Raw genomic sequence first — 115,343 nt, 5'->3', positions numbered from 1 at the left:
GACAGGATGTACGTGTGGATCCCAAGTTACAACAATATCGCCCGTGTCTACTGAACCACCATCTTTACAAGTTAATTCAGCACCATACGGGATTTTATATTTCTCTTTTTCACGTCCATACTCATCCATTACACCGACTTCACCTGATCTCGATACGGCAACTAAGTTACCAACACGATTTTCTACGGTTTTTAGGTTATGTAATTTCACAAGTCCTTTAGATTTAACCTGAACATTACTAATGGCAACTTGACGTGATGCGGCTCCACCGATATGAAAAGTCCTCATGGTAAGCTGTGTACCCGGCTCACCAATTGATTGTGCCGCAATAACACCAACAGCTTCGCCGCTATTGACCATATGCCCACGCCCCAGATCACGCCCATAACATTTAGCACAGACGCCATGACGGTTATCACAGGTAATAATTGAACGCACATAGACATCATCAATACTATGTTGCTCAAGTACAGACACTAAATGCTCATCCAGCATTGTGCCATCCTCTACCAGCACTTCCTCGGTTCCTACACTCAATACATCACCAATAACCACTCGGCCTAATACTCGCTCCGCCAATGGTTCAACAACGTCACCACCTTCGATAATCGGAGCCATTAACATGCCGTTAGCTGTGCCGCAATCTACACCATTAATCACAAGATCCTGCGCCACATCCACTAAACGACGGGTTAAATATCCAGAGTTAGCAGTTTTAAGAGCCGTATCAGCTAAACCTTTACGCGCGCCGTGTGTAGAAATAAAGTACTGTAGTACATCCAGCCCTTCACGGAAGTTCGCTGTAATCGGAGTTTCGATAATAGAGCCATCTGGTTTTGCCATTAAACCACGCATACCTGCAAGCTGCCTGATCTGTGCTGCAGAACCCCGCGCCCCAGACTCAGCCATCATAAAGATTGAGTTAAATGACTTTTGCTCTAAGATAGTACCATCATCGTCTTCGACTTTATCTGTACCTAAACCATCCATCATTACTTTGGCCACTTTTTCGTTTGCATGTGACCAGATATCAACAACTTTATTATAGCGCTCACCATCGGTTACCAAACCAGAAGAGTATTGCTCCTGAATTTCAATAACTTCCCGCTCCGCTTCCGCAAGGATACTTACTTTTTCTTTCGGAATCTCCATGTCATTGATACCAAAAGAAATACCTGAACGTGTTGCATATTTAAAACCCAGATACATAATCTGGTCAGCCAGTATTACCGTGTCTTTATTACCTAAGTGACGATAACTATAATCGAGCAGCCGTGATATATTTTTCTTGGTCATATCACAGTTGACGATTTCAAACGGCATACCTTCAGGCACAATCTCCCAGATTAAAACCCGACCAACCGTTGTTTCAAACCGCGTGGTTTTATACTCGGGCTCGCCACCTTCATTGCTTATTCTTTCAGTTATTCTTACCTGAACTTTTGATTGCAACTCAACTACTTTGGCATCTAGTGCTCTTTTGACTTCATTAATATCAAAAAAAGCTGAACCATCACCTTTAGCCTTAAGCTTTTCACGACTGATATAGTAAAGTCCTAATACCACATCCTGAGATGGATTAATAATAGGCTCTCCATTAGCTGGCGACAGAATATTATTAGTCGCCACCATCAAGATTCTTGCTTCCAACTGCGCTTCAATTGACAACGGAATATGTACCGCCATCTGATCGCCATCAAAGTCGGCATTAAATGCGCTACATACCAGCGGATGAAGATTGATCGCCTTACCTTCAATCAGGGTTGGCTCGAAAGCCTGAATTCCCAATCTATGTAATGTCGGCGCACGGTTCAGTAGTATTGGATGCTCATGAATAACTTCTTCAAGAATATCCCAGACTTCAACGCCTTCACTTTCCACCAGTTTCTTGGCAGCCTTAATCGTTGTCGCTAAACCACGTAACTGTAACTTACTAAAGATAAATGGCTTAAAAAGCTCCAGAGCCATTTTCTTAGGCAAGCCACACTGATGTAATTTCAATGTAGGCCCGACCACAATAACTGACCGACCAGAATAATCGACTCGCTTACCTAATAGATTTTGTCTAAAACGCCCCTGCTTACCTTTAATCATATCGGCAAGTGATTTTAATGGACGCCTATTAGTTCCTGTAATAGCTCTACCACGGCGACCGTTATCTAACAGGGCATCAACCGATTCTTGCAACATCCTTTTTTCATTACGAATAATGATGTCAGGGGCGCTTAAATCCAGTAGGCGATGCAAACGGTTATTTCTGTTAATAACACGTCTATATAAATCATTCAGATCCGAAGTTGCAAAACGCCCACCATCCAAGGGTACCAACGGACGTAATTCAGGTGGCAATACAGGCAGTACATTCATTACCATCCATTCTGGACGGTTAGAAGAACCTAAAAGCGACTCAAGAACTTTTAAGCGCTTGGAGAATTTTTTAATCTTGGTTTCAGAGTTTGTACTGTTAATTTCTTCTCTTAGCTGATCAACTTCAGCCTTAACATCAATAGTTTTTAACAGCGCATAGATAGCTTCTGCACCCATTTTGGCCACAAACTCATCACCATGCTCTTCAAAAGCATCTAAATATTCATCATCGGTTAACAGCTTTTTCCTTTCCAAAGGCGTCATACCTTCTTCAAGTACTACAAATGATTCAAAATACAATACACGCTCAATTTCACGCAGTGTCATATCTAACAACAGTGCAATCCTTGAGGGTAAGGATTTTAAAAACCAGATGTGTGCTACCGGGCTGGCAAGCTCGATATGCCCCATACGCTCACGGCGAACTTTGGACAAAGTAACTTCAACGCCACATTTTTCACAAATCACACCACGGTGTTTTAGACGCTTGTACTTACCACATAAACACTCGTAATCACTCACCGGGCCAAAAATTTTCGCACAGAAAAGCCCATCACGCTCGGGTTTAAAGGTACGGTAATTAATTGTTTCCGGCTTCTTAACCTCACCATATGACCAGGATCTAATCTGGTTTGGTGACGCCAAGCCTATGCTAATTTCATCAAAATCAATTGTTCTATTTTGACGTTTTAAGAAATTTAATAAATCTTTCAAGAGCTTATCCCCTTTGTGTGTAATCTGGCTGAACCAGAACTCATTAGCTAGTAACTATTTTCAAAAGTGTTTACTTATTGCACTTCAATATTAATAGCTAGGGAGCGAATTTCTTTAAGCAATACATTAAATGACTCAGGCATGCCTGGTTCCATTTGATGATTTCCATCAACAATATTTTTATACATGCGCGTACGACCCGTTACATCATCAGATTTAACCGTTAACATTTCCTGTAATGTATAAGCAGCACCATATGCTTCTAGCGCCCATACTTCCATTTCACCAAAACGCTGACCTCCAAACTGTGCTTTACCACCTAATGGCTGCTGTGTCACAAGACTATATGGCCCTGTTGAACGTGCATGCATCTTGTCATCCACCAAGTGATTCAGTTTCAACATATGCATATAACCGACGGTAATATCGCGTTCAAATGCTTCACCTGTTAAGCCGTCATATAAAGTTGTCTGACCGCTTTCCGGTAATTCAGCCAAAGATAGCATATAGCGAATCTCATCTTCACTCGCGCCATCAAACACGGGTGATGCCATAGGTACACCAGCCACCAGGTTTTGTGACATTTCGATAATTTCCGCATCAGAAAAAGATTCCAGATCTTCCTTCTGACCACTGCTATTATAGATTTTGTCTAAATAGCTCCTTATTTCTGTGACCGCGGCCTTGGCTTCAAGCATTTTGCCAATTTTTACACCCAAACCTTTTGCTGCCCAACCTAAATGCGTCTCAAGCACCTGCCCGACATTCATTCGAGAAGGCACCCCTAGAGGGTTTAGTACGATATCAATCGGCGTTCCATCAGCAAGATAAGGCATATCTTCAATAGGATTTATGCGCGAGATAACCCCTTTATTTCCATGTCGCCCCGCCATTTTATCACCTGGCTGTATGCGTTTTTTAACCGCTAAATATACTTTAACCATTTTCAATACGCCCGGTGCCAGATCATCACCCATCGTGATTTTCTTACGCTTGACTTCGAACCTTTCATCAAATTCTTTACGTAATTTAGTTATCTGTGCATCCAGCCCTTCAAGCTGTACATTAAGCTCTTCGTTTTCCATTTTGATGTTAGACCATTCAGATCGCTTAACAGCATCTAAGTAATCCTGAGTGATCAGTGTAGAAGATTTCAGGCTATTCGGCCCGGACAATGCTTTCTCACCAATAAGGATGTTTGCAGTTCGCTGATAAATGTCTTTTTCTACAATCGCCAACTGATCATTTAAATCTTTGCGGTAACTCTTAACTGCAGACGCTTCATTCGCTAGCGCACGTTTATCCTTTTCTACTCCATCACGGGTAAAAATTTGTACATCAATAACTGTGGCGCGGATACTACCCGGAACTCTTAGAGACGTATCTTTAACATCCGCCGCTTTTTCTCCAAATATAGCTCTCAGTAACTTTTCTTCTGGCGTAAGTTGCGACTCTCCTTTTGGAGTAACCTTACCCACCAGAATATCACCCCCCTTAACTTCTGCTCCGACATAGACTATGCCTGAATCATCAAGCTTGGAAAGTGCTTCTTCACTGACATTGGGAATATCCGCAGTAATTTCTTCCGGGCTATGCTTAGTATCACGAGCGATACACGTCTTTTCTTCAATATGAATTGACGTAAAGCGGTCTTCTTTGACCACTCGCTCAGAAACTAAAATAGAATCTTCAAAGTTATAACCATTCCACGGCATAAAGGCGATTAACATATTTTGACCTAATGCTAATTCCCCCATATCTGTAGAAGGCCCATCTGCCATGATATCTCCAGCAGCAACAGAATCGCCTGGTTTAACTAATGGCTTTTGATTAATACAGGTATTCTGGTTAGAACGAACATATTTAATCAGGTTGTAAATATCTACCCCGGTTTCTGCAGACTCTGTTTCAGTATCATTAACTCGCACTACGATTCGGCTGGCATCCACACTGACAATCACGCCACCTCGTCTGGCAACTACCGTGACTCCAGAATCTTTAGCAACGGTACGCTCCATACCTGTTCCAACGATTGGCTTTTCAGCCTTAAGTACAGGAACAGCCTGACGCTGCATGTTCGATCCCATCAAGGCTCTGTTAGCATCATCATGCTCTAGAAATGGCACAATTGAAGCCGCAACAGACACAATCTGTTTAGCCGATACATCCATATAATCCACATCAGCGGAGGAAACCAGAGTGAACTCATCTTTATAACGACAAGATACCAAGCCCTCGACCAATCTGCCACTGTCATCTACAGGCACACTGGCCTGGGCAATAACAAAGTTACCCTCACCAATTGCAGATAAATAATCAACCTGATCAGTCACTACGCCTTTTTCAACTTTACGATACGGTGTTTCGAGAAACCCATATTCATTAGTACGTGCATAAACAGCTAATGAGTTAATCAGGCCAATATTTGGCCCCTCAGGCGTTTCAATAGGACACACACGACCGTAGTGAGTAGTATGTACATCACGAACTTCAAAACCAGCTCTCTCTCTCGCTAGACCACCCGGCCCCAATGCTGAAACACGACGTTTATGCGTTACCTGAGATAATGGATTATTCTGATCCATAAACTGTGATAACTGACTAGAACCAAAAAACTCTTTTACAGCAGCAGAAACAGGTTTGGCATTGATAATTTCCTGCGGCATCAAGCCTTCAGAATCAGCAAGTGTTAAACGCTCTCTTACCGCCCGCTCTACACGAACCAAGCCCACTCGAAACTGATTTTCAATCATTTCGCCAACCGATCTAACACGACGGTTACCTAAATGGTCAATATCATCAACGACACCATTACCATTTCTGATATTGATTAATTCTTTCAATACATTAATAATATCTTCTTTACTTAATGTACCTTCGCCTTCACCATCAGGAATGCCTAGTCGACGATTAAATTTCATCCGCCCTACGGCTGATAAATCATATCTGTCTTCAGTAAAAAACAGGTTATTAAACAAGTTCTCTGCAGAGTCTTTAGTGGGCGGCTCTCCAGGTCGCATCATGCGATAAATCTCAATCAATGCTTCCAGGCGATTAGTCGTATTATCGATTCTCATCGCTGAAGAGATATAAGGACCACGATCCAGGTCATTTACATACAAGGTATTAATCTCACTAACACCTTCAGCTATTAACTTATCTAATAGCTCTTCAGTAATTTCATCATTGACATTAGCCACTAACTCACCAGTAGACTCATCAATAATATTATTCGCTAAAATATTTCCGTATAAATATTCTTTAGGAATTTCCAGTTCCTTGATTTTATCTTTTTGCATCTGCTTGATATGCTTGGCAGTAATGCGTCGTCCCTCTTCTACCAGTACTTTGCCATCGAATTTGAGATCGAAAGTGGCAATTTCACCTTTTAATCTCTCCGGAATTAAGTCCAGTAAGATCTTTTCGGCACTGATAGAAATCTTATTTGTTTCGAAGAAGATGTCGATCATCTCTTCATTTCCATAACCCAAAGCACGCAAAAGAATAGTGGCCGGAATTTTACGACGACGATCTATTCTGACAAAAACGCAATCTTTATGATCGAATTCAAAATCTAACCATGAGCCACGATACGGAATAACACGGGCATTCAGTAATAATTTACCAGAAGAATGCGTTTTACCTTTATCATGATCAAAAAACACGCCTGGGCTTCGGTGTAACTGAGAAACAATAACACGCTCAGTTCCATTAATAACAAAGGTTCCATTCTCTGTCATTAAGGGTAATTCACCCATGTAAACTTCTTGCTCTCTGATATCCTTGACAACTTTGGTACTGCCTGGTGCTTCCTTATCATAAATAACCAGGCGCGCGATTACACGTAACGGCGCCGCATAAGTGGCACCACGTTGTTGACATTCACGCACATCAAAAACGGGCTCACCTAAGCGGTATTTAACATACTCAAGAACAGCATAGCCAGAATGACTATGAATAGGGAATACGCTGGAAAAAGCCGCATGCAGCCCAACATCTTTTCTTTTTGCTGGTTTTATTCCGGTTTGTAAAAACCCGGCATAAGATTTGATTTGCGTTTCCAGCAAATAAGGAACGTCTAGAACTTCATTTGCTTTTCCAAAATTATTTCTTAGGCGTTTTTTTTCAGTAAAAGTGTAGGCCATATTACTTCCTTATCCTTTGTCGAGAGTAGGTTTCTGAATTCGGGGCATTAAAACAGTAAAAGGCCGGTGACCACTTTTAAGTAATCACCAGCCCATATTACAGGCATTACTGCCTATGATATTTTGTCAAAATTATTTAATTTCGACCGTAGCACCAGCTGCCTCTAAAGTAGCTTTAACTTCTTCAGCTTCTTCTTTGCTTACACCTTCTTTCAACGTAACTGGGCAACTTTCAACAGCACCCTTTGCTTCTTTCAAGCCTAACCCTGTGATACCACGTACTGCTTTAATTGCAGAAACTTTGTTAGCACCAAAAGATTCCATGACTACGTCAAATTCAGTTTGCTCTTCTGCTGCACCAGCGTCACCGCCAGCTGCTGGAGCTGCTGCAACTGCAGCTGCTGAAACGCCAAATTTTTCTTCCATCGCTGAAATTAAGTCAACGATTTCCATAACAGTCATGTTCGATACTGCTTCCAAGATATCTTCTTGTGAGATTGCCATTGTTTGTTCCTCTAAATAATTGGTTTAAAACTGGTTATAAAGCTTACTCTGCTACTGCTTCTGCTACGCTTTCTGTCGTTGCTTCGCCGCCATCTTTATGCTCTTTAAGAGCTAATAAAGTACGTGCTAACTTCTCTACAGGAGCCAACATTAACGCCATCACCAAGCTAATACCTTGATCACGTGTTGGTAGACTAGCTAACCGCGCTAATTCCGAGCCATCGTATGCTTGTCCATCGATAGACACAATTCTAGCAATAAGCTTATTATTGGTTTTAGCAAAGTCATTGATTAAACGACCGGCAGAGCCAGGATCTTCCATTGAAAATGCAAGTATTAATGGTCCAACCATTTTTTCCTGCATACATTCAAATTGAGTTCCAGCGATTGCTCGTTTAGCCAATGTATTTTTTACCACACGCAAATAAACGCCTGTTTCTCGTGCAACTGTTCGTAACTGAGTTAATTCAGTTACTGTCAGCCCACGATATTCAGCTGCAACAGCCGAATGCGCTTTAGCTGCATAGGGAGCAACTTCATCAACGACAGCTTTTTTGCCATCTAATGCTAAGGCCACAACTTTCTCCGTTATTACTGATTTTCATCAGGTTTACACACCACACCTCTAAGAGATGCACCCAACGGGCTTCTTTCACCAGTTTCCCAGTTTCAGCTCCCATCTACGTAGGCTGATTAAATTTAAGCCAGGCACCTACGGTCTTTGATGGCTACCAACAAAACTGGCAACCAAAAATTCTTTATATTTTGTAACAAGTACCGCGACTAAAGAATCTGTCGCACACTATTTTTTGAGATTTTCTGTGCAGATTTAAATGCAACGAGTTGCACCATCTCTCTGTCTACTCGAGCCAGAAATGACTAGAGTACAAACCCTATAGCGACAAGCTAGATTGATCTAAAGTAACACCAGGGCCCATCGTAGTAGATAAGCTGATTTTCTTTAGATAAATACCTTTAGCTGCACTAGGTTTTGCTTTAACCAGGTCTGCAAGCAATGCCTGCAAGTTTTCCTCAATATCGCCAGCACTAAATTCAATCTTACCGATTGAACAATGAACGATACCTGCTTTATCGGTACGGTAACGTGCCTGACCCGCTTTTGCATTTTTAACCGCAGTTGCAACATCTGGTGTTACTGTGCCAACCTTAGGGTTCGGCATTAAACCTCTTGGGCCTAACACTTGACCTAATTGACCAACAACCCGCATTGCATCAGGAGATGCAATAACAACATCAAAGTCCATTTTGCCTTTTTTCACATCTGCAGCAAGATCATCCATACCTACAATATCTGCACCCGCTTCTTTCGCAGCATCAGCATTAGGTCCCTGAGTAAAAACTGCAACTCTCACTGTTTTACCTGAGCCCTTAGGCAATAAAGTTGCCCCTCTGACATTTTGATCTGATTTTCTTGCATCAATACCTAAATTAACACTGACATCCACAGATTCAGCAAATTTAGACGTCGCTAATTCTTTTAACACTGCTACTGCTTCGGCAAAAGGATATTGGCGCTCTGGATCTATTTTTTCTTGAGTAATTTTTGCTCTTTTAGATAACTTAGCCATTATAAACCTTCCACATCAAGGCCCATGCTACGCGCACTGCCAGCAATAATTTTCACAGCAGAATCCATATCTGTTGCATTCAGATCTTCCATTTTAGTCTTTGCAATTTCTTCAAGCTGTGCACGTGTAACCGTACCAACCTTAATCGTATTTGGATTGCTACTTCCCGAAGTAATACCCGCTGCTTTTTTCAACAAAATTGATGCAGGCGGTGTTTTAGTAATAAAGGTGAAGCTTCTATCACTGTAAACAGAAATAACGACTGGAATGGGTAAGCCTTTTTCTACATCTGAAGTTTTTGCATTAAATGCCTTACAAAACTCCATAATGTTAACACCGTGCTGACCCAGAGCTGGACCAACTGGTGGGCTAGGATTTGCTTCACCCGCTTTTACTTGCAGCTTAATATATGCTGTGACTTCTTTAGCCATTTTATACTCCTGATTGGGTACTAGCGCTTTTCAGCTCCCCATAGATAAAAAATCCCCATCGATTGATGAGGACCGTTATTCTGTACTACCTGATGATTTGTTTAAGCTTTTTCTACTTCATCAAACCCAAGCTCGACTGAAGTAGATCTTCCAAAGATTAAAACTGAAATGCGCAATTTGTTTTTTTCGTAATTAATTTCTTCGATTTCGCCATTAAAGTCTTTAAAGGGCCCATCATTGACACGTACAACCTCGCCCACTTCAAATAAAACCTTAGGCCTGGGCTTATTAACGCCTTCTTCAACCCTATTTAATATTCTCTCAGCTTCCTGCTCAGAAATAGGTGCAGGTCGTTCAGATGTACCACCAATAAAGCCTAAAACTCTTGACTCATCTTTAACCAGATGCCATGTTTCATCAGTCAACTCCATCTGCACTAGAACATACCCAGGAAAGAATTTTCTCTCACTCTTTCTTTGCTGCCCCATTCTCATCTCAACCACTTCTTCGGTCGGTACAAGAATTTTCCCGAAATACTCGCTTAAACCTTCTCTTTCAATTTTTTCTTCCAGAGATTGCTTTACTTTCTTTTCGTAATTTGAATATGCATGAACAACATACCAGCGTATCGCCATCCTTTAACCTCTTTAAGCTGTCAGAGACGTTATCGCCCAGAACAAAAAAGTATCTAAGAGCCAGATAATAAACCCAACGATTAATACCATGGCAAATACCATTAGCGTTGTTTGCATGGTTTCCTGGCGCGTAGGCCAAACCACTTTCCTGACTTCCTGCCTCGCTTCCTGTGCAAACGCCCAGGAATGATGCCCTAATGCTGTCGTCAGCATAATTGTCAATGCAACAATAACGACCGCAACCATGCCCAGCACTCGATATAACTGCGAGTAACCTGAGAACTGGTAAAAAGCAACGACACCTGCACTAATCAGCACAAGAGACAAAACATACTTAAGCACATCAATACTAGATGTCACTTCCTTTGCCTGACTATTCATGAAATGGAATTTATTTGAGAACTTCTTGAAAATTAAATAATGTTTAATGCGAGTTGGCAGGCCAGGAGGGACTCGAACCCACAACCTGCGGTTTTGGAGACCGCTGCTCTACCAATTGAGCCACTGACCTACACGCATAAACTTTAAAACAACGAGCAATTATACTTCAACTAAAGTCATTACTCAATAACTTTTGCAACAACACCCGCCCCAACCGTACGACCACCTTCACGAATCGCAAAACGCAACCCTTCTTCCATCGCAATCGGCGCGATCAAGGTTACTTCTACGGATACGTTATCGCCAGGCATGACCATTTCTGTTCCTGCTGGCAATTCAACTGCGCCGGTTACATCGGTTGTTCTGAAATAGAACTGCGGACGGTAACCGTTAAAGAATGGCGTATGACGACCACCTTCATCTTTTGCAAGCACATATATTTCAGCAGAAAATCTTGTATGCGGCGTAATCGTTCCTACATGCGCCAATACCTGACCACGCTCAACGTCTTCACGCTTGGTTCCTCTTAACAAGATACCTACGTTGTCACCCGCCTGCCCCTGATCAAGCAGTTTGCGGAACATCTCCACACCGGTACAAGTCGTTTTAGTCGTATCCTTGATACCAACGATTTCAATTTCTTCGCCAACCTTGACAACACCACGCTCAATACGCCCTGTTACTACGGTTCCACGACCCGAGATTGAAAATACATCTTCAATTGGCATCAGGAAAGCACCTTCTATCGCTCTCTCTGGCTCGGGTATATAACTATCTAAAGCTTCTACTAGCTTGACGATAGATGGCACACCCAAATCACTAGTGTCACCTTCCAGGCCTTTTAATGCAGAACCAACAATGATGGGCGTATCATCACCAGGGAATTCGTATTGGTCTAGAATTTCGCGAATTTCCATTTCCACCAATTCCAGCATTTCTAAATATTCTTCAGTTCCCACGCCACCACAATCTTCTGCAAGCAGGTCAGCTTTATTTAGGAACACTACGATATAAGGAACACCTACCTGTCTTGATAACAGGATATGCTCTCTTGTTTGCGGCATAGGACCATCTGTCGCGCCACACACCAGAATAGCACCATCCATTTGCGCCGCACCGGTAATCATGTTTTTTACATAATCCGCGTGACCTGGACAATCTACATGTGCGTAGTGACGGTTTACTGATTCGTACTCTACGTGCGATGTTGCAATTGTAATTCCACGCTCACGCTCTTCAGGTGCATTATCAATTTGATCAAATGCCTTGACTTCTCCACCCAATTTCTCCGCCATCACTTTTGTAAGCGCAGCAGTCAGTGTTGTTTTACCGTGATCAACGTGACCAATCGTGCCGACGTTTACGTGTGGTTTATTACGTTCAAATTTTTCTTTAGCCATCTCTCAAAGACCTTAATTAAATGTTTGCAACAATCAGTATAAATGGAGCCCATAACTGGACTTGAACCGGTGACCTCTTCCTTACCAAGGAAGTGCTCTACCGCTGAGCTATATGGGCTTAATTTTTCTTGGAGCGGGTGATGGGAATCGAACCCACGTAATCAGCTTGGAAGGCTGGAGTTCTACCATTGAACTACACCCGCTAAATTCTTTTCTGAATGGTGGAGGGGGGAGGATTCGAACCTCCGAAGGCTGAGCCGTCAGATTTACAGTCTGATCCCTTTGGCCGCTCGGGAACCCCTCCATTCAGAACGAGTATTATGTAATGGATGTTTTATTTTGTCAATATTTTTTATGCTTTTTATGCAGAATGTAATTTCTGCATTGCCCCCTCAAAGTCACCACCCTGCAACAAAGGTAAGCAATAAAAAAAATCAGCATATAACTCTTCAATATGCTGCAAGTCATTCTTAGAAAAGTCAGATAAAACATAATCTACTACCTGCTTCCCCGGATTCGGCCGACCTATACCGACACGCAAGCGCTTAAAATCCTTAACGCCTAGGCTAGCAATAATATCCCTAAGTCCATTATGCCCCCCATGCCCCCCACCGACCTTCAGCTTCAACACTCCAACATCAAAATCCAGCTCATCATGCACCACCAGAATTTCTTCAGGCTTTATCTTGTAATATTTCATTAAAGCTGAAACTGACTGGCCACTGCGATTCATAAAAGTATGTGGCTTCAACAAATAAACCCCACCCTTTTCTATCTTTATCTCTGCCAGGCCACCAAAAAACTTCGTCTGCGAAGAAAAAGCCACCGACATCTCTCTTGCCAGCTTATCCAAAAGCAAAAACCCGGCATTATGCCGGGTTTTTGTGTATTTCTGACCTGGATTACCCAGGCCTACAAGAAGCTTGATCACTCGCTTGATTCAGCCTCGCCTTCTTCGCCATCAGTTGCCGCCTCTACAGCATCCTCATCATCTTCCGCCGGACCTCTAGCCTTCACAATCTGAGCAACCGGAAAATTATGATCATCACCATGCGTCAACGCAAAAATCTCTACGCCTTCAGGCGCAACAACTTCCGCCAGATGAATAGAACCACCTATATCGATATCCGCCAAATCAACCTCTATATATTCAGGCAAATCACCCGGCAAACACGCAACCTCAATTTCAACCATTGAATGAGTTACCACCCCACCCGCTTTAACGCCGATCGAAGTCTCTTCATTAATGAAATGCAACGGCACATGTACTTTAATTTTCTCATTCATGGAAATACGCAGGAAATCCATATGAATAATCGTATCTTTTGCAGGATGCCTTTGCATATCTTTTAAGATTGCATTTTGCATCTTCCCGCCAACATTCAACTGCAATATGTGCGAATAAACCGCCTCATTAGCCAGTTTTTTTGTTACTTCATTATGGCTTAATTCAATTAATTCTGGATCACCAGAACCACCATAAATTACAGCCGGCACATTACCATTACGACGAATTGCTTTAGCACTACTCGTACCTGCATTTCCTCTACTTACAGCATCAAATTCAAAAACGCTAGACATCTAAATCTCCACACCCTACAAACAATAACTTAAAATCATCAATCAACAGCTTTATCAATCTACATACAGCGAACTAACTGACTCACCCACAGCAATCCTTCTAATTGTTTCAGCCAACATATCCGCAACACTTAACTGCCGTATTTTTCCCAAACCTGCCGCCTCTTCACTTAGCGGAATAGTATCTGTTACTATCAATTCATCAAGAACCGAATTACTTAAATTTTCAATTGCACGACCCGACAACACAGGGTGAGTACAATAAGCAACCACCTTAACGGCTCCTTGCTTCTTTAATGCAGCTGCCGCGCTACATAGCGTACCAGCTGTATCAACCAAGTCATCAATCATGACGCAAGTCTTGCCACTTACATCACCAATAATATGCATCACCTCAGCCACATTAGCCCTAGGTCGACGCTTATCAATAATTGCCAAATCCGCATCGTCCAGGCGCTTCGCCAAAGCTCTCGCCCTGACCACACCACCGACATCCGGAGAAACAACTATTACATTCTTATAACCCTGACGCCATACATCACCCAATAACAATGGCGACGCATAAACATTATCTACAGGAATATCAAAAAAACCTTGTATCTGATCAGCATGCAAATCAACCGTCAAAACTCTGTCAGCCCCTGCAACACCCACCATTTTGGCCACAAGCTTAGCGCTAATTGCCACTCGCGCCGAACGTGAACGTCTATCTTGTCGCGAATACCCATAATAAGGCATTACCGCTGTAATTCTGGATGCAGACGCCCTCTTTAAAGCATCTATCATCACCAACAATTCCATCAAATTTTCATTTGTAGGACGGCATGTAGGCTGAATAACAAAAACATCTTTATCCCTGACGTTTTCTTCAATCTCTACCGTAACCTCTCCATCACTGAAGCGCCCTACCGTAGCCATTCCAAGGCGCATACTCAAACGACGAACAATACCTTTGGACAACTCTAGATTGGCATTTCCAGAAAAAACCATCATTGAAGTATCACTACTCATATTATATATAGTACCGATCTGATTTCTTGGAAGATTAAATGGCTGGGCTGCCAGGATTCGAACCTGGGTATGCGGAGATCAAAACCCCGTGCCTTACCGCTTGGCGACAGCCCAATTTAGAAATTAAAGAGTTCACTCATCTGCTTATGCAGAGGTGAAACAGCCAGTCCTTGTGCAATATACGTCTCCCTGCCTAGAACTAAGCTATCATACACATATTGTGCAGACTGCTGATCACCGAACTGAACAAAAACACATGCCCCCGTTCCGGTCAATCTAGCTTGCCCATATTTATCCAGCTCATCCAAAGCCCGCTCTACTTCTATGTAGTGCTTTTTAACCACAGCCAAACAATCATTTTGATTATCTCCTGAGTTAAAGCCGGCTATTTTGATTGATTTACTATCTCGTGTCAAATCATTTGCAGAAAATATTTTTCCTGTATCAACATGACATGACGGCTTAACCACCACAAACCAGGCATCCGGCAAATCTATCGGGGTCAATTTTTCTCCGACGCCCTCTGCCCAGGTACTTTTTCCCTTAACAAAAACAGGTACATCCGCACCTAAAGCAAGACCCAACTCCATCAGGCGCAGCTCAGTTAATTCTAACTGCCATAGCTGGTTCAATACCACCAAAACAGTTGCCGCATCCGAACTTCCACCACCTAAACCTCCACCCATAGGAAGGTTTTTTTCTATATCGATGCAAACGCCACCCTGATATCCGGTTTCCTGCTTTAAAATATTAGCAGCCCGCACCGTCAAATCGTCTTCCTCCCTGACACCCGGTATGGTATTTTTCAGTCGCACACGACTATCATCAGTTCTGTTAAAGATTAAACCATCTGTAATGTCTATTATTTGAAAGACAGTTTGCAATAGGTGGTAGCCATCCTCTCGCCGCCCAACTATTCTTAGCATTAAATTTAATTTCGCTGGTGCCGGCCAACGCATTCCCCAGCCGATGTCTGAATTTTTTTGCTCAGTCATTCTATTTCCCACTGATCAACTATCAGTTTTAATTGTATATTGCCCTTAGTTACCTTAATACTGCGCGGCATAACGCCCGCAGGTGTATCCATATATTCATTGTAGGCGACAAGCCAACCTAACTGCTCAAAGCCATTTGCCATCTGCTCTACCGGCACACCCTGTAAATAAGCCCCTATCACCCACTGACGCAAGGCAGTAATGGGCACAATAAAGCCTATTTGCCGAGCGATAAACGCATCGATATCCCGCGCAGACTGCCTCTCGCCCTGTGCATTATGCAACACAATTTCATCCTCGCTCAGCTCTATCAACATGGCACCAAAGCCCAAAGCTCCGGATAGTTTCAAGATATCTTCCTGCTGATTATGCTGCCAATGAACATTGGCAGTGAGTACATCGTCACTCTTTATCAACAAGCGACCCTGCATTTTCCATTGTTTAATATCCAGCCGCTGCTGCTGACTGAGTTGCTGCCCATGTTTTGCATTATGGGTTTTTACAGAACTACAACCCATCAACAGCAGCACACAAATGCAGCATAATGCACTGACGCGCATTAATGCGTACTCAACAGACGCGCCTCTAGCTCTATTAATAATTCATCATCAGGATCTTTAACCAGCGCTTTATTTAACAGCTCTTTAGCCTCTTTAGTTCGCTGCAAAGCCCACAACACCTCAACCAAATGTGCCGCGATTTCAGACTGAGGCTCCAGATCATATGCACGCTGCAAATACTTCTGGGCTTCTTCAAGCCGCCCCTGCTTAAACAACAACCAGCCATAACTATCCATAATGATAGGTTCATGCGGTTTAATAGCTATCGCCCTATCCAAATATGCCTGCGCTTCATCATAACGCGTCGTTGTATCCACCAAGGTATACCCCAATGCATTTAAAGCATTTGCATCATTAGGATCCTGCTCCAGGATATATTTCAAGTCATCCTCTAATATTTGCAGCTTACCTAATTTTTCAGCGCTTAATGCCCGCGCATAGAGTATCTTTTTGTTATTCGGAGCATTAAGCAAAGCACTCGTTAATCCGTCAAACGCTTGCTGATACAAATGCTGTTGGGCATATATTTCTGACTCCACCAAGACCAGGTCAATAGCTTTTTCTGGAAACTCAGTTTTTAAGCCCTGCAATCTCAATGTCGCTTCCTGATAACGTTCTTCATCCATTAAAATCAAAATTGAACTAATGCTAGCCTCATATTTATAAGGCCCCGCACCAACTGATTCAAGCCACACCAAAGCTTCATCATTACGCTTAGCCTTGCCCTCTATACTGCCTAAATAAAATGCCGCTCTATCTTTATATTCCGGATCTGCAATCAGGCTCTGCAAAATATTCTGCGCTTGTCTTTCTTCCCCGGTTTGCAAATACACCAAAGCCAGTTTAAAGCGCAACTCATTATTTTCAGGGTATTGTTTTATCAAATCCTGCAAAATTTTTTCAGCTTCTGAAAAACGCCCTTGCTGTATTAATAACTGTGCTATTTGTTCTTTTATTTGCACACTCTCTTCAAGCTCGTCTATCTGCTGTAAAACCTCAGTCGCTTCGGCAAACTTACCCTGAGTAATAAACAGCTGTGCCTGCAATAGCAAAGCTTTCTTCCATTGCGGCTCAACTTCCAAAGCTTTAGAAACATTAGTTTGTGCCGGTCTGATTTTATGTGCCTGCGCATCCATTAACGCCAAGACGAAATATAACTGAGCATTATCCTGGTATTTTTCACTTAAATCTGCAAACACCTGATAAGCCAAAGCCATACTCTGCTGATTAGATAAGTTCTTAATCAAGGAAATAGCCTGCGCATCAAAAGCCTTAGGATCATTCAGTAACATAAACTCAATGCTGTCATAGGCTGCTTGCCGATCTCCCGCCTTTAATGCAGCAACAGCGACCAGATAGCGAACTTCCAAACTCTCCGGCTCTACCTCTAGCCATAAATCCACGGTCTGCTTTAACTTGGCATCATCCTGCACATACAAAGCAATTTTTGCCGCGCGTTGAATAACATTAACATCCTTAACGCGCTCAGAGGCCCGCAAATATCCATCCAGAGCCAAGTCAAATTGCCCGCGCTGCCCGGCGATTTCAGCAGTCATTAATAAAAACAACACCTCCGGCGAAATAGCTGTTTTTCTTTCCTGCTTCTGCTCTTTAACAAGCTTTGACTCATTCGCTCCTTCAGGCGGATTACTTAAACTTTGGGAATTTTTCGTTACACACGCTGACAGTATCAAAAAACCTAGCAGCATCATTACTTTTAAAACCATCTATGAAATTTCCTTAAAATTTAACTTAAAACCATTGAAAACTAATGATTCAGGTTTGAGTTGCTATAGATCCGGGACCTTTTACAAAGGGCTAATTAACTCTGCTTATTCTGGTCATTTTATGCAATCAATAAATTATACGCATTAAATAAACAGATTGATACGACTTGAGCTACCATACAAGCAATACCAGTACCATAATAAACTGCATATTACGCTATAGACTAGAAGATTAGAATTTACGACATAGGCAGTTTGGCAATGTTTTGCTTTAGATAACAGCATAAAAAACATATTGATTTCTGATTCCATTTGGCTAAACTGTTAAAATTCCTTAAAATACACTGTTACACGTGATATAAGCAACTCTTAACTATAATCTTACTCGCCCTTTAATGACACTCCTTGCACTAGGCATCAACTATACTACAGCGCCCGTCTCTGTCCGTGAGCGTCTGGCGTTCCCGGCAGAAATATTATGTGATGCAGTAACAGACCTATGGCAACAGCAGCATGTCTCCGAAGCTGCCATTCTATCCACCTGCAATCGCACCGAAATATACTGCACTACTCAAGATCAAGATATTAATCCAGTTATCAACTGGATTTCGCAAAATCGTCAGCTAAAACATGCCGAATTCCAACCTTATTTATATGCACATACTGACAATGCCCTGATCCGGCATATTTTTCGTGTCGCTAGCGGTCTGGAATCTATGATTCTTGGCGAACCCCAGATTCTGGGACAAATGAAAACAGCCTATCAGACTGCAAACCAGGCGGGTACATTAGGCAAAGATCTGGGCAAACTTTTTCAACATACTTTCTCGACTGCCAAAAAAGTACGCACCGACACCGCGATAGGCTCCAGCTCAGTTTCCGTGGCCTTCGCAGCCGTACAACTGAGCAAGCAAATATTCGACAATTTAAACCAGCAGACGGCCGTGCTTATCGGTGCCGGAGAAACGATAGAGCTGACTGCGCGACATCTACACCAGAACGGTATCGGCCGTATTATTATTGCCAACCGCACCTATGACAAAGCACATACACTCGCCAGCCAGTTTAATGGTTATGCTATTGCGCTTTCAGAACTGCCCCTACATATTGCAGAGGCGGATATTATTGTTTCCTCTACCGCCAGTCAGTTACCTATTTTAGGTAAAGGACTGGTTGAAAGTGCTATAAAAAAACGCAAACATAAACCTATCTTCATGGTTGATCTGGCAGTACCAAGAGATATCGAGCCAGAAGTAGCAACCCTGAATGATGTCTTTTTATATACCGTTGATGACCTACAAAATATCATCAATGAAAACCTAAATTCACGCCGCCAGGCCGCCGAACAGGCCGAGGAAATTATCGACACCAATGTCGAACATTTTCTGGCATGGATGAAAGCGCAAACAGTACAGTCAACCATTGTTGATTATCGTCAACAGGCCTCGCAACTACAACAAGAAAGCCTGCAAAAAGCACTCGCTTCGCTGAAAAATGGCGGCTCACCCGAAGAGATTATGCGCCAGCTAGCACATACCCTTACCAATAAACTAACCCACACGCCCTGCACTCAGCTAAGAAAAGCAAGTGAAAATGAACGTCACGACCTCATTGCCGCAGCCCGGGAAATATTCAAACTACAAGACCAGTAATGAAAGCCTCAATACAAATCAAGTTAGAAAACCTGTTAGATCGTTTCGATGAAATTGCAGCTTTATTATCACAACCCGAAGTGCAAGCTGATCAAAATAAATTTCGCGCTTTAAGTCAGGAATACGCGCAAATCACACCTCTGGTTGACTGCTATAAAAAACACATAGAAAGCGAAGAAACTATCAGTAGCGCTCAGGAAATGCTTGATGAAGACGATGCTGAAATCCGTGATATGGCAAAAGAGGAAATAGCCGGAGCAAAGCAAGATCAAGCAAATATTGAAAACGAATTACAAATTCTATTATTACCTCAAGACCCTAACGATAACCGCAATATCTACATGGAAATTCGCGCTGGAACCGGCGGGGATGAAGCGGCAATCTTTTCCGGCGATTTAGCCCGCATGTACATGCGCTACGCGGAAAATAAAGGCTGGAATATCGAAACAACCAGTGAAACTCGTGGCGAACATGGTGGATTCCGAGAAATCATCCTGCGCATTGCCGGGCAAGATGTTTATTCCCAACTCAAGTTTGAAGCAGGCGTACATCGAGTGCAACGTGTTCCAGAAACGGAATCTCAGGGACGTGTACACACCTCAGCCTGCACTGTTGCGATTATGCCTGAAGCTCAAGAAATCGATAATATCGATATCAACCCCAGTGACTTACGCGTAGATACCTTCCGCGCTTCAGGCTCCGGCGGACAGCACGTGAATAAAACCGACTCCGCTGTTCGCTTAACTCACCTGCCGACAGGCACGGTAGTAGAATGTCAGGATCAACGTTCACAACACAAAAATAAAGCCCGCGCTATGGCTGTCCTGCAATCTCGCTTATTATCCGCCGAACAGGAAAAGCAGCACGCAGAAAATTCAGAAAACAGAAAACTACAAGTCGGTAGCGGCGACCGTTCCGAACGTATCCGTACCTATAACTACCCGCAAGGGCGCTTGACTGATCATCGTATCAATCTAACCCTCTATAAACTGGATGAAATCATGCAGGGTGGCCTTGACCACGTAGTTGAGCCACTGATCAACGAACACCAGGCTGAATTGCTGACTCAGCTAGGTGAGGAAAACTAATCCAGCTACAGGAGCGGCCTTTAGCAAAGCAATAAGAACCATAACCAGGAAGCATTCAGCAGGATGAATGATATTCAATCAATACTAACAAGCTCAGCTCTCACCTTGCAGAACATCTCTGACTCAGCTGAATTAGATGTAGAAGTATTACTGTGTCATGTCCTGAAAAAAGATCGTAGTTACCTACGTACCTGGCCTGAAAAAGCACTAGACAAAATCCAGATAGATCAATTTACATCTTTACTAAAGCAGCGTCAGCTTGGCCAGCCTATTGCTTATATTACCGGGACTCGCGAATTTTGGTCGCGGGATTTTCATGTTGACCCGAGCGTCTTAATTCCCCGCCCCGATACCGAAACATTGATCGAGCTCTGCCTGCAACTTATAGAGCATAAACCCGATGCCAGGCTAATTGACCTGGGCACAGGTTCAGGCATTATTGCGATTACCCTGGCTGCTGAATGCCCACGGCTCAAAGTAACCGCTGTCGATAGTAGTCTAGAAGCGCTGCATATAGCCCGGAAAAACGCCCTGCTTAACCAGACTCAGGAAATAAGATTTTTACACAGCAACTGGTTTGAGCAAGTTGCAAATGAATCGTTCGATTTTATAGTCAGCAACCCCCCTTATATAGCGCCGGATGACCCACATTTACAACAGGGGGATGTTGTCTTTGAACCTGATTGTGCGTTAATTGCCGATCAACAGGGCCTGACTGATATTATGCATATCAGTCAACAAAGCCAGCGCTATCTTAAGCCAGGCGGCTACCTTGTCCTGGAGCATGGCTATAATCAAAAACAAAGCGTACACGATATACTACAACAGCATCAATACCAGAACATACATTGCCTGCAAGACTTATCGGGGCAACCACGTATAAGCTACGCACAACGGTTAACCCAATGACAACCCCATATGACAGATAAAACAAAAGAGATTGCAATTCCAAGGAAGATCGTCCAGAAACTGTTACACCATGCCCAACAAACTCCGAAACTAGAGGTGTGTGGACTTATCAGCAGTCGGAATAATATACCGTTCCGCAGTTACCCCATTGAAAATACCGCAGCCCAGCCTGAAGGTTTTTTTAATCTGGATGCAAGTCAACAAATTCAGGCAATGGCACAAATGCGCGAGAACAATGAGCAACTTTTTGCTATTTACCACTCACATCCGACAGCTCCAGCCATACCGTCCAGCACAGATATAGCACAAGCAACCTACCCTGAAGCGCTGGCTATCATCATTACCCTTAAGACCAAAGGTGTGCTGGAATTGCGTGCTTATCAGATAGCCGATAGCCAGTTTATAGAAGTCCCCTTGTGTTTGGACTAAAGCGAGTACCAAACTCAGATGTTCCTTTAAGCTGCTGCCCCTACGCTTTTTATCTATCTGCACCAAATTAATCTTAATAAAATTCGACTGATTTTTTTGCTCTACTCTTTGCTACTTTTCGCAAGCTGCCATTTTCATGCCTCGCCATGGGGTGTGATTTAAAGTGAAGTAAATATGAATTGCATTATTGTAGAGCGGGCTTCAGTCCGCTATATTTCAGCATGAATTGCGGACTAAAGTCCGCTCTACAACTTTGCTTGTTACGATTACTTCACTTTTAATCACACCCCGCGCCATGTACCCATTGGACAGGCATTTAGAAACGAGAGTATTATAGAAATGCCTGAATCAAAGGTAGAGCGTGGTTATAAACAGTGCCGCTCGGACCCACTTGATGCATGACTAACACCATCTATCTACTGAAATGGGACAAATCTGGCATGCTATCCCTATCCCTATCCCGTTAATTAAGCAGCAATACGGTTGGTAAATTATGAAATATATTATAGCTATTGATCAGGCTCAGGAAATTCACGACTTGAAAGACTAAATTCTTCGATACGTATTAGTTCCAGAGTTGTCACTAATTCTTGCTGTTTTTGAGTTAGCGCACCTAACTCCTCTGATAACCAAGGAAAAAACGTATCTTGAATATTTAACCAGGATTGTGCTAATCTGTTATGCAACTTACTCATTTATTGATATTTTTAGATTGTTTTGTCACTTCCTATTTTATCATTTATGAGTAAGTTTTTAATTTTTAGCTTTTCAAGCTAGAAATTCATTCGCTTTAATGAGTTTTGCAAGATGTTCTTAAGCTTACTTAAACTCCCAAAAGAAGCTACAATCTCATTGTAATTAAGGAGAATTTATTATGAAGAAACCAATAACAAAACTTGCCACAATAATTTGTCTAGGCTTTTTTATTGTCCCTACATTATTGGCAAAAGAAGTAAAAATATATACCGAAGGTAACGTGCCCAGTGCTGAAGAAATGGCCAACATTCTATTAGGTTCTACCTCTGAAGCATATAATAAAAATAAAAATAAAACACGATCCATTACTTTTGGGAGTACTGAGAAATACAAACCTGTATCCATTGGTCTACCAATTTTATTCGATTACAATTCAAGTGTTTTAAAAACCACATCACTAACGTATCTAAAACAACTAGGTACAATGCTTAACCTGGAAAAGATGACTAATGAAAACATTATGATTGTTGGCCACTCTGATTCTACAGGACATGAAAACTATAATTTAGAACTATCAAAAAGACGGTCACAAGCTGTTAAGGAATTTTTAGTATCAAACTATCAAATCGACCCTGCCCGCATTGAAACAACCGGCAAAGGTGAGTCTGACACATTACAAGGAAAGCCCGGCGATTCTCCAGTCAACAGACGCGTAGAATTTTATCGTATTCAATAGTGCACGACAAGGTCGAACAACCTGGACACTCTTTCGACTTTTAAAACAGAAGTGGTGATTAATAGTTTGAAAAGCGCAACTTACTATCCCATTACACTTACCCCTATTTAAAATGTTTAAAATGGATAAAAAGTTTGTACTGTATTGAACAATTCAATTTTAATTTCTTCTAGATATTTACCAACCCCTTCTCTCTGTTCGTTTATTCGTTCATTGTTAAAACGCTATGGCATCAAAAAATCAACCCACAACTATAAAATCAGGTTCTACAGCTAATCAAAACGTACAAGACCAAGGAACTATTTTAATTAGCAATACTAATATTATTGACCAGTCCTCTACGTATAATAAACCTGAAGATATTACAATAAAGCCTGGCACAACACTCAATAACCGCTTCGATATTCTTGAAGTTATTGGCTCAGGGGGGATGGGTACAGTTTATAAAGCACTTGATAAAAGAGACATCGAAGTAGGAAACAGCTATTTTATTGCAATAAAAGTACTTAATAATGAATTTAAAAATAGCCCACCTCTTTTAAAAGCACTTTACGAAGAAACAAAAAAAACACAATCATTATCACACCCAAACATCGTTAAAGTTTATGATTTTGATCGCGATTCCAATATAGTCTATATGACAATGGAATGGATAGAAGGAGCCCCACTAAACCAAATCATTAAACGAAACCCTTCAGGGATTAAACTATCAGAAGCTATTGATATCATTACCCAAATAGGTAAAGCCTTATCCTATGCCCATAGCAAACATATTATTCATTTAGACCTAAAACCCGGTAATATTTATTTCAACCGAAATAAATATATAAAAATTTTAGACTTCGGTATCGCTCAAAAACTTAACTCATCCCTGGCTGATAATGATGAACCATACGCCGCCATGGCCTTAACCCCAAGCTATGCAAGTATAGAACTTCTTAATGACGAACTTCCAAGCCCCAGTGACGACATATACGCATTTGCCTGTGTTTGTTATGAACTATTGACTGGGAATCATCCCTATAATAGGGAAAAATCAGATATTGCGTTTAAAAAACACTTAGTTCCAAAAAAAGTAAAATCATTGAATAATCAGCAATGGAAAGCATTAAAAAAAGCATTAGCACTACAAAAAAAAAATAGAACGGAGTCAATTGAAAAGTTTCTACTAGAATTTAATGCTAAAAAATCAAATCTTAAATATATTACTTGGGGCGGACTCGTTGCATTCCTTATACCCTTCACTTATTACCAGTTTCTAGCTGACTCAAAAAAAACAATTGCTACGCAACAAAAGACAAAAGAAAAAATCAGTTCCTTTACTGCCCCTGCCAAACCCAATGTCCAAGCAAATAAGCTTGATGCAACCCCAAACAAAAACAATGGTCTTGCCACACTTCCCAAACAAGAATTAAAGAATGAAACTGACTCATCAAATAACGAATCTACTTCAAGCACCAGTTCTACTAAAAAAATTCTAGCAACAGAACAAGGAAAAATTAAAGTATGGACAGATAAAAAAAATTATAAAATTGGTGGTACCCTCACAATTAGTTTTGATGTTGACAGAACATTGTATGTCCAAATATTTATTGTTAATTCTGTGGGGGAAGTCACGGCCTTATTCCCCAACCCCTACCAACTAAACAACCTATTAAAACCCAACCAAATCTATCAAATACCACCTAAAAATGCTGAATTTTCGTTAGACATATCAGGACCAAAAGGAAAAGATAAAATTTTTGCTTTGGCGAGCTCAAAGCCATTTCCAACTAAAACACTTGCTATAGATAAATCTGGAGAGCCTATAAAAACCGAGTTGACAGAGTCATATATACAGTTCCAGACCACCTACCGTATTTACTAAACTCTCTATCAATCTATTCCCCCCTATATTTTGGATGATTGTCGAAAAAGAAAACACCTGATTCAGAGCAACTGATCTTATAAAAATAAGCTTGATAACAAACTGTACTGTAATCTCTGCACAGCTTAATCTCAAGCCTCTTATCGCACTGCTCTGATTGTAAACCACGAAAGTCACGAAGGGGTAAGGCTTTTCTTCGTGTTCTTCGTGGTAGTTATTCTTTAGTTTTCTGATTATGTGCTACTCTCAGCCATACTAAAATAAAACTTAAGCATCAGTATGTTGCAAAACCCGTCATTCCCGAAGTCTTTTATCAGGAACTTGTGCTTAAGCTACAAGATTCCTGATAGACGTATGGTTGATACTTATAGGTAATCAGTTTTAGTTTTGATTAAAAAGCTAATTTATTTTTCGTAACAATTCGAAGTCGGCTCCAATAACAAATGCCGCTGGTTCTTGAGAAGCACCTATATATTTTTTTGAGAAAACCGGTATTGTTTTTACTGCATACTCAGCAATCTCGTGAGCACTAATCTTTTTATTTATAGGCTGTATATCAGCCTGCCCATCCATACCTTTAGTCACCACGTAAGTAAACAAACCATGCCCCAATTCAGAAAGTTCTGCCGCTTCCTGATCATATCTTGCAGCTGTTAAGACAACGACACCTACTGATTTACTTAAGTCACGACTAAAATGTCTTTGAGTATCCTGTAAGTCACGAAACGCCTCAAGCCCTGCTGCAGAAAAACAAGAATCAATTATCACAAACACTTTCTGAGCTTTATTTTTAGCTAAGACATCCTTGAATTCCTGGGCAGAAATACCCATTTTTGTATATTCATGCTTATTTTTTTTCAGCGTGGTTTCATAAGGCAAAAAATACCATTTTCTATCAATCGCAATACCATGGCCAGCGGCATATACAACCAAAACATCATCCTGAGAATATTCTTTTAAATCCCCCAGGTAGTTCAAAATATTTGCTTTTGTAGCCTGCCTATCATACAAACCCTGATGCTCAACTTTGCCGTATTTCTTTAATTTTTTATCTGAAATTATTTTAGCAATAGCACTCGCATCAGCCACACTATAATCCAAATTTAATCGAGGATCGCTATATTCATTTATCCCAACTGAGACTACATGAATCGTTGGTAAAATTGTTTCTCCAGATACTACATTAACACCAAATTCCTTCGACACACCTTCAACTCCCATTGAGTTAATAGCAACTGCTTGAAATATATTCATACCCCTGGAAAGTTCAACTTTAAAATCCATTTCCTTGATTACACCATGCTCACCCTTTGTTTTTTTTGTAGCCAGCTTCCCCATTTGATTTTTTTTACCATTATGAAAAAGGTAAATTTCTTCAAGCCCTCCTCCCATACCCTGTCCAATAACATGTAACATAACTGGCTCACTTCCACTACTTTGCCTATTATTCAACACTGGCTCAATAATATTAACCAACGGGGAAGCAGTTATACCTGCACGCACATTCGAGGGGTCCGGGTTTATAAATTGTCGTCCGATCAAATGGCTTGCTAATAATCCTGGCTCATAATATCTTTTTGAAAAACTGTCTAATGGTATTTCTGTATCTTTCACCTGCCAGGATATATTAACCATCCCTTTCTCAGAGCTATCAAAGCGACCAATTTTATCAATAACCGTCCATCCTTCTGTTGTCGCGATTAATTGTAAAAACTCATCTCCTGAGGTTACATTCCAAAATAGCACTTCTCCTTTATTACCAGCTGTCGCTATAGTTCGACCATCATTGACTAATACCAACTGAAAAATACTTTTACCTTTGATGTTTAGAGTTTTACTATTTTTCAGTTCCAAATCAGTCACAACAAGCTTACCATTTTGATTAAGGTAAGCGATTGTTCCATCAGCGGAAATATCCATTAGCATTATGTCATTATCTCCTAGGGTAATTTCAGTCCCCTTCCTGCCTTTACTAATATCCCAGGCAATAATGTTTCCACTCTCATATCCAACCATTAATTCATTCTGAGCGTGAGTGAACCCAAAAAAGAGAATTTTACTTCCTTCATTTTCCAGTTTATAGAGCTTGTTTCCTGTTTTTAAGTCCCCCACTTCTATCCAGTCATTAGAAGAAAAAAAAGATTCTTGTCTTATTAATGAGATCCACCAACCACTGCTTTCATCCGTAATTATTTTTTTAAGTTCTCCTTTTGACTGATCTTGACTCCATATTTTCTTTTTTGAATATATCTCAAATAAAGCTAAACCTGTGTCACTAGCCAACAAAACTTTGCTTCCACCATCAGTCAAAAAAAGGTCATTCACATTTTCTTTTTTATTAAGGAGTAGCTCACTCTTTTTTGTAGCAGTTAGAACATCATATCCAATAATATTAGATTCATGGAGTAAATAAAACACCCCATTTTTTTCATCCAGAACAGTTGCCAATACCTTTGTATCATTGATAATATCAGGTCTCTGTACTCCGTACTCCAGATCCCATACCCGAGCCGAATCATCTTCAAGTAACAAAGTAAGATATTGTCCTGTACTAGAAACTTGCATCTGATTAACCTTTCCAGATGAATTTTTTATTATTAATTGAGGAACCATTCTCTCAAAAAGGTTTTTTGATATTGCCTGACTAACTGTTCTTGATACCTGTCGATTCACCATACCGAAATCGGCAAAAACACTTTGTCCAACCCCCGTTAGCAACAAAATAAGGATCACCCTAGTTCTATTAATAAACATAATATCCCCTTTATTTTTTATTTTTCAATAAACTTATAGATGGCATCTTAACAAAAAACACTGAGAAACCGGAATTGAAACCCCTGTACAAGAGCGATTTTTCAAGATATTTTTTCCTAGCAATAAAGAGCTAATAAGAAGAAAATATGCTAGGACAACTGTAAAAATAGAACTATTGATTAATAATATCAAGTATTTTTGACCATTCCTTTTCCCAGCAACACACATGCCCTTTTCCAGGAAATTCAAAATACCTTGCGTTTTTTGGCTCTGTGCATACTTTTTAATAATAAATGCAGGCACAACCTTATCATCCCCTCCAGCAAAATGAATTTGCTGGATATCGGCATACAAAACAGCTTCTTCAGCAGGGTTTAATGAATTCTTTAGTGTTTTATAACCATGAAATTCACTCCAGGCTCTTATATCTAAATTTGCTGCAATAGTCACAACTTTTGTTGTTATGTTAATTTTATTAGCCATTAAAATGGCTAGCACACCTCCGCCACTATAACCAATAAAAACAAGTTCCTTATATTTATTTTTTTCTAACCAGGTGTTTAAAACATAAGCCATACTAGTTACCACTTCACTGGAGTACCGATGAGATGCCCAATACTTATTTTCGCAATTAGAGCCTTGATTCAACCCATAATAGCAAGGCCTCCCCAAAAGTAATGAGGGTGTTTTGTCTAAATGCATCAAACGTAAAATTAACGAATTCCGGGCTGTTGGATCCTTTGCAATCCATTTACTCCTAACCCATGGAGTTCCATCACCATCCAGGTATACATGTAGCGTTGTTGAGCTAGTTTTTACCGACACAAGTTGATTAAAATATATTCGGTGCACAAACATATCCGAATTTATTTCCATGCTATCAAAACCATACTGCAAAGCTTTACTGGCAAATTTATTCGATGGACTCACGCATGAAACAAGCGACACGATAATAAAAAAATAGCGATATTTGGGCATTTTTCTTTTTCCGGTTGACACTGCACACATTAGCCAAAGCTGATTTTCCATAGGTTTTCCATACGGAGCTTAGAATCAAAGGTTTACTGCATACTACTCGTAAATATTCGACCAACACATACTACCTAGAATCAGCGAGTTAGGTGGCTTCTAAACTGACGACACAGCGGATAAAGCCATAAGTCTTTGATGGGTACGCTTTGTTTACCAGCAGGTCCCAACTTGCCGCGCCCTTTGGTTTTACCTACGTAGATCCAGTTGGCGGCTTTGTAACAAGTCCCTGCAAATCGCTCGGTATCAACAAAAGTTTCCAGTAACACCGGACGGATGCCATAACGCTCTTCCCATTGTGTAGGAAGGCGACGAGCTATCATGGATAAAATAGTGGAAGCAAGATTTTTGGATTTCACCCAGGGCATAATCAGAAAACGGGCATTGTTCACGACTAACGGCAGGTTTTTTTGCCGCTGTTCGTGGCTCCAGCCAATAAACTGATCACGTGGTGCCGTTTGCCAGGCGGCCGCACTAAAACCGAGCGCTGCAATAATTTGCTCGTCGAGGATGACGAAGTAGCGAAGCTGTGCGCCGGGTAGCGGCTTGTGCCCCAGGTAGTGGTAGCGATGTATGTACTCATTCCATAGTCGTGAATGATCACGGGTGATGACTGGACAAAGCTGGATGGCCGCAAGTTCATGAACAGGCCGGAGGATCGCTGGTTGCGGGTCCGTCTGTTCAGTAAAGTTGAGTTTCTGTCGCGGGGGTGGTTTGCGCCGTGGTGGCGGCAGAGCGATAAGTCCATCTTCTGCCATGCGCAGCATGGCAACACGGCATGACATATCCTTGAGCCCCCCATCAGGCTTGTACCAATCAAGCATCCTGCAGGTCAGGCGCGAAAGTTCGGCACGCGTGCGCCCAGCATCCTCGGCAATCAATTTCCGCATCTGTTCCAGTTCCTGCTCGCTAAAGTTTCGCCCACAATACCGTGTCATGGTGATTGGGGCTGTTCTGACTCGAGTGGAGTCGCAGTCAGTTCAGGCAAGGGTTTGCTCAACTGCTGTTTGCGCGACTCGCTCATCATCCAGGGAATAAACGGGCGGATGTCTGAGGGAGGCTGCCCACCATTATTCGCACAGGCATCTAGATAGTCGTGAAGCCAGTGATGTGGGTTCAATCCCCATAACAGGATTGTCTGAAACAGTGAAAACATCATGGCTGCCAGTCTGGCACTCCATTGACTCCCTGAACCATAATAATTTTTACGCCCCATACCGGGATTACGCATGCGCTGCTCAGCAGTATTGTTGTCCATGGGTACCTGGGGATTGAGTACGAATACCATCAATCCTTTCCAGTGGTTATTCAGGCTGTTTAGGATCTTGCATTGAATGCGCTCTAGGTTTTTGTTCTCTTTCTCCGCTTCCAGTAAATGCGCGTAGCGCTCTTTCATCTTTTGGCTTGCCTGTGCAAGGGCTTGATGGTGTTGCTTGAAGTCTTGATTCTGGGTTTCCAGGCTTTTTGTTTCGTCCCACTCTTTCAGGCGTTGCTTGTTAAGATGATAGAGTTCGGCAATGAGTTCGACCCAATCAAGCATCCATGCTTCAAGTTTCGGATAGCTTCTGGCGGCATCCAGAAAGTCACGGCGGACATGTGCCCAGCAGAAAGCCAGTATGATCTGTGGAATTTCCCGTGCCAGCCGAATGTAACCTTTATAACGATCACAGACCACAATGACCTGTTCCAGGTGTTTATCCAGTCCGGAAAAATACTTGATGGGTATATCACCACTACGGCTAGGTGCAAGTATGTAATAGACTACCGAACGGGACTGAGTGACCCACAACCACCAGCGGTAGCCCGTTTTTCCCTCTATGATTTCAAACACTTTCCAGCCGGTTTCATCATTATGGAATAGATCTTCGGTGAGTTGTTTTTTAACCAGTTCATTGACGAGCGGTTCGAATAGCGGAGCTATCTTCTGTAATCCACCCGTGAGTGTGCCAGGGGCAATGCATAGACCTCGATGTGTGTAATCTGTACACAAATTATTGAGTGCTCGTGAGAACAGAAACTTGTTAAGCAGAACTTCTCTCCATACCGAGATGCCAATACCACTTTTGGGGATAAGACGTGGTGCAGGAGGAGCCGTAATCAATCCGGTGACTCCCTCGCATTGACAGCCCTGAACAGTCATCTTTCGTTTGACACGACGAATATAGCTGTTAACCTTTATTTCAACAATATTTGAATCCTCTGTCTGTGACAGAAGCTTGTAGGGTTTTGTACAAACTAGGCACAACGTGTTTTCAGCAGCAATATCATGCTCTTCTTCAATAATCGGCAAATCAGGACGGGGAGTGCGCCCGTGTCCCTTGCTACCTTTTTGCTGGCCACGAGGCCGAGGTGTATCAGTATAATTATGTCTTCCAGAACTATTTCTCTTGGCAACGCCTTTTTCAGTTTTTTTGCCAAATAGGCGTTGTTTCAAGTCTCGAATGCGTGCCTGTGCAGATTCAAGCTCTAGCTTAAGATCTTCATTTTTCTGTTTGACCTGGTGATACTGTCCTTTCCAATAGTTTGCATCCCATTTAAGCTGTATATACTCTGCTTGTGTCAGTTCAATGACAATTTGAGCAAAGGGAGACTTTGTGATTTCTCCTGTCTCTATGCGTTGCGGACACGCTGCTGAATGTTGGGAGGCACTTTCCATGAACACCTTTATACAGGGTTTTGGATGATGTGTCCCGTACTCTTTTTATTTATTGCTGTATAGATGGGTTAGTCGAATAAGTTTTTTCCAATTAACAAATGAGTCTGAACAGAGCCTTTAGTCCACCCCTAAAAGCAGGCTTTTTTCTGTTCATTTATTTGTTTAAATAATCGCTTTTTAGCAAGGTTCATTTTGTCAGCTGCTTGATTGTCACTTACCTTGTAAGCCTCGTTATCAAGCATCTTAAAAGTTAGCGTATCTTTTAGGTAATCTTCACTCCGATCCAGTGATTTCAACTTTTCATAAGGCGTCATCATTTTATCATAGTGATATTGTTTTCTTTCTTTTCCCTTTTCATCGGTAAGGGTCGTTGGGAAATAGCAAGGACGATGATAGTTAATAAAGGGAATGAGGTGCTCTCTATTAAAAACATTAAGTTCATCAGCCCAATGCTGCTCTATATGACTATAACCAAAGATTTTACGCACGACTGAGGCATTTTTACTTCCCGCTAATGCATTATCATTGCTGTGCCTTGACCGTGACTTAGTGTGCTCAATATTGAGCTTGTTAAGCAGTTCAGCCACTTTGTGATTGATGTATTCGGAGCCATTATCCGCATGAAAACCCCTCATATTAAAGGGAAAAGTTTCAAGCATTTCGGTCAAAATGGGTAGCAAAAATTGTTCACTAATCCGCTCGCAAGATAAGACGACTTCATATTGAGTTACTTCATCGACGGCATTAATATGGTACACGCCTTTTATACCATCCTGATCGCCCTGATGTACCGTATCTATACGGATATAGCCAGGCTTACCTTCTGCTTTTGGTTTACGTCTTTCGCCAATGGCAACCTTCCTAGACTTGGTTTTATCAAAGGTTCTTCGTTGCTTCTGATAGCCCGCAGAGTGCCGTAAATTATAGAGATGTGAGACTGAAATATTGGCAATATTTTGATAGTCATCTTCATTAAAAATGCAGTAGGCTCGTTCACAAAGCTTTTTAATAACGGCGCCGCTTGGTGTGTCATATCGCTCATCCATTTCTGCTAATAACGCGACATCGGTTGCGCCGTATTTCTGTTTGAATCCTGGGGGCTTATGTACTTTATTGAGCTGCACAACACCTGTCTTTAGGTATTGGTTAATCAGTCGTGTTAGTTGCTGCCGAGAATAATCGGTTACTTGCAGTAAAAACCGAATCACAACCCCTTTTTGCCGTTTAGTGATGGCTCGGTAGTGAAACTGTTTTAAGGTAGATTGAATAAAGGCATAGCGCTCTTCCTTTTTACCTGGCAGGCTAAAGGCAACCGCTTGTGACCCCTCCAAAAATGATTGTAATTCTTCCGTATTTTTTAGTGCTTTAAGATTCATGATGGCTTTCATTCCTTCATCATGAACAGATTATCTGGTTTTGTCAGTTTAGACTCATTCTATATTAGAATACGAGGTTACTTTCAGACTCATTTCGTATTGGAGAAGGCTGAATATTTACTACTACTCAATACTATAGTAGCCTAGTTATTTTTGCACGTTACCTAGGATCAAACCATGCCTATCCGGATGTTGCACACAAAACATCCTATGTCATTGTTAATATGTATACTTTGTCTTAAATATTTATTTTTTCATATCACTTATAAACTCATTAATATCAATTATCTATACTCTGACTTATGCAGTTTACTCATCCAATAAAAATAAAAGCGCTTTATGTGTGTTGATTCTATTAGAAACTTGAGGGTTTCTTAAAACCATGAGTGTCTTTCTATCTACTTGTATTCATTACGATTTAAAGACACAGGATGAACTAACTGCACAATCAGAATCTATACCTGTTTTTGTTAAAATGTATGCGCTAACCGGATTGGCATGGGTAAAACTACCTGCCACGCGGAAAAGTACTTGATAACATAATATTGCAAGAACTGAGTAATATTATGCTAGGTTAGCCAAGCTCAACAGCAACCCTCGCATTTTGACCAAAACTGCTACCTTGTTCATCAGTCAATTTCTGACTTTATTAAACTGGACTAACAGTTCTAAATATAGAGGACTACGGTAGCCGTAAATACCGAAAAAACCAATATTTTCATGTTCGTCCTTGGTTATCTGGCCATACGCTATTTAACACTATAATACATTGAAAAATACTATATTTTTTTATCATAGATAACTTTATTATTGGCTTATTACTATGAAATATTAAATATATAACATTAAATATATATACACAAACACCTGACCATGTTAGTTTAAAAATCAGAATTTTATTTACATCATCTATATTTGAAATATAGAAAAGTTTCTTAAATCAAGGAAGTTGACTCAGTAGTGTATTCAGTCGCTCTTAATTGACACTAAATGAACAAAGCCGATTGAGCTTATTAATACTCTAGATTTTAAACATGAAATAGTGCTTTAAAGGAAAGAATCGACCATGAAAAAAATTATATCCTTGTTGTTTTTTTTAGTGCTAATCAACTCAATTGTATTTGCTGAAAGTTTTCAACAAGGCAGTAGCAACCATTCGCATACCTATCCAAGTACACACCAAATAACACCACGATATATTTTTAATCCCGTTATAGCTTCTTTTGATAGCTTTATTATTACCCCCCAGCAGGTGAAAGCAGGACAAAGCATCAATTTCCAATTGATGCTTGTTGGTAGAGATAATCTTGAAGTTGACATATTTTACGAGGAAGAATTATTAACCCGGCTAACCAATGAAGGACAAGGACTCTATTCTGGCAATTATCTTGTTCCCGTAGTGCCCCCTGGCCCTTATACTGACTTTCGAGCTATAGCAAGTAATGACGAAGGGGAAGTTGAGTTATTTACTGTCACACTGCCCGGCGTACAAGTCCTCCCTATTCCGATGCTATCTGTGCTCCTGGCCCCGACCGAAGTCATAATCGGAGAGTCTCTGCTATTTACTGCTGAGATTACGGGCTTTGACGTAACAAACGTAGAAACGTTTTATCTTGCCAATGACATGCGTATTCCTTTAGCTAATCTTACAAAACAAATGGATAACTCTGTTGACACCCAGGTATTTCAGGGTGAATTCTTGATACCCAGTGGTGTGCCGGCAGGTCAATATGATCAGTTTTTTGCAGAAGCAACTGATGTTAATAATGAGAAACTGCAAACACCATTCACTCAGACAGTTACTCTCAACACAGACTGCGCAACAGTGAATGTTAATGTGATTGATAATACCTCAAAAGAACCATTGCTCGGTGCGACCATTTCAGTTGCTGGAAAAAAGGACATAACCGACTCTTCTGGTCAGGCATCTATAACACAACTTATCGATAATACCGAACAAACGCTGTTGGTTACAGCTCCGGGGTTTTTACCACCAGAACCTAAGCTTATTCAGTTAAACTGCCTGGCAGAGGTTAATGAAACAGTTGCTCTGGACCCAACAATTACAGACTGTGCACAATTAGACGTAACTGTTGTTGATAATTCAGAGTTGGCACTTCCCATACCAGATGCGTTAATAACGGTTGCATCGCAAACCAGCATCACAGATGAAGAAGGAAAAGCTACATTTACGAGGCTTATTGAAGGCCCGCAAACCATTAATGTTAGTGCCGATGAATTTTTTCCAGCACTTCCAAAGAACATAGAGTTGAGTTGTGATGCTGTAACTAGCGAATTAATTAGTTTAACATCTAAAAAATGTGCAACTGCACAAGTCCGAGTAGTTAATGATTCCGGAGAAGGTATTCCTGGCGCTGAAGTATCCATTTCATCAATAACAGGCTTTACAGATACTGAAGGCCTAGTAGTCTTGGAAAATATACTGGAAGGACCTGGCACCATAAAAGTAACGGCTTCCGGTTTTGGCTCAAATAATAAATCAATAGAACTACTTTGTGACACTCCAGCTTCGGAAAGCTTTATTTTAGATATTTGTGCCGAAGTAGATGTAATCGTATCTGGCAGCGATGAAACGCGACTATCTGGTGCAGAAGTCAATATCGGTAATTTTTTTCAAATAACCGGTGAAAACGGGACTGCAACATTTACACAATTAAATCCTGGTATCCATGCTTTCGAAGTCTCAAAACCGGGTATTGAAACAGCCATAGGCACATTCCCTCTTCAAGAATGTCGATCAAGCCCTGACGAAATATTCACACCGCTTAACGTTATTCTCGACACAAACTGTGCAACTGCACAAGTCAGGGTAGTTAATGATTCCGGGGAAGGTATTTCTGGTGCTGAAGTATCCATTGGCTCAATAATAGGGTTTACCGACATTAACGGCTTTGCAACCTTGAATAATATTCTGGAAGGACCACACACCGTAAGCGCAATTGCTTCCGGCTTTGGAAACTCAATCGGTGGCGACCCACAAGTTGAGTTAACTTGCAGCAATGAGAATTTTATTCCAAATATTATTCTGGATATTTGTGCAGAGATTAATGTATTTGTCTTTTCTAATGATATAGAAGGCAACCAAATCTCTCAAATCGGAGCAACGGTTAATATCGATAACAAAACTTTTTCCGCAGAGACCAATGATAGTGGAATCGCAACATTCACAAAATTAGACCAAGGTATCCATGCTTACGAAGTCTTACAGAATGCTTTTGAAATAAGCGAAGGTACATTCCCCATTCAGAATTGTCGAACTAGTCCCAATGAAGTTGTCCCGCAAATTGAAGTTGAATTATTACCTATTATCATCGATTAATTTACTTGAGGTTAACTGATTATGAATAAGAAAAACATAATAATAGCTACCTTAATGTTGACCTTTCTCAATTGGGCCCCATTCATATGGGCTGATAGCTGCAATAGTAAAGCAGAATACTTTACTGCTGTCGAACCGTTCAACATAGACATGAGTCAAGCTGAAGGTAGCTCTTTTTCGTCAGCTTTGTGCGGACAAGATGTCAGTGTTACATCGATTTCTGGTGAGCCAATCAATATCGCATCTATTGCAACCTTAATTCGTCCTGACGGCAGTGTGGTTTATGCAGAAGATGTGACGATCAAAGTGGGTGATAAAGAGGTATTCGCTGGTAATGATTTTACCGAAGAAGATCTGGATCGATTATTACTTGAACTAGGCGCGGAAGTTGAATCTGAAGCAACTATCGCACAAGTCCAGCAAGTCAACCGCCAAACTTACAATACCATTTCCACGCGTTTGATGAATGTCATGAGTAGAAGTTTTATTGTGCAAACAGACACGGAAAGCACCAATAAGATGGCAGCCTCGGCTGATAACATCACGAGCGCGGATAACGACCTAGCAATCTGGTCAGAAGTGTCCTATGCCAAGATCAAGGATGATAATCAATCGATCCAGTTCAGTACCGATCTCGTTCAAGTCGTCAGCGGCCTGGATAAACGCTTTGGCAATCTAATTATTGGTTCAGCACTAACTTATTCACATGCCGATAATCAGCAAACCAATCGAGATTACTCTTCTAACAATGTTGGTATCACCCCCTATATCGCTTATAAAGTGACCGATTATATGTTCCTTTCTGGTCTGTTGGGTTATAACTCACGGCTAATTTGTTCTAGCTATAAAGGGTAAGCATGGTAATGAGTTACACCCCAAGATGGACAAACCCATGAAAAGCATGTATAGTTTCTATCCAGTTTCTTGAGATAAAACGATGCAACTCAACCAAATATCAGTCAGGCCCATTTTAAAGCAAGAAGAACCAAAATATCAGGATTTGATGGAGGCCCAGCATTACTTAGGTGCTATTCCAAAAATTGGTGAAACCCTTTGGTATGTGGCCTATTCTGAAACAGAATGGATTGCACTGATCAGCTTTTCGGCCGCCGCATTAAAGTGTGCGGCTCGTGATAGCTGGATAGGATGGAGTTATCGCCACCAAACGGGCCGCTTAAAACTGATTGCCAACAACAGCCGTTTTTTGATATTACCGACGAGGCATGATAAAAACCTAGGATCACGCCTCCTTTCACTGTGCCTTAAACGCTTATCCAATGATTGGGTTGAAAAGTATGGACACCCTATTTTGTTGGTCGAGACCTTTGTCGATCCAAAGCGATTTCATGGAGGTGTTTATCGAGCCAGTAACTGGCAGGCTATTGGTTACACGAAAGGGTTTCGCAGGGTAACAGACGGTTACTCTGCTCAAACAGAGCACAAAAAGCTGATTTTCGTTAAGCCACTTCATCGTCGAGCACAATCTGTTTTATCTCACACTATATTAAGTCATCATTTTTTATTAGGTGAGGTAAAAATGAAAATAACGCGTCATCAAATGCGTTCATTACCGGATTTCTTCAAGGAAATTAATGATCCCCGTAGAGCCCAAGGGCGACGCCATAGAATACAGACTGTTCTGGGAATAGCCGCTGGAGCTGTGTTATGCGGCATGAGGAGCTATGAATCTATTTTTGACTGGGCTGAAAGCTTATCTCAAAAGTCCAGAGCGCATTTTCGTTGCCGTTATGATAAAGGCCGTTATGTGATTCCAAGCCTAAGCATTTTTAGAAATATCTTAGTAAGAGTAGACCCGAATGAACTTGACGCAGCCTTTAATGCCTGGAACAAAGCCTATGCCCAGGATGACAACTCACTCGCAATAGATGGCAAAGTCATGTGTAATGCGATTGATGAATCAGGGTGCCAAACACAAATAATGAGTGCTGTTGGGCATACCACAGGAATTTGCTACGCCCAAAAAAAGTAGGTACTTTGCCTGTTGGAGATGGGTCGGATGAAGTTAAGCAAACCAATGAAATAACATTTGCTCCGAAATTATTAGATACACTACCGATTGAAAATAAAGATATCACCAGCGATGCTTTGCACACCCAGACTGAATTCGCGCGTTATTTAGTAGAACAACGAAAAGCGCATTATTATTTTAGTGTCAAAGGAAACCAGCCGACACTGCTTGATGATATTACCACCTACTTTTCAAATGATAGCCGTTTGGCAGATTATGAAGACAAAGTGTCTGTCGGGCACGGACGAATTGAGATTCGTAGAATCTGGGTCACATCGGAATTAAGTGAGTATGTATTATTCCCTCATGTTGCCCAGGTTTATCGCATAGAACGAGAAATAACGGACAAGAAAAGTGGAAAAACATCACTTGCGACCGCTTACGGTGTGACCAGCAGAACAAAAAAAGACGCAGATCCGAAAACCATCTTATATAAAGTTCGAGGTCACTGGTCTATTGAAGTCAGTCATTATATTATTGACTGGGTTTTTGATGAAGATCGCTCAACAATTCGTACCGGTTATGGCCCTGAGAACATGACCCGTCTTAGGCGCTTTGCTATCGGATTAATAAAATCAAAAGTTGAGAAAGGGATTTCAAAGAAAATGAGGCAACTCAATAAGAATACCAGAGCTGTTTTAGACTATTTGAAAATTACAAAAAATACCAGGAGGCCTTGTGCCGCATAAGGTTTAGAATATGAACAAATTAACCCTGGGTTATAACTATACTGCTCTTGACAGCCGCACCGCAGCGCCTGATTCCCACCTTCATGAATTCACCGTGGAAGGCGATATCAATGCCTATAAGGCTATTAGTGATTTTGTGTTCAAAGGCCGAGCGGGCGTACGTTATACTTATGGCGATATCAGCCAGGATAATGGAAGGGACGGATCATCAGATAGCATTTCAGCAATCGCTGACGTGCAAATTGATTATCTGATTAATGACCAGGCTATCTTTTATATTGGTAGTCAATATGAATATCTACACCTTAGTGCAAACAATATCAACTCAGGATATGATGATGGCGTATTTTATTTCAGATCTGGGCTGGATTTCGCAATTAACAACAAACTTTCCATTGGTGCACTTATTGAAACCGACCTCAGCGACTATAAAAGAGATTTAATTAAAGCGGGTATTAATTTCAGATTAGCATTATAAGAACCTTGATTAAAACTAAAATGGTAACTACTCAGGCATGCTGAGTAGTTACAGCAAAATAAACACTGTAGGATGGGCAAAGGGCTTCATCCGTGCCCATCAACGAAAACATGATGGGTACGTCGTACCTCCTTTGCCCATCCTACAAAACGCTTGTTCTATCATGATGTCTTTTATCAAATACCTGTTTCTCTCGTGCTTGGCTGGAAATATACAATCTATTTTTTTAACTACTCAGATACGCTGAGTAGTTACCTAAAATGTATCTAATGTCATAGCTATAGTACGCCACAAAAAAGGAAAATACTTTAATTGCAGTTTGAATGGCGGGGGTAAATTTACAGGCTGAAAGTATTAATATCAATTGACAATAATTTCCCCTAATAAACCAAAGTAACCATTCAGCCCCTCCTATTAACTACCTCCCTGGACAAAGGGGGAGGGCTGAAGTCTTGCACTCAAACTACTATGTTACTCATTATTTAATACTTCAAAATAAACATCTTTATCAGCACTTTTTTTCCTGGAATCCTTGATTTCTATAGTAATATTATGTTCTCCAACAGGTAGCTGTACATTTTCTGCTATTATTCCAGAATGTGATATTTGAGCATGCCGCCTAATTCTGTCCGTAATATCCAGCTTTAACCATCCATATAATACTTTCAGGCTATCGATCTGAATGACAGCATCATCAGACGCTTTAAAATTAATTTCAATTCGGATAGGCGAATATAGTCCTGAAGTTACCGTCGGAGAATTTATGGTAATCAGAGGACTGTCCTCATCAGAACTAAAAAGAGCTCTTGTTTTAAATTTCATTCTTTTTCGAGACTCACCCTTTTGACCTAACTGCATCTGGTACTCCTCTTCAGAGACAAGCATAAAAGGTTCACCTGCCATCAAAACAGAAGAAATACTAAGTCCTGATAAGACAATCAAAACCTTAGCAAAAAAAATGATTTTTTGTGATTTCACTAGTACCTCCACATATCATAAAAATGATACTATTTTTGAAAACTAACAAATTATGTCATTAATGACAACTAAGCTCTATCGTTTCTGTATCAACGTTCAGCAGAAAAAGGTACAAATCCTCGAAGTAATACACATCGAACAATACCTTTGCCGTTATTGCAGGCTAACAATTGGAGATTATGAGCAACATACCTATCTTATTAGTCAATGGATTTCTCTTCCAATGATAATCACTAAACTATTCATCATCACAATAGCGCTTTTTGTTGCTTACCATTCCCACAGGTTTCAAATAACACTTGTTCAGGTTGCATTAATGCCAAAATAACAGTTGCCACATAACGTAACCTTTGAGTACCATTTTTCAATACCCATGTGCACTGCTCTATATTCGCTGGTTTTCCATATAAATAACGAACATCAGATTTAAAACTATTTTTATTGTCCTGCCACCACTTCAGCACTATAACCGGGTCAGGGTATGGCAAGTCTTCATCGGCATCCATTTCTACCGACTCATCATCAGGATGTTCAGTTGGACCGTACTCAACGCCTCCTTCTGATTCCATATCCTGATAAGCCAGATCAACGCCACAAAGATGACTAAATGCCTCCCCTGCAACTTTAGCATGCTCAGCTACCTGCATTTGCTGAATTAACCAGGGAATATAAACAGGATCCCCTGAAATACCCGATCCAATAATAGCCATACGTAATGTTTCCTTATTATCAGTCAAAACTTTTAAAGTTTTCTTAACTGATTGAGTATCAAGGGCAGGTAAAGCCACTTGCATTGCTGGTAAACAAAACCCTGAATTAGCTTCAATTTCCAAAAGCAATGTTCTTAATGCATCTCCACGATCACCCACAAGTACTGCCGACCAAGCCGCCCAGAAGCGTATCTGCTCATTTTCATGATTAAGTTGCTCCAGCAAAGCAGTTTTTAAATCCACTCGCCCCAACTCTCCAACCGCTTTCAAAGACCTAGCCCTTAAAGAGAGATTTTCATCAAAAATAGCTTGCTCAAGAAATTTGGCAGGATCAACCCGGTGTATTGCACAAGCAGAAATACCCACCTGTCGCCAAAAAGGGTTTGATGATATCAATAAGCCGTTAACTTTGCCTTGCAGATTATATTTTTCAACCCAGCCAAAAGCAGAAATAAGCCCATTAACAGTCTCAGGAGCTTGTTCAACAATGTCATAAACCAGATTAATTCGTTCTTCAGATTGTCCTTCCATTGCTAAAATCGCTGCCGCAAAAACTTCCCCCGACTCTTTTATCTGCAAGTTTTCCCTACACACTTGCCAGCCATAATCCCCAGAAATTCTTAGACCATCAAGATGAGCATCAATACGATCATCCAGTTTTGCCAAGTCATCTAGGCCATAGTGAGGCGCACTTACCGCATTATTTCTGAGCAACCAAAGAAAAGCAGCCTCTTCAGCATGCTGGTCAATAATATGAGGAATTACCGCTTTAGCTGGGTCAAACATACTTTACTCCACTACCTGTTATCTAAAATAGATACGAAACTAAATACTTTAAATCTCATGGTTGGAGTAAAAAAGCTTTAGCTTTTTCCAATGCCGGCAATAGCTAAAGTTATGGTACTCCTACAAATTACCCTGAAATTTAAAGAAGATACACTTCTTAGCTATACCAGCAAACCTACCAATATAAACACAGCTACAATAATAGACCAGATTTTTGCTTGCAATGACCATTGTTTATCATTCTTATAGAAATTACGGACAATAAAAAAAGCAAAAATGACTACAATAAAGAGAAATATGCTAGACGTTTGCAGCTCTTCCATATAAGTACCTGTACATAATCATTTTAACATTTGTTCCTTTAAGATTTCTCGTGGATGGGTGAGCATTTTTTTTCGAAACCCATCATATTCTTCGCAGGATTGATGAGTTTCATTACACATCTAAATTGATACAATGAAATATTTAATCACTAGATTAATAAAACTTTGCTCCCCCTGTAAACACCAGCCCAAAAGCGCAACTATTTGCCGCAGTTTGAAAAAATCAGAAATTCTCCTATCAAAAAAAACAGTATTCAAACTGAATTCCAGAATTTAAGGCGGCTTTCAATTTTGTTACAAAAAGAATCAATAAATGAGCACGATTCGAATTAAAGAACTATAACTGGAAGTGTCGTTGAGATAGGTATGACGCCGCTCCTGATTAGCCGTCGAGTGCGACGCCATACCCCCCAAAAAACCGTGCAGTTGCACGACCCATTTAGTATTACATAATTTGGGATTAAATCCAGCCCTCATCGACCCTTTATGTCGATGCAAACATCCAGTCGTCTTTATCAATGTCTCCGCTGCCATGTCCCCGTGGTTATCTGTCATCGTTGTGATCATGGTCAGCGCTACTGTGCCAATGGTTGTAGCAAACAAGCCAGAATAGCTTCACAAAAACGGGCCTGTAAAAAATATCAAACAACTCGTGCGGGACGTTTAAATAATGCGGCACGGCAACAACGGTTTAGACACCGACAAAAACAAAAAGTAACGCATCACGGTTCCCTTCAAACCCTTTGCCATGATGTACTGTCCAGGCAATTTACACCCCCTAAAAGCCCAAGGGTTTACCCAAAACAGGCAGTCATTATGCGTTGTCATCATTGCGGCGAAGAATGCAGTTATTTTTTACGGCATGATTTTTTACGACATCGAGTCAGTCAGGGCAATTGTCGCTGTTAATGGTGCATTTTTATAGAGGGGAATCATCATAAATAAATGAGGGTAACGCATGGCCATTGATAAATCAGTTGAAGAAAAAATATTACGCTATCATTTTGTTGAAAAATGGCGCACAGGTACCATAGCCACACAACTGGGTATTCATCATTCCGTTGTCGATCGGGTGCTTGCTCAGGCAGGCCTACCCAAGATTGAGAGAACTCGCCGACCCTCGATAATAGATCCTTATCTTCCCTTTATCATTGAAACACTCAATGAATTCCCGACGCTGACAGCCGCAAGACTCTATGAAATGGCAAGGCAACGTGGTTTTACAGGCGGCCCCAGCCAATTTCGTCAACGCATCAGTGAACTTAGACCCAGAAAGCTTCCTGAAGCCTATTTGCGATTGAAAATGCTACCAGGTGAACAGGCCCAGGTGGATTGGGGGCATTTTGGTTCCATTCAAATTGGCCATGCAAATCGCCCATTAATGGCTTTTGTCATGGTACTCAGTTGGTCACGGCAAATATTTTTACAGTTTTACCTCAACCAGCAAATGGAGAATTTTCTACGCGGTCATGTTGCTGCATTCGAGGCCTGGAGAGGGTTACCCAAGGCTCTGCTCTATGACAACCTCAAGTCTGCGGTACTCGAACGCCAAGGGCAAGCCATACGATTTAACCCGACATTATTGGACCTGGCCAGTCATTATCACTTTGAACCCAGAGCCGCAGCCCCTGCAAGGGGGAATGAAAAAGGGCGTGTTGAACGAGCCATTCGTTATATCCGTGATAACTTCTTTGCAGGAAGGCATTTTCAATGTCTTGATGACCTGAATGAACAAGCGAATAACTGGTGCCAAGGTGTCAGTGCAGATAGACGATGCCCTGAAAATACCGACCTCACCGTCAGAGAGGCTTTTTTACAGGAACAGCCCAGTCTAATCGCCTTACCTGATAATCCGTTTAATACGCGTGAACACAAACCCGTCAAAGCACAGAAAACGCCCTATATCCGTTTTGATTTAAATGATTACTCCATTCCTCATCAGCAAGTACAAAAGTATCTAACGGTGAATGCGTGCTTAAAAACAGTCCGCATTATTGACGGTGATGAGCTGATAGCCGAACACCCACGTAGCTTTAGCAAAGGCGAGCAAATTGAAAATGAACAGCATATTACCGCTTTGTGGCTAGCAAAAACCAATGCCAAAGCCCATCGGGGGCAAGACCGGTTAGCAGGGGCCTCATCCCATAGCCAAGACTTTTTACAGCAAGCCATTGATCGTGGACATTTATTAAAATCGACGGTGAATCAACTGAACCAATTGCTGGATGACTACGGTAGCACAGAACTACATATTGCACTGGGTGAAGCCATCAAACAACAATCCGCTTATCCCGCTGCTGTACAGCAAATTCTAGAACAGCGCCGTGAGCACCGCCAACAGCCACCCCCTATTGCCTTGAGTGTGCCTGAAAAAGTAAAACACTACCAGGTTAAAGCCGCCAAACTCAGCGATTACGACAATCTAGGGAAAGAAGAGGCCCGGGAAAGTGAAGAAGACAAAGAAGAAAAAACAGGAGGAGCATGATGAATGAACAAGAAAACACAAACAAACAGTACGCAGACGAACTTAAGCTTCACGGCCTAATAGCCCATTGGCAGGAGATAACAGACGAACAACAAGCCCTGTTATCCCTCTGGTTAACGTGGGAATTGGCAGAGCGAAAACAACGTTCACTGGATAGACGACTAAGTAGTGCCAGACTGGGACGTTTTAAACCCTTAACCGAGTTTGACTGGCAATGGCCCGGTAAAATTGACCAACCCGCCGTACAACGCCTAATGCAACTCGACTTTTTAACCGAAGCCAGCAACATAATCATCCTTGGCAGTAATGGTGTGGGTAAATCGACTATTGCACAAAACCTTGGCTACAAAGCAGTTATGCAAGGACATACCGTGTTATTTACCACTGCCGCTAACATGCTCAATGACCTTGCTGCACAAGATGGAGATAATGCGCTAAGGCGTCGATTAAGTTATTACGCCAAACCCAGATTACTCCTCATTGATGAAGTCGGTTATCTTTGCTACAGCAACCGCCATGCCGACCTACTGTTTGAAATCATCAACCGACGCTATGAAAAAAACGCAACCATCGTCACCACCAATCGACCCTTTAGCGAATGGAATGAGGTATTCCCCAATGCAGCCTGTGTAGTCTCACTGATTGATCGCTTAGTGCATCACAGCGAAGTGCTTGCTATTGAAGGCGAATCCTATCGTATGAAAGAAGCCCAGGAACAAGCCAGTAACCGCCGTAAAGCCAAGATAGAAAATAGAAAAGGAAAAAGCCAATGAAAACACTAAGAATCACCACACACTGGACAACGGAACAAGCCGAAGACATATTTACCTTGCTTGATGACCTAAAAATAGCCATCTGGCAAAGCTATGGCGAAGATATTGTCACAATGAATCGTGAGATCGCATTTAAACAGAAAAAAGAGGCGGAAAATAGAGAAGAGGGTGAGCTCAAGGATGAACCATTCTTTTAATCACTGACACTCAAAAATAACCGTCGGGCTTTAGTGCTTTTTTTGAATTTATTCTGCGGCAAATAGCTGCGCGTTTAGGGCGGCACTAACACTCATTAAGGCAACTACGAGAAAAAGGGGCTGATTCGTTTTTTGAACCTCGCCCGACTCGCAAGGGAGGACCACTCTTTACGCTTGAGGTTTTGCAGCAAGCTCAGGAATATCTGGATCAAGGTATGACGCCTAACGAAGCCGCTAAAGAATTAGGCATCCGGGCAGATACCTTTCGCAAGGCGATCAGTGATGGACGTTTAAAAAAAAGTCTGCCGTATCAATAGACCCCAATGATGGCAGTACCAAATCAGCCCGTGATATTATTGATGCCAGTGCAGCCGAGTCACTCGGTACGGCCTGCACTCGAGTAGAAGAGCGAATCCAGGCGGCTTTGGGTGAGCAGGAAAAGGGAGCCTCAATCGAATTCGAATCCTGTTTAGATGTTCCTAAAGGCGGTGTGTTATGTGCATTGCCCGCGTTACTTAGCAATGGCTTATTAAATGATATTGAGCACCACCTTGGCAAACTGACAGGTTATTATCAAACCTTTCATATCCTATTGCTACTCGCCTTTATGGGACTATGTCGCATCAAAAATACCGAACAACTTCGCGAGCATGCACCGGGTGAATTCGGAAAACTACTTGGCCTGGATCGGGCTCCCGAAGTGCGTTGTTTAAGAACCAAAGTAAAAGGACTGTCTGATCCAGAATCAGTTGAAAGCTGGGCGGCCGACCTCAGTCGACAATGGATGGAAAATGAACCAGAGGCAGCAGGAACACTCTACATAGATGGTCATGTCCGTGTCTATCATGGACGCTTGACTAAACTTCCCAAACGGCATGTTTCACGCGAAAAACTCTGCTTACGGGGTATCACCGACTACTGGGTTAATGATGGTACGGGGCGTCCCTTCTTTGTCGTTGAAAAAACGGTGGATCCGGGCTTACTAAAAACGCTGGAAGAAGATATCGTCCCCCGATTACTCAAAGACATTCCGAATCAACCGAGTGCACAAGCATTACAGCAAAACAAACAAGCCTGTCGTTTTATCCTGGTGTTTGATAGAGAAGGCTATAGCCCCGCATTCTTTAGAAAGATGTGGAACAAGCATCGTGTCGCTTGCATGACCTATCATAAATTTCCCACCGAAAATTGGCCACTGGACAATTTTTCCGGCCAGGAGATCACCCTACCGAGTGGTGAAAAAGTCATCATGAAACTCGCCGAACGAGGCAGTCTGGTTGGAACCAAAAAACAGGCGATGTGGATGAGAGAAGTGCGCAAGTTGACTGATTCTGGTCACCAAACCAGTATTATTACCACAGCCTATGAACTAGAATTGACGGCTGTTTCTGGGCGAATGTTTAGCCGGTGGTGCCAAGATAACTTTTTTAGATATATGAAGCACCACTATGGGCTAGACATTCTACAGGAGTATGGAATAGAGCCACTATCCGATACCCAAAAGGTGGCCAACCCTGATAGGCGCCAACAGGAAGGACAGCGTAATTCGATACAATCCAAACTCAATTACCGTCTATCTCGATTTGCAGCGATGGAACTTCATCCGGTGATTAAAAAAGATGAAACGGAAGATGTGAAATACAAGAAATGGGAAAGAAAACGAGCAGAATTACTCGAAGAAATAGAGCATTATGAAAATGAACTAAAAACCATCAAGGAAAAACTAAGCCAAACGCCCAAACACATTACCTGGCAAGAGTTGAGAGACGAAGATAAGTTCGAACAGCTTCTGCCAGGGAAAAAGCGGCTGATAGATACTGTCAACATGATCGCTTATCGGGCAGAAACAGCAATGGCCGCTCTGCTAACCTCACCGACAATCGACTTTCCGATGGCAAGGCAACTATTACAAACGCTGTTTGTGACAGAAGCAGATATATTACCCGATGAAGTAAAAAAACAACTTCGGATACGTGTGCATAGTACTTCCCGACCTGCAAGTAATAAAGCAATAGAAAAGTTATTTGAACAACTCAATCAAACGGAACTCAATTATCCAGGAACCGATCTGCGCTTAATTTATGAGCTGACTTCATCCGCAAAAAATTAGGAAATGGTCTCAAATTAGTTTCGTCTGAATCAAGATGTCTGAATATTGGGGTCTGCAACTGCAAACTTACCCTCAACTGTACGAGGCGGTAAACTTCGCATATTAAAGTTAAAGCGTGTTACCGCATCAACAAGCGTTCCATCATTTGGATCTCTGATTTTAGTCGCTGAAGGCCTAAAGTTACTCCACGTTAAATTAGCCGGATTCGCTTCTACAGTAATAGTCATATACGTTAATCCTCAATAAAGCCTACTCTTCACCTAACAATAAATCAACATACTCATGCCTGATAACAAACCACAGATAATTCACCCTAGGATTTTAAATTAACTGACATATAATGGATAAAAATGCTATATTAAAAGCAAACTCAATATACCTAAATTTTTTAATTATTGATCGATAATTATTGAATCCAACAATATCATTCTAGCTTGCTCAAAGAGTCCTTTCTTAACTAGAGACGTGACTTTTTCATTATCAATCTCTACATTAGCAATTCTCATGCGATGCAATAGAGCCTTGACCTGGCTACTATTCAGCCCTAGTATTTTTTTGCCTCGCCAGCAGACGTAATAAGACTCAAACTCATCAAGCGCTTTAATCTGTCTGATTTGACTTCGCCTTGCTTGCTTTAGCTTACCTACTACACCCAAATCAAAATAGCATTTAAATTGATCAGCATGAATAACCTCATGAAGTACTACATTTGCTAACCAAGCCATATCTTGACTAAAAGCTCTTGCACCTATTCTAATTTGACGCATTACTGAACAAATACCTAAGTCACTCAGCGCTGGATCATAGGAAATAGATTTCAAACTTGCGGTATTGATATTATGTGTTTTGACAATAATTTTTATTGCTTCATGTCTAATAGAATCTGTCGCATTCTTTCTTAAACTATCTAGAACTATCAAGGAATCTTTATTGCCATAAAAACTGATTTCCACGGGTTTAATACGCTGCTTTGCCATCCGGTAACTTGCTGTTCCTGCAACAGCAGCTATTACAATAGCGGATGATACAAATCCGATAGGCCCACGATTAAAGGCCATCGTGTTATTAGCTATCTCTAATGATCCACACCTTACCCCCCTTAAAGATCCCCGTTGGCTCCTTGTAATTGCTTGATTCATCACTATCGTTATTTCCTTAAAAATGAGTGTCGGGGCAGTACTCTTTTGTACGATTAAACATCTTTCTTAGGTCGGCCTCTTTATGCATAACCCGTTTTTACACCCAGCAATTGTTCAACTTCTTCTTTAAACTTATTATTCCCACGTGGTGTGCCTGTTTGAACTGCCGAACGTAAATCATCTATCAATGAAGCATCCAAAACTTGTCTAAAACCTTCCCGATAGTAGCATACTCGTTTTTCCTTATTTTTATGTATGCCAAGATATAGTGGGTGTGGCTTGATTAATTGATCCCTCACCATAGCCATTACTAGCATAACTTGACCATCTCCATTCTTCTGGCCTTTCAACCATATTCGCCCTAACAGGATTAAGCTCGATGTATCTATAGCAACACAGCGAATACTGTTCACTTTCAATCATACTCCCTTTGAACCGACCGTCCCAAAGTGTTCCTGACTTTTCATATTTATGGTTAAAGTAAGGTACATATTTTCGACCTATATGTTGCATCACTTTAGATATATGGCTAGGTTCTTTGCTGCTTAGTAGCAAGTGCACATGATTATCCATTAGCACATAAGCATGTATATCGGCCGTATATTTCTCTGCAGCTTCTTTTAACCAACCCAGATAGGCTTTTCTATCCGCATCTTCTGCAAACACCACACGCCGCCCATTTCCTCTTACAATAATATGAACAGGTATATTTGGTAAAAAAAAGCGCGGCTTTCGAGGCATTATCAACCTTTGATAAAGAAAAAATCAATTAAAGTGTATCATAATTATATTAAATGGATCCCGACCCCTTTTACGCTTTATCAGCCAAGGTGAATTTATATGGAGTGCTTGTTGAAACAATTCTGTTATCATGAAAAAAACGGATTTAGGTGATTTATAGGGACTGTTTATTATAGTTTACCCACTCATTTTTCAAAAGAGCCTAAATTACTATTACAGTATTCATGGAGAAAAAATATGCAATGGTCTGATGTCATCGAAAGCCCTTTCTTACAAAACCTTCCCTTTAAAATTGAACTAAAGTAAGCGCTCAACGAAGCACGTACTTGCCCTATTCAGGCGTATCTGATTTTTTAATATTCCAGGGCAACAAAGCCTCCACTTTATCAACCGTATCAGCATAAGGTAAAGCAGTGAGAACCTGCTTAAGATATGCATAAGGCTCCAGCCCATTTGCTTTAGCTGTTTCTATCAGGCTGTAATGTATTGCACTGGCACGAGCACCCGCAGGGGTATCAGAAAATAACCAGGCTTTGCGCCCTATCACAAACGGGCGAATCGCATTTTCTGCCAGGATGTTGCTAATATTGAGTTCACCATGGGTGCAATACACATTGAGTTTTTCCCACTGGTTACTCAGGTAAGTCATTGCCTTTCCTGTCAGGCTATCTTTAGGTACTTTATGCTGGTTTTCTTCCAGATAGGCTTTGAGCTGGTTCAATACAGGAATGCTCTTCTCCTGGCGCTGCTGATATTTTTCATCCACTGACAGGTCTTTAATTTCTCGCTCAATGACATACAGTTTATTGATCAGGCTCAGCGCTTTACCTGCTTTTGAGGGTTTGTTATTTTGTCCCTTTTTGCGTTTAGGCTGTGCATTCTGGGCATCTTTAAAATAACGACGCGCATGATCCCAGCACCCCAGCTGGGTGATGCTGTTTTTTTGGCACACGGCATTGTACCCCGCATAGCCATCGGTTTGCAGATAGCCACTAAAGCCGTCAAGCAGGCGCATGGGGACGTCTCCACTACGAGAGGGATCGTATTCAAACAGGATGCTTTTTTCACCCGGTGGCCCGCCAAGCGTCACCCACATATATTTATCTGAGGTCGCTGGCCGCCCCGGTTCTTTTAATACCTGAACCCGCGTTTCATCAGCGAGTATGACTGCCCCTGTGTGTTGATGCTCTCGCATCAGGTTAATCAGGGGCTGAAGTTGTTTAGCCAGTGCGATCATCCAGTTTGCTAATGTCGCTCTGGAGATGTCACCCCCATAACGAGACAAGATGCCTTCTTGCCGATATAAAGGTAAGCCGTCAGCATACTTGGCGATAATAACAAAGCACATTAAACTGATGCTTCCCATTGCTCTGGCAATAGGGTGTCTGGGCATTTGTGCGGCTTTAACCTGGCGTTGTTTTTCGCCTTCAATCTGTTTGATAAAGACCGCTTTTTCCTGCATGTATTCAAGAACACGTACTTTAGCAGGAATAATATCCAGCTCTTCTTTCACTTTAGTAAAGAAAGTATCAATAGCACCTTCTTTTTCTTCATCGGTTAAATAAATAAAAATTTGCTCGCGAGGTAACTTATCTGAGAAGGGTTTGCGTCCCGGCTTTTTCTTGGTGCCAGTAGAACTTGTTTGTTTTTCGTCCTCAGGTGCTTCATCAGCCTCCAGGTCTAGCTCCTCATCGCTATCCGCTTCATTCTCTGCTTCATCAAACAAAGAGGATTGATGAGATTGTTCACTGGATGATCCAAAGCGTTTTATTTTAGATAAGCGTAGTACCTCTTCCAGAATAAGGATGCGTTTTTTCTGTTCGGAAATCACCCCAGACTTAACTTCAATCACACGCGTCAGTTCATCAATAGCCTGTTTTTTTTCAAGCAACAAAGCAACACTCTCCGACAGCAAAGAACCGGCTTTATCTTGTTGTTTTATATTTGAAATATCGGCTAAAATCATGGCTTTATTATAGCATTTATAGTGGCAATAATGAACACAAAAACAGCTAAAAAACAGACTCATATTGAAGTTTTTTATGACCTTTCATCGCGCTAATATCAAAGCCATCCAGCAGCCAGTTTAACGGCTGGCCTGTTAAGGTTAATGTCTCTTCCTCACCCTTAGGCCACTTAAATGTTTCTTCTACCAATGACTTGTAATAAAGGACAAAACCATTATCTTCCCAAAACAGGCATTTAATCTTATTCCGCCGTTTATTCGTAAAGGCATAGAGAGCCCCCTCAAAAGGATTATGCCCTAACTCACATTCAACAATCGCCGATAAGCCCCGATGTGACTTACGAAAATCAATGGGCTGCCGATACAGATACACTTCTGTCAAAGACAGAGAGGGACGCATAACAACCGTCATCGCAACAGCTCAAGCAGTGGTTGAATACACGGCATAGTATCCTGCGTAATACCTTCCAACCGAATACCATCATTAAATTGCAAAGATAATCCTGGGACTGGCGCAGATGAACGATCCCCGTCAACCCGAATACGTGTAAACCCTGTAGGGGAAGTAGTCGGCTTTACAGTCGATTTACGTTTCCAGTAGCCTAACTTTTGCGGACATAAATCATGCTGTCGACAATAAGCTACCTGTGATTGGCCTGATGCCTGCCAGTGCTCTATGTGAATAGGCCAGAAAGTCTTTGCCTGTATTTTTTCTAACGCTGCCATTTAAAATTCCCCGTGGTATTTAACAATGGGGATAGTTTGGCATTAATCTGAGTTGCCGTGAAGTACGCTGACTATTGAGCGCTTACGAACTAAATAAGTTTGGAAATATCTTGATGAGTCCTGCCTCCAACCTGCATGGACGCATGCAAATGAAAATTGGGGGTAATTTAATGAACAAATTACCTAAAGGTGAAGTTATAGCAGAATGTTCTATTCAAACTTCTGATGGAGTAAAAGTTGCGGATATAGCATGGGCATCAGCTGAATTTATTGACACATTTGCCTATAAAACGCCCTACCCGAAAGCACCTGAAATTTGTGTCGAGATTGTTTCACCTTCGAATTCAAAAGAAGAAATATCTAATAAAGTTGATCTCTATCTAGCAAAAGGAGCCATTGAAGTCTGGATTGTTTATGAAGAAAATAGGACTCATATTTTTACACATACTGGAAGAATGGAAAAAAGCCATATAGTACCTGATGCAAAAATAAAGACCTGAGGTTCCCCTAGTTTAACGGATACTTTAAATAAGCGACAATATCGCAAAGGAGCATCCAAATGACTAATAGAAGAAAACCGTATAAAACCTTTACCAGAGAGTTTAAAATTGAAGCTGTTGGTTGATATGCGAATCAGATAAACCTTCATCTGAATTGACTGCAGAGCCTGGTATCCGCCGCAAACAGCTGCATATGGGTGCCGACCCCTCATCTTTTTCTAAATCAATTTATCTAAATTAATCTCATAAAAAGAAACAAAAATTTGACCGGTTTCATCATAATATGAAACACAGCCTTCCTCAGTTACAAGCCATACTTCTTTTGCTCCAGCGCTAATAAAAAGTTTAACTTTACCCAGCATCTCCTCTTGAGTATTTGATGGCGATATTATTTCTATGCATATTTCTGGGGCACTAGATGCAAATACCTCTCCAATATGTAATTTCACGTATTCATCCGATCCCCATGAGGCATCAGGAACCCTTACTCCCATGCTAGTCTGTATTGCCAATTCAGTAAAAACACGACCATTAGGTAGCCACCCAAGGCGTTTAGCAACTTCTCCTTGCAACAAACTATGAATAAACGATGCAGGTGACATTTCTATTTTCCCGTATTCATTAAGCTCGATTTTATATGGTAAGTCTTGTAAGGTCTTATCCGACAACACATCTTGCCATTTCATCTTTACCCCTTCAATTTACAATTTGCTGTCATTATAACCATTAGTTTATAACTATACACAAAACTTAAAAAACAGAGGTGAATCATTAATTCGAGTCGGGCCCTAATACAGATAAATATGATAAATGGGTACTGCCTCCTTTACTGCTACAAGCGGTGGTAAGCCGTGGTCGCGTGATGAATTATATGAACGCTAAAATATTTATTGATACCAATATACTTGTTTGTGCATTTGATAGTAACGAAAAAGACAAGCAAGAAATCGCTCAAAACCTGCTAGCTGATGAAGGCTCTACCGGTGAAATCACACTGAGCACACAGGTATTGCAAGAGTTTTTTGTCACAGTAACTCGCAAGTTAAAAGAACCTCTCTCTATTGATGATGCAAGTAAAACCATTCAGCTTTTTAATGTATACCCAATAATTCAAATTACCCCCAGGCTAATTTTAAAAGCAATTGAAAGACATCAATACGAATCTTTTTCATTTTGGGATGCTTTACTATCAGGTGCTCAGGTATTGTTTAGTGAGGATATGCAAGATGGACGGCAAATGGGTAAGCTTAAGATTTCAAACCCGTTTAGCCAACTCAATAAAAGTGATAACATCCGTTAATGTGGGCATAAATAAAAAATCAAGCTGGCTGCCCATTGATTTGGATTTAACCTTTACGCAAAAAATTTTTTCATTATTGGCAATACTTCAGCGAAGTATGATCAAGCCAATTCCCCATTTAATAACTTTTAGATCTAATTTAACTTCATTTATATCTTTTTCGTAATCAATAACTGACACTGCCGCTGCTTTTGCTTTCTCTTCACTAGCTCCAGCATCTATTAATGCTGAATAAATCTCACTATTCATTATTGACATATCAATAACCTTATGAACTACTATAGAATAAAAATCATTTAAACAAATTGATAACAAAAAAAACAATCAACAACACTAATTCAAATCTGGACCTATTCAAGCCAAATAAAAAAGGAGCAGGCTGGAATTAGGCACCTTTCATTCCTCAGTTTACACTTTTTTATTGAATACGTAGGTTGGATGAGATTTTTTATTGCGTAGCATTAAAAATCTCACCCAACCTACAGAATAACAGACTGTGTTGCATAACGCCTTGGCAAGATGGAAATTTAATACTTCGAATGTCTCATATTCTGAAGCTTCACACGGATTACCTGAGGCTTCGTATTGTAAATAAAAAACCAAAGTGCAAACTCCTTTCATGCTTTTATGTAGAATGCCTGGAATTAATCATTTACTTTCTTTGGTCTTCCTCTAGGTTTTGCGACAGAACGTCGGCCTGATAATCGCTCAATTTCTTCACGAAAGCGATCACTCCCTAATACCCAGCCTTTATTGGTTGCCTCTCGTAAAGCATCAAGATCGGCCTTGCCAATTGCTGATCGAAAAATCTGGCGGTAAGCTAATGTCCTTTCTACCTCATTAGCACCTATTCGTCTGTACACTTCATGAGACTTAATCAGTTTATTATCATTACCTTCTGCATTCGCGGCATAACTCGACCAGGGGTATTCGCCAGGTTGCTCTACCATCCCCGCACGAACTGGATTGAGTTCAATATAACGCATACAGGTTAATAAATATTGCTCACTATCTATTACCGTTGCTTTGTAACGACCTTCCCATAAAGTCCCAGTTCGCTTATAAGTGAAATTAAAGTATTGTACATAACGACGGCCAACTGATTGTAAAGTCTTTGAAATACTGGTTTCAGTTTCTGGACTGGCGAGTATATGTACATGATTGGTCATTAATACATACGCATGGATCAAGAGTTTATTTTTCTCCATAGCGATTTGCAAGCATTCTAAATAAAACTGGTAGTCATCATCATGCACAAAAATTAATTCTCGGTTATTCCCTCGTTGAATTATGTGCTGAGCTTGTCCTTTGACAAAATAACGGGGAAGTCGCGCCATTGCATTGCTACCTACTGGTTAAAAATTAACAGTATAGCAAAAACCTGGATTTAATTCGAGTCTGACCCCATTATTCTATTCCTACAAGTCATGATACACTGAATCCGTGTTACACAGTTACGCGAGATGATAATGACCAATTTAACAATAACTATTGATGAGCAAGTGCTAAAAAAAGCTAGAATGCGAGCACTTGAAGACGGTGTGTCTATCAATGCTCTGTTGCGTGAATACTTAGAAAAATACACAGGTGCAAACAAACAATATCAGCAAGTCACTCAGGAAATATTAAAAATTGCGAAAGGCTCAACTGCTACAAGCGGTGGTAAGCGGTGGTCGCGTGATGAATTATATGAACGCTAAAATATTTATTGATACCAATATACTTGTTTATGCATTTGATAGTAACGAAAAAGACAAGCAAGAAATCGCTCAAAACCTGCTAGCTGATGAAGGCTCTACCGGTGAAATCACACTGAGCACACAGGTATTGCAAGAGTTTTTTGTCACAGTAACTCGCAAGTTAAAAGAACCACTATCTATTGATGATGCAAGTAAAACCATTCAGCTTTTTAGTGTATATCCAATAATTCAAATTACCCCCAAGCTAATTTTAAAAGCAATTGAGAGACATCAATACGAATCTTTTTCATTTTGGGATGCTTTAATAGTAGAAGCAGCTTTACTATCAGGTGCTCAAATATTGTTTAGCGAGGATATGCAAGATGAACGGCAAATTGGTAAGCTTAAGATTTCAAACCCGTTTAGCCGACTTAATAAAAGTGACAACACCCGTTAATGTAGGCATCAATAAAAAATCAATCTTGACATGACAAACAATTGATTTAATTGATATAAATAGAAAAACATCTTCTTTAATTCGAGTCTGACCCCATTTGCATACCTTTGTATTGTTGCTATCTATTACTTGAAGTATGCTGTCAATGTCATTAAAATACCATTTAAATGCAAAAGACAACAAAAGGTATAAAATGACAATAATAGTTGGAATGAGAGAATTAGCGCGGAATTCTAATATTTTAGATGGTTATGATTATGTTGATGTAGAAGACAAAAAAACGCATGAATATAAAGGGTTATTTGTATCACCAAAATATGCTGATGAATTTAAAAAATTTTTAAAGGCCAAGAAATCTAAACAAAAACAAGAAGAGCTTGATGAAATTATGCAATTTGTTGGGATGTGTAATGGAGATACAACAAATATGACATCACAAGAAATTAGAGCAAGTAAAAAAGCTAAGTATTATAATGAGTAAAATATTTTTAGATACAAATATAATACTAGATATTATTGACGCTCAAAGGCCTAATAATAAAAAAATTCATCTATTATTAGAACATTTAATTCTAAATGATATAGATATTGTTATTAGTGAAGATATGCTCAGTACAATTTTTTATATACAAGAAGACAAACAATTAGTTTTAAAGTTTTTACATTCGATTCAAAAGAGATGGATAATATCTTCATTTGGCAAAAGTGTCATCAAAAAAGCTATAGAGTTATCAATGGAAAAAAACCTTGACTTAGAAGATACGCTTCAGTGCTTATGTGCCAAAGAAAATGGGTGTGAAGCATTGATAACAAATGATATTAAATTTTATAATTGTGGAGTATCTATTTATACGATTGAAGATTTTTTGAAATTATAGAGAACATCAGAGGAAACCATGGGATCAGCAAGTAATGCCTTTACCAGTGATACATAAGTACTTGAATATTGTGATTAAGACTTAATATCTATCATTCCCTTAATGTATACTCACTTTAAAAACAAAGGTTTGAAAAGCTCAATTATAATCTAACTTAAGCGTGATTAACTGTAACCCACTGTCATAAAATATTTTAAATCTAAACGGTATAGAAAAAAACTGGACTTAATTCGAGTCTGACCCCATTAGTTTCCGTATTAGAGTCGGGCCCTAATACAGATAAATATGATAAATGGGTACTCCCCCCTATACTGCTACAAGCGGTGGTCGCGTGATGCATTATATGAACGCTAAAATATTTATTGATACCAATATACTTGTTTGTGCATTTGATAGTAACGAAAAAGACAAGCAAGAAATCGCTCAAAACCTGCTAGCTGATGAAGGCTTTACCGGTGAAATCGTACTGAGCACACTGGTATTGCAAGAGTTTTTTGTCACAGTAACTAGCAAGTTAAAAGAACCTCTCTCTATTGATGATGCAAGTAAAACCATTCAGCTTTTTAATGTATACCCAATAATTCAATTTACCCCCAGGCTAATTTTAAAAGCAATTGAAAGACATCAATACGAATCTTTTTCATTTTGGGATGCTTTATACTATCAGGTGCTCAGGTATTGTTTAGTGAGGATATGCAAGATGGACGGCAAATGGGTAAGCTTAAGATTTCAAACCCGTTTAGCCAACTCAATAAAAGTGATAACACCCGTTAATGTGAGCATAAATAAAAAATCAAGCTGGCTGCCCATTGATTTGGATTTAACCTTTACGCAAAAAATTTTTTCATTATTGGCAATACTTCAGCGGCAATGATCAAGCCAATTCCCCATTTAATAACTTTTAGATCTAATTTAACTTCATTTATATCTTTTTCGTAATCAGTAACTGACACTGCCGCTGCTTTTGCTTTCTCTTCACTAGCTCCAGCATCTATTAATGCTGAATAAATCTCACTATTCATTATTGACATATCAATAACCTTATAAACTACTAAATCATTTAAACAAATTGATAACAAACAAAAATCAACAACACTAATTCAAATCTGGACCTCTTGAATAACAAAAATGTAAGTGATTGATTTTGTTATTCTATGATTGGTGGCGCGGAGCAGCCTGATTCGCTATTCAGACCAAATAAAAAAGGAGCAGGCTGGAATTAGGCACCTTTCATTCATCAGTTTACACTTTTTTATTGAATGAGTAGGTTGGATGAGATTTTTTATTGCGTAGCATTCAAAAACGGACAATTTTGGCAAATGTCGGATTTCGTTTTCTCGCTACGCTCAAAAATCTCATCCAACTTACAGAATAACAGACTGTGTTGCATAACGCCTTGGCAAGATGGAAATTTAATACTTCGAATGTCTCATATTCTGAAGCTTCACACGGATTACATGAGGCTTCGTATTGTAAATAAAAAACCAAAGTGCAAACTCCTTTCATGCTTTTATGAAGAATGCCTGGAATTAATCAATTACTTTCTTTGGTCTTCCTCTAGGTTTTGCGACAGAACGTCGGCCTGATAATCGCTCAATTTCTTCACGAAAGCGATCACTGCCTAATACCCAGCCTTTATTGGTTGCCTCTCGTAAAGCATCAAGATCGGCTTTGCCAATTGCTGATCGAAAAATCTGGCGGTAAGCTAATGTCCTTTCTACCTCATTAGCACCTATTCGTCTGTACACTTCATGAGACTTAATCAGTTTATTATCATTACCTTCTGCATTCGCGGCATAACTCGACCAGGGGTATTCGCCAGGTTGTTCTACCATACCCGCACGAACTGGATTGAGTTCAATATAACGCATACAGGTTAATAAATATTGCTCACTATCTATTACCGTTGCTTTGTAACGACCTTCCCATAAAGTCCCAGTTCGCTTATAAGTGAAATTAAAGTATTGTACATAACGACGGCCAACTGATTGTAAAGTCTTTGAAATACTGGTTTCAGTTTCTGGACTGGCGAGTATATGTACATGATTGGTCATTAATACATACGCATGGATCCAGAGTTTATTTTTCTCCATGGTGCTTTGCAAGCATTCTAAATAAAACTGGTAGTCATCATTATGCACAAAAATTAAGTCTCGATTATTTCCTCGCGAATTATGTGCTGAGCCTGTCCTTTGACAAAATAACGGGGAAGTCGCGCCATTGCATTTCTACCTACTGGTTAAAAATTAACAGTATAGCAAAAACCTGGATTTAATTCGAGTCTGACCCCATTATTCACATTATTCAGAAGCAATGCCAACAAGCTCACAAGCCAGCTGCTGTCTTGCGCCATTTTGTACCGCCTCGTCAATGAGTGCACAGTATTGTTTGCGATCTGGGTAGGAGATTAATCGACCTCCTTTTCCCCCCAGATCGCTTGGCACTTTTTTGATAACACCAGTAAGGCAGCTGTTTCGGAGAGCGCTCTATCCTTACGATTGAGCTCTTTCTGTAATCGTTTGTTTTCTTGTTTGAGTTTTTTCTGTTCCTGTCTGGAGGTAGAGCCAGAGACTTGATTTTCTGATAGAAAACCTGATTTCCATTCTTTTACATGGTGTGGGTAAATTCCATTTTTTCGGCAGTAAGAGCTTAGCTGCTCATCGCTTAGGCTATGACAGTCTATTACGGCCTCAAGACGTTGCGTTTTAGTCCAGCTCTGTGGGCTTTTTTCTGTTGACATACTTGTTTCAGGTTTCTCTAGTTTATTCTTCTTGGCTAAGTGAATCCATCTCTGAAGTGTTGAATAACCAATGCGTAAATCATCGGCAATATCGTTAAGTGTTTGGTCGTCACGTTTGGATAATGCTTTTTCTACGGATTGTATTTTAAATTCTTGGCTATATATGGCCATTTCTGTCTCCTAAAATAAATTTTTACAGGCGACAGGTATGTTGACATAGGGGGGTTACAAGCCATACTTCTTTTGCTCCAGCGCTAATAAAAAGTTTAACTTTACCCAGCATCTCCTCTTGAGTATTTGATGGCGATATTATTTCTATGCATATTTCTGGGGCACTAGATGCAAATACCTCTCCAATATGTAATTTCACGTATTCATCCGATCCCCATGAGGCATCAGGAACCCTTACCCCCATGCTAGTCTGTATTGCCAATTCAGTAAAAACACGACCATTAGGGAGATGGAAAGAAATAATCATCCAAACGAAGTAAGCTTGTGTCTCAATAATTTATAATAATGAATTCTGAATTTATTCTCACACTAGGCAGATAAGCTTGTTGATATTAACAGATAGCATTATAGGTTGGATTATAAATACAGCCCATCGTTTAAAAGGCTCGGTACGTCGTATATTCATGGCTGAAACGGTGGAGCTACTAGGCTCAGGTGGTGCAAGTATTGCTGAAGAAAAACTAGGATGGAATAGAGGCACTATCCGAAAAGGACAATATGAACTTGAAACTCAGCCCATAGAAGATAATTTTTCAGCGAGAGGGCGTAATAAAAGTGAAGAGCATTTTCCTCATCTACTTGATGACATAAAAAAAATTGCTGAACCGGAGTGTCAAACGGATCCCTCTTTTAATTCCTGTCGATTATATACCCGGCTAACGGCTAAAGAAGTTAGAAAACGTTTACTGGAGATTGATTATTACGATGAAAAAACATTACCTTGCTCAAAAACTATCAATACAAAATTAAATGACCTGAGTTACCATCCAAAAAAGGTACAAAAAACAAAGCCTCATAAGAAAATCAAGGAAACGGATGCAATTTTTGAACAAGTTCATTCAGTCAATGGAATGGCAGATATCAACCCAAAAGAGATTCGTATATCAATTGATGCCAAAGCAAGAATGAATATAGGAAATTTTTCACGGGGAGGACGAAATCGGGTTTTAACAAAAGCAGAGGATCATGATTTAGATGTTAAGGAAAAGTTAACTCCTTTTGGTTTTTATCTGCCTGAACATGATGATTTTTTCCTTTTCTTTACAGCAGGCTATGCCAGCAGTGATTTCATCGTTGACCGATTGGAAGAAATTTGGCCAGAAATTCAAGAAAAATATGGAGTAGATATTCTGACAATTAACGCTGACAATGGTATGGAGAACAGTAGCTCCAGAACTCAGTTTATAAAAAGGCTTGTGGAGTTTGCTGAAAAAAGCAACATAAAGATAAAACTGGCCTACTACCCTCCTTATCATAGTAAATATAACCCAATTGAACGAGTATGGGGAGCCTATGAAAATCATATTAGTGGCGACATAATGGATACAGTTGAAACAACTTTAAAATTTGCCAAAAGTATGACCTACAATGGCAAAGCACCTATTGTTAAATTAACAGAAAAAATATATGAAACAGGAGTAAAGGTAGGTAAAAAAGCAATGAAGACGTATTATCAGTTTGTTGACCGAATGCCATCGTTGGAGAAATGGTTTTTGACCATTTCTCCTGGTTGTTCTGGATGATTATTTCTTTCCATCTCCCTTAGGTAGCCACCCAAGGCGTTTAGCAACTTCTCCTTGCAACAAACTATGAATAAACGATGCAGGTGACATTTCTATTTTCCCGTATTCATTAAGCTCGATTTTATATGGTAAGTCTTGTAAGGTCTTATCCGACAACACATCTTGCCATTTCATCTTTACCCCTCCAATTTACTATTTGCTGTCATTATAACCATTACAACCTTGCTCGGCCGCACACCCCATTAGTTTCTATCTATTATCAACGTCTTCTAACATTGTCGATAACCATTCGTCAATAAATTTCCAAAAATCAATGATCTCTTCAACATCATCATCTTCAACCCAAAGAACGTAAGGCTCTTTCTTAGTTGAATCAATATCAAACCCAACAGTGTTTACGCCTTTTTGAAATACCTTCAAAAAATTAGGTTTGTTATTTTCAGGGTCCCGAAAAACGTCAAAACGCTCTGCTTGGAGTAGCCCATCATTGCTCTCAATCTCATACCACCCATTGTGGACGCTATAAAATATTGATAAATCAACTGAAAGGTCAATTGCCACAGACGGCATTATCTTGATTGGAAGATTTCCTCGAAACCCAAAATAAACATCATCTTCCACGAACACATAGAGTAAAAAGGCATCCGTTGAAAAACTATCAACTATAAGAACATCTAAAACTTTCGCCTTTATTGATTGAATAGTTAGGGGTAATATTTTCCTGACTTTCCACCACAACTGATCTATGATTTGATCAGGATTCTGTTGATGGATGCCTTCTAAATACCGTGGCAATTCACCTCGATACTCAACTGCAGAAGAATGCACAATTGAGTGAATTTGTGTAACAGCCTCAATACCACTATCGTAAAGAATTTCTTCAATTATTTGATTATCTAGTCTCATTTCCCATATTTAACCACAAGTTAACATCTTTATTTCTGCCTTCAAGTTGACTATTAGATTTCCGGTTACCTTAATCCCCTTTTCTCGTTGAGGCTTAGTCCATTTCAATTCTCTTCTCTTATGTCCTTTCCATTTTTGCCAAAGTGTATCGCTTTTGGATGAGTTGCACGATCGACACAAGCCCACAAAATTATCTGGATAATTTGCCATTTTTTTCTGATTTTCATCGCTCAAACAAGCAAACCCAGGCATTTTGGAAATAATACTTAGAGGAACAATATGATCTGGAGACGTCCCTTTTCTCGATCTACATGCAACACATTTCTTACCTTTTTCTTTTAACTTCTTTCGTGCTGCTTTCGTTGGTGTGCCAGACCTGAGTTTCTTATATCTTTCCGGAGTCGGTTTTTTTGGACATTTGGAGTTACAGGGCCTTTTGGGAAGATTAGGCACATTCATTCGTGATACTTGGGGCCAAGGAATCGCCTCATTAGCAGTCGGACTACCATGATTATTCGTAGTCATATCTAAATGCCGATCAACATTCTCCCCCTCAACCTTCACATCCATCGACCACTTTATAAAATAAACTTTACCTTTGTTTTTGCTGGAGATAAGCCCTTTTTTCGCCGCACATCCAGCTTCATCTCCAACCGAAGTCTTAAAATAAGACTTATTCTTCAACATAATCTCTTTATCAGAGATCTTCACATTTTTACTACCACCCGTGGTATCCGAAGCAAAACCTGTGCTCGGATAAGGAACAGGAATACCTGGAGGTGTCGCTGGATTTTCTGGAGGAGTCATACAGACATCTGGAAAGGATGCAATTACTTTTCCCGCGCCTGCTTTACAAGCGATTTCCATGCCATTTGCAAAAACTTGATTCGCCACTATTGCTCCCTTCCCCTTTGCCAGAAAAATATCATGGAAGAACGCTTACCATCATCATTACCCAGGTGCGTCAATATATGATTGCCTTTAGTATAAGATTTTTCACAGGAAGTCTTTAGTACAGCAATCATGACCACACCTAATACAGAACCCACATCACCCACACAATCAGCTGGATGCCAGATATCAAACTCCGTTCTCTTAGTTCGATCTATACGACTAAAAGCCAAGCTAGCCTCTTTAAAATAATACTGCTCTCCTGAAATATCAGTGATTTTAAAATCAAGAACACTCTCCCCGTGCCCAGCATCAGCTAAAGATTCCTTAATCGCAGCCGTCAACCCATCCGCCCTCAATGGCTCCTCAGAATAAACATGCGCCTCTTCAACCCCAAACCCCAACCCCACACAAACCAACTGATACTCCTGCCTAGCAGAAACAGGCTCAACCACCAAAGCCGCCCCCGCCTCCCCCGGAATAAATCCATTAGAATTATTGCTAGTCAACAGCCGGTCATATTCCTCATAATGCGCCAATGTAGTCCCAACCAACAAACTATCAGTTGCAACAATCAACACATGTTTAACCTTCAAATCCTGAATCAAACTCCGAGCATGTTTCAAAGCAACCGCCACCGCCACATGCCCTTTCGCTATCACCCGGGATTTTTCATGAAACTCCAACCCTAGCTCATCCTGCAAATCCAGAAAGAACTGATTATCATCATCAATCACCCGCCCCTGCCTTTCCTGCTCAGAAAGACACAGCAACATAGGCGTTGCTTCTGGTTTAAGCTGCTTATTGCCTTCTAAGCATTCATTAATAGCAGCCGCAGCCATTTTAATCAATTTAGTTTTGCCACGCCATGGTTCCTCCAATGGCACGCCACAACCCATAATCCATTCACCGCCATTGTCCATAACACGGGTTTCCTGAAAATTATCGATAGCGCAACGAATAGCAGCACAGGATGCCGAGGCATTTAAGCCGACACCTGTGACCATGCCTGTTCCGGTAATTGCTATGGGAAAGCCACTCAAAAGTTCACCTCAATAAATCCGTGTCTTCGTTAATATCATGGAATAACATCAATAAAATCATGATGAAATGCTTTGTCATAGGTGATGATAGGCATTGATTCTAATTCAGCCTGTGCCATTAGCATTCTATCGAAAGGATCTCTGTGCTCAATTTTCAATTGTCCTGCACGTAAAGCATGTGCTGTTGTGACAGATAATTGATTGAACCCCATTTTATCAAGCAATACCTCGTAATTAGAGAGTAGCTGTTTGGCTTCAGGCATTTTACCTATACGATACTTTGTTGAAATTTCCCATGCTGAGGCACTACTAACATATATTTCCTGAGCAGGATCTTTCAAAATTTGGCGGCTTATCTTGCATAACTTAGGGTCATCAAAAATCCACCACAATAAAACATGCGTATCAATAAGGTAACTTATTCCCATGCCTTTAGCTCTTCTTCTGTCAACTCATCAAAAAAAGCATCTCCTAATGATCCTTTTAAAAGTCCAGGTTGACGCTCAGCAACTGCTTCTTTGCTCAATCCTAAACGAAAATAATGAATGATGTCATAAATTTCGGCAAGTTTGTCATCAGGGATATCGTGTAGTTCTCGCATTATTTTTTTTTGTAACATCTTAACCCCAAATTTTATACAATTACTTTTCTTCGACCTCAGCCTTATTCGCCTTAGCCAAATGTGCTAAGGATGGGTAGTAGGTCTTGCCTAATTCTCGCGCCCGCCACCAACCACGTGACATTTTCCCAGCCAGTACCTGAGGAATTTCAAAAATATTTTTTTTCAGCGGCAGACTGGCTCGCCAGGTCATAGTGAAAAAACCTTTATCCGCTTCAATCACAATCGTATCAATTACTGCTTTTGTTTCATGTTTTTCGCCTTTTTTGCGAAAAAAAACAACGGGGATATCAATAGTGGGTATTGTAAAGGCAGTCCGGCCTTCCTGTGTCAAATTGACCAAGACCACCTCTTCACCCCCTTTTGGGTAGGGAATTTGCTGATCTTCTGGTGCCGCCTGAAAATAAGCTTCGTTAAAGTCTGCCGGTAAAAATGGAAAGGTGTTATCTATCCAGTCCTGATCATAAGTGCCGGCATGTTTAAGACGTGACTGCCAACCACGCCCTATCGGGCCAAATGCCATCGGTTGGTAAGCACCACCTGGCATTTGTATTGCCTGATTCAATTCTTCAGTATTAGGCATGGGGGTTTCATTAACCAGACTACTGCTCAATTGATCATGAAAGCCTGTACCAACTGGGTTTTTCATATAAGCACTGTGTTTGCTTTCATCTTCATGAAAATTATCCAGGCCACCAAATGCCACATCATAGCTAATAGGCATCACATCAAATTCCGCTGGCTTGCCTGGTGATATAGAAAGCCCTGAATCCCAAAATCGATTACCGGTTACAACAAATGTTTTAACTAAGGCTCCCAGCTTTAATCCAACCTGAACTTTACTGGCTGGTTTACCTTGTGGTGCATATGCACTTCCGTTTAATAAGACATCACAACGGTGTTTTATCGGCGCATAATCAACTTCAGCATTCGGTGCTGAAAAGCCTGGCTCTCCGGTAAAAGTATCAGCTTCAATTAATGGTATTTGTTCATCGGCTAATTTAACGGCTTCTCCCGGTTTTGGAATCATAAATGTTCCTTTTATTGCAACCACAAGTGATTCTCTACCATCGGGCTTCATACCCATGGTGTAACCTGCCAGCATACCTGTGGAATTAAGAAGATCCATAGCCGTACTCTGTTGATTATTATTGAATTATGAATGCTATAATTTAGACTATCCGCTTAAACCGGGATAGCTGCTATACATGTAGGCTAAAGCCTACTCCCATATTTTCGTATACTTTGAATTCAGAAAAATTTTCTCACTTATTTTAAGTCTAGTAGCTGTTTAGTTTATTTGTACTGAACCACCTTTGATACGATTAACCCCCGAAGATCGACTTAATAAATAAGCCCCTCTCAGGATAACTTTTCCAGATTTAGTTAAGGTTATACTGGCCTTACCACACTTTAAGGTAATATTTTGCCGAGCTGAAAGAACAATACTCTCCCCATCCATTTCAGCGGTAGCTGGTTCGTTTTCATGAACAACTTGCTCTTCCTCAGTATGTTGTATCTTGCCGATAATCAGTGGCAACCGAAGATTCCCTCCTTCAAACAATAATGCGACTTCACAGCCTATATCTTCACTTTGCATCTTTGTAGTACTGCGTGCCACTATTGCAGTTTCATCGGGGTTACCAGGAAATGCGACTAATGGTAGCCCCTCATTATTAATACTTAAGAATAGCCCAATAACAACACCATCAATTTTCTGATTAGCTTGATGAACTTTATCATTTTCTAACTGTGCAGTTTGCATAAACATGTTCCTCCTACGGAGTATTCACAATGTGAATAGAAAAACTTATTTTAATTTTGTAGAATTTTTTTCCCTTTCATAGTGATATTTTTTGAAGCTTTAACATTAATTTCACCTGAACCATTCACAGTAATATCCTTACCTACAATCTGAATAGTCCCATCCTTTTTCATGGTAATACTCGCCTTCCCTGTTTTAATCACGATCGAGTCACCCGCATCAATAACCAGGTTTTTGCCTACCGTTATAGACTGGTCCTTGCCGACACTGACGGTATTATTATCACCCACTGTTGTACTCTGATTCTTGCCAAAGCTTTCAGTCAGGTCCTTACTGACAGAAACCGTCTGACTAGCCCCATAAGTCTCTGTAACATTACCGCCCACTGTGGTTGATTTAGTTGTACCTACTTGTTGTGTTTTTGAAACCGCCACAGTTTCATTCATCACAGCTCCAACCGTTACCTGATAAGCCGCACCTATGGTTAATTCCTTGGCAACACCAATAGTTTCAGCCTTGTTAATAGCAATAGTTTCTGTCTTATTACTACCTATGGTAACGGTACGATTGCTACCTATAGTAATGGTTTCGTTACTACCAACAGTTTCTATACGATCAACTCCGATTCCAATGGTTTCATTATTACCCACTGTCTCAGTCCGGTCATGGCCAATAGAAATGGTTTCATCATTACCAACATCTTCAGTGCGATCATGCCCCACCGATGTGGTCTCATCATTTTCTACGATATTATCCTGATTTTTTTCGGCATGAATATAAACCTGCTCCTCGCCCATTTTATCTTCAAAACGAATCTCATTAAAATTAGCGCCACTCCCTCCTTTTGAACTACGGCTTTTAATTCCACTCTGGGTTTTGTTGGCAGGTAATGCATAAGGTGGTGTCTGATCACCATTATAAACTCGGCCCGTTATGATAGGCCGATCCGGATCACCTTCTAAAAACTCAACAATGACTTCCTGACCAATTCTGGGGATATGAATTCCTCCCCAGGTTTTACCTGCCCAAAGTTGAGAGACCCGTACCCAGCAGGATGAGTTTTCATCAGATTCACCATAGCGATCCCAGTGAAACTGTAATTTAACCTGTCCATGTTCGTCAGTATAAATTTCATCACCACTTGGCCCCACGACAACAGCTGTTTGTGGGCCTTGTACTATGGGTTTTGGGGTAATACGTGCTGGTCTGTATGGGGTGCTACTTTCAATAACAGTAAAACTATTGCTATAGGCAGCGCCGCCTCCCTGACCTGCTGCTTCAAAAGCATCTATGTGTATATTATGGTTAACTGACTCTACCAGATATTCCCGGTTTTGATCTTCTCTAGGGTAATTTGCCAAAGAAAACAAACCGCCACTCATCATCCCACGAGCAATTCCTTCCCCTTGGCCTTGTTCATATTGAGCATGTAATTCTTCTATACGAGTACGGACATAATTATTTCCATCACCATTTTCTATATATTCACCAGGGTAATCAAAAATCTCATGTTCTGATTCACTATGGGTTTTAGTGACCGTAGAATTTACTTTTAGATCCGCTTTGGGTTTTACAAAATCATAATCTGTAAGAACATAAGCGCCTGGTTGAATTTTTTTAGATAAAAACCAGCTGTTTATACGTTTGTCGTCACGAACTACAGTATCATCAGGTGGGTAATATTCTATTTCTGCATAACCAGAAATGAGATTATGCGAACCATAGCCATCGGCTAAATTTAAGGTATGCTTTCCTAGTTCATGGGTAAAGTAATAATAAATACCTTCCTGTTCCATCAATCGACTTAGGAAATTAAAGTCTGTTTCCCGGTATTGAACACAGTATTCCCACGTACGGTAACTTGCAGTTAATTTGTCTTCTATATCGGTAAAGCCCAGTTCATTGCAGACTTCTTTAATAATATCAGGAACCGTTTTATTTTGAAATATTTTGCAGTCAGAGGTCCGGGTTAAAAACCAGAGCCAAGGATGAATAGTAATGTTATATCTTGCATAATGCCCTTCATCTACTGCTTGAGAGATACCACTGACATATCCGTTAAAAAAACGTTCTCCTTCAGGCAAATCCAGCCGAATTGATACATTTTGTCCGAGCAAATCTTCAAAGCTAATATTTTCTGTGCTTAACACTTCAGCATTAATAATAAATAGTCTGCCTAATTCTTCTGAGACTGTCACATCTTGAAGCAAAAGTTCATCGACTCCTAGCGGAGTGATAATTTCTATTTCTCTATTTTGCTGGGTTAATGCCATTTTAATAGCTCATTTTTAGGTTTATTGTTGCCATGTTTTGCGCGGGAACAAAGAGATTTTTTTATTCAAATTGGTAGCTAAACTCACTGTCTTTTACTGATAGTTTAATAGTTGCCATAGTTTCACCATTCATCATTTTGGTTAAATAATGCTGACTTATCGCAGGTAAAACGGTATTGGTTAAGATGGCATCTACTATTCTCGCTCCACTTTCTAGTTCACTACATCTATCTAAGATTAATTGGACCACATCATCATCATAAATAAAAGGAATGCTATGGTTTTCCTCTACTCGCTTTTCTATCCGTCCCAATTGAAGTTTGATAATAGCTTTTAGCATAGCATCAGTTAATGGGTAATACGGTATGGTCACTAATCTACCTAATAGTGCAGCTGGAAATACTTTTAATAGTGGCTCACGTAATGCCTTTGCAATGCCTTCTGGTTCTGGCATTAACTCTGGGTCTTTACACAGATTCATAATTAAATCTGTACCCGCATTGGAGGTGAGCAAGATAATAGTGTTTTTAAAGTCTATAAATCGCCCTTCTGCATCTTCCATCCAGCCTTTATCAAATACCTGAAAGAAAATTTCATGTACATCAGGATGGGCTTTTTCTACCTCATCAAGTAATATCACGCTATAGGGACGGCGACGCACTGCTTCGGTCAGAATACCACCTTCACCATAGCCCACATAGCCTGGCGGTGAACCTTTTAATGTCGATACGGAATGTGCTTCCTGATATTCACTCATATTGATAGTGATAATATTTTCTTCACCACCATATAATGCTTCTGCCAAGGCTAAACCTGTTTCGGTTTTACCTACCCCCGATGTACCACAGAGTAGGAAAACACCAATAGGTTTACCAGGGTTATCCATACTGGCACGAGAGGTTTGCACTCTTTTTGCAATCATATCCAGAGCATGGCGTTGACCTATGACCCGTTGGTTAAGCGTTTCACCCAGTTGTAAAATGGCTTCAATTTCATTTTTCACCATTCTTCCAACAGGAATACCTGTCCAATCTGCAATAACAGTGGAAATTGCTTGACTATCAACGGTAGGGAACATGAGGGGTTGTTCACCTTGTAATTGTTCCAGCTTTTGTTGTAATTCTTTCAGTTGTTGCAATACTTCGTCGCGTTGTTCTGCCGTTAAACTTTCTGGCTCTGTGCCTTCATCCTTATTATCAATTTTTTGATCATTTTCTGATTCTTCAGCCTTCTGCGAATCTATTTCTTTGTTGGATAATTTAGCTCGAAATTCTAAAATACCTTCAACTAAGTTCTTTTCCTCTAACCAGCGTTTTTCTAACCCGTCTAATTGCTGTTGCGCTTCTGCTAAATTTTCTTCTACTATGGTTTGACGGTCTTCAATATCAATACCTACAGAAGCTTCCCTTTGGATAATACCCGCTTCAACATTAAGTGCTTCTATTCTTCTACGACAATCATCCACTTCTGCAGGCACTGAAAACTGACTAATAGCCACTCTGGCACAGGCTGTATCTAAAACGCTGACAGCTTTATCAGGTAACTGCCTATCAGGTATATAGCGATGAGACAGTTTAACCGAGTCTTCTAATGCTTCATCTAGTAATAAGACTTGATGATGTTGTTCCATTACTCCTGCAACACCACGCATCATTAGCAATGCTTTTTGTTCATCGGGTTCTTCAACTTTGACAACTTGAAATCTACGCGTTAAAGCTGGGTCTTTTTCAAAGTATTTTTTATATTCCGCCCATGTTGTTGCCGCAACTGTACGTAATGTGCCTCTCGCAAGGGCTGGTTTAAGTAGGTTTGCAGCATCACCTGTGCCGGCTGAACCGCCTGCACCAATTAAAGTATGTGCTTCATCTATAAACAATATGATGGGTTTTTCTGAGGCTTGTACTTCTTCTATTACTTGACGAAGGCGATTCTCGAATTCGCCTTTCATACTTGCACCTGCTTGCAGTAAACCCAAGTCTAGCGTTCTAATACTCACTTCTTGTAAGGGTTCGGGGACATCGCCCGCAGCTATGCGTAAAGCAAACCCTTCTACTACAGCAGTTTTACCCACACCCGCTTCGCCCGTAAGAATAGGGTTATTTTGGCGACGACGCATTAAAATATCGATAATTTGCCTGATTTCATCATCACGTCCAACAATGGGGTCAATCTCACCATTTCTTGCAGCTTCGGTTAAATCGACTGAATATTGTTGTAAAGCGGCTTGTTTGCCCATTTGGGCAGGGGGGATAGCGCCTGAATTTTCTCCAGGCACTGCATTACCAGCAAGAGAACTGCCATCTTGTGCATGCATAACCTCTTCAGGAGAACCCGCGACAATTTCATTAAAATCTTCTAGCAAGATGTCCGAATTAATTTTTTTAAATTCAGAAGAAATAGCATTTAGGGTGTTGCGTAAGTCAGAGGCTTTAATGATACCAATGACTAAATGGCCTGTTCGAACCTGATTGCTGCCATATTTTAAGCTAGCAAATAACCAACCCTGTTCTACAGCTTCTTCGACATGAGAAGAAAAATCAGAAATGGCAGATGCCCCCGTTGGCAGGCGATCAAGTGATTCGGTAAAATCTCGCGCCAAATGAGAGGGGTTAAGGCCAAAATGTTTGATAATGCGGTGTAAATCTGAATCCTGTAGTTGCAGGATTTGATGCAGCCAATGGCTTAATTCCACATAAGGATTGCCACGAATTTTACAAAAAACGGTAGCACTTTCTACACCTTTATAGGCCAGATTATTTAATTTTCCAAATAAGGCTGTACGGCTAATTTCACTCATTCCATCCCCTTTTAATTACCCATATCGAGAAATAATTCATCGACCTCTTCTTCTCTTCTACTCGTTTTTAACCAGCTTGTCCAGCCAAGCTGAGCGTATTTTCCAAGTTGAGCAGTAGGCACCTGTTGTTTTTTTAAGATTAGATTTATATCCCAGTTATACTCAAAGCCCGTGTAATTTTTAACCAAGCTACGCATGCTTTCCAATTTATTTCCCGTTGGCAATAAACTGTTATATTCTTCAATATTCAACGGCCCAATTACTATTCGAAACTTATGCTGACATTGCCAGCTTCTGCTTCCAATAACAGCGGAAACCCCCAATTGCCCAGTGTTTTTATCAGCATTTAAAAAACATAGACTATCATCAGGAATAACCAGCCATTCCCCAACAAACTCTTCAATTTTCACGGGTAATTGAAAATAATCCGTTAACATGGCTTTCAGGCCACTGGCATGTTTTGTATGACTTCCTAAATGTGCTGCAAAATGTATTTTTGTATGATCGGGAATAACGTCGCGTTTTTGCTGAGAAGCCTCACCAATTCCTAATAAGGAGGCTACATAAAAAGCAAAACGGTCTTTATCTGCTCGATCATATTGAACAGTAGGTTCTTTATCAGCCCAAGCCCTGTAAAATAAACTCAACAGCCGATGATGAAATATATCTACAAATTCTGCGAAGGTATCGTCTTTTGAATTACGTATTCTACTGCGCGCAAATTCAGTTAAATGCAAAGGCAATGGTCCATTTGGACCAAATACACCAAAAAAAAACACTTTTAATTTCGATAATGCACCACTCTTTGTATCAAATGAAGCCAATGTAGAGGGTGCAAACTGCATGCTCGGCTCCTGTCCAAAACGCACAGCATCATCAGATGGCTTTCTGGAATAACCAATACGAGGCTTATTTTTATACAAACACTCTAACTGTCTCAGGGCTGCATAAAACCCGTATTTATAGGCTGTTTCTGCAGACTGGTAAGCAGCTCTATATGATCTCTCTGCTGCCCGTTCTTACTGGCCATCGCATTATCTCTCCTCGTTCACGAGTTTTAACAACTAGCTGAGTAAAGCTATTGATCGAAACATATTTACACAAAAATCGTTCCATAACAGCAGCAAACAAAAAACAACTAGCCCCTACAAAAGCAGATTCATCAAAATTCAAAGTTACTTCTATCCCTCGCCCGAAACACATAGGCCCTGATACAGGTACACGAACAGTAATGGCTTTACTTTGCACGGTTAGCAAACCTTCGATTTGTTTGCCAATAGCTGGATCCGCATAGTTACCATAAAGACGTAATAAATCACGTAATGCAGTAGCTCCTTGAATATGATCGTTATTAATCAAACTGAGATAATTTAATGATAAATGATTGATTAATCGCCAGGCATAATCACCTTCTGCATGAGAGGGTTTTGGGTCTGTTGGTCCGGTTAAACAGCGAATTGAGTCAATTGGTGCACTAATTTCCCAATTAAAGTCTGTTTTACCTTCACCTAATAATATTGTTTTAGGCAAGCCCCTATTGGTACATAAGGCACGTGTTCCTATTTGTTTAATATCTGCGTGGTAAGGTGTTTCACTGGCATCCACTAAAGAAATAAACACCTCACTACCAATATAATCAGTTTTCAACTTCGCTAACCCTGTTGTTGCAGGTTCTAAAGTAGGTTGCCGCTTAACCGTGTAATAAGCAAAATCCCCCTGTATACCAATATCTTGTCGAGTGGAATAAAAAGGACGAAAAGCCTTTTCTGTTTTTGAACCAACCCCATACCCTTCCACTTCTTCCAGGCTAAAGATTTCGTAATCTATGGGCTTGGTTCTATCAATAACCAAATGATGTTCTGTTGTCTGGTTTTTTAAATGAATCCTATCCGTTCTTTTTGAAAACAAATTAATTGCCGGTGAGCAATTAAGTGCAAAATAATTCGCATCAATTAAATCTTCAAATTCCGCTTTATCAGCATCTAATAATATAACAATTTCTATCGCTGTATCATCACAGAGTGATAAAACAGGCTGCAATTGACATATATCTATAAATAAATACCGCTGAGGTAAAGCAAAATATTCCTGCAATAAACGATAGCCATTAAAAGTCGGTGCTGTATGCGGTAACAAGGCTTGCTGCTCATCAAAACCCAAGGTTTGAATAGCAGTTTTATCTAGTACTTTACGATATTCATTAGATGATTCATTTATTCCTTGTATCACCACTGCCAGACCATGTCCCACTATTAGCTCGTAGAGTTGTTGAGGTATCGAACCACTTCCATGCAAATAGATGGGTAAATTTTCCATATTGAGTTGCTGAAAACTTAACTCCTGTACTGTTTGCAATTTTAATCGCAAACCCGCTTTCACCCCATTTACATCTGAACCTGCATATCGGAGTGCTTCACCTAAAGGCAGATAATTTGCTTTTTCTAATTGTATTGGCCAAAGTGATAATTCATGTGCAGTTCTAAATTCACATTTACTACGCCCCTTAACACCGCCTTGACTAAATAACCGAGTATGTCGGGGTAAAACAAAACCTTCTTCGGTAAGTCCTCCTTTTAAATCTGGCTGAAATTGTACAATGGCCATCGATGGCAATGGGGCCAGATAATGAGGATATACAATCTCTAGTAGGTGTTGAGTAAATCGTGGAAATTCAGCATCCATTTTCAGCTGAATGCGTGCCGTTAAAAAGGCAAAACTTTCCAGTAAACGTTCAACGTAGGGGTCAGCACATTCTGTTCCACCCAGATCAAGTGCCGATGCAATTTTAGGATAATGCTGGGCAAACTCTGTACCCATTTCGCGAATAAATTGAAGCTCTTGCTGGTAATATTCAAGAAGCCGGGGATTCATTTTCGAACATCCTGATCAAAGTCATACACCGAAACGTCCCCACTTTCCAATTCAAATTCTGTTCGAAGATGTAAATACAGTGGCTCTGGCTCTGCCCACAACTGCCCTTCTATCTCAAAACAAACTGCGTTATGATCAAACATACTTCTATCTACAAGCACTCTAACATCGAGAGTTTTTTTAATAATTCTGGGTTCAAAATTAATAATTGCGTGTTTTAGCATGCGTTCCATCGTGCGTAAATCTATGCCTGACACGGTTTTACCTGTCAAATCAGGTAAACCAAAATTTATTACTGAATTTTCTACTTCGGGATAATCTTGTAATTCATACTGCAATTCATATTGACTTGCGTTAAGCAGCCAATCTAAATCCCTTTTTACACAGGCTCTAATTTCAGTCAACGAGCTAACTGATGCTGACAGAATACTGTATTGAGCATGAGCTAGATCTAACTGTTGTTGTGTAGCTTGACGCTGTTTCTTAACCGTCTCTTCATCAGGTTTTTGTTGTTGACTAAGCAGCCTGGTTAATTCTTTTTCCAGCTGTTTGATTCTTTTCTTTTGTAGCAAAATTGAATTGTTAATAGGGTCATCATCTGTTAACCGATCAAGCAATGAAGGCAAAAAACGCTCTTTAGGTAAAGTCCTAGCCACGTCACTAATCCTCTTCGGTATTAAAGTGAATCGTTCTTATATCCATGACTGGATATTCATCGAGGTCGGTTGCCCAGATTTTTTGCCCTAAACCCAAAAACAGATCATTGCCACAGTCCTCCCATTCTGTTTTTCTGGCCAATGTTAGCAGAGGGTCATACTGGTAGGAAAATGGATAACGAGTAGGGATAAGACCATAACTTTCACCTTCATTATTCCAGGTAAAATGGGCGGGTAACCAAATCACATCCCGTAAATCGACAGGCTCTTCTATCACAATCGATTTTATATTTTCGATAGGAATCCACAGATATCGTCCATCCACCATTGCTTCCATCACTGGTCCCAAACGAGGGTCACAATCAGCAAACCATTCAAAAGGTTGTTCATTGAGAAGCCCTGATGTTTTTTCAGCTGCATCAAATGCTCGAGTTCGTAATTGCTGTGACTTTGTATTTTCGCCTTGGGCAGTTAACTTTAATGCCTGAATAAGTAAAGCAACCCATTCATTAGGTTTTCCGAAAATAATGGGCTCTTTGTCACCTGAAAACACCTGCTCTCGTATCCGTTCGCAGGCTATAACCTTTCGATACATGGCTACCATTGCCAAGGTGCCATCATCCAAATCGGCAACCACATCTAACTGAGTGAGCGCTCTATCCCATTGTCCCATCACCGATAGAAGCTGAAATAAAAAAACACGAAGTTCCGCATTATCAGGTTGTTTCTTCACCTGTTCTTGCAATAGCTCTAAGGCACTTTTTATATCGCCTTGTTTTAGACAATCTTCTGCTGTCATAGCTTGTTCCGGATTTATATACTCAAAAAATACTAACAAATGATTTAGAATCAACAAATTGTAGTGTAGTCTTTGTTCCACTACCCTAGCTTTTAAATCAAAGCGGACTGATAACGCCATGGATGGCGTGTAGTAGGGTAACGCTGGAGCAATTACCAAAGTCCGCTCTACAATTATTCTTTTAATTCATCTGTTGTTCTTGTTCCAGTAAATAGAAATCACCTCTATTCAGATTTATTTTCCTCGAGATTCCATTTCTTCGGCCCAGCCACACTACCCGTACTACCATCATTATTTACCGCAGTGTAGGTCCATGATATTTTGTCATATACAAATGCCACACTCTCCGAGGGCCTCATAGAGCCACCACCGCTTAAGCTGACAGATTGAATCATAACATTTTCTAATTCATACTTTAAATAACAGACCTTTTCCCCTGTCTCTTGACATACCTCGAGTTCAAGGATAGCGATGTGAGTACCTTGCGCACAATAAAGGTTAAGATCAGGTGTACTATTATCAACACTTTTACTTACTACAAAAGGGCCAAAATCTGCTCGTGATGCAGCTCTACCTCCCGTACCACTAGCTCCGGACATCGGCTGGGACAGGCCGTGACTGAAGCTTTCGACCTCGACCCAATCAGTATGAGCTGTGTCTGTAGACTCCCCTTTTATAGGGTCAATTTTCATATATGTACTTGTAGCCATAATAATTCACCATTAAAGTTAAACAAAAAATACTTAGTACTAACTAACTTAGGCAGCTGGAAACAAATAATCATCCAACCTTGCGGGCCTTTTTGTCCGTCTTCAGCAGTATAGCAATAGTTCCGTAGCCAGCTATGCGCCCATTGCTACACCACTGAAGACAAACAAAAATCCTGTCCAATATTGGACAATTATTTATTTTCAGATGCCTTAGGTGATTTTACAAACCACCTTTATCGTTGAAAAGCGTCCATATCAACAATTCTCCTATCAACTTCCTTTTTCTGAAGGCAATTTAGAAACCAGACGCAGTGAAACTGTCAATCCTTCAAGTTGATAATGCGGTCTTAAAAAAAACTTAGCTGAATAGTATCCGGGATTTCCTTCCACTTCTTCTACAACCACTTCTGCAGCAGCTAGAGGTCTGCGTGCCTTATCCGCTTCCGAAGCTGTAGCTGGATTTGCTTCGACATAATTATTAATCCATTTATTTAGCCACTTTTCCATATCATCCCGCTCCTTAAATGAACCGATTTTATCTCTAACGATACATTTTAAATAATGAGCAAAGCGACAAGTTGCAAATAAATACGGTAACCTGGCGGAGAGATTAGCATTAGCCGTTGCATCTGGATCATCATATTCGAAAGGCTTCTGTAGTGATTGTGCGCCAATAAAAGCAGCAAAATCTGAATTCTTTTTATGCAATAAAGGCATAAATCCATTTTTTGCAAGTTCCGCTTCACGCCGATCACTAATGGCAATTTCTGTAGGACATTTCATGTCGACACCACCATCATCCGTTGGGAAGGTATGTGTGGGCAAACCTTCTACAGCACCACCTGATTCAATTCCTCTAATTCGTGAACACCAACCATATAATTTAAATGATTGATTAATATTAACAGCCATAGCATAAGCAGAGTTTGACCAGGTATATTTTTTATGGTCAGCACCTTCTACATCCTCCTCAAAATCAAATTCCTCCACTGGATCAGTCGCAGCTCCATAAGGTAAACGAGAAAGGAATCGAGGCATAGCCAAACCAATATATCGAGAATCTTCCGATTCTCTTAACGAACGCCATGAAGCATATTCCGGAGTCTGAAAGATCTTGGTTAAATCTCTAGGGTCTGCCAATTCCTGCCAGGAATCCATGTTCATTAATTTAGGTGCAGCTGCCGCTATAAAAGGGACGTGTGCTGCAGCAGAAACTTCTGCGATTCCATTTAGAAATTCAACATCAGGTGGAGAATGATCAAATTCATAATCACCCATTATGCAACCAAAAGGTTCACCACCAAATTGTCCATATTCATGTTCATAAACTTTCTTAAAAATCGGGCTTTGGTCCCAAGCTGTCCCTTTAAATTTTTTCAACGTTTTATGAACATCTTTCTTGGAGATATTCAAGACTTTAATCTTGAGCATTTCATCTGTTTCAGTATTGTTCACAAGATGATGCATCCCTCGCCAACTTCCTTCTAGTTTTTGAAAGTCAGCGTGGTGTAAAACCTGGTTAACCTGGTCACTTAGGCGTTTATCAAGTTCAGCAATTATAGATTCAATGGATTTAACCGCATCATCTGAAATTAATGCCGTATCAGTTAATGCTTGTTCGGCTAGAGTTTTAACTGCATTTTCAACAGCTTCTTTGGCACGATCTGTTTTTGGTTTAAATTCTTTTTGTAACAGTGCTGAAAAATCACTACCTTCTTGTGTTCCTGCTTCCTCAACTGCGCCGGTTGCTTCAACTTCTGTTTCGGCCATGATTATTTCTCCTCGGGTTCACTGTTATCACTTGAGTCGCTGCCTTCCGAATCTGCTTCAGGTTTTGGAGCTGAAGCCAGGGATTGTAATAATGCAGGATCATTTAATGCTTTGGCAATTAAGTCTTCAGCTCCACCTTTACCATCCATATAGGTTAATAAATTAGCTAACTGTGTTCTTGCCTGTAACAAATTACTCAGTCCATCAACTTTACTAGCAACCGCAGCAGGCGAAAAATCATCCATGTTTTCAAAGGTGAGGTCAATGCTTAAGCTTCCTTCACCCGTCAAAACGTTAGGTACTTGAAAAGCCACTCGGGGCTTCATTGCTTTTAATCGATCATCAAAATTATCAACATCAATTTCCAGAAAATCTCGATCATTTACGGGCTCAAGAGGGTCTTCGGGCTTTCCTGACAAATCAGCCATTACACCCATTATAAAAGGTAACTGAATCGTTTTTTCGGCACCATATAGTTCCACATCATATTCAATCTGAACTCTGGGGGCCCGGTTTCGGGCAATAAATTTTTGACTGCTTGCTTTAGCCATTATCGGCCTCCTTTATTAGTAAATTTGTGTACCCTTAAATAATTAATTGAAAAATTAGCTCTTATTATCATCATCATCATGAACCCCGCAAATATTTTCAGCCTGATTAACTGAATCTGGTGTCATATCCCGTAATATTTCCATGAAATTCATACTCAGTAGTTTTTTTGCTCTCAACAACAAAAAAGGCACCGGACTAGAAGGCTCGTAACGATCAAAATATCTGCAAATTTCATCAATCGCACGAACGACATCATTACGATCATGAATACCTGCCTGTTTTATAGGTTTTTGAACCACGGCAGCACTATCATCAGTATTACTTAATGCGCTATCAGCATTCAGATCTTCTGGGACTAATTCATGTCGTTGTCTTTGCTCAAGCTTCTCCGTCACGAATAAATTAATACCTTGCAACAGGCTAGTTAGAGTAGATAAATCAGGAACATTGACATCACCAACTTTTTCTACTAAAAGAGATATCATTCCTTTAACTAGATCAAGAGAGCGCTTTACAGCGTCTGCATTGACCTTCAGAGATTTTATATCCATTTCATTAAAAGCTGCTTCGATAGCTGATAATTCAGGAGGAGATTCATTTCCGACGGGGGATACTTTCCCCTGTGCAAGTTCAATTTCTCGCCAGGAAAAGTTTCCAAGCACAGATTTAGTCAGAGGGAGATGATTTATGGGCCCTATTATCAGAGTGTAATCATTGAGAGAACTTAAGGTATTGACTCTAAGCACTGGATAGTCATCTTCAGGATCCTGAATTGGATAAACAGTATCCCAGTTTTTTTCTAACCAGCCATTTAACAAGGCTAAGCCTTGGTTCAGGCCGTCAAAACTATCTGTTCTTAACAATGCGCAGGTTAAATGTATTGCGACTTGAATATCCCGGGTCCGTTCCAGTAATTCCAGCGCCAAACTACGCACAATTTTCCAGTCAGGCTCTTCAGCCGGTAGGATTGAGTCTCCCATTTGTCTTTCTTCGACAAACCTAGACACATCCTCTAACTTAAGAAACACCTCATCTTCCTCAAGGTTTTCACCACAGGGAGATTCTGCTGAAATATCATTCTGTAAATGTTGCAGATTTAATTCAACCAATGATCTATCCTTAGTTAAACAGTTAACAAAATAATTATATGGAAACCATCAACAAACTCAAAAAACATAATTAATTTCACAAAAGCCTTAAATCGATACTAACACTAAAACCCTTGCGTATAAAAGAACTTTAATGTGAGGCATTTCCCTCATGTCTATAATAACCTTCTCAATGCGCTAATTATCTACATTAGACGCTTGTACTAACATAAGCGTAATATTGTCCCGCCCGCCCCGATGTAAAGCTAAATCAATTAAATCATTCACAGCCTGCGGACAAGATAGGCGTCTAAGAACCTCTTCAATTTCACTATCTGTCACTTCTTTATTTAACCCATCACTACACAGTAAGAAAATATCTCCGTGTCTAACTTCCTGGGTTTGTGCATCCAGAAATGCTTCCGGTTCTCCACCAATAGCATGGGTTAAAATTTGAGCATCATGGTGAACCTTAATTTCCTTACGACTAAAGCCTTCAGCCAGCAGTCTTGATTCATTATTATGATCACGTGTAAGCTGCTTTAATTCCCCGCGCCGAAATAGATAAATACGACTATCACCCGACCAGATAGTCACACACCGAGATTGTTTTGCATATAGGATTGCAACTGTACTCCCTATAACAGTATTTCCTCCTACCTGTGCCGCCTGCTCAAGTAATGAATAGTTAACTTTCTTCAATTGCAGATAAATCTTCTTGACCGTTGCACCCATCCTTTCTTCAGGCTCAAATTGCTTAAAGGCCTTAACAATTTCGGCACTGGCTACATTACCATTTTGATGTCCGCCCATACCATCCGCAACTACCCATAATTGCTTATCAGATAAATCAGCAAAGGCATCCTGATTAACTTTACGTACCATACCAACATGAGTTCTTGCCCAAGAAGACCAAAGTGTATTATTCATTGCTTATGCTTTCATCATTAAAATATTATTAATTTGAAATAGTCCACAATTTACTTCGCTCCAAAGGGCAAGCCAGGATAACGGCACCCTTCCCAGCCCCATTTTTGCCAATTTCCATCCAGCAATGCTGCAGCCCCCTCAAAAGGAGGCAACCCTTCACAAATCAAAAATGAAGAAGCGACCTGTTCCGACCCTTGCGTCCACCACAAACTATAGGCAAAACATTGCTCTTTAAGTAAATTATCCAGAAAACAAGGCAGTACAGTGCTTATCATTGGATTGCCATCCATTGAGCTTTGCCAAGCATGAGTAGTCATTTGTTTGGTAATTTGCTCTGTGGGTATTAATGATTCACAATTGTTGAACAAAACTTCAGCCTTTAACTCATCAATTTCACGATTGAATTGTTGCAAATTAAAATTATCATGCAGACTTGAAAGAGCTAGCGCTTCCACTTTTTTAAACCACTCCGTTGCATGTTCCAAAGCAACAAAGGGATTAATATTTAAATGATTCATTGTCACAATAGTCATTGGATAATATCGCCCCACTCTATCTACGCTAGGCATCATTATTCCAAGCCAGCCATTCTCTCCACATATCCCGGGCGCTAAAACAAACCGATATATCGGACCGGTAAGATAACACCTAAATCCTGCAAGCATTATACATAATAATCCACAAAACTCCTTATTAAACAATGATATAATATCATTTTCCTGATTTCACTATCTCATTGTTTTAATGAAGCCCTCTAAAGTATCAAAATCCTCATCTCACGTAAGAAACCGTACCCGAACGGTAAAAATGACATCTACAGCACATGGATTGACAAGCCAGGCGGGACTGATTCCCGTCGTGAAATATTTAGACAGGATAGGTTTTGAAAAAACCGTAAAACAAAGCGTTCCACATCGGCGGGGTGAAAATGCAGACCATCACTTATCTGATGTGGTTCTATTGACGTTGGTTGGCATGATGGGGGGAGCAACATCAATGGCAAAGGTGACGACCGTATGGGCAGATAGCGTACTGCGCAAAGTAGCTGGCTGGATAAAGATTCCTGTTGAAACCACAATTTTACGGATCTTTAAAGAAGTAAGTGATAGGCAGATAAGCCAGTTTGAAACGCTCACGCATACTTTGCGTGGTCAACACTGGCGGCGATTGCTTCGTTCCGGAAAATCGAAAACTGGCATACAATCCGTCCAGTGGGTCGATGTCGATTCAACTGTGGACACCGTTTGTGGTCGACAAGAAGGAAGTGCCAAAGGCTTCAACCCCAAAAAGAAAGGTGCCCGTTCATACCATCCACAACTCGCTTTTCTAGCGGAAACAAAAGAAATTTTACAAGCCTGGTTCCGGACAGGCAATGCCTTTACAAGCAATGGTGTTGTAGAATTTACCAAACAGTTACTTGCACACTTGCCCAATCGGATGCGCATTATTTTTCGCGGTGACAGTGGTTATTTTGTCGGTGATTTGCTTGAATTTCTCGATACCAGAGGGCATGGGTATCTAATAAAGGTTAAACTTAAGAATTTGAACGCATTGCTGGCCAAACAGGCCTGGACAGCCATACAAGGCCGACCCGGTTGGGAGCAGAGCGAGTTTCAATATCGTTGTGGTGGCTGGTCTCGCTCTCGTCAGTTTGTCGCGGTCAGGATAAAGCAACCTAAACAAGTGACAGGACCTCAGTCCGAGCTTTGGGATACGGCAGAATATGACTATTTTTGTTATGTAACAACTGAACCTCTATCGCCTTGGCAAACACATAAGAAGTATGGTGAACGAGCGACGTGCGAAACATGGATTGAAGAAGCAAAATCACAAATGGGTTTAGGTAAAATCAGAACGAATCAATTTCTGGCTAATGCCGCATTATTTCATTGCGCCGTTCTTGCCTACAATACCGTGCGCTGGATGGCTCAATTGAGTGGCAACAAAACGTTGTGCCAATGGGAGCCGGATACACTTCGTACTTATCTGATTCGGGTGGCTGGAAAATTACTCACAGGCAATAATCAGCTGAGAGTCAGAACACCTGCAGATCCGCTCTATCCACAGGAATGGGATGATTGGGTTAAGGTGGGGTTACTCGCTTAACATTAACCGAAGTTAAGTCACTTTGATTAAAAGGTCATGGCACGTTGGCAGGGTGTTTATTGCCTTGGGCTCGGGGGATATCCATACGATACAAAAAATTTCCTCTATTTATGATTTAAATCTGGATATTTTGATCGGTTGGACAAAGAGGGCTGGCAAAGCGGCAGTAAAAACCTAATAACCACTTAGCTAGACAGGTTAATGAGAGTCAAAATATGGGCTTGCAGGATTTAGGTAACAATTCAACCAATCATCTCCCAGTTGCTGCTGACTACTGACAACCGTCTCTTGTAACCAGGCATCCCATGGATCAATAAAACTTGCAGGAAGCCCTTTACTGACAAAATCGCCATGTGTAGAGACCTTACCATAATAGCCGTTAGTTATAGACGCTGTAGACATTTAAATGATTGTAAGTCTGTTAGTTGAAAAGGGTTAACTGCACTATTTGCTTGCAATTCAAACTTGGCTTCTCGCCCCTGAATTTTAAAGGTCATAATAAACATTGTTGGATTAGATGTACTTGCAATATCTGCTTCATCAAAGATACGAAATAGTGCCCATGGGCCTTCCTTTGAAAGCCCAGAATAACCACCTTGTACCGGCGGTAATAATTGTATTCGTACTTGTCCTGAAGCATTAGGCCCTGGCCAGCTCATAGCAACCGGCCTTATTGGGCCATGTGCATAGGTCAGAATTTGTCCATCTACATCAATAATAAACTGAGAAATGGAAGGGCTCATTGAAATAGGTTTTAATTTAAAACTTATCTTAGGTGATTGCCTTCCCATACGAAAAAATATATTTTTAATTTTATCTGCTCGTTGAAATTGCTTTAACGCACTACGCGAAATCCCGCTCCCCCCACCACCTCGCGCATTCCAGCGCCAGTTTTTACGCCCTTTTTCTACTGATGCAACAAGATATTTATTGAAATACTCGTCAATCAGGCCTCCCGGAGCAAAAAAGTAAGTAAAATCTTCAAAAGTAATCTCTCTTGAATTTTTGGAAATAGGATACATTCCCTGGATTGCTTGCTGGCAAAAAGGTAAAACTTCTGACTTCCACATAATATTCAAATGGCTGCGAATGCCACCACTCACCAAGTTATCACTGCTATCTGCAATTCCCTCAATCATACTATTAACAGGAAAGGGAGCTCGCTTTCCTTCCAGTTTTAATTTTGAAATGACTTTCAAGGTTTCTTCTTGCTGTCCGATTGCTATCTCACCACTGGCATGTATAAGTGAATTAAGGTAGACATGCAATTCATTTAATACAGATAAAATTCGATCTATGGCAAGTGGCATACCATTTTTGGCTTCCACCAGCTCATTCATTTCTTTAAAGTGCTCCATTACCATATTGGGGGAAATTTCAGACGTAACAGAACCATAAGACCTAGGAGATGTACGCATTATGCTTTCTAGCGACTCTTTTGCAGCGTCGAATTTCTCGCCAGCCGTGGTCAAAATAGATTTATTACCTTTAGCCAGGCAACTCATACTAGTTTCTTGAGCGACTGCTCTAAGGTAGAACTTTATAGGTGAATTTGGTCCCGAAATAATATTTAACATCTCAACCAGTTGGACCTGACTGGAAACTGATTTGATGATTATATCCTCCAGCAAATCATCCCAATGCTGAATATAATCCAGCAAATATAGCTTTAAGACATTTTCACGTAAAACATCCAACTCTTCAATAGAAAGCATTAAAGTTTCATTATCACCCAACACCCAGTTATTACCTGCCTGTTGTGCAATTAATCTTTCATTATTGGTCAAAAATACATTCGTATATCCTTTACAAGTATATAAACCAGGAACTCCTGTAGTCAGAGGCTGGCCGCTTTTACTAGATAAGATTAATGATGCTTCTCTGCCTGCTTTATCACTGACTCGAAAATCTTCGACATCATTGTTTATTAGGTCTAATTTAAGCCGGGCATAAACTCGTTTTTCGATAGGAGTATTTTGCAATATTTGTCGTGTCTGTTTAATCAACCCTTGAGCTAAGGGCCGTGGTAAAGGTGCTGGGCGTACTTCTAATAAAGCAGCCAAATGTGAATTCAAAGCATCTCTTTGTGTATTAGTCACTTCAAGTGGTAAATTATATTTCCAATCCAGGCTATACCACGCATTAATTGCGCTTGCATCATAGCGTTCAGAACTAGCCAGCATTAAATAAACTTTAAGCGCTTCATATAAATAATCTGTTTTATGAGTATTATTTTGTAGCTGTGTTTCAATACGTAGCATCAATCGCGGCAAGAAAACATCTTTCAGTAGTCGACGGTATAGAGAAATTGCAGCACCCCCTAGTTTATCCCCCTGATATAAACCAAAAGTAAGGGACCAGGGCACACTATCACTCTGCTGGTCAGCATACGCTCCAGGCATATCCCTCACCTCATCCAATAGAGGCAAAATGGATATGACATCAGTTGAACCTGGGTTAATTCCGTCAATTTTCTGGTGAATAGTCGCCATTTGAGTAGCCATATCCTCAATATAGGCCTTATTTCCGAAATAACTGATCACCCAGGTAGTAGCCATAACTGCGGTGAGTAAAACCACTCCTGCAAAGGCTCCCCGTTGCAACCAGGAGCGCTTTTTTTCCAATTGCAAATTTGTTCCGGCTAAACCTGACTCAGGAAATATCACGCCACTCAATAAGTCGTTAATAAAAAAGCTTTTACCTTCTCCTCCAAACGCTGACCTTGCTTGAGAATCCAGCCCATAACTATTAGACAACGCTCCCATAATTCGATCAATAGGTGAGCCTTCCTGGGTTGCACTGGTAAAGTAAACCCCGCGAAACATTATTTCCTGAGCATACCGGCTTGACTGGAATAGCTCTTCTAGAAAAGGGGGAATCAGCTCATTTAGCGATGCAAATTGTTGCGGAAAAGTATAAATCTGGTTGCGTCTTTCAGCGCCCCTTTCTCGCTCTAACTTATCAATTAATTGTTGTTGTAATTGCTGTTGGAGTAAATCAAATTCAAACCTGAATTGTTCAACATTATTTTGCTTTTCCTGTTCATCCAGATCAAATGTCATACCCCAGACCTGGGATCGATTACCTCTATCAAGGTCATCAAAGTATTCCATAAATCCAGATAATAAATCACACTTAGTAAACAGCAAATAAACAGGAAAATGAATATTGAACCTTTCATGTAATTCCTGGATACGTTGCCGAATTGCTCTTGCTTGTGCTAAATGCTGATCACTTTTTTGCTCCAGAAAATCAGCGATACTAACCGCAACAATAACGCCGTTTATAGGTCTTCTACTACGATTCTTTTTCAATAAATCCAAAAAACCTAGCCATGCAGCCTGATCAACAGGTTCATGACTATCTTGTGTTGTATAACGTCCAGCCGTATCCAGTAACACTGCGTCTTCAGCAAACCACCAGTCACAATTACGTGTTCCGCCAACCCCTCGTACAGCATCTTTACCAAAACGATCCGACAGGGGAAACTTTAAATTAGAGTTCTTTAATAAGGTTGTTTTACCCGCACCTGGGGGACCAATAACAATATACCAGGGTAATTGATACAGGAACTGCTTATCCGGTCCGCTGCCAAGACGCGTGTCCTTTAATACTCCCAAAGCTTCTTCTAGTCTGTATTGAAGAGCCTGCACTTCGTCTTGAGAAGCTTGTTCATCAACACTTAGACTAGAGTCATCAACGTCTGCCATTGCAGCTATCACATGGCTGTTTTGTTTTTTAGTTTTGAAATACGACCAGCACCGAATAGTGCCCCAGACTAATAAAATTGATCCCACCAAATACCAACGATGTGCTTCATCTTCCAAAGGAGCATAGCCAGCAAATGCAAACAGAGGCCCAATAAACCAGATCAATAGCCCCAGGGATAACATACCCAACAAAGAAATAACCCAGCGCTGTTTAAAAAACATTAAAACCTTCTTCATAATGTCCAATCCTTATTCGTACTCACAACAACGAAAATGTTTCACTCTGCTTTTACTCAAATCATTTCAACAAAGAAACCTCAACGCGCCGGTTTTTTGCTCGTCCTTCTCTAGTATTGTTCGTCGCAATAGGATCTAAGTCAGAACGGCCTTCAATGATAACCCTATCGGGATTACGTAAATTCTGTTGAATAATATTTGCCACGGCCTCTGCTCTTGCTTTGGATAAATGCCAATTTGATGGATAGCGAGAACTGCGGATAGGTACATTATCGGAATGTCCGGTTATTAATACTTCTCCGGCTAATTGGTTCAATGCTTCTGCAATCCTGTGCAATAAGGGAATAAGAGAGCGATTGACTCTAGTGCTACCTGAGCTGAAAAGGTTATCCCCCTTTATGGTTACCGTACTTCGTTGCACTAATTCAACCACTTTAATTTGCTTATTTTCAATTTCTTCAGCTAACAACATCGATAGGGTTATTTGCGGGACAAGTGTTGGTTCATAAACAGGTTCTGATGTCACTATTTGAGAAACAGGTGGTTTAATACCAAAAATTTGCCTGAAAACAGGATCTGAATCCCTATTTAGTTGTAATAAAAACATACTAAACATTATCGCTAATAAGGCCGCTGCTACTGCTCCCAAAACCCACAAAGGAACAAATCGCGCTAAAGGGTTCCGCTGATCAATCACGCCCACCCAATGGGGTGATAAAGCATGCTCAGCACTACCTCTCTCTTGCTGAAGAATCTGGTACAACCACTCTTTAATACCTAGTAGTTTGTTTTTTCCATCTTGCATAATTCGATAGCGACCTTCAAATCCGAGCGCAAGACACAAATACATTAATTCTAATAAGCCTCTGTTTTTAGCAGGATTTTGTGCCAATGATTTAAGTAAAAGGAAAAAACGTTCACCACCAGACACTTCTTTGTGAAACAAGCTTAATAAACTATGCTGAGACCAGTTACTGTTAGCTCCCCAAGGGGTATTTAATACCGCTTCGTCCAGTACTGTACACATGACATATCGCGCACTGGAAATAGTTTGCGGGTCTATGTTTTCAGCCTGTGAAGTTATCTGAAACTGTTGTATTTCCTGGATAATTTTATTTTTTAATTCCATCGTGTCTGATTGACTATAAGAGCCATTAATTCGAGTCAATAATGCCAATAAACCTGATGATGCATTTTCTAATGAGCTTAACCGTCCGAGCCTGGGCAGCGCCTGATTGATATTAGGAGAAGAGAACCTGGGTAGAGGGGGTGCTGATGCAGGAATCTGAATATCTGAGCGCTTACCACCTGGAACAGGGCGTATAATTGTTCTATCATCAGTTTGTGGAGTAAAAAAAGGGTCATCTGAAGTCATAATATTTACCCTCTGATAGCCCAGAACTCGAGTTCAAGCCCAGGGTAATCACCAGAAAAATGCATGGCGATTGTTCCGCTTTCTTGCAATTCTTTCCATAAGGCATGATTTTTTTCTAGTTCAAAATAGACCATACCTTTATGGAAGGGAATTTGCCTGGGTGCGACAGCCATAGCGTTAAGTTTTATACCTGGAACTTGTGACATAACCAGGTCACGGAGTTTTTCTACCGTAGAGATAATTGTTTTGCGTGGAATATGGCTTCGAATTGCATCAGAATCCATCTGAGCACCCACTGCAAGTACAAACGCTGCAGAATGCAATAGTTCACGGTCATTAATAGCGGCAGTGCGAACCTGATGGGCATGTTCTACCAGTGGTATAGAAATTGCTCTAGACTCAGAAACCCAGCTTAACGCCTCGCGAAGGGCAATAACAACGGGTTCAAAACTAATCTGCAAATTATCGTGTTGATAATCAGGAAAAATAATTGGCCTATGCCCATCCTGCGTTATTGTCGCCAATTCACCTACTATCTGGATTATTATACTAAACAGTCTTTCGGGGTGAATTTGATTAACCGTGGAAAAATGTTTAAACAATGGTTCGTACCGGTTGATAATTTGCAGCAATAAAAAATCGGTTATTTCTGCAACTCCGCCTGCACCTGGGGTTCCCAGGCGCTTAGCGAGTGCTTCGCCGCGATGGTGTAATATTCCTGAAATTTCCTTGATGTAACTGAGTAATTGCTCAGATGCATTAATATGTATACAACTAGGAATAAATTGTTTATCCAGAATAATTAATTTGTCTTTTGTTAGTTCTACAACCCTGGCCAACGGAATAGTCACATATGCACCTTGATTTTTACTTGCCGGGTGTAGACGTACCCATAATTCACCACTTTGAATAACCGCATTGCTTTGCTCAGATTGTGAATGTATATCTTTAACCTCTATCTCTTGCAAGTGGTATCGGCTAAGCTCATCAGCATCTGTATTCCAGGAAATTTCTTTACCTGAGCGACGTTGTATAGGCAATGTCAGGTAAATTATCTCATTCTTTAACTCTTGCGAGACCTCCAGGGGATTTGGAGCTGGGTGTTGTTCAGGTATACTAAAAGGCGTTCCATCAGGAAAAATACCTTGGCAAGCAACAATACTAAATTTCCCTAACTTTAGAAGTTGTAGATCAATTTCCAGGTGACTAATACCCCAGGAGAAAGTTTGCAACCCCCCACAGCGAGACTCAATCCAGTTTTGAAAATTTCGGTCCTGTTGCTGAAAATGTAAAGGCTGAAGAAACATACCTTCTGTCCAGATAACCTTGTTATTCCAAGTCATATACTTACCTATATACCCAATGTCTAACAGTTATTTTTTCCAAACACTAACGCTTAGTTTATCAACATATATCAGTATTTGTGTGTCCTTTTCAACAGGGATAATAGCTGCGTCCCTCCACATAGCTCGGTTAATATCACGAAAAGCTGCAATGACCGCAATATATTTTGTTTCAGTCGCAATACTATTTTTGAGAGTTTGTGTATCACCAGGGTTAAGATGAAATTGCTCTGACGCTAATAAATCCCCACCTAATACTGATTCATAGTTCTCAAACAAGTCATAAAAGTCAGACTCTGTGTAAATACCCAGGTTTTTCAACTCAAAAACACGTACTACTATAGGCGATGGGCGATTGTTAATATCCGGGTTAACCTTTGCGGAAACCGCAATTTTAGTATCACCTAAATCCTGCAAGCCCATATTTTGACTCTCATTAACCTGTCTAGCTAAGTGGTTATTAGGTTTTTACTGCCGCTTTGCCAGCCCTCTTTGTCCAACCGATCAAAATATCCAGATTTAAATCATAAATAGAGGAAATTTTTTGTATCGTATGGATATCCCCCGAGCCCAAGGCAATAAACACCCTGCCAACGTGCCATGACCTTTTAATCAAAGTGACTTAACTTCGGTTAATGTTAAGCGAGTAACCCCACCTTAACCCAATCATCCCATTCCTGTGGATAGAGCGGATCTGCAGGTGTTCTGACTCTCAGCTGATTATTGCCTGTGAGTAATTTTCCAGCCACCCGAATCAGATAAGTACGAAGTGTATCCGGCTCCCATTGGCACAACGTTTTGTTGCCACTCAATTGAGCCATCCAGCGCACGGTATTGTAGGCAAGAACGGCGCAATGAAATAATGCGGCATTAGCCAGAAATTGATTCGTTCTGATTTTACCTAAACCCATTTGTGATTTTGCTTCTTCAATCCATGTTTCGCACGTCGCTCGTTCACCATACTTCTTATGTGTTTGCCAAGGCGATAGAGGTTCAGTTGTTACATAACAAAAATAGTCATATTCTGCCGTATCCCAAAGCTCGGACTGAGGTCCTGTCACTTGTTTAGGTTGCTTTATCCTGACCGCGACAAACTGACGAGAGCGAGACCAGCCACCACAACGATATTGAAACTCGCTCTGCTCCCAACCGGGTCGGCCTTGTATGGCTGTCCAGGCCTGTTTGGCCAGCAATGCGTTCAAATTCTTAAGTTTAACCTTTATTAGATACCCATGCCCTCTGGTATCGAGAAATTCAAGCAAATCACCGACAAAATAACCACTGTCACCGCGAAAAATAATGCGCATCCGATTGGGCAAGTGTGCAAGTAACTGTTTGGTAAATTCTACAACACCATTGCTTGTAAAGGCATTGCCTGTCCGGAACCAGGCTTGTAAAATTTCTTTTGTTTCCGCTAGAAAAGCGAGTTGTGGATGGTATGAACGGGCACCTTTCTTTTTGGGGTTGAAGCCTTTGGCACTTCCTTCTTGTCGACCACAAACGGTGTCCACAGTTGAATCGACATCGACCCACTGGACGGATTGTATGCCAGTTTTCGATTTTCCGGAACGAAGCAATCGCCGCCAGTGTTGACCACGCAAAGTATGCGTGAGCGTTTCAAACTGGCTTATCTGCCTATCACTTACTTCTTTAAAGATCCGTAAAATTGTGGTTTCAACAGGAATCTTTATCCAGCCAGCTACTTTGCGCAGTACGCTATCTGCCCATACGGTCGTCACCTTTGCCATTGATGTTGCTCCCCCCATCATGCCAACCAACGTCAATAGAACCACATCAGATAAGTGATGGTCTGCATTTTCACCCCGCCGATGTGGAACGCTTTGTTTTACGGTTTTTTCAAAACCTATCCTGTCTAAATATTTCACGACGGGAATCAGTCCCGCCTGGCTTGTCAATCCATGTGCTGTAGATGTCATTTTTACCGTTCGGGTACGGTTTCTTACGTGAGATGAGGATTTTGATACTTTAGAGGGCTTCATTAAAACAATGAGATAGTGAAATCAGGAAAATGATATTATATCATTGTTTAATAAGGAGTTTTGTGGATTATTATGTATAATGCTTGCAGGATTTAGGTAATATTATCTATCTCATCGCCTGCTTGCGCAACGACACTTAACATTAGCTTCATATTATCACTACCCATTACCTGGATATTCGAGTGTTCAATATAACGTATTCATAACCCTTAAATCAAGTTTCAGCTTTCTCCAATACGAAATTTTGTTAACCCATTATTGTTTCTGGAAAGAATCGCTCGTATCAACTCATATACTATTCGTGCTATTCAAAATGCGATAGTTACTGGAAAGCCTCTAGTTGACCTTATGCAGGCTCTCGTGACTCGATTAGTTCCTGGGTAGGCGAGAATATGAAAATACTGATGATAAGCATCTGAATATTAAATAAAATGATTTTTTAAGCTGTTACCCCCCCTACGCTTTTTTCTCAATCTGCGCCAAATTTATCTTAATAAAATTCGATTTTTTTCTCTACTCTTTGCTGCTTTTCGCAAGCTGAAATTTTCATGCCGCGCCATGGAATGTGATTAAAAGTGAAGTAAATATGAATTGCATTATTGTAGAGCGGGCTTCAGTCCGCTATATTTCAGCATGAATTGCGGACTAAAGTCCGCTCTACAACTTTGCTTGTTACGATTACTTCACTTTTAATCACACCTCGCACCATGCACCCATTGGACATGCATTTGGAAACGAGAGTATTATAGAAGTCGCTGAATCAAAGGTAGAGCGTGGTTATAAGCAGTGCCGCCCAGATCCACTTGATGCATAACTAACACCACCTACCTACTGAAATGGGACAAATCTGGCATGCAGTCCCTATCCCGTTAATTAAGTAGCAATACGGTTGGTAAATTATGAAATATATTATAGCTATTGATCAGGGTACGACCAGTTCACGCTGTATAGTTTATGACCAGCAAGCTAACCCTATCGCTGTGGCGCAACAGGAATTCCAGCAAATCTTCCCACAACCCGGCTGGGTCGAACACGATGCTGAAGAAATATGGCAGACGCAGGCTGCCGTGTTCAGACAGGTGTTGGCACAACAACATCTAAACCCGCAGGATATTGCAGGGATAGGCATCACTAATCAAAGAGAAACCACGGTTATCTGGGAGCGCTCTACAGGCAAGCCTATCTATAATGCTATTGTATGGCAGGATAGACGGACCGCAAATAAGTGTGCCCAGCTAAAAGAAACCGGGGTGGAGGCCATGATTAAAGCAAAAACAGGCTTACTTATCGATGCCTATTTTTCAGCATCAAAAATCTGCTGGATACTGGATCATGTTGATGGCGCACGAGATAAAGCTGCACGAGGTGAACTGGCTTTCGGTACCATCGACTCCTGGTTGGTATGGAATCTGAGTAATGGCGAACTACATATCACCGATGTCACTAACGCATCACGCACCCTGCTTTTTGATATTGATCGGTTGCAATGGGATGATGAACTACTGCAACTGTTTAATATTCCCGCATCGCTATTGCCTGAAGTCAAATCTTCTAGCGAATGCTATGGTGTTACCCGGCATCCTGACGTGGGTACCGGGATTCCTATTGCTGCGATTGCTGGAGATCAGCAAGCCGCTCTCTTTGGGCAACAGTGCTTTAAAGAAGGGATGGCTAAGTGCACCTACGGAACCGGTTCTTTCTTAATTATGAATACCGGCTCCAGAAAGGTAGCTTCCGACAACCAACTGTTAACTACGATTGCCTGGAAAATTGATGATCAAGTTGTTTATGCCCTAGAAGGGAGTGTTTTTACTAGTGGTGCGGTCATTCAATGGTTGCGTGATGGCTTGCATCTGTTCGAGAATGCAGCGGAGTGTGAAACACTGGCAGCCAGTGTTGCAGATAATGGCGGAGTTGTTTTTGTACCGGCACTTACCGGGCTTGCTGCTCCGCATTGGGATCCACATACGCGCGGCTCGATCTTTGGCATCACCCGTGGTACAACCAGTGGACATATTACCCGCGCTGCACTGGAGGGCATCTGTTTTCAGGTTGATGAACTTTTATCGACGATGAATGCCGATACAGGAGTACCGATTTCGGAACTACGTATCGATGGAGGCGCCACGGCGAATAATCTGTTAATTCAATTCCAGGCAGATATTTCTGCTATTCATATTATAAGACCCTCAAACCTTGAAACCACCGCGTTAGGAGCGGCCTATCTTGCAGGTATTGCGACAGGATTCTGGACCTTGGCTGAAATTTGCCAGAAAGGAAAAATTGAGCGTGAATTCCATGGCACTATAGCATCAGAAGAGATCGAAATATTAAAGCGGAAATGGCTAAAAGCTATAGACAGGTCAATGCACTGGGCAGACTAACAATTATCCTAGAAAAATCAGTTGCTCACGATTTCTAGCACAAGCTCTTGATTCCACCGCACTTCCAAAAAATGCCCGCTTAACCTATGGGTGAAGCTAAGATTTTTTGAAGGCACTGTGAAACCAACATCTTGCACTATAAATTCGCGCTCAACTGATTTTTCTAGGATTAAGTACTTACGCAAAATTAATTTAACGAAAAAAGGTGTCATAATAAACAATTATTTTGCTGACTCTAAATGTTTGTGCTCTATATAAAACACCTACTCCCAGAAGAAATTACTGCTTTAAATGTGATGCATAAAAACCATCCACTTCATTTAAGTAGAAGTCGAGCTCATGCTATTTTATTAAGTTTCAAAGAGCATTCTGTTCCCATGATTTGTTCTATTTATAACGTATGCCGCCAAACTGTTTCCACTTGGTTTTCTAACTGGGAAAAGAATGGAATCGATGGATTGGTTGACTGTCAGGGAAGAGGACGGCGAGGTATTTTAACTGAAAAACAACAAATAAGCTTAGTCCAGAGAGTTGAAAAATCTCCTAGATCATTAAAATCAGTACTAGCAAAATTTGAAGAAGATCTAGGCATTTCAGTTAGCATTGATACTATAAAACGTATTTGTAAACAAGCTGATCTTGTTTGGAAACGAGTTAGAAAATCCTTAAGGATAAAGCGTAATCAAGATAAATTTGATTTGGCAACCGATGAAATAAAAGAATTAATACAACAACATAAAGAGAATGAACTTGATTTGTGCTACTTTGATGAGTCGGGGTTTACACTAGAACCCTGTGTTCCTTATGCTTGGCAACAGTCAGGTGAGACGATTGAAATACCAAGCTCAAACAGCAAGCGTCTTAATGTATTAGGTTTTGTTAACAGAGATTGCAGGTTTGATTCTTTTGTTTTTGAAGGGAGTGTAAACACTTCGGTTGTTGTGGCTTGTATTGATGAATTTGCTAAACAGATTAAAAAACCAACAACTCTTATTATTGATAATGCATCGACTCATACGAGTAATGAATTTAATGAAAACCTTGAAAGGTGGAAAGAAAAAAACCTATCCATTTACCGTATACCGCCATACTCACCCGAGTTAAATATTATCGAGATTATATGGCGTAAAATAAAATACGAATGGCTTCCTTTTTCAGCTTATGAATCCTATGCCTCTCTTCAGGAAGAATTATTTAAGGTGCTGTCTAATATTGGAAAGAATTACAAAGTAGAGTTTGCATAAAAGGTTAAATTAATTTTGCATGGGTACTTATCTAAATTTGCAACACAGACAGCCGTCGGAAAATACTCCACAATGAGGATACAGCTATGCAACGAACTCATGCACTTAAAGAGATACAACGTGATCCAGATAAAATTTGGGACATCATTATCATCGGGGGTGGCGCTACAGGTTTGGGAGCAGGTGTGGATGCTGCATCAAGAGGGTACCAGACTCTGGTTCTGGAAAAATACGATTTTGCCAAGGGGACTTCATCACGCAGTACCAAACTGGTACATGGCGGCGTTCGCTATCTAGCGCAGGGAGATATTCCACTGGTACTGGAAGCATTGCATGAACGAGGGTTACTCAAGCAGAATGCACCTCATCTGGTCAAAAACCTGGAATTTATCATACCCAATTATGACTGGTGGGCTGGCCCTTTTTATACAGCAGGATTAAAAGTATATGATCTGATGGCTGGAAAACTGGGGTTTGGTCCATCAGTACATATCTCTAAAGAAGAAGCCATGCGCGCTATCCCTAATCTGGTTGAAGAAGGTCTCAAAGGCGGGGTCATTTATCATGACGGCCAGTTTGACGACTCCAGGCTTGCCGTTAATCTGGCACAAACCATAGTCGACAAAGGAGGCTGTGTCGCCAATTATTGTGCCGTCACTGCATTGTTAAAAGATGCTGGAGGTATGATCTCAGGAGTCAAATTGCATGATTCTGAGAGTGCTCAGGCGTTCACGGTTAAAGCCCAGGTAGTGGTTAATGCAACAGGCATCTTTGTTGATCAGATTCATGCTATGGATCAACCAGGAATGTCCAAGACTGTTGTTCCCAGCCAGGGAGTGCATATAGTGCTCGACAAATCCTTTTTACCGGGTGATAAAGCAATTATGATTCCTAAAACCGAGGATGGTCGTGTATTATTCGCGGTTCCCTGGCACAATCATGTCATTGTTGGCACCACTGACACACCGGGCTTAGAGCCCACTATCGAGCCCAGAGCTCAGGAAGAAGAAATTGATTTTATTCTCGACACTGCAGCCGTTTTTCTGCACAGGGCACCCACTCGCAGTGATGTATTATCAATATTTGCCGGATTAAGACCTCTGGCAGCACCAGAACAAAAGGGTGAAGCAAGCAAAGAGATTTCCCGCGGCCATAAGTTGACAATTTCACACTCTGGCCTAATTTCGATTATTGGTGGCAAGTGGACTACTTATCGCCGCATGGGCGAAGAAATTGTTGATAAGGCAATATTGCTAGTAGATTTACAGGAGAAACCCTGTGTGACACAGGAAATGCCTATTCACGGGGCTATGAATAGCTCTTCTAGCGATTCCCACTTGAGCGTTTATGGTACCGATGCTGCGGGCATAGCAGATATCATCAACAAGCATGCTGAACTAGCCGAACCGTTACACCCGGATTTGCCCTATATCAAAGCAGAAGTAATCTGGGCTACCCGGGAAGAAATGGCCCGTTGCGTGGAAGATTTTCTCGCGCGCAGAACACGGGCCCTATTTTTAAATGCGCGAGCAAGCATGCAGATGGCACCCACCGTAGCTAATCTAATGGCAAAAGAGTTAGGCTTAGATACGGCCTGGGAAAAACAGCAAGTAAGTACTTATAAAGAGCATGCCCAGGGTTATTTGCTGGAGTAGCATACTAAGTATTACTTAAAGTACTTTAAAGAGGGCGCTAGCCTTTATTGTATATGCACTTAAACCCCAAAAAATTCAGCACGGAATACAGGAATAAGTAGGTTTTACAGAAGAGAATGTAAGATAACCACAGTAAAATATAGGAGTGTTAAATGAGCCCTGTTTATGCAGAAATTCAAATATCAAATCCGGCCCTGTCAGAACTGAGTGCAATTAAAACCGATGCTTTAGTTGATTCAGGCGCACTACATTTGTGTATTCCCAAACATTTAGCACTGCAATTAAAATTATCCACCCTAGAAGAAAGGGAAGTTACTTTAGCTGATGGAAGTAGGCAATTGATTCCTTACGCCGGACCTGTAAAAGTCAACTTTGCCAATCGCACAGCATTTGTTGGTGTCATGATTCTAGGCGATGAAGTGCTTTTGGGAGCAATTCCCATGGAAGATATGGATGTTATTATTCACCCGACAACCAGATCTTTAATGGTTAACCCTGAAAGCCCAAATGTTGCGATGAGCAAAATAAAATCCGTTTTAAAATGTTTTTAGCGAGGTTTGCTGAAACATGCCCTGCTCTTCCGCTCAAAACCCTGAAAACAGAGTTTTTTTAGCGTAGTGAAGATTTTTAGTCCCTGTTAGCTGCAGGGCTGGGTGGTTTCTCGAAGCGTCTCTTTGCGTGAAGCATCGTAGATTATAATCCTAAAAACCGCAGCTGAGTACTACAAATATATATTTATAATTATATTTCAATTACTTATAAATCAGAATTCAGAACCTGAGTTAGTGATTCGCAGTCCATTCTACTCACTGATTAAAGCACAAAAAAACCCCGCTAGCTTTCGCTAGCGAGGCTCTTTATAAAGCTAAACTTAAAGGGACTGGCTTACATCATGCCGCCCATTCCACCCATGCCGCCCATATCAGGCATTGCAGGAGCTGCACCTTCGTCAGATGGTGCATCTGCAACCATCACTTCAGTCGTGATCATTAAGCTGGCAACAGAAGCCGCATTTTGCAATGCTGCACGCGTTACTTTAGCTGGATCCAGAATACCCATTGCGATCATATCGCCATATTCGCCTGTTGCAGCGTTATAACCATAGTTACCTTCACCGCTAGCTACTTGATTTAGCACAACAGAGGCTTCATCACCCGCGTTAGTGACGATCTGGCGTAAAGGCGCTGACATTGCACGGCGTAAAATATCCACGCCAACTTTCTGGTCATGGTTTGCACCTTCAACACCCTCCAGAGCACTTAGTGCACGAACCAGAGCAACACCACCACCCGCTACAACACCTTCTTCAACCGCTGCGCGTGTTGAATGCAATGCATCTTCTACGCGTGCTTTTTTCTCTTTCATTTCAACTTCAGTGGCTGCACCGACTTTGATTACTGCAACGCCGCCTGCTAATTTAGCAAGACGTTCTTGTAGCTTTTCTTTGTCGTAGTCTGATGTTGCTTCCTCAGCCTGTGCACGAATTTGTGCCACACGACCTTTGATGTTTTCTTCAGAACCCGCACCATCTACAATCACAGTATTTTCTTTTGTGATTTGTATTTTCTTGGCAGTTCCCAATTGATCCATTTCAACTTTTTCTAAAGATAAACCGATTTCTTCAGAAATAACAGTTGCACTCGTTAAGACTGCAATATCTTCTAACATTGCTTTACGACGATCACCAAAGCCAGGCGCTTTAACCGCCGCCACTTTAACGATACCACGCATATTATTAACAACTAAAGTCGCTAGCGCTTCGCCTTCTACATCTTCAGCAACAATCAATAAAGGACGACCTGCTTTAGCTACGCCTTCCAGTGTTGGTAGTAAATCACGGATATTGGAGATTTTTTTATCGAACAATAAGATAAATGGCTCATCTAACTCAACACTCATACTTTCCTGGTTGTTGATGAAGTATGGAGACAAGTAACCACGATCAAACTGCATTCCTTCAACTACGTCTAATTCGTTGTCTAGGCTTGTGCCCTCTTCAACAGTAATAACGCCTTCTTTACCCACCTTTTCCATTGCTTTTGCAATGATTTCACCAACAGACTCATCGGCGTTTGCAGAAATAGTTCCTACCTGTGCAATCGCCTTGTTATCTGTACAAGGTGTTGCAGAGGCGATAATTGCTTCAACGGACTTAATCACCGCTAAATCAATACCACGCTTTAAATCCATAGGATTCATGCCTGCAGCCACTGATTTTAAGCCTTCATTGACAATCGCTTGTGCTAACACAGTAGCAGTCGTTGTTCCATCACCCGCAACATCAGAGGTTTGCGAAGCAACTTCTTTAACCATTTGTGCGCCCATGTTTTCGAATTTATTATCTAATTCGATTTCTTTTGCAACCGAGACACCATCTTTAGTGATCGTTGGTGCGCCAAAGCTTTTATCTAAAACTGCATTTCGACCTTTTGGTCCTAATGTTGCTTTTACTGCGTTAGCTAGAATATTTACGCCATTTACCATTAAAGAGCGTGCGTCATCTCCGAATTTTACTTCTTTTGCGGCCATGTTATTTCCTAATTATTTGTGTAGATATATGAATTCTGATTTATCGTTCGGCTTAGCCTAAGATGCCCATAATGTCTTCTTCGCGCATAACAATCACTTCTTCGCCATCGACCTTAACTTCTGAGCCAGAGTATTTGCCAAATAGTACTTTATCGCCAACTTTGACTTCTAACGCGCGTACTTCACCGTTATCTAATTGTTTACCACTACCAACAGCGAGTATCTCGCCTTCACTTGGTTTTTCAGCTGCCGAACCAGGTAAAACAATACCGCCTGCTGTTGTTGTTTCTTCTTCAACACGTTTAACTATCACACGATCGTGTAAAGGACGTATATTCATTAACATCTCCTGATAATAATAATAAAAAAATAAAAATAAAATTGTTAGCACTCACTCAATACGAGTGCTAATAATAATCAGCTTTTGCAGTATGTCAAGTTTGTGGCATCATTAACAGTCTACTTATCTAACATTACAGCCCTATGAACGACCAACAACTATTACGCTATAGCCGCCAAATCATGCTTCCTCAAGTGGATATAGAGGGACAGGAAAACTTACTCAATGCACAGGTACTTATTATTGGGGCTGGCGGGCTAGGCTCGCCAGCTTCACTCTATCTTGCCGCTGCTGGCGTTGGCTCGCTAACCATCTATGATGATGACCAGGTAGATTTATCCAACCTACAAAGACAGATTACGCATTACACAGACGATATTGGGACGGATAAAGTCATTTCAACCCGAGAAACATTAAATAAAATAAACCCCGACACTGAAGTGATTGCGGTCAAGCAGCGCCTAGAGGGAGAACAGTTAGAAAATCAGGTATTTAAAGCGGATGTGGTACTGGATTGCTCAGATAATTTCACCACGCGCTTTGCAATTAATAAGGCTTGTGTGAAACATAAAAAGCCTTTGGTTTCAGGCGCTGCAATCCGCTTTGAGGGACAAGTCAGTGTATTTAGCACTGGCGATGACAGCCCTTGCTATAACTGTTTATATACCGAGAATGGCGAAGAATTACAGAATTGCGCTACCAATGGCGTTATTTCTCCAATAACAGGAATTATCGGCAGCATTCAAGCGATGGAAGCAATGAAGCTAATCATGAATATTGGTGAAACCTTGGCAGGTAGATTACTCTTGCTGGATGGGCTATCCATGCAATGGAATGAAATGAAGCTACGTAAAAATATTAATTGCCCGACATGTAGAAACTGACTGTAGGGGCAATCCCTTGTGGTTGCCCTTTCTGTGGTTACGTATCTGGTGGGCATGGGCAACCACAAGGGATTGCCCCTACAGTCAGTTTCTACATGTCGTCAGGCTAGCAAGCTCCAGCTTATTTTTTACCCAATAAACCTTTTATCTTGTGAATAAATCCTTCAGCCATATCAAGCACTTTTGATTCACTATCACCGTGTGGTTCAGTGTCTCCAAAAGGTTCGCCACTTTTCATCGTGTACATATAGATAAAGTAACCTAGTGGCGCAAATGCAAAGATACCAATAGCCCACATGAAGAAAACCAGTTCAAATACATCACCAACCATGTTTATTCTCCTTATCTCTTTTTATTATTTTTATTATTTTTATCAATGTCTTAATATAACGCTGTAGCTAACGGTGTTCAAGTATTAACCGCTATTCTTTCCTAAGGATCCTTAAACCTAGAAAAATCAGTTGAGCGCGAATTTATAGTGCAAGATATTAAATTAATATAACACTTTCAAAAAATATTAGATTCACCCCTAGGTTAATCAGGCATTATTTGGACATGCTGTGGAATCAAAAGCGTGTACTAGAAACCGTGAGCAACTGATTTTTCTAGGTTAACGTATTGCTAACCACTTTAATTATACTTCGCGCGGTGACGGTTGCGGATTTTATAGCGAGTTGATTGTGGTTGAGAGCAAGGCGCTTAAACAGGTGCATAGCTAGCTATGCACCTGTTTAAGCAACTCAGCTATCGGCGAAAATCGGCCGCCAGAAAACCGCAACCGTGGCCGTGCGAAGTATAAGTTGCGCAAAAAAACAGATCATCGTATACTTTGAACCAGCTTACTTGATCGAGCTAGTATAAAAAGAATTAAATATAACTTCGGAGGATATAATATGAAATGGGAAACACCAGCATACACAGACCTACGTTTTGGTTTTGAAGTAACTATGTACATCTATAACCGTTAATTTTTAAGGTTTAAGATCTAAAAAGGGGGCTTATCCAGCCTCCTTTTTTTTGCCTGTAACTTATTAATCCCGTATCATTTGCTCCTTCACTCATCAGATTAATCAGCAAGCTTAAGAAATATGAAAATCAAAGTTCTCGGTTCAGGTGCAGGCGGCGGCTTTCCACAATGGAATTGCAGTTGCCCAAATTGCAAAGCCGTACGAGCAGGTTCTATTAAAGCCACTAAACGTAACCAGTCATCCATTGCCATTTCTTCCGATGGTGAACATTGGGTGTTATTTAACGCCTCACCCGATGTACGCGCTCAATTGGAAGGTTTCCCGGAAATTCACCCGAAAAACAAAGTACGCGGCACTGGTATAGAAGCGATTGTCATGATTGACTCGCAAATTGACCACGCGACTGGCCTGCTTATTCTGCGCGAAGGTGATCCGCTAAATATTTATTGCACAGACATGGTTAAGCAAGACCTTAGCACTGGCTTTCCTATTTTTAATATTCTGGAGCACTTTTGTGGGGTTAAAGATCACCCTATCCCATTAAATGGTGATGCTTTTACCATACCCAATATTAATGACCTAGAGTTCACTGCTTTAGCACTTAAAAGCAAAGCTCCACCCTACTCACCCCACCGGAATGATCCACACGAAGGTGATAATATAGGTATGGTCATTCGTCAGGTCTCAACCGGCAAAACAGTCTTTTACGCACCTGGCTTAGGTCTGATTGAACCACATGTAGAAAAAGCAATGACGACTGCTGACTGCGTTTTAGTAGACGGTACATTCTGGACGGATGATGAGCTTGCCTCCGTTGGCCGGCCATTATTGGCGAGAAAAATAGGCCATTTACCACAATCGGGTAAAGACGGCATGATCGAAGTGCTTGACGCCATGGATAAACCGCGCAAAATATTGATCCACATCAATAACACCAACCCGATTCTCAATGAAGAATCAAAAGAGCGCGAAATACTCAACCAGCACGACATCGAAGTGTCGTTTGACAACATGAATATAGAGCTTTAGATATGACTGAACAAACACCGTGGTCTCGCGAAGAGTTTGAAGCCCAGTTACGTGGCAAGGAAAAGTATTATCATATCCACCACCCCATGCACACTTTAATGAATGCGGGAAAACTAACGCAAAAACAATTACAGGGTTGGGTGGCGAATCGATTTTACTATCAGATTATGATTCCCATTAAAGATGCCAACATCTTAGCCAACTGCCCAGACCGTGAAACGCGTGCTATCTGGACGCAGCGTATTCTTGATCATGATGGCCGCCCCGGAGACCCTGGCGGTATAGAGGCCTGGGTGCAATTGGGCATTGCTGTTGGCATGACACGTGAAGAAGTCACTTCACTAGAGCATGTATTACCAGCAGTAAAATTTGCCGTCGATGCCTATGTTAACTTCGCTAGAAAGTCTGACTGGCATGAGGCTGCAAGTTCATCTTTGACTGAATTATTCGCGCCCAAAATTCACCAGCAACGCCTGGATAACTGGCCCGAGTTATACCCCTGGATAGATCAGGAAGGCTATATTTATTTTCGCAAACGCCTGTCAGAAGCGCGACGCGATGTAGTGCATGGCCTGGAAATCACGCTAGATTACTATAAGACACGCGAACAACAAGAGCGTATGCTGGATATTCTACAATTCAAGTTAAATGTCTTATGGTCCATGGCTGATGCGATGTATATGGCTTATATAAATGATATGCCTCCTTATTTTAATATTGAAAACAACTAAAATGTAGGCTGGGTTAGATTATCAAGCATTGCGCGATAACGTAACCCGGCATTTACCGATAATCCTGCATATTGCCGGGTTACGTTTTTTCACTACGTTCAAAAATCTAACCCAGCCTACACTAAGCATATATGACCATAAACACTGTTTCACCCATCAGTTTCTCCCCCATGCACCGTCTGCAATGGGAAGAAGCACAGCAAAAAGATGTTATACTCTATCCCGAAGGCATGGTTGAACTAAACCAGAGTTCTGCTGAGATTTTAAAGCTTTGCGATGGCACCCGAAATCTGGATCAAATCGTGCTTGACCTAGAAGAAAAATTTGCAACAACGGGCTTAAAAAACGATATCACTAGCTTCCTAAACGTGGCACTTAATAATGGCTGGATCCAACAAAACTAACATCACTCCTCCGCGCTGGTTACTTGCAGAACTGACCTATAAATGTCCGCTGCAATGCCCTTATTGCTCCAACCCACTAGATTATGCGCATAATAGCGGTGAAATCAGTACAGATGACTGGAAACGAGTGCTTTCCGAAGCGCGTAAAATGGGCGCTGTGCAGCTTGGCTTTTCGGGTGGAGAACCCTTAACACGCCAGGATCTTCCTGAATTAGTCCAACATGCACGCGAGCTAGGCTATTATTCCAACCTGATTACCTCAGGCTACGGCCTAACCGAAGAAAAAATCATTCAGCTTAAAGACGCGGGACTGGACCATATTCAAGTCAGCATACAGGCCAGCAGTAAAGACCTGAATGATCATCTTGCCGGCACCGAATCTTTCCTGCATAAGCAGGAAGTTGCCCGCCTGGTAAAAAAACACGAATACCCAATGGTATTATGCGTGGTCATTCATCGTAAAAACATCCATCAGATGCCCGAAATTCTGGAAATGGCTGAAGAACTGGGTGCTGACTACCTAGAGTTAGCCAATACCCAGTATTATGGCTGGGCACATGCTAATCGTGATTTATTGCTCCCCTCTCAAGAACAATTTGAAAAAGCAGAAAAAATCGCGCAAGACTTTAAGGAAAAAGTCGCTGGCAAAATGAAAATCTATTACGTAGTACCTGATTTTTATGAAGACCGCCCAAAAGCTTGCATGAATGGCTGGGGAACCACCTTTTTAAGCATTGCACCAGATGGTGTTGCCCTACCCTGTCATTCCGCGCGTGAATTACCCGGCTTAGATTGCCCGAATGTCAATGACCATAGCATTACAGATATCTGGTACGAGTCCAAAGCCTTTAATTTTTTCCGAGGTAATGACTGGATGCAGGAACCCTGCAGAAGCTGTGATGAAAAAGACAAGGATTTTGGCGGCTGTCGTTGTCAAGCCTATTTGCTGACGGGTGATATGTATAAAACCGACCCTGTATGTAGCAAGTCACCAGATAAACAAGTTGTTCAGGATGCGATCGATGCCGCTAGGGAAAGTGCTTTATCGACTGATGAAAAACCGTTGATTTTTCGTAATAGTAAAAACTCGAAAGCTTTATAAATAACGATGGGGATATAGAGCTAGGAAACAGTATATTAATGATTTAAGGAAACATCATGAGCAACAAGCGAACTATTTTCAATGCCTTAATACTCGCAACCCTTATAAGCGTGCTCAGCGGCTGTAGCACTAAAGCGGATCCAGATATTGCAGCTGAAATAGCGGCCATTAAGTTAAGCCTTGCCAAGGTTGAACTTGAAAATGCCAAAAACCTTGCCAAGACTGAGCATGTAGATACCAAAGGCTCTGCCCAGACCGGACTTGAAGATATCAAAGATATTGCCGAGGAAGGTTTTATCTACGGCCTGCCGATCGTAATGAACTATGCTGTAATGAATGAATTTACCCTTGCCAAGAATTCGGGGCAGTACCAGGCGACGTTTAACAGAATGTATAACGATACCCAGGTCTTTACCTACAAGGACACGACTATCGTCACCCCCAATAGTGACACACCCTATTCGATGCTCTGGCTGGACTTACGCACGGAACCCATGGTCATTTCAGTACCTGCAGTACCCAAAGATCGCTACTACTCGGTACAGTTTGTAGACGGCAACGCATACAACTATGGCTATGTCGGTAGCCGCGCAACCGGAACAGAACCAGGTAATTATCTCGTGGCTGGCCCCAACTGGAAAGGTGAGGCACCGGCAGAAATTAAAAAGGTTTTCCAATCATCGACACCCTTCTCGCTGACCATATTTCGCACCCAGCTTTTCAACGCTGAGGACATGGAAAATGTAGCAAAAGTGCAAGCGGGATACAAAGCCCAGCCACTATCCGCATTCCTGAAACAACCCGCACCGCCAGCACCAGCAAAGGTCAATTTCCTTCCGGCCACGACCAAGGGCATCAAAGAAAACTTCTACAGCTATCTTGATGCCGCCCTCCAGTTTGTGCCATTAACGCAGGAAAACAAGGCGATCAGAGCTCGGCTCGCCAGAATCGGAGTTGGGCCGGGCAAGAGCTTCGAATTCAAAGATCTTTCCCTAGAACATCAAGCAGACGCCTTACAGGCAATGAAAGATGGCGACAAAAAAGTAAATGATTTTCTAGCGACCGGAATGAAAAATATAAACGGCTGGAAGATTGGTTCACTTTTTGGTGATCAAGCCTTCTACAACAGTCATTGGCTGAAGAGAGCCGCTGCTGCCAGAGCAGGCATCTACGGAAACAATGCCCTCGAGGCCATGTATCCGGCTACCCGGACAGATGCAAGCGGTGAGCCCCTTGATGGTAGCAAGCACAACTATACACTGACGTTCCCTGCTAACCAGCTACCGCCCGTGAAGGCGTTCTGGTCAGTCACAATGTATGACGGTAAGACGCAATTTCTGATTAAGAACCCGATCAATCGCTACCTTATCAATTCGCCCATGTTACCGAATATGAACAAAAATGAAGACGGCTCATTAACGCTCTATATTCAGAAGGACTCACCCGAAAAGACAAAGGAAGCCAACTGGCTCCCAGCTCCAGACGGGCCAATCTATTTGGTCATGCGTCTATACTGGCCTAAGCTGGAAGCACCTTCCATCCTTCCGGCCGGCAAGGGCTCCTGGGCTCCTGCTCCTATCGTTCAGGCTCAATAACCCGCGCAAAGAACTCTTAGGAGACTAAAAAATCCTACAACCCCTCCCAATGCGTATACAAGCCCTCTACATTCACCCCAAACATATCCAGTACGCGCCCTACGCCTTCATCAACCATTGCGGCTATCGAATTAGACTTATTGTAAAACGCAGGCATCGGCGGGAATATAATTCCACCCATTTCGGTTACGCTGGCCATATTACGAATATGCGCCAAATTTAACGGCGTTTCGCGCGGCATAATAACCACACGGCGACGTTCTTTTAGCGCCACATCTGCCGCACGCGAAATCAGGTTATCCCCAAAGCCGTGCGCTATCGCCGCCAATGTTTTCATCGAGCAGGGCGAAACAATCACACCTTCCGTTTTAAAAGAACCGCTCGCTATAGATGCAGCAATATCATCTACACCGTGGGTAATATCGGCCAAAGCGTATAATTCGCTACGCGACATATCCAGTTCATATTTTAAATTGACCAGACCCGCATTTGAAATTACCAGGTGAGACTCCCAGTCATCCTGTTGCTGTAACACTTGCAACATTCTGACCCCATAAATTGCGCCTGTGGCACCAGTCATAGCGATAACCAGGCGTTTTTTCTGTATACTCATTTAGCTAATCTCATTGCCATTTTTTCACTTGCATCAACTAGCGCATCAATCATTTCATCACCCTGAGCAATATGTCCGGCATGTTCCAGCACCCTGTACTCTGCTTGCGGCAAAGCCTTTGATAAACTTAAGCCTGCAGCCATTGGGCAGACAAAATCGTATCTGCCATGAATAATAATAGTCGGAATATTCTGTATTCTGGCGCAATTTTCTAAAATCTGATTTTCCTCGATGAAATAATGATTACGCGCATAATTCAATTCCATTTTCACCTGATCCACCATTTTTTGCGTAATAGCTTCGGGCTGATCTGTCCGTTGATAAGCCGCTCCAACTGCCACCTGGCTACTCCAGTGCATCCAGGCTGCTGTCACATCTCGTGCTACCTGCTCATCACCAGACCATAAGGTTGTGTAGAGCAATTCAATATTCTGCCCCGGCATACTATCTAGCAACACCTGATATGCCTCTGGATAGATGCGACTAGCACCCTCCCGAACAAACCAGTCCAGGTCCTGTGGTCGCGCCAGAAACACTCCGCGAATAATCATTCCTGAAACTACTTCAGTATATTGCTGCACATATAGTAAAGCTAAGGCACTACCCCAGGAACCACTAAATAATAGCCACTGTTTTATATTTAGCTGCTTCCGAATACGCTCCATATCCGCAATTAAATCTTGCGTGGTATTATTCTCTAGCTCACCAAAGGGCAGGGACTGACCACAACCGCGTTGATCAAACAAGATAATATGATACACCTCAGGATCAAAAAAACAGCGCTGCCCAGGGCGTGTTCCTGAGCTTGGCCCACCATGTAAAAACACCACTGGAATGCCGTCCAGATTGCCGGATTGCTCTACATAAACCTTATGCTGACTTCCTGTCTCAAGAAAAAAGGTATTAAAGGGTTCTATCTCAGGGTGTAGCTGTTTCATTTTTCTTTTGATATGCTTAGCTTATTATTTTGGGCAACCTGTAGGGCGCGGCTTTAGCCCGCCATATTAATCCACCCCGTTGACAAAGGCGGGCTAAAGCCGCGCCCTACAGGTGTTTTTATACACCTAAAACTCCACACCCTGCGCTGCTTTTATACCTTGACCATAGGCATGCTTGACCTTGGTCATTTCTGTTACCGTATGTGCTGCTTCTATCACTTCAGGTGCAGCATTCCGCCCGGTTAATACCAAGTGCATCCAGGGCGGTTTTTCATTGCTGATAAAATCTGCAATTTCCTGCCCGGAAATCCAGTCATAGCCGCAGCAATAATTTATCTCATCTAATAAAACAAAATCATACTCTTCCGATAAGATTTTTTGCTTACTAAATTCCCATATTTCCCGGCTGGTTTTAATATCCTGCTCCGGATTTTTAGTATCCCAGGTAAAGCCATCTCCTAGCACATGCCATTCGATGTTATCAAAACGTTCTGCTGCCTTGTGCTCGCCTGTCTGCCATTTGCCTTTAATATACTGGATCACGCAAACTTTCATGCCCCAGCCTGCAGCACGAAACACCATGCCAAATGCACTAGATGATTTACCTTTACCTTCCCCGGTATTGACGACAACAATACCCTGACGACGTTCTCTTTCTTTCATTATATCCTGCGTATTCCTGTAGAGCGGACTTCAGTCCGCTAATTTATTGGGAGTGACCTGCGACTGGCGGACTGAAGTCCGCTCTACCCGCTGGCACTCAGCCATTCTGCTATCACTTCAGGCGCACTGGCAAAATACCAATGCACATAAGAAGCGCGTAAATTCTTATAACGTATACCTTTATCACCTCGCTCCACCTGAAAGCAAGGCTGCAATACCTGTTCAGATTCACGGACTGAATGATGAAATTCATGTCCTCTGATACCCGATGCCTCTTCACGATAACCCAAAGAAGCCAGTTTCGTTTGCATCCTTGATTGAAATGGCAATATATTGGCCATCAGCCACTGCCGACCATCAAGATCAATCAACGCATTACCTAATAGCATTGCCCCTCCGCACTCTGCTAGTACCGGCTTACCCGCCTCAATAAACGTGTGTAGAGATGACCAGCTTTTTGACTGCGATAGACTTTCTGCAAATAATTCTGGATACCCACCCGGTAACCACAAAGCGTCTGCACTTTCGGGAACGGTATCACCCGCTATAGGCGAAAAAAACAATAGCTCCGCACCCTGCTGCTGTAAAAAATCTAAATTAGCAGGGTAAATAAAACAGCAGGCTGCATCTTTTGCTACGGCAATTTTTTTATTCTTTAATATGCCCATTGTTGAATGGGTATCGCATACTCCATAACTCTGCTGTGCAAACAAAGCCGATAAATCCTCTGCCTCACTATGCAGAAAAGGCAAAAAATCGGGCAATGTTACTTCCGAGGGTTGTACTAAGCCCAAGTGTCGTTCAGGTAATTCCGGTGCATTTTTTTCCATCCAGGCGATCAATGGCGGTTTTTTATGCGTTTGAAGTACTTCGCGTAATAATTTTGCATGATGAGCACTACCGACTCGATTAGCAATAATTCCAGCTATCGTCACGCCCATTTTCTGAGCATAATCTGCAAAGCCACTCACCATAGGCACAATAGAGCCGCTCATCCCCTTAGCATCTATCACCAAAAAAACAGGCACCTCTAAAGTGTTAGCCAATTCTGCACTAGAGCCACTGCCTCCCACGCCTGAACGACCATCAAACAAGCCCATTACGCCTTCTATTATGCCAATCTCAGCTGTTTCCTCCTGAGTAGTCATCAGCTGTTTTGACAAGTCTGCGCCGATCATGCGCGTATCGATATTATACGAAAGTCTACCCGTCACTGCCTGATGCCATAAAGGGTCTAAAAAATCGGGCCCTGCCTTAAATGACACGACATCTCGCTGCTGCGCTTTAAAATACTGTAATAAAGCCAGCATAATCGTAGTTTTTCCACAGCCCGATTGAGTACCCGCCAACAGTGCTAATTTCATTAAATTTTTACCTAGAAGCCGCAATTGAGCACGGATTTTGTGGAAAATCTGAGTGCGAAAGACAAGGCACAGCCCGTAGGCAATGGCCGTAGCCCTTGGCAAGGGCTGTAACGCAGTACTTCGCTCTCAGATTTATTCACAAAACTGTGAAGCGGGGTATACTCACCCAAAAAGTGATAGATATATTCGATCATTAGTGTAACATTCTGATGCTTAGAGTGCTTTATAGCAATCAACTGCGGTTTTTAGGTTTATAGTTCCCATTCTGTAATGCAAAAAGTATCATACCGTTTATTCATAACTCTCTCAAAGACTCTATTTATGCAGCACTCACACTGATACAATACACGGCTTGTAAGCCATTACCCAGACATCATTATAAATGGACGTAAATCAGAAAATTGTCGACGAATTAGCCGTTAGCCTAAAACAAGTTAATGCCGCGGTTTCCCTACTTGATGAAGGCGCGACCGTCCCTTTTATTGCACGTTATCGCAAAGAAATAACCGGTGGGCTAGATGATATCCAGCTACGTTTGTTAGATGAGCGCTTAATCTATTTACGCGAACTGAATGCACGCCGCAAAACGATATTAGAAAGTATCGAATCACAAGGAAAATTAACACCCGCATTAGAGCAAGCCATTAAACAAGCAGAGACTAAAACCCGTCTGGAAGATTTATATTTACCCTATAAACCCAAACGCCGCACTAAAGCACAGATAGCCCGTGAAGCAGGTTTAGAACCTTTGGCGGATGCTATTTTAAACGATAGAGACTGCACACCCGAGCAAGTCGCTACTGCCTATATCAATGCAGATAAAGTTGTTCCTGATATTGCCGCTGCTCTGGGCGGCGCACGCCAGATCATTATGGAGCGTATTTCCGAAGATGCCGAACTAGTCAGCACTCTACGTGAGCGTATCTGGCAAAAAGGCATTATTCAATCAATTGTCGCCAAAGGCAAAGAAGCAGAAGCCGCTAAATTCAAAGATTATTTTGACTTTCAGGAAGCAATTAATAAAATCCCTTCACATCGCGCATTAGCCTTATTTCGTGGCCGTAATGAGAACCTGCTCAACCTGACTTTATTTCCGGGTAACGATGAAAAAGGAGAGCATCTGCTTTGCGCGCAAATCGTCGCACGACAAATTCAAGTCACCGATACCAGCAAAGCAGCGGATGCCTGGCTAGCAGAAACGGCACGTTTTGCCTGGAAAGTTAAATTATTCACCCGCATTGACCTAGACTTAAAACAACAGTTACGCGAAGCTGCAGAACTGGAAGCCATACGTGTGTTTGCCAATAATCTAAAAGATTTATTACTGGCAGCACCTGCAGGCCCCAAAGCCACTTTAGGTTTAGACCCCGGCATACGCACTGGAGTCAAAGTTGCCGTAGTCGATACCACGGGAAAATTGCTGGCAACCGATACTATTTACCCACACGCCCCCAGAAATCAATGGGATGCGTCTATAGACACTCTGGCTAAATTGATAAAACTACATCAGGTAGAACTGGTCAGCATAGGAAATGGCACTGGCTCCAGAGAAACCGATCAATTGGTTAGCGATTTAATCAGGCAACATAAAGACCTGAAATTTAGCAAGATAACTGTTTCAGAAGCGGGCGCTTCAGTTTATTCCGCATCTGAACTGGCTTCAAAAGAGTTTCCAAATATAGATGTATCTCTACGCGGTGCAGTCTCTATTGCCCGCCGCTTACAAGATCCGCTAGCGGAACTTGTAAAGATAGAGCCAAAATCCATTGGGGTTGGCCAATATCAACATGATGTGAATCAGTCTCAATTAGCCCGAGGTCTGGATGCTGTCGTCGAAGATTGCGTGAATGCTGTTGGTGTAGATGTAAATACTGCTTCTGCTGCATTACTCAAACAGGTTTCCGGCTTAAGCAATACCATCAGCCAAAACATTGTAGCTTTTCGGGATGAGCAAGGAGCATTTACCAACCGGAAGCAATTAAAAAAAGTGCCTCGTTTAGGCGAAAAAGCCTATGAACAAGCGGCAGGTTTTTTGCGTATTATGAATGGCAATAACCCACTGGACGCTTCCTCTGTGCACCCCGAAGCCTACCCTGTGATTGAAGACATTGTTAAAAAAACAGGGACCACGATCAACGAACTAGTCGGCAAAAGCAGTTTCCTACGCGGTTTAAATGCGGCTGATTACACCAATGAAGTGTTTGGCTTGCCCACTGTAACTGATATTTTGCAGGAACTGGAAAAGCCAGGCCGTGACCCTCGCCCCGAATTTAAAAGCATTACCTATAAAGAAGGCATAGAAAAAATCACTGACCTGAAAGAAGGCATGACTTTAGAAGGCGTAGTCACTAATGTTGCTAATTTCGGCGCTTTTGTAGATATTGGAGTGCATCAGGATGGCCTAGTACATATATCACATTTAGCTGATGTGTATGTAAAAGATCCGCGTGACGTGGTAAAAACCGGAGAGATGGTTAAAGTGAGGGTGCTTGAAATTGATATCCCGCGTAAACGAATTGCTTTATCAATGAAAAAAGAAGCACCCGCAGAAAGTAAAAGCGGAAAATCTGACAACGCTCAAACAAGAAAAACACATAAGCCCAAGCCAGCAAGTGTGCCAACCCCAGCACAAGGGTCTATGGCTAATGCCTTTGCAAAGGCTTTGAAAAAATAGCGGTGAAAGAACCAGACTTTGTCACTTGTTCGCCTGGTAACGGGGCTTACTCGATAAAATATAAAAATTCTGAGACACCTGGTTACGCTAGCTCCCCCTGTCGTGTCAGTCCCGATTCTGGCAATTTAGGTAAAATCATCCTCAATCTGACAAATAATACTCAACTGTCGAGACCACTCTGATTTTTTTGATAGAGGGGCTATTTTTATCTCTGGCGCTGATGCTAAACTGTCCCTGTGTTGCGCGCCTAATTTTACCCAGCTTACTGTCGGAGTCAGCGGCAAATTTTTCTGCTACTTCTCTAGCATTGCATGTTGCCTCTTCTATCATTTCTGGCTTGACTTCATTTAGCCGGGTAAAAATATAATCTGTCTGGGATTGATAGTTATTCCCGGTAAAGGCTATCCCCGTTTTCCCTAATTCCGGCAATAACCTCATAACATCCTGAACAATCTGGATATTTTCAGAATAAACGGTCACGGTTTGCTGCGCAGTATAACGGAATTCTGCCTTGGCATTACCATATTGTTGAGCGGACTTATCGGTAATTTGCGGTGCAGAAATAGATATCTCATCGCTCCTGATTTTGTTTTTTTCTAGAAAATTCTTAATCTTGGAATTACTCGCCTCTATAGAACTATAAAGCTGGGTAAGGTCATTGCTCGACTCTGTAAACTGAATCGGCCAGATGACAATATCGGCTGGATATTCACGCTCTGACAGGCCTTTTGCTGTGACTGTACGCTCATACTCTTTGTATTGAATAGCAGCATTTCCCAGCTGATAGCCAACAGTTGCCAGTCCCAGAAATATAAAGGCACCTAGTATAAAGGCACTAAATTTGCTATGTTCTTGCATCTGCTTCTCCTTTAAATAGTTAAGCGATATCGTGCGGAGCTGCGGACTAAAGTCCGCTCTACAGTTTTTTTCGCTTCGCTTTAAAAAAATCTCTTAATAAACCACCGCAAGTTTCTGCCAGCACTTCGCCCTGCCAGTCAATCTGATGATTTAGAAAATCCGCATTGCTTAGCTCTAGCGCACTACAAACTGCGCCTCGCTTTGCATCTATTGCACCAAATACCAGGCGTTTAACACGCGCATGGGCAATCGCTCCCATGCACATCACGCAAGGCTCTAAGGTAACGTATAAGGTACTGTCTATTAAGCGATAATTATCAAGCCTCTGCCCTGCATGGCGCATAGCGCAGATTTCTGCATGTGCTGTTGGATCATTATCAGTAATCGGTGTATTCCAGCCTTCGGCAATACATTGATTATTCAGAACAAGTACTGCCCCTACCGGCACTTCCCCTTGCGCTTCTGCACGCTGTGCAAGCCTAATCGCATGCCGCATCCAGGCTTCATCCTCTGCCTGGCTTATTCCCATTCTATAGTAGCGGGAGGCTTACCTGAAATATCGTAAGTTACTCGCGAAATACCATCAACTTCATTAATAATCCGCGTGGATACATGGCCTAAAAAATCATAAGGTAGATGTGCCCAGCGTGCCGTCATAAAGTCTATGGTTTCTACGGCACGTAAGGCAATCACATAATCATAACGCCGCCCGTCCCCCATCACACCAACGGATTTGATCGGTAAAAAGACCGCAAAAGCTTGGCTGACTGTTTGATATAAATCCTGCTTATACAATTCATCCATAAAGATAGCATCGGCCTGACGCAGTAAATCAGCATATTGTTTTTTGACTTCCCCCAAGATTCGCACGCCTAGACCTGGCCCTGGAAAAGGGTGGCGATAAATCATATCGTAAG

Annotated in this window: 110 protein-coding genes, 5 tRNA genes and 2 pseudogenes (2 of these 117 only partly in view); 38 read left to right on the top strand and 79 right to left on the bottom strand. The window is 41.2% G+C overall.

Annotated elements, in window-relative coordinates:
* The 20 genes from rpoC to ACQY3F_RS01555 form a co-directional block, all read right to left on the bottom strand.
* A protein-coding gene (gene rpoC / locus ACQY3F_RS01650; RefSeq protein ID WP_428353187.1) for a DNA-directed RNA polymerase subunit beta' crosses the window boundary here: on the bottom strand, positions 1-3,081 show its 5' portion. The gene continues 1,134 nt to the left of window position 1, outside the view; only the first 3,081 of its 4,215 coding nucleotides appear in the window; it begins with the start codon at positions 3,079-3,081; the stop codon falls past the left edge of the window.
* Between the two features lie 74 nt (positions 3,082-3,155).
* The gene (gene rpoB, locus ACQY3F_RS01645) at positions 3,156-7,226 is read right to left on the bottom strand and encodes a DNA-directed RNA polymerase subunit beta (protein WP_428353186.1); all 4,071 of its coding nucleotides are present in this window, start codon (positions 7,224-7,226) and stop codon (positions 3,156-3,158) included.
* A 132-nt stretch (positions 7,227-7,358) separates the two neighbouring features.
* Positions 7,359-7,730, bottom strand: coding sequence for a 50S ribosomal protein L7/L12 (gene rplL, locus ACQY3F_RS01640; protein WP_428353185.1), 372 nt, complete (start codon positions 7,728-7,730; stop codon positions 7,359-7,361).
* 43 nt (positions 7,731-7,773) lie between these two features.
* Positions 7,774-8,307: a 50S ribosomal protein L10 gene (gene rplJ / locus ACQY3F_RS01635; RefSeq protein WP_428353184.1), complete on the bottom strand. Its 534-nt coding sequence runs from the start codon at positions 8,305-8,307 to the stop codon at positions 7,774-7,776.
* A gap of 316 nt (positions 8,308-8,623) precedes the next feature.
* A complete protein-coding gene (gene rplA, locus ACQY3F_RS01630; RefSeq protein WP_428353183.1) occupies positions 8,624-9,319 on the bottom strand; it encodes a 50S ribosomal protein L1 in 696 nt (231 codons plus the stop codon).
* Entirely contained in the window at positions 9,319-9,750 is a 432-nt protein-coding gene (gene rplK / locus ACQY3F_RS01625) for a 50S ribosomal protein L11 (RefSeq protein ID WP_428353182.1), read from the bottom strand. Before rplK ends, rplA begins: the two co-directional genes overlap by 1 nt.
* Positions 9,751-9,851: 101 nt before the next feature.
* Positions 9,852-10,385 (bottom strand): transcription termination/antitermination protein NusG, encoded by a 534-nt coding sequence (gene nusG, locus ACQY3F_RS01620; RefSeq protein WP_428353181.1) that lies wholly within the window; start codon positions 10,383-10,385, stop codon positions 9,852-9,854.
* Between the two features lie 12 nt (positions 10,386-10,397).
* Complete coding sequence (secE, locus tag ACQY3F_RS01615) at positions 10,398-10,745, bottom strand: preprotein translocase subunit SecE (RefSeq protein ID WP_428353180.1); 348 nt, start codon at positions 10,743-10,745, stop codon at positions 10,398-10,400.
* Between the two features lie 75 nt (positions 10,746-10,820).
* Positions 10,821-10,896 (bottom strand) — tRNA-Trp (locus tag ACQY3F_RS01610).
* Between the two features lie 49 nt (positions 10,897-10,945).
* Positions 10,946-12,166, bottom strand: coding sequence for an elongation factor Tu (gene tuf / locus ACQY3F_RS01605; RefSeq protein WP_428353179.1), 1,221 nt, complete (start codon positions 12,164-12,166; stop codon positions 10,946-10,948).
* 43 nt (positions 12,167-12,209) lie between these two features.
* Positions 12,210-12,284 (bottom strand) — tRNA-Thr (locus ACQY3F_RS01600).
* An 11-nt stretch (positions 12,285-12,295) separates the two neighbouring features.
* Positions 12,296-12,369, bottom strand: a tRNA-Gly gene (locus ACQY3F_RS01595).
* A 16-nt stretch (positions 12,370-12,385) separates the two neighbouring features.
* Positions 12,386-12,470 (bottom strand) — tRNA-Tyr (locus ACQY3F_RS01590).
* Positions 12,471-12,527: 57 nt separating this feature from the next.
* Positions 12,528-13,097, bottom strand: a complete 570-nt coding sequence (gene pth, locus ACQY3F_RS01585) for an aminoacyl-tRNA hydrolase (protein WP_428353178.1) — start codon at positions 13,095-13,097, stop codon at positions 12,528-12,530.
* On the bottom strand, positions 13,094-13,747 hold the full coding sequence (locus tag ACQY3F_RS01580; protein WP_428353177.1) for a 50S ribosomal protein L25/general stress protein Ctc: 654 nt from the start codon (positions 13,745-13,747) through the stop codon (positions 13,094-13,096). Before ACQY3F_RS01580 ends, pth begins: the two co-directional genes overlap by 4 nt.
* A 54-nt stretch (positions 13,748-13,801) precedes the next feature.
* On the bottom strand, positions 13,802-14,758 hold the full coding sequence (locus ACQY3F_RS01575; RefSeq protein WP_428353176.1) for a ribose-phosphate diphosphokinase: 957 nt from the start codon (positions 14,756-14,758) through the stop codon (positions 13,802-13,804).
* Positions 14,759-14,797: 39 nt separating this feature from the next.
* Positions 14,798-14,872 (bottom strand) — tRNA-Gln (locus ACQY3F_RS01570).
* 2 nt (positions 14,873-14,874) lie between these two features.
* Positions 14,875-15,753, bottom strand: a complete 879-nt coding sequence (ispE, locus tag ACQY3F_RS01565) for a 4-(cytidine 5'-diphospho)-2-C-methyl-D-erythritol kinase (protein WP_428353175.1) — start codon at positions 15,751-15,753, stop codon at positions 14,875-14,877.
* Entirely contained in the window at positions 15,750-16,313 is a 564-nt protein-coding gene (gene lolB / locus ACQY3F_RS01560; RefSeq protein ID WP_428353174.1) for a lipoprotein insertase outer membrane protein LolB, read from the bottom strand. The genes ispE and lolB overlap by 4 nt, the downstream gene beginning before the upstream one ends.
* Positions 16,313-17,869, bottom strand: coding sequence for a tetratricopeptide repeat protein (locus ACQY3F_RS01555; RefSeq protein WP_428353173.1), 1,557 nt, complete (start codon positions 17,867-17,869; stop codon positions 16,313-16,315). Before ACQY3F_RS01555 ends, lolB begins: the two co-directional genes overlap by 1 nt.
* A gap of 566 nt (positions 17,870-18,435) precedes the next feature.
* Between ACQY3F_RS01555 and hemA the strand changes: the two genes are divergently transcribed.
* The 4 genes from hemA (at position 18,436) to ACQY3F_RS01535 (ending at position 22,118) form a co-directional block, all read left to right on the top strand.
* On the top strand, positions 18,436-19,692 hold the full coding sequence (hemA, locus tag ACQY3F_RS01550) for a glutamyl-tRNA reductase (protein ID WP_428353172.1): 1,257 nt from the start codon (positions 18,436-18,438) through the stop codon (positions 19,690-19,692).
* Positions 19,692-20,780, top strand: coding sequence for a peptide chain release factor 1 (gene prfA / locus ACQY3F_RS01545; RefSeq protein ID WP_428353171.1), 1,089 nt, complete (start codon positions 19,692-19,694; stop codon positions 20,778-20,780). Before hemA ends, prfA begins: the two co-directional genes overlap by 1 nt.
* A gap of 63 nt (positions 20,781-20,843) precedes the next feature.
* Positions 20,844-21,689, top strand: a complete 846-nt coding sequence (gene prmC / locus ACQY3F_RS01540; RefSeq protein ID WP_428353170.1) for a peptide chain release factor N(5)-glutamine methyltransferase — start codon at positions 20,844-20,846, stop codon at positions 21,687-21,689.
* 9 nt (positions 21,690-21,698) lie between these two features.
* A complete protein-coding gene (locus ACQY3F_RS01535) occupies positions 21,699-22,118 on the top strand; it encodes a Mov34/MPN/PAD-1 family protein (RefSeq protein ID WP_428353169.1) in 420 nt (139 codons plus the stop codon).
* Positions 22,119-22,627: 509 nt separating this feature from the next.
* On the opposite strand, the gene ACQY3F_RS01530 is transcribed toward ACQY3F_RS01535, so the two are convergent.
* The gene (locus ACQY3F_RS01530; protein WP_428353168.1) at positions 22,628-22,804 is read right to left on the bottom strand and encodes a hypothetical protein; all 177 of its coding nucleotides are present in this window, start codon (positions 22,802-22,804) and stop codon (positions 22,628-22,630) included.
* 188 nt (positions 22,805-22,992) lie between these two features.
* On the opposite strand from ACQY3F_RS01530, the gene ACQY3F_RS01525 reads away from it, so the two are divergent.
* Positions 22,993-23,550 (top strand): OmpA family protein, encoded by a 558-nt coding sequence (locus ACQY3F_RS01525; RefSeq protein ID WP_428353167.1) that lies wholly within the window; start codon positions 22,993-22,995, stop codon positions 23,548-23,550.
* Between the two features lie 226 nt (positions 23,551-23,776).
* Positions 23,777-25,417 (top strand): serine/threonine-protein kinase, encoded by a 1,641-nt coding sequence (locus ACQY3F_RS01520; protein ID WP_428353166.1) that lies wholly within the window; start codon positions 23,777-23,779, stop codon positions 25,415-25,417.
* Positions 25,418-25,816: 399 nt separating this feature from the next.
* On the opposite strand, the gene ACQY3F_RS01515 is transcribed toward ACQY3F_RS01520, so the two are convergent.
* The 5 genes from ACQY3F_RS01515 to ACQY3F_RS01495 all read right to left on the bottom strand — a co-directional run bounded on the left by ACQY3F_RS01515 (position 25,817) and on the right by ACQY3F_RS01495 (position 33,232).
* Complete coding sequence (locus tag ACQY3F_RS01515; protein WP_428353165.1) at positions 25,817-28,171, bottom strand: caspase family protein; 2,355 nt, start codon at positions 28,169-28,171, stop codon at positions 25,817-25,819.
* A 33-nt stretch (positions 28,172-28,204) separates the two neighbouring features.
* Positions 28,205-29,200 carry a hypothetical protein gene (locus ACQY3F_RS01510; RefSeq protein ID WP_428353164.1) on the bottom strand — a complete coding sequence of 332 codons (996 nt, stop codon included), beginning with the start codon at positions 29,198-29,200 and terminating at the stop codon, positions 28,205-28,207.
* A gap of 80 nt (positions 29,201-29,280) precedes the next feature.
* Positions 29,281-30,138, bottom strand: coding sequence for a Druantia anti-phage system protein DruA (locus tag ACQY3F_RS01505; protein WP_428353163.1), 858 nt, complete (start codon positions 30,136-30,138; stop codon positions 29,281-29,283).
* Positions 30,135-31,856, bottom strand: a complete 1,722-nt coding sequence (tnpC, locus tag ACQY3F_RS01500; protein WP_428353162.1) for an IS66 family transposase — start codon at positions 31,854-31,856, stop codon at positions 30,135-30,137. The genes ACQY3F_RS01505 and tnpC (ACQY3F_RS01500) overlap by 4 nt, the downstream gene beginning before the upstream one ends.
* 128 nt (positions 31,857-31,984) lie before the next feature.
* Positions 31,985-33,232, bottom strand: coding sequence for a hypothetical protein (locus ACQY3F_RS01495; protein WP_428353161.1), 1,248 nt, complete (start codon positions 33,230-33,232; stop codon positions 31,985-31,987).
* A 1,066-nt stretch (positions 33,233-34,298) separates the two neighbouring features.
* On the opposite strand from ACQY3F_RS01495, the gene ACQY3F_RS01490 reads away from it, so the two are divergent.
* The 5 genes from ACQY3F_RS01490 to ACQY3F_RS01470 all read left to right on the top strand — a co-directional run bounded on the left by ACQY3F_RS01490 (position 34,299) and on the right by ACQY3F_RS01470 (position 39,768).
* A complete protein-coding gene (locus tag ACQY3F_RS01490) occupies positions 34,299-36,572 on the top strand; it encodes an MSCRAMM family protein (RefSeq protein WP_428353160.1) in 2,274 nt (757 codons plus the stop codon).
* 21 nt (positions 36,573-36,593) lie between these two features.
* Positions 36,594-37,427, top strand: a complete 834-nt coding sequence (locus ACQY3F_RS01485) for an autotransporter domain-containing protein (RefSeq protein ID WP_428353159.1) — start codon at positions 36,594-36,596, stop codon at positions 37,425-37,427.
* Between the two features lie 82 nt (positions 37,428-37,509).
* The gene (locus ACQY3F_RS01480; RefSeq protein WP_428353158.1) at positions 37,510-38,562 is read left to right on the top strand and encodes a Druantia anti-phage system protein DruA; all 1,053 of its coding nucleotides are present in this window, start codon (positions 37,510-37,512) and stop codon (positions 38,560-38,562) included.
* Positions 38,541-39,290, top strand: coding sequence for an ISAs1 family transposase (locus tag ACQY3F_RS01475; RefSeq protein ID WP_428353157.1), 750 nt, complete (start codon positions 38,541-38,543; stop codon positions 39,288-39,290). The genes ACQY3F_RS01480 and ACQY3F_RS01475 overlap by 22 nt, the downstream gene beginning before the upstream one ends.
* A gap of 10 nt (positions 39,291-39,300) precedes the next feature.
* Positions 39,301-39,768, top strand: coding sequence for a hypothetical protein (locus ACQY3F_RS01470; protein ID WP_428353156.1), 468 nt, complete (start codon positions 39,301-39,303; stop codon positions 39,766-39,768).
* A 471-nt stretch (positions 39,769-40,239) separates the two neighbouring features.
* Here the strand turns inward: ACQY3F_RS01470 and ACQY3F_RS01465 are convergent, their stop codons facing one another.
* From ACQY3F_RS01465 to ACQY3F_RS01455, 3 genes are all read right to left on the bottom strand, one after another.
* Positions 40,240-40,746, bottom strand: coding sequence for a hypothetical protein (locus ACQY3F_RS01465; RefSeq protein WP_428353155.1), 507 nt, complete (start codon positions 40,744-40,746; stop codon positions 40,240-40,242).
* 248 nt (positions 40,747-40,994) lie between these two features.
* Positions 40,995-42,242 carry a TIGR02270 family protein gene (locus tag ACQY3F_RS01460; protein ID WP_428353154.1) on the bottom strand — a complete coding sequence of 416 codons (1,248 nt, stop codon included), beginning with the start codon at positions 42,240-42,242 and terminating at the stop codon, positions 40,995-40,997.
* A gap of 161 nt (positions 42,243-42,403) precedes the next feature.
* Positions 42,404-42,565 carry a hypothetical protein gene (locus tag ACQY3F_RS01455; protein WP_428353153.1) on the bottom strand — a complete coding sequence of 54 codons (162 nt, stop codon included), beginning with the start codon at positions 42,563-42,565 and terminating at the stop codon, positions 42,404-42,406.
* 492 nt (positions 42,566-43,057) lie between these two features.
* Between ACQY3F_RS01455 and ACQY3F_RS01450 the strand changes: the two genes are divergently transcribed.
* From ACQY3F_RS01450 to ACQY3F_RS01425, 6 genes are all read left to right on the top strand, one after another.
* Positions 43,058-43,474, top strand: coding sequence for a hypothetical protein (locus ACQY3F_RS01450; protein ID WP_428352963.1), 417 nt, complete (start codon positions 43,058-43,060; stop codon positions 43,472-43,474).
* 49 nt (positions 43,475-43,523) lie between these two features.
* Entirely contained in the window at positions 43,524-45,050 is a 1,527-nt protein-coding gene (istA, locus tag ACQY3F_RS01445) for an IS21 family transposase (RefSeq protein ID WP_428352964.1), read from the top strand.
* Positions 45,047-45,823, top strand: a complete 777-nt coding sequence (istB, locus tag ACQY3F_RS01440) for an IS21-like element helper ATPase IstB (RefSeq protein WP_428352965.1) — start codon at positions 45,047-45,049, stop codon at positions 45,821-45,823. The genes istA and istB overlap by 4 nt, the downstream gene beginning before the upstream one ends.
* Positions 45,820-46,020: a hypothetical protein gene (locus tag ACQY3F_RS01435; protein WP_428352966.1), complete on the top strand. Its 201-nt coding sequence runs from the start codon at positions 45,820-45,822 to the stop codon at positions 46,018-46,020. Before istB ends, ACQY3F_RS01435 begins: the two co-directional genes overlap by 4 nt.
* 182 nt (positions 46,021-46,202) lie before the next feature.
* Entirely contained in the window at positions 46,203-46,337 is a 135-nt protein-coding gene (locus ACQY3F_RS01430; protein ID WP_428352967.1) for a hypothetical protein, read from the top strand.
* Positions 46,334-48,130: a putative transposase gene (locus ACQY3F_RS01425; protein WP_428357580.1), complete on the top strand. Its 1,797-nt coding sequence runs from the start codon at positions 46,334-46,336 to the stop codon at positions 48,128-48,130. The genes ACQY3F_RS01430 and ACQY3F_RS01425 overlap by 4 nt, the downstream gene beginning before the upstream one ends.
* Positions 48,131-48,159: 29 nt before the next feature.
* Here the strand turns inward: ACQY3F_RS01425 and ACQY3F_RS01420 are convergent, their stop codons facing one another.
* The 7 genes and pseudogenes from ACQY3F_RS01420 to tnpA all read right to left on the bottom strand — a co-directional run bounded on the left by ACQY3F_RS01420 (position 48,160) and on the right by tnpA (position 52,702).
* Positions 48,160-48,357 carry a hypothetical protein gene (locus ACQY3F_RS01420; protein WP_428353152.1) on the bottom strand — a complete coding sequence of 66 codons (198 nt, stop codon included), beginning with the start codon at positions 48,355-48,357 and terminating at the stop codon, positions 48,160-48,162.
* 165 nt (positions 48,358-48,522) lie between these two features.
* A complete protein-coding gene (locus ACQY3F_RS01415; RefSeq protein WP_428353151.1) occupies positions 48,523-49,272 on the bottom strand; it encodes a hypothetical protein in 750 nt (249 codons plus the stop codon).
* A 77-nt stretch (positions 49,273-49,349) separates the two neighbouring features.
* Positions 49,350-49,682, bottom strand: a complete 333-nt coding sequence (locus tag ACQY3F_RS01410) for a hypothetical protein (protein WP_428357801.1) — start codon at positions 49,680-49,682, stop codon at positions 49,350-49,352.
* 22 nt (positions 49,683-49,704) lie between these two features.
* A pseudogene (locus ACQY3F_RS01405) lies at positions 49,705-50,010 on the bottom strand (transposase); the annotation flags it as partial.
* A 331-nt stretch (positions 50,011-50,341) separates the two neighbouring features.
* Positions 50,342-51,976, bottom strand: a complete 1,635-nt coding sequence (tnpC, locus tag ACQY3F_RS01400; RefSeq protein WP_428352934.1) for an IS66 family transposase — start codon at positions 51,974-51,976, stop codon at positions 50,342-50,344.
* Positions 51,977-52,022: 46 nt separating this feature from the next.
* Positions 52,023-52,388 (bottom strand): IS66 family insertion sequence element accessory protein TnpB, encoded by a 366-nt coding sequence (tnpB, locus tag ACQY3F_RS01395; RefSeq protein WP_428353150.1) that lies wholly within the window; start codon positions 52,386-52,388, stop codon positions 52,023-52,025.
* Positions 52,385-52,702, bottom strand: a complete 318-nt coding sequence (gene tnpA / locus ACQY3F_RS01390; protein ID WP_428352923.1) for an IS66 family insertion sequence element accessory protein TnpA — start codon at positions 52,700-52,702, stop codon at positions 52,385-52,387. The genes tnpB and tnpA overlap by 4 nt, the downstream gene beginning before the upstream one ends.
* A gap of 113 nt (positions 52,703-52,815) precedes the next feature.
* Here tnpA and ACQY3F_RS01385 point away from each other — a divergent pair, with 113 nt between their 5' ends.
* A complete protein-coding gene (locus ACQY3F_RS01385; RefSeq protein WP_428353149.1) occupies positions 52,816-53,202 on the top strand; it encodes a Uma2 family endonuclease in 387 nt (128 codons plus the stop codon).
* 218 nt (positions 53,203-53,420) lie between these two features.
* Here ACQY3F_RS01385 and ACQY3F_RS01380 read toward each other — a convergent pair whose 3' ends face one another.
* Positions 53,421-53,888: a Uma2 family endonuclease gene (locus ACQY3F_RS01380; protein WP_428353148.1), complete on the bottom strand. Its 468-nt coding sequence runs from the start codon at positions 53,886-53,888 to the stop codon at positions 53,421-53,423.
* Positions 53,889-54,064: 176 nt separating this feature from the next.
* On the opposite strand from ACQY3F_RS01380, the gene ACQY3F_RS01375 reads away from it, so the two are divergent.
* Positions 54,065-54,502, top strand: coding sequence for a PIN domain-containing protein (locus tag ACQY3F_RS01375; RefSeq protein WP_428357578.1), 438 nt, complete (start codon positions 54,065-54,067; stop codon positions 54,500-54,502).
* 87 nt (positions 54,503-54,589) lie between these two features.
* Here the strand turns inward: ACQY3F_RS01375 and ACQY3F_RS01370 are convergent, their stop codons facing one another.
* Positions 54,590-54,760, bottom strand: coding sequence for a hypothetical protein (locus ACQY3F_RS01370; protein ID WP_428353147.1), 171 nt, complete (start codon positions 54,758-54,760; stop codon positions 54,590-54,592).
* Positions 54,761-55,146: 386 nt separating this feature from the next.
* Positions 55,147-55,839 carry a transposase gene (locus tag ACQY3F_RS01365; RefSeq protein WP_428353146.1) on the bottom strand — a complete coding sequence of 231 codons (693 nt, stop codon included), beginning with the start codon at positions 55,837-55,839 and terminating at the stop codon, positions 55,147-55,149.
* A 132-nt stretch (positions 55,840-55,971) separates the two neighbouring features.
* Between ACQY3F_RS01365 and ACQY3F_RS01360 the strand changes: the two genes are divergently transcribed.
* The 5 genes from ACQY3F_RS01360 (at position 55,972) to ACQY3F_RS01340 (ending at position 58,390) form a co-directional block, all read left to right on the top strand.
* Positions 55,972-56,202: a DUF6364 family protein gene (locus ACQY3F_RS01360; protein WP_428353145.1), complete on the top strand. Its 231-nt coding sequence runs from the start codon at positions 55,972-55,974 to the stop codon at positions 56,200-56,202.
* Positions 56,192-56,638 (top strand): PIN domain-containing protein, encoded by a 447-nt coding sequence (locus ACQY3F_RS01355; RefSeq protein WP_428353144.1) that lies wholly within the window; start codon positions 56,192-56,194, stop codon positions 56,636-56,638. Before ACQY3F_RS01360 ends, ACQY3F_RS01355 begins: the two co-directional genes overlap by 11 nt.
* Positions 56,639-56,783: 145 nt before the next feature.
* A complete protein-coding gene (locus ACQY3F_RS01350; RefSeq protein ID WP_428353143.1) occupies positions 56,784-57,119 on the top strand; it encodes a hypothetical protein in 336 nt (111 codons plus the stop codon).
* The gene (locus ACQY3F_RS01345) at positions 57,112-57,516 is read left to right on the top strand and encodes a type II toxin-antitoxin system VapC family toxin (RefSeq protein WP_428353142.1); all 405 of its coding nucleotides are present in this window, start codon (positions 57,112-57,114) and stop codon (positions 57,514-57,516) included. Before ACQY3F_RS01350 ends, ACQY3F_RS01345 begins: the two co-directional genes overlap by 8 nt.
* Before the next feature lie 292 nt (positions 57,517-57,808).
* The gene (locus tag ACQY3F_RS01340; RefSeq protein ID WP_428353141.1) at positions 57,809-58,390 is read left to right on the top strand and encodes a PIN domain-containing protein; all 582 of its coding nucleotides are present in this window, start codon (positions 57,809-57,811) and stop codon (positions 58,388-58,390) included.
* On the opposite strand, the gene ACQY3F_RS01335 is transcribed toward ACQY3F_RS01340, so the two are convergent.
* From ACQY3F_RS01335 to ACQY3F_RS01320, 4 genes are all read right to left on the bottom strand, one after another.
* Complete coding sequence (locus tag ACQY3F_RS01335) at positions 58,344-58,547, bottom strand: hypothetical protein (RefSeq protein ID WP_428353140.1); 204 nt, start codon at positions 58,545-58,547, stop codon at positions 58,344-58,346. The two genes, ACQY3F_RS01340 and ACQY3F_RS01335, sit on opposite strands and share 47 nt — an antisense overlap.
* 498 nt (positions 58,548-59,045) lie before the next feature.
* Positions 59,046-59,657, bottom strand: coding sequence for a transposase (locus ACQY3F_RS01330; protein ID WP_428353139.1), 612 nt, complete (start codon positions 59,655-59,657; stop codon positions 59,046-59,048).
* Between the two features lie 266 nt (positions 59,658-59,923).
* Entirely contained in the window at positions 59,924-60,427 is a 504-nt protein-coding gene (locus tag ACQY3F_RS01325) for a transposase (protein ID WP_428353138.1), read from the bottom strand.
* A 22-nt stretch (positions 60,428-60,449) separates the two neighbouring features.
* Positions 60,450-60,734: a Uma2 family endonuclease gene (locus ACQY3F_RS01320; RefSeq protein WP_428353137.1), complete on the bottom strand. Its 285-nt coding sequence runs from the start codon at positions 60,732-60,734 to the stop codon at positions 60,450-60,452.
* A gap of 79 nt (positions 60,735-60,813) precedes the next feature.
* Between ACQY3F_RS01320 and ACQY3F_RS01315 the strand changes: the two genes are divergently transcribed.
* Positions 60,814-62,010, top strand: coding sequence for an ISAzo13 family transposase (locus ACQY3F_RS01315; RefSeq protein WP_428352931.1), 1,197 nt, complete (start codon positions 60,814-60,816; stop codon positions 62,008-62,010).
* On the opposite strand, the gene ACQY3F_RS01310 is transcribed toward ACQY3F_RS01315, so the two are convergent.
* The 20 genes and pseudogenes from ACQY3F_RS01310 to tagF (ACQY3F_RS01215) form a co-directional block, all read right to left on the bottom strand.
* On the bottom strand, positions 62,011-62,184 hold the full coding sequence (locus ACQY3F_RS01310) for a hypothetical protein (RefSeq protein WP_428353136.1): 174 nt from the start codon (positions 62,182-62,184) through the stop codon (positions 62,011-62,013).
* 75 nt (positions 62,185-62,259) lie between these two features.
* Positions 62,260-62,916 (bottom strand): hypothetical protein, encoded by a 657-nt coding sequence (locus ACQY3F_RS01305; protein WP_428353135.1) that lies wholly within the window; start codon positions 62,914-62,916, stop codon positions 62,260-62,262.
* Between the two features lie 9 nt (positions 62,917-62,925).
* A complete protein-coding gene (locus ACQY3F_RS01300; RefSeq protein WP_428353134.1) occupies positions 62,926-63,810 on the bottom strand; it encodes a PAAR-like domain-containing protein in 885 nt (294 codons plus the stop codon).
* Positions 63,810-64,850, bottom strand: coding sequence for a hypothetical protein (locus ACQY3F_RS01295; RefSeq protein ID WP_428353133.1), 1,041 nt, complete (start codon positions 64,848-64,850; stop codon positions 63,810-63,812). The genes ACQY3F_RS01300 and ACQY3F_RS01295 overlap by 1 nt, the downstream gene beginning before the upstream one ends.
* A 35-nt stretch (positions 64,851-64,885) precedes the next feature.
* Positions 64,886-65,278 carry a type II toxin-antitoxin system VapC family toxin gene (locus ACQY3F_RS01290; RefSeq protein WP_428353132.1) on the bottom strand — a complete coding sequence of 131 codons (393 nt, stop codon included), beginning with the start codon at positions 65,276-65,278 and terminating at the stop codon, positions 64,886-64,888.
* A complete protein-coding gene (locus ACQY3F_RS01285; protein WP_428353131.1) occupies positions 65,269-65,469 on the bottom strand; it encodes a hypothetical protein in 201 nt (66 codons plus the stop codon). Before ACQY3F_RS01285 ends, ACQY3F_RS01290 begins: the two co-directional genes overlap by 10 nt.
* 22 nt (positions 65,470-65,491) lie before the next feature.
* Positions 65,492-66,598 (bottom strand): DUF2169 family type VI secretion system accessory protein, encoded by a 1,107-nt coding sequence (locus ACQY3F_RS01280; protein WP_428353130.1) that lies wholly within the window; start codon positions 66,596-66,598, stop codon positions 65,492-65,494.
* Between the two features lie 162 nt (positions 66,599-66,760).
* Positions 66,761-67,240 (bottom strand): DUF6484 domain-containing protein, encoded by a 480-nt coding sequence (locus ACQY3F_RS01275; protein WP_428353129.1) that lies wholly within the window; start codon positions 67,238-67,240, stop codon positions 66,761-66,763.
* A gap of 44 nt (positions 67,241-67,284) precedes the next feature.
* Positions 67,285-69,507 (bottom strand): type VI secretion system Vgr family protein, encoded by a 2,223-nt coding sequence (locus ACQY3F_RS01270; RefSeq protein WP_428353128.1) that lies wholly within the window; start codon positions 69,505-69,507, stop codon positions 67,285-67,287.
* A 61-nt stretch (positions 69,508-69,568) separates the two neighbouring features.
* The gene (tssH, locus tag ACQY3F_RS01265; protein ID WP_428353127.1) at positions 69,569-72,304 is read right to left on the bottom strand and encodes a type VI secretion system ATPase TssH; all 2,736 of its coding nucleotides are present in this window, start codon (positions 72,302-72,304) and stop codon (positions 69,569-69,571) included.
* A gap of 11 nt (positions 72,305-72,315) precedes the next feature.
* Positions 72,316-73,260: pseudogene (tssG, locus tag ACQY3F_RS01260) on the bottom strand (type VI secretion system baseplate subunit TssG); the annotation flags it as partial.
* 37 nt (positions 73,261-73,297) lie between these two features.
* On the bottom strand, positions 73,298-75,175 hold the full coding sequence (tssF, locus tag ACQY3F_RS01255; protein WP_428353126.1) for a type VI secretion system baseplate subunit TssF: 1,878 nt from the start codon (positions 75,173-75,175) through the stop codon (positions 73,298-73,300).
* The gene (gene tssE / locus ACQY3F_RS01250) at positions 75,172-75,831 is read right to left on the bottom strand and encodes a type VI secretion system baseplate subunit TssE (RefSeq protein ID WP_428353125.1); all 660 of its coding nucleotides are present in this window, start codon (positions 75,829-75,831) and stop codon (positions 75,172-75,174) included. Before tssE ends, tssF begins: the two co-directional genes overlap by 4 nt.
* Before the next feature lie 4 nt (positions 75,832-75,835).
* Positions 75,836-76,630: a type VI secretion system accessory protein TagJ gene (locus tag ACQY3F_RS01245; protein WP_428353124.1), complete on the bottom strand. Its 795-nt coding sequence runs from the start codon at positions 76,628-76,630 to the stop codon at positions 75,836-75,838.
* A gap of 224 nt (positions 76,631-76,854) precedes the next feature.
* Entirely contained in the window at positions 76,855-77,340 is a 486-nt protein-coding gene (locus ACQY3F_RS01240) for an Hcp family type VI secretion system effector (RefSeq protein WP_428353123.1), read from the bottom strand.
* Between the two features lie 270 nt (positions 77,341-77,610).
* Entirely contained in the window at positions 77,611-79,110 is a 1,500-nt protein-coding gene (gene tssC, locus ACQY3F_RS01235; RefSeq protein ID WP_428353122.1) for a type VI secretion system contractile sheath large subunit, read from the bottom strand.
* 2 nt (positions 79,111-79,112) lie between these two features.
* Entirely contained in the window at positions 79,113-79,661 is a 549-nt protein-coding gene (tssB, locus tag ACQY3F_RS01230; RefSeq protein ID WP_428353121.1) for a type VI secretion system contractile sheath small subunit, read from the bottom strand.
* A gap of 54 nt (positions 79,662-79,715) precedes the next feature.
* Entirely contained in the window at positions 79,716-80,771 is a 1,056-nt protein-coding gene (gene tssA / locus ACQY3F_RS01225) for a type VI secretion system protein TssA (RefSeq protein ID WP_428353120.1), read from the bottom strand.
* A 177-nt stretch (positions 80,772-80,948) separates the two neighbouring features.
* Positions 80,949-81,680, bottom strand: coding sequence for a PP2C family protein-serine/threonine phosphatase (locus tag ACQY3F_RS01220; RefSeq protein ID WP_428353119.1), 732 nt, complete (start codon positions 81,678-81,680; stop codon positions 80,949-80,951).
* Between the two features lie 50 nt (positions 81,681-81,730).
* Positions 81,731-82,345, bottom strand: coding sequence for a type VI secretion system-associated protein TagF (gene tagF, locus ACQY3F_RS01215; protein WP_428353118.1), 615 nt, complete (start codon positions 82,343-82,345; stop codon positions 81,731-81,733).
* A 79-nt stretch (positions 82,346-82,424) separates the two neighbouring features.
* Here tagF (ACQY3F_RS01215) and ACQY3F_RS01210 point away from each other — a divergent pair, with 79 nt between their 5' ends.
* Positions 82,425-83,786, top strand: coding sequence for an IS1380 family transposase (locus ACQY3F_RS01210; protein WP_428352972.1), 1,362 nt, complete (start codon positions 82,425-82,427; stop codon positions 83,784-83,786).
* A 198-nt stretch (positions 83,787-83,984) separates the two neighbouring features.
* Here the strand turns inward: ACQY3F_RS01210 and tagF (ACQY3F_RS01205) are convergent, their stop codons facing one another.
* The 6 genes from tagF (ACQY3F_RS01205) to ACQY3F_RS01180 all read right to left on the bottom strand — a co-directional run bounded on the left by tagF (ACQY3F_RS01205) (position 83,985) and on the right by ACQY3F_RS01180 (position 92,451).
* Complete coding sequence (gene tagF, locus ACQY3F_RS01205) at positions 83,985-84,188, bottom strand: type VI secretion system-associated protein TagF (RefSeq protein WP_428353117.1); 204 nt, start codon at positions 84,186-84,188, stop codon at positions 83,985-83,987.
* Positions 84,170-87,733 (bottom strand): type VI secretion system membrane subunit TssM, encoded by a 3,564-nt coding sequence (gene tssM, locus ACQY3F_RS01200; protein ID WP_428353116.1) that lies wholly within the window; start codon positions 87,731-87,733, stop codon positions 84,170-84,172. Before tssM ends, tagF (ACQY3F_RS01205) begins: the two co-directional genes overlap by 19 nt.
* A 61-nt stretch (positions 87,734-87,794) precedes the next feature.
* The gene (tssL, locus tag ACQY3F_RS01195) at positions 87,795-89,108 is read right to left on the bottom strand and encodes a type VI secretion system protein TssL, long form (RefSeq protein ID WP_428353115.1); all 1,314 of its coding nucleotides are present in this window, start codon (positions 89,106-89,108) and stop codon (positions 87,795-87,797) included.
* A gap of 5 nt (positions 89,109-89,113) precedes the next feature.
* The gene (gene tssK, locus ACQY3F_RS01190) at positions 89,114-90,451 is read right to left on the bottom strand and encodes a type VI secretion system baseplate subunit TssK (protein WP_428353114.1); all 1,338 of its coding nucleotides are present in this window, start codon (positions 90,449-90,451) and stop codon (positions 89,114-89,116) included.
* A 30-nt stretch (positions 90,452-90,481) separates the two neighbouring features.
* Positions 90,482-90,868 (bottom strand): type VI secretion system lipoprotein TssJ, encoded by a 387-nt coding sequence (gene tssJ, locus ACQY3F_RS01185; RefSeq protein WP_428353113.1) that lies wholly within the window; start codon positions 90,866-90,868, stop codon positions 90,482-90,484.
* A 221-nt stretch (positions 90,869-91,089) separates the two neighbouring features.
* Positions 91,090-92,451 (bottom strand): IS1380 family transposase, encoded by a 1,362-nt coding sequence (locus ACQY3F_RS01180; protein WP_428352972.1) that lies wholly within the window; start codon positions 92,449-92,451, stop codon positions 91,090-91,092.
* A gap of 899 nt (positions 92,452-93,350) precedes the next feature.
* Here ACQY3F_RS01180 and glpK point away from each other — a divergent pair.
* The 4 genes from glpK (at position 93,351) to ACQY3F_RS01160 (ending at position 98,285) form a co-directional block, all read left to right on the top strand.
* Positions 93,351-94,835: a glycerol kinase GlpK gene (gene glpK, locus ACQY3F_RS01175; protein ID WP_428353112.1), complete on the top strand. Its 1,485-nt coding sequence runs from the start codon at positions 93,351-93,353 to the stop codon at positions 94,833-94,835.
* Between the two features lie 239 nt (positions 94,836-95,074).
* Positions 95,075-96,079 carry an IS630 family transposase gene (locus ACQY3F_RS01170; protein ID WP_428353111.1) on the top strand — a complete coding sequence of 335 codons (1,005 nt, stop codon included), beginning with the start codon at positions 95,075-95,077 and terminating at the stop codon, positions 96,077-96,079.
* Positions 96,080-96,165: 86 nt separating this feature from the next.
* Positions 96,166-97,734, top strand: a complete 1,569-nt coding sequence (locus ACQY3F_RS01165) for a glycerol-3-phosphate dehydrogenase/oxidase (RefSeq protein WP_428353110.1) — start codon at positions 96,166-96,168, stop codon at positions 97,732-97,734.
* A 152-nt stretch (positions 97,735-97,886) separates the two neighbouring features.
* On the top strand, positions 97,887-98,285 hold the full coding sequence (locus ACQY3F_RS01160; protein WP_428353109.1) for a clan AA aspartic protease: 399 nt from the start codon (positions 97,887-97,889) through the stop codon (positions 98,283-98,285).
* Positions 98,286-98,619: 334 nt separating this feature from the next.
* On the opposite strand, the gene groL is transcribed toward ACQY3F_RS01160, so the two are convergent.
* Both groL and groES read right to left on the bottom strand, forming a co-directional pair.
* Positions 98,620-100,263, bottom strand: a complete 1,644-nt coding sequence (gene groL, locus ACQY3F_RS01155; RefSeq protein ID WP_428353108.1) for a chaperonin GroEL — start codon at positions 100,261-100,263, stop codon at positions 98,620-98,622.
* 52 nt (positions 100,264-100,315) lie between these two features.
* Complete coding sequence (gene groES / locus ACQY3F_RS01150) at positions 100,316-100,603, bottom strand: co-chaperone GroES (RefSeq protein WP_428353107.1); 288 nt, start codon at positions 100,601-100,603, stop codon at positions 100,316-100,318.
* Positions 100,604-100,746: 143 nt separating this feature from the next.
* On the opposite strand from groES, the gene ACQY3F_RS01145 reads away from it, so the two are divergent.
* Entirely contained in the window at positions 100,747-101,487 is a 741-nt protein-coding gene (locus tag ACQY3F_RS01145) for a HesA/MoeB/ThiF family protein (protein ID WP_428353106.1), read from the top strand.
* Between the two features lie 121 nt (positions 101,488-101,608).
* Here the strand turns inward: ACQY3F_RS01145 and ACQY3F_RS01140 are convergent, their stop codons facing one another.
* Positions 101,609-101,818, bottom strand: a complete 210-nt coding sequence (locus ACQY3F_RS01140) for a hypothetical protein (RefSeq protein WP_428353105.1) — start codon at positions 101,816-101,818, stop codon at positions 101,609-101,611.
* A gap of 562 nt (positions 101,819-102,380) precedes the next feature.
* On the opposite strand from ACQY3F_RS01140, the gene pqqA reads away from it, so the two are divergent.
* The 6 genes from pqqA (at position 102,381) to ACQY3F_RS01110 (ending at position 107,316) form a co-directional block, all read left to right on the top strand.
* Positions 102,381-102,455: a pyrroloquinoline quinone precursor peptide PqqA gene (gene pqqA / locus ACQY3F_RS01135; RefSeq protein WP_080524503.1), complete on the top strand. Its 75-nt coding sequence runs from the start codon at positions 102,381-102,383 to the stop codon at positions 102,453-102,455.
* Positions 102,456-102,575: 120 nt separating this feature from the next.
* Positions 102,576-103,484, top strand: a complete 909-nt coding sequence (gene pqqB / locus ACQY3F_RS01130) for a pyrroloquinoline quinone biosynthesis protein PqqB (protein WP_428353104.1) — start codon at positions 102,576-102,578, stop codon at positions 103,482-103,484.
* 2 nt (positions 103,485-103,486) lie between these two features.
* Positions 103,487-104,215 (top strand): pyrroloquinoline-quinone synthase PqqC, encoded by a 729-nt coding sequence (gene pqqC / locus ACQY3F_RS01125; RefSeq protein WP_428353103.1) that lies wholly within the window; start codon positions 103,487-103,489, stop codon positions 104,213-104,215.
* A gap of 131 nt (positions 104,216-104,346) precedes the next feature.
* Positions 104,347-104,619, top strand: coding sequence for a pyrroloquinoline quinone biosynthesis peptide chaperone PqqD (gene pqqD, locus ACQY3F_RS01120; protein WP_428353102.1), 273 nt, complete (start codon positions 104,347-104,349; stop codon positions 104,617-104,619).
* On the top strand, positions 104,597-105,721 hold the full coding sequence (gene pqqE / locus ACQY3F_RS01115; protein ID WP_428353101.1) for a pyrroloquinoline quinone biosynthesis protein PqqE: 1,125 nt from the start codon (positions 104,597-104,599) through the stop codon (positions 105,719-105,721). The genes pqqD and pqqE overlap by 23 nt, the downstream gene beginning before the upstream one ends.
* A 56-nt stretch (positions 105,722-105,777) precedes the next feature.
* On the top strand, positions 105,778-107,316 hold the full coding sequence (locus ACQY3F_RS01110; protein ID WP_428353100.1) for a DUF1254 domain-containing protein: 1,539 nt from the start codon (positions 105,778-105,780) through the stop codon (positions 107,314-107,316).
* Between the two features lie 34 nt (positions 107,317-107,350).
* Here ACQY3F_RS01110 and ACQY3F_RS01105 read toward each other — a convergent pair whose 3' ends face one another.
* The 4 genes from ACQY3F_RS01105 to ACQY3F_RS01090 form a co-directional block, all read right to left on the bottom strand.
* The gene (locus ACQY3F_RS01105; protein ID WP_428353099.1) at positions 107,351-107,929 is read right to left on the bottom strand and encodes a UbiX family flavin prenyltransferase; all 579 of its coding nucleotides are present in this window, start codon (positions 107,927-107,929) and stop codon (positions 107,351-107,353) included.
* Complete coding sequence (gene pip / locus ACQY3F_RS01100) at positions 107,926-108,867, bottom strand: prolyl aminopeptidase (protein ID WP_428353098.1); 942 nt, start codon at positions 108,865-108,867, stop codon at positions 107,926-107,928. Before pip ends, ACQY3F_RS01105 begins: the two co-directional genes overlap by 4 nt.
* A 126-nt stretch (positions 108,868-108,993) precedes the next feature.
* Entirely contained in the window at positions 108,994-109,530 is a 537-nt protein-coding gene (cobO, locus tag ACQY3F_RS01095) for a cob(I)yrinic acid a,c-diamide adenosyltransferase (protein ID WP_428353097.1), read from the bottom strand.
* A gap of 83 nt (positions 109,531-109,613) precedes the next feature.
* Positions 109,614-110,894 (bottom strand): cobyrinate a,c-diamide synthase, encoded by a 1,281-nt coding sequence (locus ACQY3F_RS01090; protein ID WP_428353096.1) that lies wholly within the window; start codon positions 110,892-110,894, stop codon positions 109,614-109,616.
* Between the two features lie 382 nt (positions 110,895-111,276).
* On the opposite strand from ACQY3F_RS01090, the gene ACQY3F_RS01085 reads away from it, so the two are divergent.
* Positions 111,277-113,568 (top strand): Tex family protein, encoded by a 2,292-nt coding sequence (locus ACQY3F_RS01085; protein WP_428353095.1) that lies wholly within the window; start codon positions 111,277-111,279, stop codon positions 113,566-113,568.
* A gap of 141 nt (positions 113,569-113,709) precedes the next feature.
* Here ACQY3F_RS01085 and ACQY3F_RS01080 read toward each other — a convergent pair whose 3' ends face one another.
* The 3 genes in view from ACQY3F_RS01080 to guaA are tightly spaced (at most 58 nt apart) and all read right to left on the bottom strand, a layout consistent with a single transcriptional unit that may run on beyond the window.
* On the bottom strand, positions 113,710-114,426 hold the full coding sequence (locus tag ACQY3F_RS01080; RefSeq protein ID WP_428353094.1) for an SIMPL domain-containing protein: 717 nt from the start codon (positions 114,424-114,426) through the stop codon (positions 113,710-113,712).
* Between the two features lie 58 nt (positions 114,427-114,484).
* Positions 114,485-114,955, bottom strand: a complete 471-nt coding sequence (gene tadA / locus ACQY3F_RS01075) for a tRNA adenosine(34) deaminase TadA (protein WP_428353093.1) — start codon at positions 114,953-114,955, stop codon at positions 114,485-114,487.
* Positions 114,946-115,343 carry the end of a glutamine-hydrolyzing GMP synthase gene (gene guaA, locus ACQY3F_RS01070; protein WP_428353092.1) on the bottom strand. Its footprint extends 1,189 nt past the window's final position, so 398 of the gene's 1,587 nt are visible here — the last part of the coding sequence; the start codon falls outside the window, past its right edge — the gene reads right to left on this strand; its stop codon occupies positions 114,946-114,948. Before guaA ends, tadA begins: the two co-directional genes overlap by 10 nt.

It is taken from the genome of Methyloprofundus sp. (assembly GCF_965251085.1).
Classification (GTDB): domain Bacteria; phylum Pseudomonadota; class Gammaproteobacteria; order Methylococcales; family Methylomonadaceae; genus Methyloprofundus.
This window is presented reverse-complemented; position numbering and strand designations above follow the sequence as displayed.

Coding starts and splice junctions, on each gene's coding strand:
- rpoB (WP_428353186.1), bottom strand. CDS start 7,226: ATGGCCTACACTTTTACTGAAAAAAAACGCCTAAGAAATAATTTTGGA.
- rplL (WP_428353185.1), bottom strand. CDS start 7,730: ATGGCAATCTCACAAGAAGATATCTTGGAAGCAGTATCGAACATGACT.
- rplA (WP_428353183.1), bottom strand. CDS start 9,319: ATGGCTAAGTTATCTAAAAGAGCAAAAATTACTCAAGAAAAAATAGAT.
- rplK (WP_428353182.1), bottom strand. CDS start 9,750: ATGGCTAAAGAAGTCACAGCATATATTAAGCTGCAAGTAAAAGCGGGT.
- nusG (WP_428353181.1), bottom strand. CDS start 10,385: ATGGCGATACGCTGGTATGTTGTTCATGCATATTCAAATTACGAAAAG.
- tuf (WP_428353179.1), bottom strand. CDS start 12,166: ATGGCTAAAGAAAAATTTGAACGTAATAAACCACACGTAAACGTCGGC.
- ACQY3F_RS01580 (WP_428353177.1), bottom strand. CDS start 13,747: ATGTCTAGCGTTTTTGAATTTGATGCTGTAAGTAGAGGAAATGCAGGT.
- ACQY3F_RS01575 (WP_428353176.1), bottom strand. CDS start 14,758: ATGAGTAGTGATACTTCAATGATGGTTTTTTCTGGAAATGCCAATCTA.
- ispE (WP_428353175.1), bottom strand. CDS start 15,753: ATGACTGAGCAAAAAAATTCAGACATCGGCTGGGGAATGCGTTGGCCG.
- lolB (WP_428353174.1), bottom strand. CDS start 16,313: ATGCGCGTCAGTGCATTATGCTGCATTTGTGTGCTGCTGTTGATGGGT.
- ACQY3F_RS01555 (WP_428353173.1), bottom strand. CDS start 17,869: ATGACTGCTGAAATCGCCGGGCAGCGCGGGCAATTTGACTTGGCTCTG.
- hemA (WP_428353172.1), top strand. CDS start 18,436: ATGACACTCCTTGCACTAGGCATCAACTATACTACAGCGCCCGTCTCT.
- prfA (WP_428353171.1), top strand. CDS start 19,692: ATGAAAGCCTCAATACAAATCAAGTTAGAAAACCTGTTAGATCGTTTC.
- prmC (WP_428353170.1), top strand. CDS start 20,844: ATGAATGATATTCAATCAATACTAACAAGCTCAGCTCTCACCTTGCAG.
- ACQY3F_RS01535 (WP_428353169.1), top strand. CDS start 21,699: ATGACAGATAAAACAAAAGAGATTGCAATTCCAAGGAAGATCGTCCAG.
- ACQY3F_RS01525 (WP_428353167.1), top strand. CDS start 22,993: ATGAAGAAACCAATAACAAAACTTGCCACAATAATTTGTCTAGGCTTT.
- ACQY3F_RS01520 (WP_428353166.1), top strand. CDS start 23,777: ATGGCATCAAAAAATCAACCCACAACTATAAAATCAGGTTCTACAGCT.
- ACQY3F_RS01515 (WP_428353165.1), bottom strand. CDS start 28,171: ATGTTTATTAATAGAACTAGGGTGATCCTTATTTTGTTGCTAACGGGG.
- ACQY3F_RS01510 (WP_428353164.1), bottom strand. CDS start 29,200: ATGGAAAATCAGCTTTGGCTAATGTGTGCAGTGTCAACCGGAAAAAGA.
- ACQY3F_RS01505 (WP_428353163.1), bottom strand. CDS start 30,138: ATGACACGGTATTGTGGGCGAAACTTTAGCGAGCAGGAACTGGAACAG.
- tnpC (WP_428353162.1), bottom strand. CDS start 31,856: ATGGAAAGTGCCTCCCAACATTCAGCAGCGTGTCCGCAACGCATAGAG.
- ACQY3F_RS01495 (WP_428353161.1), bottom strand. CDS start 33,232: ATGAATCTTAAAGCACTAAAAAATACGGAAGAATTACAATCATTTTTG.
- ACQY3F_RS01490 (WP_428353160.1), top strand. CDS start 34,299: ATGAAAAAAATTATATCCTTGTTGTTTTTTTTAGTGCTAATCAACTCA.
- ACQY3F_RS01485 (WP_428353159.1), top strand. CDS start 36,594: ATGAATAAGAAAAACATAATAATAGCTACCTTAATGTTGACCTTTCTC.
- ACQY3F_RS01480 (WP_428353158.1), top strand. CDS start 37,510: ATGCAACTCAACCAAATATCAGTCAGGCCCATTTTAAAGCAAGAAGAA.
- ACQY3F_RS01470 (WP_428353156.1), top strand. CDS start 39,301: ATGAACAAATTAACCCTGGGTTATAACTATACTGCTCTTGACAGCCGC.
- ACQY3F_RS01460 (WP_428353154.1), bottom strand. CDS start 42,242: ATGTTTGACCCAGCTAAAGCGGTAATTCCTCATATTATTGACCAGCAT.
- ACQY3F_RS01455 (WP_428353153.1), bottom strand. CDS start 42,565: ATGGAAGAGCTGCAAACGTCTAGCATATTTCTCTTTATTGTAGTCATT.
- ACQY3F_RS01450 (WP_428352963.1), top strand. CDS start 43,058: ATGCAAACATCCAGTCGTCTTTATCAATGTCTCCGCTGCCATGTCCCC.
- istA (WP_428352964.1), top strand. CDS start 43,524: ATGGCCATTGATAAATCAGTTGAAGAAAAAATATTACGCTATCATTTT.
- istB (WP_428352965.1), top strand. CDS start 45,047: ATGATGAATGAACAAGAAAACACAAACAAACAGTACGCAGACGAACTT.
- ACQY3F_RS01435 (WP_428352966.1), top strand. CDS start 45,820: ATGAAAACACTAAGAATCACCACACACTGGACAACGGAACAAGCCGAA.
- ACQY3F_RS01420 (WP_428353152.1), bottom strand. CDS start 48,357: ATGACTATTACTGTAGAAGCGAATCCGGCTAATTTAACGTGGAGTAAC.
- tnpC (WP_428352934.1), bottom strand. CDS start 51,976: ATGATTTTAGCCGATATTTCAAATATAAAACAACAAGATAAAGCCGGT.
- tnpB (WP_428353150.1), bottom strand. CDS start 52,388: ATGACGGTTGTTATGCGTCCCTCTCTGTCTTTGACAGAAGTGTATCTG.
- tnpA (WP_428352923.1), bottom strand. CDS start 52,702: ATGGCAGCGTTAGAAAAAATACAGGCAAAGACTTTCTGGCCTATTCAC.
- ACQY3F_RS01385 (WP_428353149.1), top strand. CDS start 52,816: ATGAGTCCTGCCTCCAACCTGCATGGACGCATGCAAATGAAAATTGGG.
- ACQY3F_RS01380 (WP_428353148.1), bottom strand. CDS start 53,888: ATGAAATGGCAAGATGTGTTGTCGGATAAGACCTTACAAGACTTACCA.
- ACQY3F_RS01375 (WP_428357578.1), top strand. CDS start 54,065: ATGAATTATATGAACGCTAAAATATTTATTGATACCAATATACTTGTT.
- ACQY3F_RS01370 (WP_428353147.1), bottom strand. CDS start 54,760: ATGTCAATAATGAATAGTGAGATTTATTCAGCATTAATAGATGCTGGA.
- ACQY3F_RS01365 (WP_428353146.1), bottom strand. CDS start 55,839: ATGGCGCGACTTCCCCGTTATTTTGTCAAAGGACAAGCTCAGCACATA.
- ACQY3F_RS01360 (WP_428353145.1), top strand. CDS start 55,972: ATGACCAATTTAACAATAACTATTGATGAGCAAGTGCTAAAAAAAGCT.
- ACQY3F_RS01355 (WP_428353144.1), top strand. CDS start 56,192: ATGAACGCTAAAATATTTATTGATACCAATATACTTGTTTATGCATTT.
- ACQY3F_RS01350 (WP_428353143.1), top strand. CDS start 56,784: ATGTCATTAAAATACCATTTAAATGCAAAAGACAACAAAAGGTATAAA.
- ACQY3F_RS01345 (WP_428353142.1), top strand. CDS start 57,112: ATGAGTAAAATATTTTTAGATACAAATATAATACTAGATATTATTGAC.
- ACQY3F_RS01340 (WP_428353141.1), top strand. CDS start 57,809: ATGGGTACTCCCCCCTATACTGCTACAAGCGGTGGTCGCGTGATGCAT.
- ACQY3F_RS01335 (WP_428353140.1), bottom strand. CDS start 58,547: ATGTCAATAATGAATAGTGAGATTTATTCAGCATTAATAGATGCTGGA.
- ACQY3F_RS01325 (WP_428353138.1), bottom strand. CDS start 60,427: ATGGCCATATATAGCCAAGAATTTAAAATACAATCCGTAGAAAAAGCA.
- ACQY3F_RS01320 (WP_428353137.1), bottom strand. CDS start 60,734: ATGATTATTTCTTTCCATCTCCCTAATGGTCGTGTTTTTACTGAATTG.
- ACQY3F_RS01310 (WP_428353136.1), bottom strand. CDS start 62,184: ATGAAATGGCAAGATGTGTTGTCGGATAAGACCTTACAAGACTTACCA.
- ACQY3F_RS01305 (WP_428353135.1), bottom strand. CDS start 62,916: ATGAGACTAGATAATCAAATAATTGAAGAAATTCTTTACGATAGTGGT.
- ACQY3F_RS01290 (WP_428353132.1), bottom strand. CDS start 65,278: ATGGGAATAAGTTACCTTATTGATACGCATGTTTTATTGTGGTGGATT.
- ACQY3F_RS01285 (WP_428353131.1), bottom strand. CDS start 65,469: ATGTTACAAAAAAAAATAATGCGAGAACTACACGATATCCCTGATGAC.
- ACQY3F_RS01280 (WP_428353130.1), bottom strand. CDS start 66,598: ATGGATCTTCTTAATTCCACAGGTATGCTGGCAGGTTACACCATGGGT.
- ACQY3F_RS01275 (WP_428353129.1), bottom strand. CDS start 67,240: ATGTTTATGCAAACTGCACAGTTAGAAAATGATAAAGTTCATCAAGCT.
- ACQY3F_RS01270 (WP_428353128.1), bottom strand. CDS start 69,507: ATGGCATTAACCCAGCAAAATAGAGAAATAGAAATTATCACTCCGCTA.
- tssH (WP_428353127.1), bottom strand. CDS start 72,304: ATGAGTGAAATTAGCCGTACAGCCTTATTTGGAAAATTAAATAATCTG.
- tssF (WP_428353126.1), bottom strand. CDS start 75,175: ATGAATCCCCGGCTTCTTGAATATTACCAGCAAGAGCTTCAATTTATT.
- ACQY3F_RS01245 (WP_428353124.1), bottom strand. CDS start 76,630: ATGACAGCAGAAGATTGTCTAAAACAAGGCGATATAAAAAGTGCCTTA.
- ACQY3F_RS01240 (WP_428353123.1), bottom strand. CDS start 77,340: ATGGCTACAAGTACATATATGAAAATTGACCCTATAAAAGGGGAGTCT.
- tssC (WP_428353122.1), bottom strand. CDS start 79,110: ATGGCCGAAACAGAAGTTGAAGCAACCGGCGCAGTTGAGGAAGCAGGA.
- tssB (WP_428353121.1), bottom strand. CDS start 79,661: ATGGCTAAAGCAAGCAGTCAAAAATTTATTGCCCGAAACCGGGCCCCC.
- ACQY3F_RS01220 (WP_428353119.1), bottom strand. CDS start 81,680: ATGAATAATACACTTTGGTCTTCTTGGGCAAGAACTCATGTTGGTATG.
- tagF (WP_428353118.1), bottom strand. CDS start 82,345: ATGCTTGCAGGATTTAGGTGTTATCTTACCGGTCCGATATATCGGTTT.
- ACQY3F_RS01210 (WP_428352972.1), top strand. CDS start 82,425: ATGAAGCCCTCTAAAGTATCAAAATCCTCATCTCACGTAAGAAACCGT.
- tagF (WP_428353117.1), bottom strand. CDS start 84,188: ATGTCTACAGCGTCTATAACTAACGGCTATTATGGTAAGGTCTCTACA.
- tssM (WP_428353116.1), bottom strand. CDS start 87,733: ATGAAGAAGGTTTTAATGTTTTTTAAACAGCGCTGGGTTATTTCTTTG.
- tssL (WP_428353115.1), bottom strand. CDS start 89,108: ATGACTTCAGATGACCCTTTTTTTACTCCACAAACTGATGATAGAACA.
- tssK (WP_428353114.1), bottom strand. CDS start 90,451: ATGACTTGGAATAACAAGGTTATCTGGACAGAAGGTATGTTTCTTCAG.
- ACQY3F_RS01180 (WP_428352972.1), bottom strand. CDS start 92,451: ATGAAGCCCTCTAAAGTATCAAAATCCTCATCTCACGTAAGAAACCGT.
- glpK (WP_428353112.1), top strand. CDS start 93,351: ATGAAATATATTATAGCTATTGATCAGGGTACGACCAGTTCACGCTGT.
- ACQY3F_RS01170 (WP_428353111.1), top strand. CDS start 95,075: ATGTTTGTGCTCTATATAAAACACCTACTCCCAGAAGAAATTACTGCT.
- ACQY3F_RS01165 (WP_428353110.1), top strand. CDS start 96,166: ATGCAACGAACTCATGCACTTAAAGAGATACAACGTGATCCAGATAAA.
- ACQY3F_RS01160 (WP_428353109.1), top strand. CDS start 97,887: ATGAGCCCTGTTTATGCAGAAATTCAAATATCAAATCCGGCCCTGTCA.
- groL (WP_428353108.1), bottom strand. CDS start 100,263: ATGGCCGCAAAAGAAGTAAAATTCGGAGATGACGCACGCTCTTTAATG.
- groES (WP_428353107.1), bottom strand. CDS start 100,603: ATGAATATACGTCCTTTACACGATCGTGTGATAGTTAAACGTGTTGAA.
- ACQY3F_RS01145 (WP_428353106.1), top strand. CDS start 100,747: ATGAACGACCAACAACTATTACGCTATAGCCGCCAAATCATGCTTCCT.
- ACQY3F_RS01140 (WP_428353105.1), bottom strand. CDS start 101,818: ATGGTTGGTGATGTATTTGAACTGGTTTTCTTCATGTGGGCTATTGGT.
- pqqB (WP_428353104.1), top strand. CDS start 102,576: ATGAAAATCAAAGTTCTCGGTTCAGGTGCAGGCGGCGGCTTTCCACAA.
- pqqC (WP_428353103.1), top strand. CDS start 103,487: ATGACTGAACAAACACCGTGGTCTCGCGAAGAGTTTGAAGCCCAGTTA.
- pqqD (WP_428353102.1), top strand. CDS start 104,347: ATGACCATAAACACTGTTTCACCCATCAGTTTCTCCCCCATGCACCGT.
- pqqE (WP_428353101.1), top strand. CDS start 104,597: ATGGCTGGATCCAACAAAACTAACATCACTCCTCCGCGCTGGTTACTT.
- ACQY3F_RS01110 (WP_428353100.1), top strand. CDS start 105,778: ATGAGCAACAAGCGAACTATTTTCAATGCCTTAATACTCGCAACCCTT.
- ACQY3F_RS01105 (WP_428353099.1), bottom strand. CDS start 107,929: ATGAGTATACAGAAAAAACGCCTGGTTATCGCTATGACTGGTGCCACA.
- pip (WP_428353098.1), bottom strand. CDS start 108,867: ATGAAACAGCTACACCCTGAGATAGAACCCTTTAATACCTTTTTTCTT.
- cobO (WP_428353097.1), bottom strand. CDS start 109,530: ATGAAAGAAAGAGAACGTCGTCAGGGTATTGTTGTCGTCAATACCGGG.
- ACQY3F_RS01090 (WP_428353096.1), bottom strand. CDS start 110,894: ATGAAATTAGCACTGTTGGCGGGTACTCAATCGGGCTGTGGAAAAACT.
- ACQY3F_RS01085 (WP_428353095.1), top strand. CDS start 111,277: ATGGACGTAAATCAGAAAATTGTCGACGAATTAGCCGTTAGCCTAAAA.
- ACQY3F_RS01080 (WP_428353094.1), bottom strand. CDS start 114,426: ATGCAAGAACATAGCAAATTTAGTGCCTTTATACTAGGTGCCTTTATA.
- tadA (WP_428353093.1), bottom strand. CDS start 114,955: ATGGGAATAAGCCAGGCAGAGGATGAAGCCTGGATGCGGCATGCGATT.